Raw genomic sequence first — 115,343 nt, forward strand, 5'->3', positions numbered from 1 at the left:
GGCGCGGAGCTCGAGGACGGCTATGTCTACGCCCGCGGCGCGGGCGACGACAAGGGGCCGACCATGGCGATGTTCTATGCCTGCCGGGCGGTCATGGCCTGTTGCCCCGGACTGGGCGTCCGGATCCGCAATGTCTTTGGCTGTAACGAGGAGAGCGGCTTCGGCTGCGTGCACCGGTACATGGAGACCGAGGAGGCCCCGACCCTTGGTGTGGCCCCCGACGCCGGGTGGCCCTGCATCTATGCCGAAAAGGGCATCGCCAACTTCGTGGTCTCCTACCGGCCCGGGCCCGGGAAAGTGACCCTTCTCAGTCTGGACGGCGGCTCGCGACCCAACATCGTCGTCGACAAGGCCACCATGCGCGTCAGGGTCAATGCCGATTGGCGTCCGACGGTGGAGTCCCGTCTGGCGGAATGGTTTGACAAGAACCTGACCACGAGTTGGGACGGCGACGTCCTGACCGTGGAAGCCTGGGGCAAGGCGTCCCATGGCGCAAACCCCCAGGGGGGCGACAACGCGGCGACCCGCGCCCTCCGCCTCCTGCGGTGGACCGCCCCGACGGAACAGGAGCAGACCTTCGACGGCCTCGTCGACCTCCCCGATCTCAGCGGCGCCGGTCTGGGTATCGCCGGGGCCGACGAAATCACCCACCTCACCCTGAACCTCGGGATCGTCAGGACGGTCGGCGAAGAGGTCCACTTCACCCTGAACGTCCGGTATCCGGTCACCTGGACGGGCGACCAATTGAAGGCACGGGCCGAGAAGCGGCTGGCCAGGTTGGGCGACTCGTGGCGGCTGGTCGAGTTCACCGACAGCCCGTCACTCTACTTCCCGCTTGACCACCCTCTCGTCAAGACGGTCTGCGAGGTGCACCGGGCCGAGACCGGCGAGACGATCGAACCGGGCACGATGGGTGGGGGCACATACGCCCGCGCCGTCCCCAACTGCGTCGCCATCGGGACAGGCTGGGATGGCGACGGCCCGGCCCACGAGCCCGACGAACGGATGAAGGTCGAGCACCTCTACAAGATGAGCCGCATCTACGCCCACCTCATGCTCCGCTTGGCCCAGGTGGCCAAGGGCCCGTAGGGGTCTAGTCCGAAGCCACCGCCAGGTCAAAGTCGTAGAGCCCGGCCAACCCAAAGGCGTCGAGTTCGGCCAACCGGTCGAACCGGCCGAGGACTTCGTGCCGGGTGTCGGCGTCGGCAAAGGCCAGGGCGCCCAGTTTGTCGGCCTTGGTCGCGAGGATCGCCTTGAGGTCGGCCGTCGTGTTCCGGGCGTGGCCCGCCGGGTACATGACCAGGCCGCTGTCCCACACCCTACCGTCCGCCAGTCCGGCGACCAGCGAAGTCGGGATGCCGTCCGGATACTTGGCGTCATATTCCGGCCCGCCATGTTCGAACTGGATCTTGGCCATTGTCTCCCGTGTCGCGGGGTCGAACAGCGCCTGGTCACCGTAGTCCTCGGGCATGAGCATCAACTCCTGCCAGACGGCGTCGTGCGAGCCAGCGGCCGCACCGGCCGCCCACGAGGCGAACGCCTCGGCTCCCATGGCGTGACGCTTCTCCGTGGCACGGCGGAGGAAACGGGCGACGATGAAAACCATGGAGTGGTCTGCGCTTTGCCGGGTGCGAGGGTCGCGTTTGGCCGGGTCGCCGATGATGCCGAACGCCGGCTCGTAGGCCTTGATCGTCAACCGGTCGACGGCACCATCGGCCAAGGCGTCGGGGAGTTCGGACACCAGGTTGACGACGGCCTGGAGGGCCCCCGCGCTCTGATGTTCGTAGAGTCCGAGTTTGAAGTGCATCCCCATCACGGCGAAGTCGTCTCCCGAGTGGCTCAAGACCAGGTCAAACGGCGAGGCGCCGTCGGTCTTGACGAACTGCCGGAACAAGCTCTCGGGGTTGCGGAATATGTCACCGGGGCCGACAAAGCCCGCCATCGCCCGCTTCATGCTCAGCACGGCGACCTCGGTCGACAGGGCCGCACTCGCTCCCTTGCTGTCGCTGAGCTGCTTCCCAGCCCGGATCGCCCTCCAGGGCACATAGTGGGCCACGACCATACCGACCGCGCTCTCGATCTGCTCCGGGGTCGCCCCCATCAGAGCCCCGTACACGGCCGCCGAAGCGACCGCACCGTGGACGACATGGTCGATCTTGTAAGTCTTGAGCGAGAACACCTCGGCGAGGCGGCCTCGGATCTCGTCGATCAACACCATCGCCTTGAGGGCCGTCGCGCCGTCCAAGCCGCGCTGCTGGCACGCGGCGACGGCCACGGGATAAAAGTCGTTGTGTCCGAACTCTCCGGCGGTATAGCCGAGTTCGGGGCGGTAACCAAAGTTGGTGCCGTTGCTGTCCCACTCGCGCACCGCCGAGCAATTGGCCACCACCGCCTTTTCCGCCATGACTCCCTGGCTGCTGCCAAAGACGAAGGCGGCGTGGTCGGGGTCTTCGGCCCGGTAGGACAGGGCCTCCTCGCGCAAGACGGTCGGGGCGTTCGTCCCCAGGGCCAGTGCACTCAGGCCGCACAGGACGGCGTCGGTGTGGAACATGCGGGTGCGCTCGATGACGGCCTGGCTAGGCCCAGGGCCGAGAGTGCCGGCGAGGAAGTCAATGGCAAACCGCCCGATTCCCAGGGCTTGGTTCGTGTCGCGGGCCAAGGTGACGGCGTTGTGCATGGGTAGCGGCGATCGTACCGCCAGGTGGGCCTCTGGGCACGGTCCAGCGAACTTGGCCAAGGCTCTGCCGTCCCTTGGGACATGGCCCCGATTCTCGCCGTCGTCCTGTCCGCCTATGACCCCATGGCGGTTCCCGCCGGGTTCAAGGCGAAAACGGTTGACCTTGTCGTGCACGACACCCGTCGCGACCGTGACATCCCGGTCTACGTCTATCTGCCCGCCACCGCCGGCAAGGCGCCCGTCGTCCTCTGCAGCCACGGCCTCGGCGGGACGCGGTTCATGGCGTCCTACCTGGGTCGGCACTGGTCGGCCCGCGGCTACGTCGTCGTCTTCACCCAGCATCCCGGGAGCGACGACTCGGTGTGGCGAGGGCTCCCTCCACGCGAGGTCATGCCCGCGATGAAGAAGGCCGCGTCGGGCGAGAACTTCACGCTACGCGTGGCGGACATCCCCGCCGTGCTCGACCAACTGACGGCATGGGACAAACAGCCCGGACATCCCCTGGAAGGTCGGCTCGACATGGCCCGTGTCGGCATGTCGGGGCACTCCTTCGGCGCCGTCACCACCCAGGCAGTATCGGGGCAGTCCTTTGGGGCGGCCGGTCAAAGGTACACCGACCCGCGTATCTTGGCGGCTTGCGCGTTCAGCCCGAGCTCACCCCGGTCGGGCGCGGTCGGGCCGGCCTTTGGCAGCGTCAAGGTCCCCTGGATGCTCATGACCGGGACGGAGGACGTCTCGCCCATCGGCGACCAGACCGTCGAGACCCGCGAAAAGGTCTATCCTGCCCTACCGGCGACCATCGACCGGTACGAGGTCGTCCTCGACGGGGCGAGACACTCCGCGTTCACCGACCGGGCTCTGCCCGGAGAAGGTTCACGAAACCCAGCCCACCACCGGGCCATCCTGGCCCTCTCCACCGCTTTCTGGGACGCCTACCTCAAGGGCGACAAGGCGGCCAAAGCCTGGCTGACCGGCCCCGGAGCCAAGTCAATTCTCGGTAAGGCCGACCGATGGCAGTCCGCCACCGCCAAGGGCTAAGGGTCGACTTCGGGGTAGCGGTTGTCAAGGCCGCAGGCGACTCCGCCAAAGAACGTCTTGGACAGCCAGCCTCGGTTTCGCGCCACCAAACCATAGACGAGCCGGGCCACCCAGACGAGGGGCGGGGACATGAACGGGACGACCCAGCGCGACCCAGTCTCCCGGAGCGCGAAGAACACTCCGTCGGCACCACGGAGCCGCCGGCCGTCGGCGGTGACGACATAGATGGCGGTCTTGCAACCCTCGTACAGTTGGTCGTCCATCGGCGGGCGCGGGCAGTTCTGGTAGGTCACGATCTGGAGCTTACGGCCCGGATCTCGGCGTCTGATCGCCGCCGCCGTCGCCGAGCACAGGCCGCATTCTCCGTCCCATATCATCCAGTGCCGCGTGCTCATAGCGATATCGTCCGGATCTTGAGGAACGTGACCAACTGGGCCAGTTCTTCCTCACGTCGGGCCAAGATCCGCTTCGCCTCACCCAGTTCTACGGCAGCCAAGGTCACCTGGTCGCCGGGCCTCATCTGCGCCATCCGGTCAAGATCCGCCCGCACCACCGTCCCGATCTTGTCATAACCGCCGATCGTCGGCCCGTCGGGCCCGTGGACAAGCAACTCGCCCCCAGGCGTCGCCTGCACCGCCCCCCACACCGAAGGTTCGCTTTGGGAGAGCCCAGCCCGGGTGAGTCCGGCCCCCTCCAGCCTGACGCCGACCCGGTCGGACCGGGGCGACACGGTGAGGGGTCGTTCGGGAGACCAGTCAAAGTCGTCGTCTATCGGGATGTAACGGAGGGGCCCGGGGGTCAGGGAGCCGGCCGGGTCACTCAGCGTCGCCTGACCCAGGCGGCCCGCGTCACCCCTCGACCCATAGACACCGTCTGCTTCGACCGGCGTCCCCGAGACGCTCCCCAGCACGCCCTCGACGTCCCATCCGCCGGGGGCCGCCAGGTAGCACCGCGCCCCTGACCGGCCCGGAGCGACCGAGAACATGGCCCGCCGGGCCAAGACGGCCCGGCCCGGAAGGCCAGCGGGCTCGCCGCCAAGCCGCGAGTCAAACGGGGCCCCTGCCATGGCGACGACGCCTCCTTCGAGGCACTCCAAGACGAGGGGGCCTGCGACCTCCATCACCGGCAAATCGAAGTCTTGGCCAAGGAGGGCGTTGGCCACCGCCATGCTTCCACGGTCAAAGGCCCCGCCAGGCGGGACGCCGTGGGCGCGGTGACCAGGTCTCCCCGCGTCCTGAAAGGTGGCGGCCCCCAGGATCCGGACGACCCGTACCTTCATGTCCCCACCTCGAATCCCGCCTGCGTCAAGGCTTGCCTCACCGCCCGGGCGGCCTCGACGCAACCCGGCGTGTCGCCGTGCACACAAATTGAATCGACCCGGCCCACCAGACCGACGGCCTGGCGTCCCATCTCAACCGGGTCGCTATGGACCGCACCGGGCTCTGTCCGCGGCACCAGGGTTCCGTCATTGCGGTAGAGCCGGTCAGCAAACCCTTCACGCACAAGGGCGACACCGGCCCGGGCCGCGATCTCCTCGTGCCCAGTGCCTGCCATGCCCATCAGGGGCAGGCCGGTGCGGCGGAGGAGGTCGGTCAGGACGTCGGCAAGCGCCGGGTCGCCGAGGACGTCGTGATAGAAAGCGCCGTGCGGCTTGATGTAGGCGGCCTCGGGGGCCCACGGAAACACTTGGTCGTCCAGAGCATGAGTCCAGTCCTCCAACGCCGTCGCAAGGCTGGCAAACGACCGACGCCCCATGCCCTCCCGGTCGGGGTAGCCCGGGTGCAAGCCCACCCTTACCCGCTGGGCCTGACACAGGTCGATCGTCTTTCGGGTCAGCCCAGGAGACCCGGCGTGGGCACCGCAGCACACGTTGGCGCTGGTCGCGACCTGCAACAGGTCATGGTCCCACGAGAACCCTTCGGCGATGTCGACGTTGATGTCGGCGTGCCTCACAGCCGCTCCCCCTGGAGGTACCCGAACTCATCCTCGTCTATGGCGACGAAGATGACCTCGTCACCCGCCTGGATCGGGAAATATCCGTCGGCCATGTCGACCAACGTCAGCGGGGTCCGGCCGACCAGGTGCCAACCGCCGGGCCGCGGAAGCGTGTAGACGCCGGTCTGGTCGCCGACGACGGCCACTGTCCCGGGCTCCACCCGTGGCCGTGGGCTGTCGCGGCGGGCCATTCCGGCCAGTCGGGCGTCCAGGGGCCCCAAGTAGGGAAACCCAGGGCAGAATCCCACCGCGAAACACTCGTAGGGCCGCCCCGTGTGCAGGGCGACAAACTCACCGGTCTCGAGGCCCAGGGCCTCGCAAAGCGAGGGCAAGTCTTCACCCATGCGGTAGCAGACCGGCACAGTGTGACGCACACCGGCCGGCGCTTCGGACGGGGTCGACTTCTGGAACCGGGTGAGAAACTTCGCCGGGTCGAACCCGTCGGGGTCGACATAGACGCCCAGGGCGTCGTGAGCGGGGACGACTTCCAGGACGCCCGGCACGCGCCAAGACCTCACGAGGCGTGCCCAAGTCGCCGCGGTCGCACCGGTCAGACCGCGGACCAGGAAAGCCGCCTCACCCAACGGCTGCAAGGTCATGCCAACGATCATAATCGGTCCATGTCGTCCTCCCGCGTCACCGTCCCGTTTGTCCTTGGCGAGGGTGCTTCGCTCCCCGCCTATGCCACCGACGGTTCGGCGGGAATGGACCTGCGGAGTTCGGTCGCCGTCGAACTCGCGCCGATGGAGCGCAAACTCGTGCCCACCGGACTGCGCCTCGCCATTCCGCCCGGCCACGAAGGTCAAGTCCGGCCCCGCAGCGGCCTTGCCCTGCGCCTCGGCCTGAGCATGGTGAACACGCCGGGCACCATCGACAGCGACTATCGGGGCGAAGTGGCCGTGATCCTCATCAACCTGGGGCAAGAACCGGTCAAACTAGAGGCGGGAGAACGAATCGCCCAATTGGTCGTCTGCCCCGTCGCCCGGGTGGAGCCGACGGTGGTGGACTCCCTGGACGAGACCGGTCGCGGTGGAGGTGGATTTGGCAGCACAGGAACACGATGACCGCCAGCCCTGCCCCAAGTGCCTCGCTTTGGTGGCCGCCGGAGCGACCTACTGCCCCGAGTGCGGCGCTTCGCTCCAGGAAGGCACGGAGGGGAGTGACGAGGCCGTCTACCGGGAGTTGACCCAGGCCAACCTGGCCCGGACGCGCAACAAGCCCGACGAAGGCATCGAGATCTGTCTCGGCGTCCTCCGGCGCTACCCCAACAACGCCTCGGCCCACGTCCTGCTCGGTGACATCTACTCCGACACGGGAGACTTGGTCAAGGCGGCCGAGTGGTACGAGATGGCGATCGACCTCGCCCCGGACTCCATGCCCGCCAAAGAAAAACTGGAGCGCGTGCGCGACCAGTTGGTCAGCAAAGAGGCCGCCGCCACCGCGCGCCAACTGGGAATCCCCCAGCACCAGTCCCACGTCGTCCTCTACATCGCCAGCGTCGCCACCCTCATCGTCCTCGTCGGCGTGGCGTCGTTCATGATCGGCAGCCAGTTCACCGCCGACAAAGACGAGCCCCCGCAGCGGGTCAACTCCCCCGTCGTGATCTCAGGTCAGCGGCCCGCAGTCCAAGCCGACAACATCATGTTGCCAGGAGAAAGGGCCATCCTCCGGGCCGTCAAAAAGAACTCGAAGATCGCCGACCGGATCGTCTCCGTCTCCGAGGACCCGCGTGAACCCAGCCTGACCGTCACGGTCAAAGGACAAAAGGACGTGCCGGTGGAGTTAGACGCGGCGGCGGCCGTCCGCGACGTGTTCGAGGCGGTCCCCTACCGCCGGGTCACCGTCCGCGTCGTCGTCGGTGACCAGATCGTGATGGTCGCCGACGTGACCCAAGACGCCTACGCGGCGGCCAAGCCCCTGATCACGGGAGACGACCTGGCCCCCTTTGCCGCCCAGGTGTTCCCAACCCCGTGGACACCGTCCGCGCCGGTCACGCCCAAATTAGGTCCGGCCGTAGGACAATAGTCTCCGAACGGTCGGGGCCGACGCTCAAGATCGCCGCCGGGGTGTCGGTGGCCTTTTCGACAAAGCGGACGTAGGCCTGGACGTTCGCGGGGAGGTCGTCCCAAGACCGGGCTCCCCGGATGTCCTCGTCCCACCCCGGCAACGTCTCGTAAACCGGTGTCGCCGCCTCCCAGTCTTCGGGGGTCGAGGGGACATGGCCGATCGTCACGCCGTCGCACGTGTAGGCGGTAGCGACCTTGATCGGGCCGACCCCGGCCATCACGTCGAGGCGGGTGAGGACCAGGCCGCTCATCGAATTGATGCGGCTGGAGTGGCCCAGGGCGACAAGGTCGAGCCAACCGCACCGGCGCGGCCGGCCGGTCACTGTGCCGAACTCATGGCCTTGGCGTCGGATCTGTTCGCCCACCTCGTCGTGAAGTTCGGTCGGGAACGGGCCGCTGCCGACCCGGGTCGAGTAGGCCTTGCAGACCCCAAGGACATTGTCGATGGACCGCGGGCCGACACCGGTGCCAAGGCACGCGCCGCCCGCCGTCGGGTGAGAGCTGGTCACATACGGGTAGGTGCCGTGGTCGAGGTCGAGGAACGTGCCTTGGGCCCCCTCGAAGAGCACCCTTTTGCCGTCTCGCACGGCCTGCTGGACCACGTGGTCGGTGTCGCGCACCATCGGCCGGATCTGGTCGGCGTAGCCGGCGTACTCCTCGTGCAGCGCCTCAAAGTCCATCGGCTCTCCGCCGAGGAGCATCATGAGGTTGTTCTTGAACTCGACGACCGTCGCCAGTTTCTCGCGGAACTTGTCGGGTTGGACGAAATCGCCCATGCGGACACCCATGCGCTGGACTTTGTCGGTGTAGCACGGCCCGATGCCGCGGCTCGTCGTGCCGATCTTGTTGTCGCCCCGCGCCTTCTCTTCCAGGGCGTCGAGGGCGCGGTGATAGGGGAAGACGACGTGGGCCGCCGGGCTGATCCACAACTCACCGAGCTCCGGCTGGAGTGCCTTGGTGCGCTGGAGCTCATCAAGCAGGCCCTTGGGGCAGACGGCCATGCCGCCGCCCAGCACGCTCAGCGTCCCGACATGGAGGATGCCCGCGGGCAAGAGCTGGAACTTGAACGTCTTGCCACCGGTGATGACGGTGTGCCCCGCGTTGTTGCCGCCGCTGTAGCGGACGACCACCTCGGCCTCGCTGCCGAGGACGTCGACGATCTTCCCTTTCGCTTCGTCGCCCCATTGCGAGCCGACGATGACCAATGTCGCCATGCTTGTGTCTCCTTGGTGGCCCCCGGCAAAAAGTTAAGCCGGCGGCTCCCTCGCGAGGATCCGCCGGCCTGTCGGGCCGTTAGCCTTATCTCGACGCGGCGATGATACACCAGGCCGTCCTGGCGGCCTCGCCGGGTCCCGTCGTCAGTCGAGCTTCCTGAACTCCACACCCGCCGCGCTGAGCCGTTGCAGGTGCTCGGCCAGGCGCACGGTGAAACCCTTGTAGTCCTTCTTGGCCGTGGGGGTCCACACCACTTCGGCGAGGGCGCACGCCCGCGGGAAGGCCATGTATTCCAGATGCTCGGGGGTGGCGATGTACTCGGCCCAAAGCTGTCCCTGCGCCCCCAGGACGTGTTTCGCCTGGGCCGGAGTGAACGTCGCGGGGACCGGGTCGAAGCTGTACACCTTCTCCAAGGGCAGGTATCCGCCGATACCGAAGGGTTCCTTTTCAACCGGCTTGGCCTGGTAGTAGTCCAGGTAAGTGAACTGGGTCGGAGCCATGACCACGTCGTGACCTTCCTTCGCGGCAGTGATCCCTCCTTCCATGCCGCGCCAACTCATCACCGTCGCACCCGGGGCCAGACCGCCCTCCAGGATCTCGTCCCAACCCAGGAGCCGACGCCCCTTGCCCGTCAGGTAATGGTCCATCTGGGTGATGAACCAACTCTGCATGCCGTGTTCGTCCTTGGTGCCGCGCTGCTTGATCAACTCCTGCACCCGTGGACTGGCCTTCCATTGGTCCTTCGGGCATTCGTCGCCGCCGACGTGGATGAACTTGCTCGGAAAGACCTGCATGACCTCGTCCAGGACGTTTTGGAGGAACTTGACGGTCGACTCCTCGACGTTGAAGACATTGGGGTTGACCCCCCATGTCTCCATGACTTCAAGCCGCTCCTTCAGGTTGCCCAACTCGGGATAGGCGGCGATGGCCGCCTGGGCGTGGCCCGGCATCTCGATCTCGGGGACGATGTTGATGTGGCGGGCCGCCGCGTACTTGACGAGGTCCTTCAGTTCCTTCTGGGTGTAGAAGCCGCCGTGGCGTTTGCCGTCGTACTTGCCCGAATTCCTGCCGATCACGGTCTGCTTGCGCCAGGCACCGATTTCGGTCAGCTTGGGGTAGCGCTTGATCTCAATCCGCCAGCCCTGGTCATCAACTAAGTGCAGGTGCAGGCTGTTCATCTTATGCATAGCCAGCAGATCGACAAACTTGTACAGTTCTTCCTTGGGCATGAAGTGACGGGCCACGTCGAGCATGAGGCCGCGCCACCGGAAGCGGGGGACGTCGACGATGTCGACCGACGGCATCTCCCACTTGACCCCGCTGGCCTTGGCCTTACCGAAAGCGGCGGGAGGCAGCAACTGACGCAATGTCTGGCCACCGTAGAAGAGCCCGGCGGCAGTCTGGGCGGTGACTTGCACGCCGTCAGGCCGGACTTTCAGGCGATACCCTTCGTCGCCGAGTTCCTTGTCGTCTTTCAGCGAGAACGTCACCGACTTGCTTGCCCGGTTGGCGGTGACCCGCAAGGTCAGTCCCGTCGGGGCTCGCAGCGACTCCGCGATGAGGCGGGCCACCGGGGCGGCGTCGCCCGAAGCGTGGAACGCCGTCTTGGCATCGAGGGTGAAGTGGCCGTCGGCAGGGGTCAGGCTCGTCGGCAATGGGACGATGGCGAACATCCTTGGATCGTACCCAGCCCAACGGAGAGCCCGGACCGGGTACGTTCGCTGTCATGAAGCGCATTCTCGGCTTCGCCCTCGGGGCCACGCTCCTGCTGGCAGGATGCACCCCGCCACCCAGTGAGACCAAGAGCAACCCGTCGTCCGACGCGACGACCGTGGCCGCCAAGGACGTCACGATCGGGTTCATTGTCAAGTCCATGTCCGACACCTGGTTCCCGGTGGAGATCGCCTTTGCCAAGAAGGAGGCCGACAAGCTGGGTTGCAAACTGCTCAGTCAGGAAGCCAAGACGGGCGAGTCGGTGCTCGCGACAATCGACTCGATGGCCGCGCAAGGCGCCAAGGGCATCATCATCTGCTCCCCCGAGACCCAACTCGGCCCCGCCATCGAGGCCAAGTGCAAAGAGAAGGGTCTCAAGCTCATGTCCGTCGACGACCAACTGGTCAACGAGGGCAAGCCGATGACGGACATCCCCCACCTCGGCATCAGCGCCGAGAAGATCGGCAACCTGGTCGGCACCACGATCGCCGACGAGGCCAAGAAGCGGGGATGGAACATGGCCGAGGTCGGTGCCATCGCTGTCCTGAAGGAAGACCTCGAGACGGCGCGCCAACGCGTGAACGGTGCCAAGGCCGAACTGCTGAAGGCGGGCCTGCCTGAAGCTAACTTCTTTGTCGCCCCCTGGCTCGGCGCCGTCGACATCGGCTCGGCCAACGACGCGGCAAACATCGTGCTCACCCAGCACGGCCAGATCAAGAAGTGGGTCTGCCTGAGCAGCAACGACGACGGGATGATGGGAGCCGTCCGCGCCATCGAAAGCCATAAGATCCCCGCCGCCGACATTATCGGCGTCGGTATCAACGGCGGGCCGCCGATCAAGGAAGAGTTTGACAGCGGCAAGGCGAGCGGCGTCTTCGGGTCGATCCTGCTCAGCCCGAGCCAGCACGGCGGCAAGACGGTCGAACTGATGTTTGACTGGCTGACCAAGGGCACCGTGCCGCCACCGGTCACATTGACCTCAGGCACCGCGATCACCCGCGACAACTATAAGGAAGCGATGGCCAAGGAATCCTCGTGAGCGGGGCCCGTCTTGTCGTGCAGGGCGTCGGGAAGTCGTTTCCCGGCGTCCAGGCCCTGTCTGACGTGTCGTTCTCGGTCGCGGGGGGCTCTGTCCATGCCCTTTGTGGCGAAAACGGCGCGGGGAAAAGCACCTTGCTTAAGGTGCTGGCGGGCGTCCACCGGCCCGACACCGGGTCCCTCGCCCTGGACGGCAAGACAATCCAACCGCGTTCACCTTTGGAGGCCCTTGCCTGCGGGGTGGCCGTCATCTATCAGGAACTCCACCTTGTCCCGGAGGTCAGCGTCGCCGAAAACGTGATGCTGGGTCACCTGCCGAGCCGGTTCGGAGTGGTCGACCGCGCCACCCTCCGCCAGACCGCCATGCGGGCGCTGGAACAGGTCGGTCTCCCCGTCGACCCCTCGACCAAGCTCAAAGACCTGTCCCTGGCCCAGCGGCAGATGGTCGAGATCGCCAAGGCCCTGAGCCGAGACGCCCAGGTCATCGCGTTCGACGAACCGACCTCGTCCCTCACCTCCCGCGAGGTTGACAGTCTGTTCGCCCTCATCCGCCGCCTGCAGGCCGCGGGCAAGGCCATTCTCTACGTCAGCCACCGGATGGACGAGGTCACCACACTTTGCGACGCCTGCACCGTCCTCCGCGACGGACAGCATGTCACCACGTGGCACGACATGGCGGGCGTGACCGCCGACACCATCGTCAACGCCATGGTCGGACGTTCGATCCAAGACGTCTATGGTTACACCCCGCGCGAAGTCGGTGGACCCGTGCTCCAGGTGGACAATGTCACGGGGAAGGGTCTGCGGCACCCGGCTTCCCTGGAGGTCAAGGCGGGCGAGATCGTCGGTGTCTTCGGGCTTGTCGGCGCCGGGCGGACCGAGCTGCTCAAAGCGGTCTACACCGGCGACGGCGGGACGGTGACGGTCGGCGCGACACCCCTCGTCCGCCGAGAGCCCCGAAGTTCCGTCCAAGCCGGTCTGGTCTTTTGCCCCGAGGACCGGAAAAAGGAGGGGATCATCCCCCAGATGTCAGTCGAGGAGAACGCCAACCTGAGCGTCCGGCGACGGTTCGACCGGTTCGGGGTGATTGACGGCGCGCGCGAGCGCAAGAACGCCGAAGAGTACGTCGCGAAGCTGCGGGTGAAGACCGCCTCTCTCCAGACCCTGATCAAGAACCTGAGCGGCGGCAACCAGCAAAAGGTCGTCCTCGCCCGTTGGCTTGCCGAAGACGTCAAGGTCATCTTGCTGGACGAACCCACCCGCGGGATCGATGTCGGCGCGAAAAGCGAGATTTATGCGATCATCCGAGGTCTGGCCGAGCAGGGTGTCGGTGTCCTCATGGTGAGTAGCGAGTTGCCAGAAGTCATCGGGGTGTGCGACCGGGTCCTCGTCATGTGCGACGGACGGATCACGGGCGAGGTCGCCCGGGCCGAGGCGACGGAAGCGGCCCTGCTCCAGTTGGCCCTTCCAAAGACGGAGATGAGCGCGTGAACAAACTCAAAGGTTCGTCAGGCATGCTCCTCGTGCTGGTGGCGATGGTCATTGTCGCAAGCGTCATGGTCAAAGGCTTCGCGACCGGCGAGAACGCGGTCAGCCTTGGCTTGGCGGTCTCGACGGTCGGCCTCGTCTCGGCGACGATGCTGTACTGCTTGGCGGGCGGCGACTTTGACCTGTCGGTAGGTTCAAACCTGGCCTTGGGCGGCGTTCTTGCCGCGATCGTCACCACCGCGACCAAGAGCGTCTTTCTGGGAATCGCGGCCGCCCTCGCCGCCGGCGCGTTGGTCGGTCTGCTCAACGGTCTGGTGATCGCCAAGCTGGGCATCAACGCCCTCATCACCACCTTGGCCACGATGCAGATCGTCCGGGGGGTGACCAACATCGTCAGCGGAGGGTCGCCCAAGACGTGCTCGGTCGTCGGGTTCGACGGCCTAGGCAAGTCGGCCGTCCTCGGAATCCCGTCGCCCATCGCCTTGACCATCCTCTGCTTCCTGGTCTTCGGCTTCCTGCTCAACCGCACCGTCTTTGGGCGCGACACCCTGGCGATCGGAGGCAACCCGGAGGCGGCCCGTCTTGCCGGCATCAAGGTCGAGGCCACCAAGGTCTGGGTCTTCGTTTTGTCGGGCATGGTCGCCGCGTTCGCCGGGTGCGTCCAAGCCAGCCGCCTGCTCGCGGCCAGCAACAACGCCGGTGAGAAGTTGGAGCTCCAGGCCATCAGCGCCTGCGTCCTCGGGGGAGTCTCCCTGGCGGGCGGAGTGGGTACGATGTCGGGCGTCGTCGTCGGCGTGCTCATCATGGGGGTGGTTCAAAACGCCATGAGCCTGATGAACATCGACACGTTCTATCAGATGGTGGTGACCGGCGCGATCTTGCTCGCGGCTGTGGTGTTTGACAAGGTGAAAACCGCGCAAAACGAGAAGCGGAGCTCTCGAGGAACAGCATGAAACGTATTTGGACAGGCCTCCTTGCCCTCGTCGTCGTCGCCGGTTGTAGCGGCCCCGCCCCGTCCGGTGGGGGCTCGGGAGCGGCCAAGACCGACACGCTCAACGTGATGGTCTTTGAAGGAGGGTTTGGCAAAGACTTTTATGAGAGGGCCGCGGCCGACTATGACAAAGAGCATCCACCGCTGAAGACGACGGTCACGGGCGACCCCCACATCGACGAGCAGCTCAAGCCCCTGTTTGTCAAAGGGACCCCACCCGACCTCACCTTCCCGGGCTGGCGGTTTGACAGTTGGGCGGCGGTCACCGAGGGTCAGGTGATGCCGCTCGACGACGCCCTGGCCACCAAGGCGTACAAGAGCGAGACGACCTGGAAGGACACCTTTGAACCGGCCCTGCTCAAGCTTGGGCAAAGTGACGGCAAGACATACATGCTGCCGTACTTCTACAGCGTCCTCGGCTGGTGGTACGACCCGGACCTCTTCAAGGAAAACGGCTGGACTCCGCCGAAGACTTACGAAGAACTCCTTGCCTTGTGCGCCAAGATCAAGGCCAAAGGTATCGCGCCATTGACCTACCAGGGCCAATACCCGGACTACGTCATAGCCGGCATGTTGCAACCGTGGGTCATCAGCGCGGGCGGCATCGACCAGTTCGTCCGGATGCAGAACCTTGAGCCCGGGGCGTGGACCGACCCGAGCGTGGTGAAGGCGGCCAGCATGCTGAAGGAGCTCAAGGACATGGGCTACTTCGAGAACGGCGCCGGTGCCCTCAGCCACACCCAGGCGCAGACCGACTTCCTGACCCGCAAAGCGGCGATGATCCCGTGCGGAACGTGGCTCTACGCCGAAATGCTCAAGTCCATGCCAGAGGGCCGCAAGATCGAGTTCATGCGCCCGCCCGTGCTCGCCGCCGGCAAGGGCGACCCCACCGCGATCATGATCAAGATCGAGCCGTGGTTCGTCCCGGCGAAGGCCAAGAACCCGCAAGGCGCGATCGACCTGTTCAAGTACATGACCTCGCTCGACGAGGCCAAGAAGTTCGTGACCGAAAAGGGCACGCTCATGGCGATCAAGGGGAGCGACGCAGTCGAGCTTCCGCCCTACTTGAAAACCGCGGCGGCGGAGTTCAAGGCCAGCAAGACGGTCTGGGCGTCGCAATGGAAGGACTGGTACTCCGCCTTTTACAAGGACGTGGAGACCTTGGTCACCCAGCTCCTGAACGGCGACGTGACGCCAGAGCAGTTCGCTGAGAAGGCCGAAGCTGCCGCCGAGAAGTGCCGCAAGGACCCGGACGTCACCAAGCACAAGGTGTCGTGAACCGGCGCGGATCCCAGCGGGCGCTGTTTGTGGCGTCGTACCTGGCACCGGCGACGGCCCTGTACGGGCTGTTCGTCCTCGTGCCGTTCTTTCAGACCTTCCAGCTGTCGTTTTTCAGCTTCAGAGGGGTCAGTAGCGAACGGCGTTGGGTCGGATTCCAGTACTACCAAGTCCTCGCCACCGACGAAGTCGTGCCGAAGGTCTTGGCCCATCTAGGGTTCCTCCTCCTCGGCGGGGGAGTCTGCGCCTTGGTCATGGCCATGGTGACGGCCCATGCCCTGCAGGAGAACTCCCGCCTCGCACGGTTTGTGCGCGGGGTGTTCCTGTTCCCCCAGGTGGTCAGCGTCGTGGCCGTCGCGGTGATGTGGCAGTTCCTCTACGCCCCCAACGCCGGGCTCGTCAACGGCGCCCTGCGCGCGGCCGGCCTCGGTGCCCTCGCCAAGAGTTGGCTGGGCGACACGTCATGGGCCTTGCCGGCTGTCGGCGTGGCGTGGGTGTGGTTCGCGGTCGGGTTCTACGTGATGCTGTTCGCGGCCGGCATCAAGGGCATACCTGCCGAAGTGGGTGAGGCCGCCTCACTCGAAGGCTGCTTCGGGTGGAAGCGGTTTGTCTCCATCACGTGGCCGATGCTGTGGAGTGTCCGCAAAGTGGCGGTCGTCTACATCGCCGTCAACGTGTTCAACATCTTTGCTCTGGTCAACGTCATGACCAACGGCGGGCCGGCCCGGTCGACGGAGACGTTCCTGACCTACATTTACGAGCAAGGGTTCTCCGCGTCGAAGTTTGGCTATGCCGCCGCGTTGGCCATCGTCAACCTTGGGGTGATCTTGGTCGTCACCCTGGCCCTGGGATTCCTGTTCCGTAAGAACCCCGAAGGAGGCCGCGCGTGAGAAAGCTTGCCTCCAACGTCTGGTTGACCCTCTTCGGGCTCTCTGTCGTCGTCCCCCTCCTGTGGGTCGCGATGAGTTCGCTCAAGAAAGGCGCTGACATCCTGGCTTCGCCCTGGAGCCTGCCCACCGAACCGCAGTGGTCGAACTACATGGCCGCGTGGCACCAGGCCGAGTTCAGCCGGTTCTTTTTGAACTCGTTCATCGCAAGCACGGCGACGTTGCTGATCCTCCTGCCTGTCGGCTCGATGGCCGCCTATGTCCTGGCCCGATACCCGTTCCGGGGCTCAAAGATCGTCCGGGGGGTCTTCCTCTTTGGCATGATGTTCCCCAACTTCCTGGCCATCGTCCCCTTGTATCTGCTCATGTCCCAACTCGGCCTGACCGACTCCATGGTCGGCCTCGTCCTCGTCTACGTGGCCTACTCGCTCAGCTTCACGATCTTTGTCATGGGCGGGTTCTTCGAAGCCCTGCCGGGCGAACTGGCCGAAGCCGCCATGATGGACGGCTGCGGCCATAACGCGACGTTTTGGAAGGTCATGCTGCCCCTCGCCCGGCCCGGCCTGGTCGTCACCGGCATATTCAACGGCATCGGCCTGTGGAACGAGTACAACCTCGCGAAAGTCCTCGTCCAGAAGGACGACGTCATGACCCTTCCACTCGGGCTCGCCCGCCTCACCGCGACGCAGTTCTACCAGTCCGACTGGGGAGCCCTCTTTGCGGGGCTTGTCATCGTGATGGTGCCTGTCCTGGTGATCTATTGGTTCTTCAAGGAGAAGGTCCAAGACGCCATGCTCGCCGGGGCGATCAAGTAGCTAGGCGGACGCACCGGCCCGGCGCTTGATCTCGTCGACTTCGGCCAAGCACACCCGCAGGGACTCGCGCGAAGACGCCGGGGTGACCGTCTCGACCGGCAGTCCCTTGGAAACACGGTCGACGAAGTAAGCCAACTCCGCGTAGTACCCGCCGAGGTCCGAGATGTTGCCACCGCCAGCGGCGCTCATCTTGGGAAACTCGGGGACGACGGGGTCTTTGCCCGTCTCGTAGACCGTCAGGGGGCCGCCGTCCATGATCAGGACAGCCCGCTCAAAGACGGCCCGGAAGGCCATCTTGAACGGAGACCCGGCAGGCAGGTTCCAGCCGCCCTCCAAGTGGGCCACGGTGGACCCAAACCGCATGGTGGTGAAGGCGTGGCACGCCCCCGTGCCGTCGACGGTGCCGTAGCTGATCGTCTCGTCCGGCGTGCCCAAGAGATACAGGGCAAAGTCAGTGTCGTGGATGTGCATGTCCAGGACACCGCCCCCGGACTTGGCTTCGTCGGCCAACCAGTTGTCGCTCGCATAGCTGGGGAAGGCACCATAGCGGGTCAGGTTGACGCTCAGCAACTTTCCATATCGACCGTCTTCCTTGGCCTGCTTAAGAAAGGCGTATTCGGGCCAAAAACGGATGCAGTGGGCGATCATCAACTGCTTGCCGCTCGCCAAGGCCGCCGCCGCCATCTCGTCGGCCTCGGCCAAGGTGCGGGCCATGGGTTTTTCGCAGACGACGTGCTTGCCCGCCTGCAGGGCCTCGATCGCCGCCGCCGCGTGGCGGTGGGTGGGCAGGCAGACGTCGACGATGTCGAGGTCGTGGTCTGCGATCATCCCTTCGAGCGTGGGGTGGAGCTTCAGTCCGAAGTCTCCGGCAAAGGCGACGCCCCGCTCCGGCTTGTGGTCGACACAGGCGACGAGCTCGGCGTCGTCCAAGAGCCGATAGACGTTGGCGTGCATACGCCCCATGAACCCACAACCGACGATTCCGACCTTAAGCGGCATGCCGCCGAGTCTACCGAGGCACGTCGAATTGGAACGTCCACTGGGCGCATTTCTCGTCCCAGAGCGCCACACGCACTCCCTCCCGGGCGATGTCGGGGCGAAGCTTGGCCACGGCCGGGGGCATCAGCCGGCCCGAGACCACCGTCTTGCCGTCCCCACCCCTGAACGCGCCGAACCGCGTGACGACCCCGGGTAGGGTCACTTTGGGCTGACCCCCGCGTTCAATGGTGATCTCCGCCTTCCCGTCGTCGGCGCAGACGACCGTCAGGGTCGCGTCCACCGGCTTGGCCCCGTCGTCAAAGCGGGCCGTACCCTTGAGGACGGTCGTCCCGACGAAGTCTTTCACTGTCGACGGGATGATCCAAGGGAGGCCGTCAAACACCGGGCTGCCTTCCCGGGCGTCCTGATACCGGAGGACATATTCGTCGCGCTTCACGCGCTCGGGCACAAGGACGGCCTGGGCCCGCCAGGCGTTGACCAGGACACGCGAACTCATGTCCAAATCGACCGGGTCGAGCATGGACTCGAATTGAGGAAGGAGTCCTTGTAGAGCCACCGGGTCAGGCTTGTCGCCTTTCTTGACACCAAAGGCGAGCGCCATCTTCGACAACCAGACCAGGCGTTTTGCGACGGGATCGGTCACTCGTGGCGCGTTCTTCTCGAAATCCTCAAGGTCCTTGTCGGTGCCTCTCGTGATCCGGTTGAAGTGGGCAAGCGCCCACATCTGATGCCGCATCCGCTGGCTGGAAGGGGCTTTGATCTTGTTGAACCACTCGATCCCGTCGGCCCAGTCTCCGGACATCCCACGGGCTATCGCGTAGCGCAGGACGACCGAGTCCTCGTCCACTCCCCATCCGCCCGCCTTGAGCCCGGCCAGGGCCAAATCTAGGCGGCCGACCGCACAAAGCTTGAGAAACCAAGCCAGTCTCAAGGTCTCTTGACCGGCCGGGTCGGCGACGAGTTGGCCAAGGCTCCGTTCGGCCAAGAGACTCAATTGTCCGGTCGTGTCGCGAAAGGCCGAGAACGCGTAGGCGTGCCCCGCGCCGATCAGACTGGACCGCAGTTCCGCGAGGTGGTCGAGAAACGGGAGGAACGCGGCTGCGACGACTAGTCTGGCCGCCGACTTGTCCAAGCGCTTCGTCGCCACCGCGTCGGTGGCCGCGTCATAGACCGCGCCGTAGAGTGAACTGGTCACGTAGAAATCGTCCGTCCAAAGCTTCTCTAAGGCCGGGGGCCGGACAAGCGGAAGTTCGAACTTCTCCGTCAAGTTCGCGAGCATCGACGCCATGTGGGCGTAGACCGATGTCGGGTTCGCCGTGACGACCTTGGCGATGTCCTCCTTGAGAAGGTAAGCGTCACCCCGGAGCAAGGCGACTGCCTTCAGGTAGTTCGGGCCAAAATCCGAGTACTTCAGGGCCAGCCGGGCGACGGTCTTGCGTCGCTCAAGGGGCGCTTCGCGGAAGCCGAAGGTGAGGTTGAGAATCCACCGGTCCGGCGTGTCGATCAAGATGCCGCGTGTGGCGACCGCAAGCATGCCGTCGTAGTCTCGAAGGTTCTTCAGCAGCTCGAACTCGAGGTCGAGGAGGAAACGCTCGGGCGGTTCCTTGCCTTCGACGGCTCGGGCTTCCTTCAAAAGGGCAGACGCGGTCTTGTCGTCCTTCTCGAATTGGGCCAAGCGGGCGGCAAAGTACAGTCCGGCCCGAGAGCGGGCGCCAAAGTGCTTGACTAACTCAGAAGCGACCTCCCTTACTGCGGCTGGGGCGGCCACGTCGATGTTCGCCCATCGTTGCCAATACAGGTCGGCGGCGGCAAAGTCCCGATCGGCCTCCCAGATGCGCTTACTCGCCTGCCGCCGCACCTCGGGAGTGACAGACGGATCGTTCCACCAGATCAGAGCACTGTCCCGGACATAACTGTCTGGGCTTGACCGGACTAGCTCGGCACAAAGGCTTTGCGCCTCTCGCTCACGCCCAAGAAACCGGTACGCCCCCAGCAGGCAACCACGGTCGGCCGGCGTCAGCACACCCAAGCCTTCCAGAGAGCGGGCGACGTCGACGGCCTTGTCGAAGTGCCTCCCGTCATAGTACGCCCACATCAGGGCGCGAAGCATCTTCGTGTACGGCTCCTTTCCCCGGTCTTGAGCGGTCTTGATGACGCCGCGCAAAAGCTCTTCGCCCTCGCCGACTGGGGGAGGCACCAGGGCCAGCATGACGTCCTGGTTGGGATCGGCCCACATGTCGGGCACCTGTTTGGCGTCTCCGAACTGTCTCTCGGTCGTGGACGAAACTTGTTCGACAACCTTGGCGGCGACCGCCGACGCCCAGAGCGCACCGAACTTCTTGTCTCGGACGCTTTCGTCCTTGAGCACCCGGGCGATCGCGGCGGTGAAGTAGCCATGGCCGGTGCGAGGGTTTTCGTAGGAACGCTGGCCGGGCGCACAGCCCAGGAGGACGGCGATGTTGGCGCGGCGCCCCAATTCGCGCAGTTCGCGCCCAAAGGGGTTTTTGTCGCCTTCCCGGCAGGCGTCGGCGACGATCAGGACGTTGTGCATCCCGGCGTCGACGAACCGCTTGACCACCTCCTTGACCGAGACGCCGACCTGGGCGACGTTCTTGGGGTCGGCGTCGGTCGGGCACAAGAAGTCACCCTCGGGGGTGCCGATACCGTGGCCGGAAAAATAGAAGACAAAGAGATGGCCGGGGTCGAACCGCCGGTCGTGGACCATCTTGTCCAAGGCGTCCACGATCCCCTGGCGGGTGAGCTTGGCCGAACCGGCGTCGGTCATCGTCCGGACGGTCTTCGGCTCGAACCCTAGGTCGTTCTCCAGGCTGGCCGCGAACATTTGGGCGTCGGACGCGGCGTACTTGAGGGGGGCCAACGCGGTGTATTTGGTCGCGCCCAGCACAAGCGCCCAACTCCGGGCGGGAGCGAAGGCGCCGGGCTCCTGCCCCCTGCCGACGACGGCAAGGAGCAGGAGCAAGGGGGCGGCGAACCGGCGCATCAGCCTGCGACCGGGGTCACGGTGATTCCGACGATCTTGTCATCCTTGACGCAGACCCCGAAGTTCAGTTCGGGGAAATAGAGCCAGGTCTCCAGCTGGTTGCCCCGCACAAGCGAGACCTCCTCACCGGAATCGGACGGCACGATCGCGTCCAGTTGCTTCAGCGAGTCGCCGACACTGATGACCAGCTTTCGGTCGTCGCTGAGGTCGGCGGGCTTGAGGACCAGGACGCCGTCCTTGGCATAGGTGGTCAGGCGCAGGGCCTGGCCTTCGCTGGCCATGATGGCAAAGTCCCCGTCCAACCAGCGCATTTCCTTGAGGTCCTTGAAGTTCGGGTCGAACAGTTGCTCGACCGGTGACGAGCCCAAGGCCTTGGTGAAGTTCTCGACGGGGTCGAAAAGGGAGAACTGCTTGCTCCCGCTCCACAGAGCGACGGCGCGGCAGAGGGCCCCCGGAGCCGACTCCAACTTGGTGGCCACCAATTTGTTGGCTTCGCAGAAAGCCATGTAGTTCTTGCTGACCTTGGCGTACTTGGGGTTGTCGCTGGAATTCACCCGCAACCACTTGGCCATGACGGTGGCGGCGATCGCGGCGTCGGTCTTGTCAGCGATGCTGGGGACCTGCTCACCCAAGTTCAATCCGATATAGGTGTTGACAAGGATCTTGTTGTCCTTGAACGTCGCGCGCTCGGCTTTGACCATGGTGTTGATGGCATCGTTCAAGCTACCGGAACGCTGCTGGCCGACGGCGATGTTGTTGGCGATCCGCAACTTGTCGGGCCCGGCCATGGTCTTGCCCATCAAGTCGCTGAGGATCTTGACGCCCTGTTGCAGGGCTTCCGGCTTGGCGTCGGGGTCAAGGACAAGCAGGACGCCCTTGATCTCTTGCACCCTCGGATCGTTGGGAAGCTTAGCTTCGGCCGCGGCGACTCGCTGGGTGGCGGCAAGGTAGTTGCGCCGGTCCAGCTCGGTGATCGTCGCGCCCCGGCCCGCCACGGAGGCGGACGTGAGCATCGGCCCGAAGTCAGGACGGAACCACGTCGCCTTGATCGTGTCGCTCAGGTTGTCGTAGTAACCCATTGTCGAAGCAAGGGCGGCGTTGGAGTAGGCCTCCAGGAGCTTCGGTTCCTTGGCGATCGCCCGGTCGAACATCCTGGTGGCGATCGCGAAGCTCCGTGCCTCCATGAAGGCAAGTCCGGCGTCGAAGTCCATCAGGGCCCGCGACACGGCCGGGTTGTCCTCGATGGCCGCCATCCGGGCGCGGGAGCTGGGGTGGTCGCCCTGAAGGTTCTCCAGCCAGCCACCCTTGTCGCGCAGTTTGTCGTCCAATGCCTTCAGCATGTCGACCATGTCTTGCTTGGAGTATCCGGCCCGCTGGAGCAACCAGGCACCGGTGGCGTCGGCCTCCAGCTCTTGGTTGCGGGTGTAGAAAACGTTCAGGTCGTCCGGATGGGCGAAAGTCGAGTTGTGCCCTTTGCTCAGGTGCGAGATCTCGTGGGCCACGACCGCACGGATCAGCCGTTCGTCGCTGACGACGTCAAGGAGACCGGCGAAGACCACCATCTTGGTCTGGGGCTTGTCGCCTTCTTTCGCCGGTTTCTCCAGCGCAGCGTAGGCGTTGGGCTCCTTGTTTTCCTTGTCGTAGACGCACTTGATCGGATAGGCGTAGTTCGGGTTCTTGACCGAATAAGCCTCAAGCTCTCGGACCATCTTTTCCAGCTTTTCCTGGCTGAACTCGGCGGCAGACGCAAAAGCGGCCAACAGGGCCATCAACGGAAGTGTCGTGTTGCGGATGAATTTCGATTTCATAGGAATGACTACCTTGTCAGCCAACCATGACGGGTGTCAGCAAAATAGATTTCGTCGCTGACCAGGACCCTAGGCCATGTACTAGGGACTATGGTCGGCGTTTCAACCTACGAAGTACAGACGCAGACCCACCTGGCATGGATTCCTGCGGGGGCAAGCCGTCGTGGACTATGCTCAGACCATGCTCCGTCCCCTCGGTGTCGGCGTCGCCGTCCTCCTCTTGTCGTCCCTCGGCTTGGCCGGCGAGACAGTCCTGACCGAGGCCGTCTCGACGCGGGTCCGAGGCGGGGCCCGGTCTCTTGTCCGGGTGGACCCGGTCGAGGCGCAGTTTGTCGCCGGGACAGGCGCGGCCCAAGGCGATTTCCAAGGATGGACTCCGGTCTCGGCAGGTAAGGACGGCTGGTTCACCGGCCCAGAGGCCCGAGGAGGCTATCTGGCGTTCACCGTCAAGTCAAGCCGAGACCGTGCGGTCTTCATCGAGGCTCCTGGCTCAGGAACTGTCTATGTCGACGGCCGACCGCGGGCTGGCGACCCCTACGGGTACGGCTACATGTCCCTCCCTGCCCTGCTCAAGGCCGGTGAATCCCACATCGTGGTGCAGGCGGGGCGGGGCCGACTCCAAGTGAAGATTGTCGACGTGGCGAAGCCCGTCTCGCTCGACATGCGCGACGCGACGTTGCCCGACGTCCTTCCAGGGGAGAAAGCAAAACAGCCCGCGTCGATCGTCGTGCGCAACGCGACGGGTAAGCCGGCCAAAGTCGTTTTGGACGGGGGCGCCGGTCGCCAGGCACCGACGGCCGTCCCGGCGTGGTCGTTCCGCAAGGTCGCGGTGGACCTGCCCGCCGCCAAGGACGGCAAGGTCACGGTTAAGCTCCTCGTCGACGGCAAGTCCGTCGACGAGGCCGCCGTCAGCCTTGCGGTGCGGAAGCCGGGCGAAGCGTACAAGGTGACCTTTGTCAGCGACATCGACGGGAGCGTGCAGTACTACGGCGTCCGACCTCCGCTCAAGGAGGGCCCGGGTCAAGCGCTGTTCCTCAGCCTGCATGGCGCAAGCGTCGAGGCCTTGGGCCAGGCACAGGCCTACGGCCCCCATTCGTGGGGGTATGTCATCTGCCCGACCAACCGTCGGCCCTACGGCTTCGACTGGGAAGACGTCGGCCGCCTGGACGCCCTCGAGGTCTTGCGACACGCCAAGGCCCGGTTCAAGACCGACCCACGCATGACGTACCTGACCGGACACTCGATGGGCGGCCACGGCACCTGGCAAGTCGGGGGGCACTATCCCGGGCTCTTCGCCGCCATCGCGCCGAGCGCAGGTTGGATCAGCTTCAACACCTACGCGGGAGGATATCGCTATGACATGGCCGACCCCGTGCAGGCGATGCTCGCCCGGGCCGGAAACACGAGCGACACGACCCTCCTGAAGCGCAACTATTGGCAAGAAGGGGTGTATGTCCTGCACGGCGACGCCGACGACAACGTCCCCGTGACCGAAGCCCGTGCCATGGCCAAGCTCCTGGAAGGACATCCTGACTTCACCTTGCACGAAGTCCCGGGAGTGAGCCACTGGTACGACACCACTCCCGACGCCGGTGCCGACTGCGTCGACTGGCCCGGGATCTTCGACATGTTCGCCCACCACCGGTTGCCCGCCACCGGCGACCTACGCGACATCGACTTCACCACGGTCTCGACCGGCGTCTCGGCGACGTGCCACTGGGTGACCGTGCTCCAACAGGAGCACGCCCTCATGCCCAGCCACGTCGTGCTCCACGTCGACCTGGCGGCCAAGCGGATCACCGGCAGTGTCGACAACGTCGCCCGCTTTGCCGTCGACACCTCGGTGTGGGGCGGTGGCGAGTGGACGTTGGAGCTCAAGGGCCAAAAGCCCGTGAAGTTCGGCCCGTCTGACCATTTGGTCACCAAGCCCTTACCGCCGCGCACATTTCCTGCCGGAGCGCCGCAGGCCGACGAGCACTGGGCCGCGGTGCCGGCTTCGTCGGCCCAAGGAGAAAAGTCGCCCGCCCGAAGCGGTGGGTTCAAGTCGGTGTTCAACCACAAGGTGGTTTTTGTCTACGGCACCCACGGTACGGCGTCTGACAATGAGTGGGCCCTCGCGACGGCGACCTTTGACGCCGAACAGTTCGCCTACCGTGGCAACGGTTCCGTCCTCGTCGTTTCCGACGACGAGTTCACCAAGTCGCCCCTTCATGGACGCAACGTCTTGCTCTTCGGACGGCCGGGAGCCAACACCGCCTGGTCGAGTTTGGTGGACGCCAAGTCCTTGTCCGTCGCAGCGGGGCGGGTGACCGTCGGCACCCAAGAAGTCTCTGGCGACGACTTGGCCGTCGTCGGCGTCCTGCCCCGACTTGGTGAGTCGGAGACCGTGGTCGGCTTTGTGTGCGGGTCAGGCATGGCGGGGCAACGCCTATGCGACCGGATGCCTTTCTTCACCAGCGGTGCGGCGTTCCCCGACCTTGTGGTCGTCAAAGCTTCCATGCTTAAGGACGGCCCGGCGGGTGTCCTGGGGGGTGGGTTCTTCAGCAACCGGTGGGACGTCGACGGAGGTGACTGGGTTTGGCGATGACGACAGAGGGGCCCCATCGCAGGTTCAACCCGCTCACCGGCGAGTGGGTCTTGGTTTCGCCACACCGCACGCTCCGCCCCTGGCAGGGACAGGTCGAGGAGGCCGCTCCTCGGCCCCCGGCGTATGAGCCGACCTGCTACCTGTGCCCAGGCAACGGTCGGGCAGGAGGACACGTCAACCCCGCCTATGAATCGACGTTCGTCTTCACCAACGACTTTGCCGCCCTACTCCCCGACCAGCCGGGCGGTGGCCAAGACGACGGCCTGTTCCAAAGCCAGACCGTGTCTGGTGAATGCCGCGTCCTGTGCTATTCGCCACGCCATGACCTGACGATGGCCGAGATGGATTCTCGTCAAATCCACCAAGTGGTCGACCTTTGGTGCGACCAGGTCGCCGACCTAGGGACGAAGTACCGTTGGGTACAAGTGTTTGAGAACAAGGGCGCGGCCATGGGCGCGTCGAGCCCCCATCCCCACGGACAGGTTTGGGCGTGTGATTGGACCCCCCAAGTGTTGGCGCAAGAGGGCGCCCGGCAGTCCGCCTACCAGGCCGAGCACGGCACCACGCTCCTTCTCGATGTGGCCAAGGCCGAATCCGGCGGCCCGCGAGTGGTGTGCGAGAACGACGATTGGCTGTTCTTGGTCCCGTTTTGGGCGGTCTGGCCCTTCGAGGGACTTATGCTTCCTAAGGCTCCTTTGCCTCGGCTGAACGAAGCGACCACCACGCAGCGCGCCGCCCTGGCCGACATGCTTCGTGAGGCCCTTGTACGTTACGACAACCTGTTCGAGACTTCCTTCCCCTACTCGATGGGCTGGCATTTCGCACCGTTTGGTGAAGAGGCGGGTCACTGGCAGACCCACCTGCACGTCTACCCCCCGCTCCTCCGTTCGGCAAGTGTACGGAAGTTTTTGGTGGGATTCGAGCTTCTGTCAGAACCGCAGCGGGATCTGACCGCCGAGCAGGCCGCCGGACGGCTGCGGGACGTGCCCGACGTCCACTACACCAAGCGATGAAGCGCCCGTGGGAAGCGGAGATCGTGGTCACTCCAGCGATCGTGAGGAGAGTGGTCCAGAGTCAGCTCCCCGACTTGGCGGGCCAAGGGATCGAGTTCATCGGGAGCGGTTGGGACAACGACGCCTATCGGCTTGGCGACATCGTCATCAGGTTCCCGCGGCGGCACGTCGCCGTCGACATGGTGCGCTTTGAGGCGGCCGTCCTCGACCGTTTGCCGCGAGACCTCCTCCTTCAGGTTCCCCGCCTCCACCTTGTCGGCAAGCCTAGCGATGCATACCCCTATCCTTTCCTGGCTTACCAAATGGTGAAGGGGACGCCCGTCTGCGACACTCCTGGTGTGCATTGGGACCCTGCCGACGCTAGCGCACTTGGCCAGTTCCTGCGGATGGTCCATCAAGTCCCGGTCTCGGTCGGAAAGGCTTTCAGAGGTGACACGCTGCGCAAAGCCGACGTCGCCTTTCGACTCGGCAAGTGCCAGGAGGTGCTTGCCGAACTACCTGAGGACGCCCTTGGCGTACCCAAACCGGACATTCTGAGGGCTGCGGTCGCCCTCTCACAGACGACGGCGGCTCAAGTGTCGGCCCTTGTCCACGGCGACCTCTATTCCCGTCACGTGCTGGTGGACGGGAGCCGCCTCTCTGGTGTCATCGACTGGGGGGACTCCCACGTCGGCGACCCGGCCCTCGACCTCTCGATCGCCTACACATTGCTCCCGTCGGAGTGCGAAGGGCCGTTCTTCGACGCATACGGGGGCGTTGACCAGGGCACGCGGGAGCGGGCGATGTTCCGCGCCGTCTTCTATTGCGTCGTGCTGGCTGATTTCGGTGTCGGCAACGACGACCCGCCGATTCTTGAGACTGCCCGGTTCACCGCCCGCAGGATTTTGGAGACAATCGAGTCCTCTCCGGGTAAACCCGGCCCATGACCATCGCCCTGCTCCTGGCCACCCAAGCGTCTGCCGGCAGTCTCGACCATTTGGTCGACCGTGCCCGGCTCAAATCTACCGTGGAACGTCTTGCCAGTTGGCACGACCGCAACACGAACAATCCAACCCTGACGGAAGCGGCCAAATGGCTGGAAAGTGAGTTCAAGAAGGTCCCCGGAGTCCAGGTCGAACTGATGAGGTATCCGGTCAAGAAGGGCCGCCGTGTCCGTGAGGACAAGGAAGTCGTCGAGGTCGTCGCGGTGTTGCCTGGCTCGGACGACCGCCGCATCCTGGTCGGCGGACACTTTGACACGATCAACATGGTGCCGCGCGACTTGGAATCGTCACTCCGCTCACGAGCACCAGGGGCGAACGACGACGGCAGCGGCACAGCGCTGACCCTTGAACTGGCCCGGGTCATGGCGACAAGAAAGTGGAAGCACACCCTGGTCTTCGTCGCCTTCAGCGGCGAGGAGCAGGGGCTGCTCGGTTCGACCGCTTTGGCCAAACGGGCGAAGAGCGAGGGTTGGAAGCTCGACGCGGTCTTCAACAACGACATGGTCGGCAACAGCAGCAACAATCAGGGGAGGCACGAGACCAAGCTCGTCCGTGTCTTCAGCGAACTGTCTGACCAACACCAAAGTCGCGAGTTGGCCCGGTTCGTGGCCTACGCCGGCGGTTCGAAAGACTTTGGAGCCATGCTCGTCTTCCGGCACGACCGGTTCGGCCGCGGGGGCGACCACACGCCGTTCAACAACGAGGGTTTCACCGCCGTGCGCGTCACCGACGTCGTGGAGGAGTTCAGCCGCCAGCACACGCCTGACGACCTTCCAGAGAATGTCGATTTCGACTACCTCAGCAACGTCACCAAGCTCAACTTGAGGTCGATGAGCCTTCTGGCCGACGCGGGTGAGCAACCGACCGCAGTGCGTGTCGACCGCCGTCAAGGCCACAGCACTCACATCACCTGGCGGTCGACTCCGGGGACGAGCTACACGGTGTACTGGCGCGCGACGACATCACCGGTATGGCAGGCGCACAAGGACGTCGGCGCCGCTTCGGAGTTCACCATCGCCACGGTCAACAAGGACGACAACATCTTTGGGGTCGGGGCGACGGGCGGCATTCCGGTCGAGGCCCGGTGACCATCAGGCGGCGTCCTCGGCTCCGAACACCCAAGTCTCATAGCGGGAGTGTTCGACCGGAGGACTGAAGTAGTAGCCTTGGCAATAGTCGATGCCTAAGGCATGCAACTGGACAAACTGGCTCTCGCTTTCGATCCCTTCGGCGACGGTTTCCAGCCCCAAGACCTTGGTGAGCGTGATAAGCGCGCGCATGATCGCACCAGCCTCGAGGGAATCACCCATCCCCGCGACAAACGCCTTGTCAATCTTGACGATGTCGATGGGAAGGGTTCCCAGGACGCCCATCGACGAGTAGCCGGTGCCAAAGTCGTCGACGGCGATCTTGACCCCTCGCTCGCGCAGGGAGTCCAGCTTGGCTCGGTTGGCCTCTAGGTCCATGACCAAGGTCGTCTCGGTGATCTCCAGGGTCAAGGCGTCGGCAGGCAGGCCCGTCTCTTCGATGATCTCCAGGACGCGGGGGACGAACCCGGGCGACTTCAACTGTTGGCCGGAAACGTTGACCGCCACTCTCAGTCCGGGCGCTGAGGTCCAACGCAGGCGTTGGGTGGCCTCGCAAGCGGTCCGCATGACCCAGAACCCGACCTTGTCGATCAGGCCGATCTCCTCAAGCAGGCCGATGAACTTGTCGGGCCCGATGATGCCGCGACGGTCATGTTTCCACCTCACGAGGGCCTCGGCCGCGACGCGGGCGCAAGTCTCCGCCTCGACGACCGGCTGGTAGTAGACCTGGAAGTCGCGGTTCTCCCAGGCCTGGCGGAGATCGGACTCCAACTGGAGCCGGGCCACCGTTTCCTCTGACATCCAAGACTCGTAGACTTTCCAACAGGACTTGCCCTCCGACTTGGCGTAGTACATCGCCATGTCGGCCTGTTGGAGCAGGGCCTCGACGCTGGTCTTGCCCCGGGTCGGCGCGACACCGACGCTAAAGCTCGTGGAGAGCACTCGGCCGTCGAGTTCCACGGGCAACTTGATCGCGTCCACAATCTCACCAGCGACGGCAGTGGCCCGCGCGATGTCGGCCTCGTAGAGGAACACAGCGAACTCGTCACCACCCAGCCGGGCGACCACCCCGTCAGTGACGATTTGACCCAGCCTTTCGGCGATCGTCCGCAACAAGTGGTCGCCGGAGTCGTGCCCCATCGCGTCGTTGACAAACTTGAAGTTGTCGAGGTCGAGGTACAGGAGGGCCGCCGACATGGTTGTCTGGGGTCTCGTGACGGCAGCGTCGACGATCTCGACGAATCGCCGCCGGTTGACCAGGTTGGTCAAGGGGTCTCGTGTCGCCAAGTCGTCGAGTTGGCGGTTCATGTCCATCAACATCGCCGCCTGGGTCCGGATCGCTTCTTCGCGCTTCACTTGCTCGGTCGTGTCCACGGCAGACACGAGGACACCGCCCACCGCCCCGTTGTCGAGGTGCCAGGGACGACACTCCCAGCGCAAGTGTCGGTCGCGGATCTCCGGCGTGGGCGACCAAACTTCATCGTCGACCGATGTGACGCGCCCGGCCAAGCATTCCCGGAACGCCGACCGCCAGCCCGCGGGGGTCGCGTAGCCGTCACCAAAGAGGGTCTGCTTCTGGTTGCTCTGATGGTCGAGCCCAAAGAGTGCGCCCCACTGCTCCGAGACCGCAATATAGGTGAAGTCAGAGTCGACCATCGCGATGGCCGCCGGAGCGTGGGCGACAAACTCCCGGAGCCGAGTCCGTTCACTGGCCAGCCGGTTCTGCGCCTCCTCAAACTCTGTCACGTCGGCAAACGAGCTGACGACACCTTGGACCTTGCCGTCCCCGTCGTAAACGGGCTCGGTGCTGATCCTGATCCAGCCTCGGCTCCCATCACGGCGTTGGACTCCGGCCAGGAAGTTGCTGACTGCCTGGCCGGTGTGCAGGGTGTGGGCCGAAGGATAGTCGTCTGGCTCCAGTACTGTGCCGTCACTATGGGTCAGGACCGCCGGAGACTGGCCGAAACTGAAGCCAAGCAGTTCGTCCCAACCAAGGCCAAGGATTTGGAGGGCCGCCTGGTTGGCGTGGGCGATCGTTCCGTCGGCCATCCGGAGCACCACCCCCTCGGCCATGCTGTTGAACGTGGCGCGCAGGCGCTGTTCGCTGCCCTCCAGTTGCTGCTGGAGCATGCGCTCCCGAGTCACGTCGCTCATCAGCAGCATGAATCCGGTGTGGCGGCCCGACGGGTCGAATGACGGCTCCATTTCGATCTTGGCGTCAAACCGGCTTCCGTCTTTCCGGTCCAACCTCAGTTCGATGTCGGTCCGCGTCAGGTTGGCCATCGCCATGGCCAGTGACTCCGCCCTGATGGGGTCGGTGTCGTCGCCAAACAGAAGGTCAGAGACTCGAGTCCCGGGGACTTCGTCGGCACGGTGGCCGGTCATCCGGACAAACCCCTCGTTCACCCACTCGATGCACCTGTCCAACCCCGTGACCACCACGGCGCTTGCCGTCCGTCGGGCGATCTCGGCCAGCCTGACCGTCTGCCTGTACTCCGCCTCCGCCTTCGCTTGGAGAAGACGGTGCTTGTATCTGAGGACAAAGGTCGCGATGACAAGGACAAGGGAAAGGACCGCCGCAGGCACGAGCCCTTCGAGAGCCCGGCTGCGGCGCAAGGCCTGCTCCCGCATGAAGTCCCTGGCGTCGATGTCGACGCCCAAGACACCGGCCATCGTGCCGTCCTTACGCAGGCAGGGTGCGAAACCTGAAATGAAGGTTCCCCACGCGTCCGTGCAAGGTTTCTCGCTCGCCGTCGGATGCGGCTTGGCCCCACTGGTCAGCGCCTCCGTCAGGGACGCGTCGGTGTTGTCATAGACCTCGCCGACCCGCGACTGGTCTTCGACCCCGTCGTGGTCGTAGTCACCAGGCTTGGTCGCGTCGAGGACAAATTTGACCTTGCTGTCCTCAAGGCGGACGGTATAGAGGAACCTGAGGCCAGGAGTGGCGTCGAAAGCACGCCGGAGTGGGGCGACCGCCTCATTGAACTCGGGCGTGTTGGTCTGACGGTCGTCGTGGAACTTGTCGAGGACCTCGGCGTCGATCGAAGACGACAGGGCCGAGGCTAGGCGTCTCAGTTCCGACCGCTTGCTTTGGAGGGCCGACAGGTCGGACTCGAACCAAACGCCATAGATTGCCAAGGCGACAATGAGAAAAACGGCGGCGCCGACCAGCAGGGCCTCGCACAGGGACGCGACGACCCAAAAGGCCCTGGTCTTCCCCACCTGGTTATCGTGAAGTTTTCCCTGCAAAGCCATGACGCGACGCCGGTCGGAGACCCCTCCAGATTGTCGGTTGTGCAGACAACCCTTCCTCACGCCTAGGGGTCAAAAATGGCGTGTAGAGTGCCGGGACGACGAAGTCGTGCCGCGGGCTCCGGGTAAGACAGTCGCATGCCCTTCCTGACCCCGGCCCTTGTCTTGGCCACGCTGGCCGCCGGCCCGTCCCTTCCCCTCGATATCCGAGGGATACCGGCCCCACGCCAAACCCCGCCTTTCGAAGCCGATATCCGCCGGTTTGAAGCGGCGGACAAGAAGTCTATGCCCCAGCCAGGCGGCGTCGTGTTCATCGGTAGTTCGAGCATCGTCGGCTGGAGGACGCTGAAGAAAGACTTCCCAGGGGTCAACTGCATCAACCGCGGTTTCGGCGGGTCGTCGATCAGCGACTCAGTCCGCTATGCCCGGCGGGTGGTCACGAAGTACAAGCCAAGGATGGTCGTCTTCTTCGCAGGGACAAACGACCTTGCCGCGGGCAAGTCGGTCAAGACGGTCGTCGGGGACTTCAAGAAGTTTGCCGGCATCATCCGCCACGACCTGCCTGACGCCCAACTGGTCTACATCTCGATCACGCCGGCACCGTCGCGCCAAGACTTGTGGCCGGCCATGAGGCAAGTCAACGCGGAGGTCTCCGCCCTCTGCCATGAGGGCAAGAACATGCGGTTTGTCGATTTCTTCGACCAGTTCATCGGCCCCAACGGCGAACCCAAGCCAGAACTGTTCGTCAAGGACCGGCTCCATATGAACCCTAAGGGCTACGCGATTTGGGCGGCGGGCCTCCGGGACATCGTCACCCGCGGCTGAGCCGCGCGGAGGGCACGAGTAGACTGGCCTCGCCATGGTCGCCTCCCTTTGTCTTCTCGCCGCCCTCCAAACCCAACCCGTCCGCACCTTGGTGGTCAAACCGATCCACCAGGACAGCTTCAACAAGGGTGGCAAGGCCAAGAAGCGCGTCCAAGGCGGCAACCCGCGGATGGTCGGCACCACCCTCCTCTTTGACGGGTCTCAGGACGGGGACCGGCAGGTCGACCCCCAGATCGCGGTCGGTGGCGGCTACGTCCTCCACGGCACCAACGGCGGGCTGGTCATCTACACCAAGAAGGGCGAGTACGTCGACGGTGTGCCCCAAGGCGAGTTCAACGACGGAATCGACCCCAAGTTGTTCTACGACGTCCACAACAAGGTCTTTGGGTTTGACCTGTGGTACTACTACGACCGCGAGAAGACCAAACCGGTCAATATCTCGGTCTCAGAGACGAGCGACCCCCGCGGGGCTTGGAACACCTATCCGGTCCCTTCACCCGACGAGGTCGACGGCGGCGCGGTCGGCTACAGCAAGAAGTGGATCGGCTACTCCTGGCCTGGCGGAAAGGAGCGCACGTTGGTCCTGCGCACCGCGGAGGCCAAGGCGGGTAGGCCCGCCACCGTCTACTTCTTCTCCGGTTCGCTGGGCAGCCCGGTGATGACCCAAGACCCCGACGACGACCTCCTCTTCGTGCACTTGACCGGCGAAGAGATCGTGCTCACGACCGTAGGTGACGGACCAGGCGGCACCCCCGTGGTGAAGCGCGTCGTCCGACGCCCCCACGGCATCACCCACATGGGTTGGCCGCCTGCATCTCCGATGAAAGGCACCGACAAGAAGACCGCGAGCGGCGACCGTAACCCCAAGAACCTCGTCGTGCAAGGCAAGCACCTGTGGTTCTCGCAGACGGTGGACGTCGACGGACGGGCGGCGGTGCAGTGGCATGAGTTCACCTTGGACGGGGTGCCCGTCCAGAGTGGTCTGATCGCGTCGGCGACCAACAGCTTCATCCAAACCACCGTCGCGGTCAACAAGCGAAACGACCTCTTGGTCGGGTTCCAGGAGACTGGGCCGGACATGTATGTGTCGGGGCGATATGCCCTGCGGCGCGCGGGGGACAGGGCCGGGACGACGAGGCCTGCCGTGAGGCTCGTCGAGGGCCTTGCCCCGACCCTTGGCGGACCCTGGGGCGACTACAGCGGCTCCTGCGTCGACGGCGACGACATGACGAGGCTTTGGACGGTCCAAAGCTTTGCCAATGCGCAGGGTCGGGGCGGGACGGTCATCGCCTGCGTCACCCCCTAGGTCGGAATCGGACAGAACCGATCCGTTACAGGACAATCACGACTGCTTCAAGGCTCACTGTTCTGGATTCGCCGGGAGGTCGCTATAATCCCATTCTGAGCATGTGGACGTCACTTGCCCTCGCCATGACCATCGTCTCTGCCACTGTCGTCGACCAGCCGCCCACGGCCGGGGCCAACCGCTATTACCACCCCAACCGGGCGCCTCTGCACCAGACCCCGCTTGTGCAACTTCCCATCACCAGCTTCAAGCCAGGCGGCTGGCTGAGAAGACAACTGGAGTTGCAACGTGACGGACTGACCGGGCACCTCGGAGAGATATCGGTCTGGCTGACCAAGAAGAACAACGCGTGGATGAGCCCGACCGGTCAAGGGGACTACGGCTGGGAAGAGGTGCCGTATTGGCTTAAGGGCTATGCGCGGGTCGGCTATGTCTTGGACGACCCGGACATGCTCAGGGAGACCAAGGTCTGGGTCGACGGCACTCTGGGCAGCGCCAGACCAGACGGCGACTTCGGGCCGGTCCGCTACCACAAGCCTGGCAAACGCGATTTGTGGGCGCAGATGCTGATGGTGCAGGTGTTGCAGGGCTGGTACGACAAAGTGGGCGACCCACGCGTCCTTCCTTTCCTCACCGCCTACTTTCGCTGGCAGCTCACCGTGCCCGACGAGGACTTCCTGGAAGACTTTTGGGAGAACAGCCGTGGCGGTGACAACTTGGCGAGCGTCTACTGGCTCTACAACCGCACCGGCGACGCCTTTCTTCTCGACCTCGCCACCAAGATCGACCGCAACACAGCCGACTGGAGGATGAAGGACGGCCTGCCCAACTGGCACAACGTCAATGTCGCCCAGTGCTTCCGCGCTCCGGCCGAATACTGGCAGCAAAGCGGCGACAAGGAAGACTTGAGGGCAAGCTACCGGGGATTTGATTGGATCCGGATGAAGTTCGGCCAGGTTCCGGGCGGCATGTTCGGAGCCGACGAAAACGCCCGCGAAGGCTACGACGACCCCCGCCAAGCGACCGAGACCTGCGGCTTTGTCGAGCAGATCGGGTCGAACAACGTCATGGCGGCCCTCACCGCCAACCCCAAATGGCCGGCCAACACCGAAAACGTGGCGTTCAACTCGCTTCCGGCCTCGTTCATGCCCGACTATCGGTCGCTGCGATACCTCACCGCGCCGAACATGGCCGTCAGCGACGCCGCCAACCATGCGCCGGGTATCCAGAACGGCGGGCCGTACCTGCTGATGAACCCGTTTAGCAGCCGGTGCTGCCAGCACAACCACACCAGCGCGTGGGTCAACTTCTTGGAAGGCACTTGGATGGCGACCCAAGACAACGGCCTGGCCGCCCTCGTCTACACGGAGGGCGAAGTCACCGCACTCGTAGGGACGGGGGACAAGGTCACCGTCGCCACCAAGACGCACTATCCCTTCGAAGAAGATGTGCGGATGACAGTGAGGACCGCCAAGGCGACGGACTTCCCCTTGTACCTGTTGGTGCCCGCCTGGGCGGACGGGGCGACAGTCTCGTGGCCGGACGGGAAGGTCGACGCGACTCCAGGAAAGTACCTCCGCATCGACCGCACTTGGCGGAACGGCGACACCGTCTCTCTCCACCTTCCCATGCGCCCGCAAGTCCGGGTCTGGGAGAAGATGAAGGACGCGGTGAGTGTCGACTACGGCCCACTGACGCTGAGTCTCAAGATCGGCGAAGAGTTGAAGGCCGTCGACCCCACCACAACGACCCAGGCCGACTCCGGTTGGCAAAAGGGAGTGGACAAGTCACGATGGCCCGCCTACGAGATCCATCCGAAATCGGCATGGAACTACGGCCTGGACGCCGGGGCCGCGATCACGTGCCGTCGACGGCCTTGGCCGAAAGACAACATGCCGTTCACCCTTGAGGGGACTCCTCTGGAGTTCTCCGCGACGGGTGCCCTGATCCCCAAGTGGACCCTGGACCAGACCGGCTTGGTCGCCGTCCTGCCGACAGGAGACCTTGGGGCCCAGGCCAAGCAACCGGTCACCCTGGTCCCGATGGGGGCGGCCCGTCTCCGCATCAGTTCCTTTCCCCGGTTGGACTGACCGGGGACAGGCTAGCCCAAGATGAGCCGGGCGACCACAGGGAAATGGTCGCTCGGCATCCGGCCTCCGACGCGGCTCCGGTCGATATTGGCCCATTCACACCGCCACTCCTTCGTGTGCAAGACGTGGTCGATCATGTCCCCGTCGGTCTTGGTGTCGTCGAAGCCGTGGAACGTCACGCTGGCTCCCTTGGCAGGCAGAGCTTCGGCCATGAGTCCGCTTTGGGTCAGGGCAAGGACGGGCGGTTCTTGGGCGGCACAATTGAAGTCACCCATCACCACGGCAGGAAGCCCACGGTCTTGGACGACGCCACGCATCATTTCTCCCCCCAGAAGCCGGGCGCGGGGTGACTCGTGGTCAAGATGCGCGTTGGCGACCAAGACGAGCCCGCCGGAGGCGAGGAAGAACTCGCCCCAGGTGAAGACGCGGGTGATCCGTGCCTCGAACGCCAGCGAACCCGGCACCTTGGGCGTCGGGCTGATCCACCGGGTGCCGCCCTCCCGCAGACCGAGGAGGTTCCGACGGTAGAAGACCGACGAGTGCTCACCTTTGCGCAGTCCGTCGTCGCGGCCCGCCCCCAGAACATCATGCTGGGGCATCCAGGCCCTCAGGTCGTCAATCTGGTCGGCGAGGGCCTCTTGGACGCCGAGGACGTCGGGGTCATGGTGGCGGATGATGGCGAGGAGGGCGTCGCGACGGTTTGGCCAGGCGTTCGCCCCGTCGGGTGCGGTGGAGTACCGCAGGTTGAATGTCATCGTGGTCAGGCCGACCGACATGTCGCTAGCCTACTCTTTCGCCAGGACGGCTGGCTGACAGCGTCACCTCATCAGGAAGTCTCCGATGGTCAAGGGCATCGGGACGGACGACGAGGCCTCGGAGATGTTCGGACGGTAGGGATAGATCCGCCGCGCCATGAAAGCGATGTGCCCGTCACGGTTCTGGGCGACGCCACGAACGGTGACAAACGGGTGGCAGACCACCTTGTGCCCGTCTCGCTGGTAGACGTCGTCAAAGCAGGTCACATTGAGGAGGCCGGTCTCGTCCTCGAGGTCAAAGAAGAGGACGCGCCGGCCACTCTCGGTCGGAGGGAACCTCAACCGGATCGGGTTGCCGACGACAAACACCGGCTCGGTGGTGGTCAAGCACGAGGCCTCGGCGGCGGTGAGCCCACCACGGGCGGTGACCCGGTCGCGCTCGAACGCCATCAGATGGCGGGCGACGTCGAGCCCCATCAACCGACGCTCCGCGACGGCCCTCTCGACTACGTTGAAGTCGTCGATTTCCAGAGGGAGCGGAGGGTCTTCGAATTGGAGCGGGAGGCAATCCTCGGTGACCGGCGACCGCGCCAGGCCCAAAGCGTGGTCGACCATCCACAGAAGGGCGCGGCGATGGGGGGTCAGGCTGTCGAACGCACCGGCATGCACCAGGTTGCGGAGTTCGTCCTTCTCGGGCCGTACCCGGACGACAAAGTCAAAGAAAGAGTGGTACGGACGGCCTCGCAGTGACCGGTCGACCGTCGCCACCGATAGGCCCGCGATCTGTCTGAGCGGGACACGCACGCCGCCGGCCGGGACCATGATCTTGGGGTCCTCGGTCGCTTTGACGTCCTCGACAGAGAAGCCCGCCTCACTCTTGTTGACGTCGGGTTGAAGGACCTGCACCCCCCGGACACGGGCTTCGTTACAAAGGGTGGCCGGGCCGTAGTAACCAGCGGGTTGGGCGTCGAGAAGGGCGGCGAAGTACTGGGACGGGTAGTTCTGCTGGCAATAGATCGAGCGAACCGACACCTCGGCGAACGCGAGGGCATGCCCCTCGGCGAAGCCATATCCCTTGAAACCCGAAACGAGGGCGTGGACCTCTTGAGCGACTTGGCGGCTGTACCCACGGGCGACGATCCGGGCGACGACATCCTCGCACACCTGTCCGTCCCGGTGTCGGTCGTGGTGCTTCTGCACCGCTTCGCGGATCTCCTCGGCCTCGTCCCCGGTGTATCCGCCGAACTTCTCCAACAATTGGTCGATTTGTTCTTGGAAGACGACAATCCCCAAGGTCGGGCCAAGGATCACCTCAAGGTCAGGATGGACAAAGACAAACGGCTTACCCTGGCGGCGGGCGATGAACTCGTTGAGTTTCACGGCGCCACCGACCCCAGGCCTGATCCCCGCCTGGACGATACCGGCGTCCTTGAGGTTCCTCGTGCCGATGCGGATATGGGCTTGCCGCATCGCTGGCGATGCGGACTGGGGGACACCGACCAACTGTCCCGACCGCATCGCCCGGTACACACCGTCGTCGTCGAGGGGAAGGTCGCAGACGTCGAGTCCGTCGACCCGGCGCATCGTGCCACCCAGGACGTCGTTGCCACGCAGGCACAGTAAGTCGAACTTGTCGAAGGAGTGCTTCGCGCTCCGCTTGTCCCACTGCATGATCTTCACACCGTCCGCACCGGACAACTGGACGGGCACTGTGTCCGCGACGGGGCTCTTGGAGACGACGACGCCTGACGAGTGGGCACGCATGTTGCGCGGCAAGTCGGCAAGACGCTCGGCAAACTCGAAGACCCAGTGGTATCTCTCCCGCGGGATGTCGCTGTCGCGCAGTTCAGGGCGACTGTCCAAGGCCATGACAAGGCGCTCCGGCGAGACGCCGCCGTGGAGACGCTTCGAGAGATAGGAAAGGTGACTCTCGGGGATCCCCATCACCTTGCCGACCTCGCGCACGATGCCGCGGGTGCGGTACGTGCCGACCGCGGCGACCGTCGCGACATGGTCGTCTCCGTAACGCCGCACGAGGTGCTGGCGGACGTCCTCCCGGCGCGACGCCTCGAAATCGATGTCGATGTCCGGGCGTTTACCCCCGTCAGGGGGGAGGAACCGGTCGAAGTGCAGGTTGAACTCGAACGCGTCGATGCGCGAGATGCCCAGGCAATACGCGACCATGGAGTCGACCACAGAACCACGGCCGCTGAAAAGGATCCCCTCTCCTCTCGCCCACTCGCACATCTCCCATGCGATGAGGAAGTGCCGCGACCATCCGAGTTTGACCATCCGGTCAAGTTCGCGGCGGACTCTGGCCTTCTGTTGCCTTGAGAGCGCTCCATACCGGCACCAAGCACCGTGCTCGACCACCTGGCGTAGGGCGGTGTCTTCGTCGGCACAGAACTGGGGAAGTTCGACCCGGCCGGGCAAGACGTCGCTGTCGCACCGGTCGGCGATGCGGCGGGACTCATCGATGAGACAAGGCTCGTCAGCGTAGACGGAAACGGCCTCCGAGCTGTGGCGCATGTGCCGCTCCCGGTTCAGTGAGCGCCTCGGTAGCCCACGGACCTGAGGCTGGGTCGGGTCACGCGCCGGTTTGCGTCCCTCGACCTCCTCGACCTTGCAAAGGGTGTCCACACACACCAGGATGTCGTGGGCGGGATAGTGCGCCCGCTCGGCGGTCAACACCGGGCCGCCGGCCACACAGGTGACGCCAGTCTTGTCGGCCAATTGGTGGAGAAGCCGTCCGACATGAGGTTGCCATGGCAGTGACGTCCTTTCGACCTGCACCACGACGCTTTCTCTGCCGTAGAGGCTGACCAAACGGTCAATGCACTTCTTGGCGGAGCCATACTCCTTTCGTGCGACAAGGAGGTCGACGGGGCCGTTGCTTCCTCCCGTCAAACACAAGACGCCGTCTGTGTGACGGGCGAGGCGGTCCCAACTGGCCAAGGGGTATGTCCTCGGCTCACCCAGGCAACATTCGGTGACGAGCCGCGACAAGGAACGGTAACCGTCCGGGCATGTGGCGACCAAGACAAGGTCGCCGCCCTCGGCCAGTTCCACAGTCACACCGACCATCGGTCGCACCCCAGCTTCCTGCGCTGCCCGACAGAACTCGCGTGCTCCCGACAGCGAGAACCGGTCGGCAAGGAGCACCGCGCCATACCCCTTCTCGGCCGCCAACGCGGGGATCTGGGCGGCGATCATCGTCCCCCCTCGGGAATAGGCGCTGAGGGCATGGAGAAGGACCGCGTCACCCCTCGCGCTCGGGATGCTCGTGCCCGTCTCTACGACCGGCGTGACTGTCTCGCGGCGGACTCCCCGCTGGTCGATAAACCGGTGGACCTCAATGTCGGGCCCGCCCTTCCACCACTCGCCCGCCTCACGCCATCGGGAGAGGGTCTCAGTTCCAGCCGGTCGCATGACGCCATGCCCTCAAGACTTGCTCTCGACGTGGGGTTTCCACCTGGCTGGCCAGGACGACCGCACCGCTACCAAGCGACGAGCGCACCGCCGCCAGCGCGACGTCTTGGCCAGTCTGGACGGAAGCGGCAATGAGACTTTGTTGGGTGCTTTTGATCGGTTCCAGCCTGTCGAGCCGGGCGGTGAGGCGCACGATGTCCGGGCACTGGCGTTGTAGCTCCCCGACCAAATAGTCAAGTGACGCCGCGATGCGGTCCAGGTTGTGGACGGGGCGGTTGTATGTCCGGCTCAGTGTCCGCAGTCCCCCTCCCTCCTGCTCGGCGGTGATGACGACAAGCCCGGCCTGTCGTCCGGCGGAACGCTGGGCAAGCCCCCGCGACAACTCGGCAGCGGCTTCATGGAGCACCAAGGTGTCGTTCACCGGGGTGTCAAAGTGGACAGACTGTGCGACCGACTGAGGGGGGTATGACGCCACAACCTGGTCGCACGCCATGCCCCTGGCGGCGCGGACGATCTTATGGGCGTCATCACCAAACTGTGTGGTGAGCCATGCAGGGTCGACCGAACGGAGCGACCCGATGGTCTGGAAACCCAGTTCACGAAGACGCCCCCTATGCTCGACGGTCGCCACGAGCAGGTTGTCCACCGGTTGGTCAGACAACGCGGCGATGGCGTCACTGTCATAGCCATAGGGGTCACCCTGGCGCGAGGCCAGGCGAGCTAGCCAGACCGACGGCCCGGTCCCGTATCGGAGCGACCCACACCCCGCCGCAGAGAGATCGGTGACGATCTTCGCGGCGATGTCGGCCGGGTCGGGGTGCGCCCCCAGACCGACGACCGCACGGTGGGAGTCGACCGGCTGGATGACGTCGCTGTAAGGGACGATGCGGTCGAGCCATCGCGCCTGCCTGAGGGGGTCATGGACAAGCTCCTTCACCTGGCAGCCGGGGACTAGGGGGAGGACGTGCTGTAGCCGTGTCCCCACCACGACGCCCCGCGCCTTCGCGGCAAAGTTCAGGTCCACGACCACCCCACCGTCGACGACGACTTGGGGAGACGCGACCTGGTCGGCGTAGTACTGCTCCCACTCCAGCCAAAGGACAAACGGTCGTCGTCCCCTCCGTTCACCGGACCGCAGGTCCGCCAAACTCTTGCCGCTGAGCACCGACCGCGCCCCGGTGTGGGGCAGCGGCCCCGAAAGTCGTTTGACAAACCAACGCCCCCCACCACCGGACAGACGGAACCGTCCGCACAGCCGGACACCGAGGAGGTCGATCTCGAGCGTCCCCCGCTCAAGGCGGCCATATACCTCGCGCTGCCCCCCCGCGTCGGAGCGGTAGAGCCCGTGGTCCCACACGACCGACGCCCCTTTAGGTGACATTCCCTCAGCAAACAAGTCTGCTACTCTGGCGTCCTGGGCCCGTGCCGCCTCGACCGTCGCGTCCCACCTCGTTCGGGAGTGCGTGGTCGCGAGTACGAAGACCCGCCCCATGAGCGCCAGCCCCAGTTCGTAGTGGAGCCCACCCTGCTCGGTCAGCTTGACGACATAGGGCCAAGCCGCACAGTCGTCTGGCGCGTCGAGGCCGGGTTCAAATCCCGGCGAAAAGGGTTGCCCATCGGGCGATAGCATATAAAACTAGTATACATCAGTATACTACAATCACCACTCAAACCAAGGCACGGCGCTGGCCCGACACAAAGCCGCTCAGGGCAAGGACGACGGCGGCGACAACGACCAGCACCACCGACAGACCCTCGGCCTGACGCAGGTCTGTCTCGAAACCCAGGAAGATCGCCAGGGGCATGGTCCTCGTCGACCCCATCATGCTCCCCGCGAACAGGATCGTCGCGCCAAACTCGCCGAGTGCCCGTGCCCAAGCGAGCATCGCCCCCGAAAGCAATTGCGGGCCGCATAGAGGGAGGGTGACCCACCACGCCACCTGCACCGGGGAACAACCGTCGATCACGGCGTTTTCCTCCAGCGAGACGTCCCTGGTCGCAAACGCGGACTCAGCCTGCAGCACATAGAATGACGAAGCGACAAACACCTGTGCCATGACGACGGCGGCGGGCTGAAACGCGACGACGACACCGTGCGAACTTAGCCACTCCCCCAGGGCACCCGCCCGACCAAAGGTGAGCAGGAGCGCGATCCCTGCCGCGGCGGGAGGCAAGACTACCGGCAGAGCGACCAACGAACGGGCCGCCGAGGAAAGCCGTCCCGTGCCTCTCGAAAGCGCCATGGCGAGCGGTGTGCCGAAGACGAGCACCACCACCATGCACGCGGCCGACGTCCGTAGGCTCACCCCCATGGCGGCCTGGGTCGCCTCCGTCGCCAACTGTCGGCCAAGGCCCGGCAGGTCGGCCCGCGCCGCCAAGACGAGCACCGGCAAAAGGAGAAACGCCAGGAGCGGCGAGCCTGCCAGCCAAGACAGCCAGAGGGGTGTTCGCTTCACGGTGCCCCACATCATCGTCTGGACTGGACACGGCTCGCGAGCGGGGCGCCGAAGCCATGGTCCCGAAGGATAGACTGCGACATCCCGCTGAGAAGGAACCGGACAAACTCTCTCGCCACCGCGAGGCGTCCGCTCGTCCTGACCGCCGAGACAGGATACTCGGCGACCGGGCTCATCGTGTCGGGGACCGCGACAGTCCGCACCTTGGAGCCGCCCTTGCGGGCGTCGGTGGCGTAGACGACCCCCGCGTCAGCCTCGCCCAGCTGGACTTTCGCCAAGACCGACCGGACGTCCTGCTCCTGCGACACCACATGGCCGAGCACGTCATTCAGCCAACCCGCCCCGAAGACCTTGCTGGCCGAGTCCAGCATCGTCCGGGTGTACTTCCCCGCCGGCACCGCGTCGGCGGCGACGACCAGGTGCTTGGCCCGGACAAGGCTCCTGAGGTCGGTGACGGTGGTCGAACGTGGCGGCGTCACGACGACCAACCGGTTTGTCGCGAACATGGTGGGCGGGTCGACCATGTCGGACAACTTCGCCATGTTGCGCGAGTCTGCGCTGGCAAAGACGTCCGCGGGCGCACCGTTCCGGATCTGGGCCGCCAGCTGTTGGCTTCCCGCAAACGAGCAGACGACCTTCACTCCCGGGTTTGACCGCTCAAACTGCTCGCCAATCGCTTCAAAGGACTCGTGCAAGGACGCTGCGGCGAAGACGGTCAGCGTGGTGGGAGCGTGGGCTTCAGGCTCTGCCCTCGACAGGGACGCCGCAAACAGGACGACGCTCAACAGCACCGGTCCAACATACCCGGGCCAGTTTTCCCCCAAGGCCCGACGCACCGCCACGGCCGGACAGCCTGGCGGTATTCAGACCATGTAACATTTGATCAACGGTCGTTGACTTTTTGTCGCACCAAGCGACTCTTCGCCCCCTTTTGCGGCGCAATTTGTAAGCGATCTTTGTCTTTGAGCCGTCTATTGGCGCGGAACCTGGCCCGAATGGCACATAATATCAACGATCGTTGCCATTATGAATGCAAAGGACATCGGGGATATGATTCGACAGCGCCGTAAACTGCTGAAGATCACTCAGAGCGACGTCGCTCGCCTCGCGTCTTGCTCCAAGCCTTCGGTGATCGCTGCTGAAAGCGGAAAACCGACGCTTCGCCTCGAGATCCTGCTTTCGATCCTCCACGTGTTGGGCTTGTCAATTCACTTGAATGATGTAGGGGCCGGGCGCAAATAATGGCCGATGCAGACGTCTATCAGGGAAGTCAGTTAGTTGGCCATCTGGAGAGGCTGTCAACCGGTGTCCGGCTGTCGTTTGTCGAGGGAGTGTCGCTTCGACAGGGTTGGCTGGCCACTACATTGCCACATGAAACGGCGGACTTCATCGACCTGCCCTCCTTCTTTATGAACCTTCTTCCCGAAGGCGCGCGGCTCCAACTACTGCTTGAAAGCTCGAGATCGCGTGACGACTCGCTCGAACTACTGATGCGGGTCGGTTGGGACACGATTGGAGATGTAGCCGTCGTACCGGAAGGCAGATCTCCAGAAGATCAAGTAGCGCGAGTCAAAGCTACCGACCTCGGCAACGTCAGCTTCTGGCAGCTCTTCCACACGGGAGTTACTGAGTATCCGGACAGTGCAGTTCCCGGAGTACAAGAAAAGATATCTGCATCTACTGTCGCATTTGGTGTGAGGGCAGCAGGCATTCCGTCAGCAATCTTGAAGCTGAATCCGCCTAAGTATCCTCGACTTGTTCATAACGAGGAGTTCTTCCTGCGCATGGCAAAAGCATGTCGCCTTGAGGTCAATCGAGCCGAGGTTGTTCACGACCGTGACGGAGAGCCTGGGTTGCTGGTCACCCGGTTCGACCGAGCGAAACGCGGGGGCGAGAAGTTGCACCAAGAGGACGGATGTCAGCTACTGAACAGCCCGCCCGCGCACAAATATCATCCACCCTTGCGAGCTATTGCCGATCGGGTGGCTGACGTTTGCACCTCAGGAGTCGTTGAAGTTGAGCGATTGCTGCGTCTCACCGCCTTCAGCTATCTCATCGGCAACTGTGATCTGCATGCGAAGAACATCAGCGTGCTGTGGGATGACGTCGTGCGCCTGAGTCCGGGATATGACCTGCTGAGCACACTTCCCTACGCGTTCTTGGATCGTCACATGGCTTTGAAGCTCCAAGGTAAGGATGATAATTTACGCAAGGGAGATTTTGTTGACTTCGGCAAAATCTACGGTCTATCAGACAAGGCAATTCTGCAAATGCTCGACACCCTCTGCGATCACGCTGAACCTTGGATCAGTCGAGTACCCGAAATCGGTTTTGACCTCGAAACGACGGAAGCCTTACAACGGGAGATCGCCAAACGCATCTCGCAATTGCGGAAGTAAGGCAGTCCGGATCCCCATGTCCGTGGCTGGTCACTCGGACTGGGAGTGAGCCTGATTCTGCACGGGAACGGTGGTGGAGATAAGGGGATTCGAACCCCTGGCCTCTTCCATGCCATGGAAGCGCTCTACCAACTGAGCTATATCCCCACGCGGCGCCGACCCGAGGCGAGTCGGGAGCCCATTTAACCATGTCGGCCGGCGCCGGGGCAAGCACGATGGGACCCGGGGGCGAATATAGGCCCGTCGCACCACGGTTCAGTCTTCGGGCATGAGGCGCGCATAGTCCACGTCGCTGTTGCTCCAGCCACCGTCGATCTGCAGCACCTGACCGGTCATGTAGGGCACTCGGCCTTCGACGAGCGACACGACGGCCGCGGCCACCTCGGCGGCCTCGGCGACGCGGCGGATCGGCAGGCGGCGCTCCACCATCTTCAGGCGTTCACCGACCAAAGAGTTGCGGCTCATTTCGGTGAACGTGAAGCCGGGGGCTACCGCGTTGACATAGATGCCGTACTGCCCCAGTTCGACGGCGCAGTTCCGCGTGAAGGCCTCGATGGCGGCCTTGCTCGCCGCATAAGCCGAGCGGTTGTAACCGCCGATCTTGGCATGGCCCGAGGAGATATTGACGATGTGGCCGCCCACGCCCGCGTCCACCCAGTGTCTGGCCATGATCCGGCTTCCCGAGAACACGCCGCCCAAGTTGGTGTCCACGACCTGGTGGAACGTCTCGGGGTCGGTGTCCAGCACGCTACTGCGATGGATGACCCCGGCGTTGTTGACGATGGCGGCGGGCATGCCGAGGTCGCGGACGACTTCGCCGACCACCCTTTCCATGGCCGCGTAGTCACCGACGTCGACCGCCCAGGCCGGGCCCTCCGCTTCGCGTAAGCCCTCGGCATCAATGTCGAGCCGGGCGACGTCCCATGGCCCCTGGGCGAACGCCTCGGCGATGGCCCGGCCGATCCCCTTCGCCGCCCCCGTCACGACTACCACGCGGTGCACCCGCCCATTATGGGGGGCCGGACCGGCGTCGTGCGACCGTGTGGCCGACCCGGCCGTTCGGCCGCATAATCTCATCATGAGGACCGTGCCCGTCCCCGCGGTGGCCCGTACCGTCGCACAGGCCCTGCATGGCACGGCGTTCGAGGGCAGAGTCCACATGGTGGGGGGTGCCGTGCGCGACCTGCTGCTTGGCATGCCTGCCCCAAAGGACGTGGACCTGGTCGTCGAAGGCGACGCGACGGCTTTGGCCCAGACCTTGTGGGAACGAGGGGTGGCCGAGCACCCGCCCACCCTGTACGCAAACTTCGGCACCGCCCAAGTCAAGGTGGAAGGGGTCGTCGTCGAAGCGGTGACCGCCCGAAAGGAGTCATACCGGGGTGACTCGCGCAAACCCACGGTCGAACCCGCGTCGCTCCTGGAAGACGCCCAGCGGCGCGATTTCACCGTCAACGCCTTGCTCTTAGACCCGGAAACGGGCGAGGTAACCGACCCTCTGGGCCAAGGCTTGGCCGACTTGGAGTCCCGGACCCTGCGCACTCCCCTCGGACCGGCCGAGACGTTCAGCCAAGACCCACTCCGCATGCTCCGGGCGGTCAGGTTCCGGTGGCAGGTCGGCCTGACACCAGCCCCTGGCCTGGTCGAGGCGGTGCGTGAGTCCGCGCCTCGACTGGCGATCATCAGCGTCGAGCGAATTGCCGCAGAGCTCGGCACGATGCTGGGCCGGACAACCGCGTCCGACGCGCTCCGTGACCTGATGGACTGGGGTCTGCTCGACCAGTTCTGGCCCGAGTTCGGGGCGACGCGAGGCGTCGACCAAGGCTCCTACCACCACCTCGACGTATGGGAGCACACGTTGTTGGTCGTCCGGTCGGCCCAGATCGACGACCTGGTCACGAACCTGGGTTGCCTGTTCCACGACGTCGGTAAACCGGCGACGCGGAGCGTCGAGCCGGGAGGCAAAGTGCGCTTCTTCGACCACGAGAACGTCGGGGCGGAGACGGCCCGGGAGATGCTGCAACGACTCCGGTTCCCCGGCGAGACGGTCACCCGCGTCTGCCGCCTCGTCAAGAACCACATGAGGCTGGGGTCCGCGGCCGTCTTCACCCCGTCGGCGGCCCGGCGGGTGGTCCGCGACCTTGGAGAAGACGTGGGGCGCCTCCTGGACTTGGTCGACGCCGACGTGCGTTCCCTCCGTCCAGGGGTGGACGTGCACTTGAACTTAGGGAAAGTGCGCCAGACCGTCGCCATGGTGCAGCAGGCGACACCGGCCGACCGCCTTGTCAGCCCCCTGGACGGCCGCGAGATCATGGCTGTCGCTGGGGTCGGGCCCGGCCCTGAAGTCGCCCACCTGAAGCGTCGCCTGACCGAAGAGGTGCTCGAGGGGCGCATCCAGACCGGAGACAAGGCGGCGGCCAGGGCGTTTTTGCGGTCGATCAAGTCAAACTGATCTGGCAACCATGGGACCCCGCGAACGCCAGTCCGGCCAAAGGTTCTTGTTCTGGGGATTTGTCGTCGCCGTCATCGTGCTGGGTGCGCTCATTGTCGCGCCGTTTGTGCCTGCGTTGACTCTGGCGACCGTCCTCGCCGTTCTGCTGGCCCCTTGGCGAGACCGACTCCTGGCCAGGGGCAAATCGGTCACCGCGTCGTCGCTCGTCCCCGTCCTGCTTGCCACCGCCTTGGTGTTCACGCCGCTTGTCACCGCGGTCGGGGTGGCCGGTGCCCAGGCATTCGGCTACGTCCAGTCGCTCAGCGACGACCCTGCCGAGAGCGAGACGACACCGGTCCTCGACCGGATCGCCGCCGATATGGACCACACTCTGGCCCCGGTGTTCAAGCAGGTCGGGGCATCGAACTTCTCCGTCCAGGCCTGGCTTGCCGAGAACCGACCGCAACTCATCCAGACCGTCCGCGGCCCGGTGGTCGACGGGTTAGGCCGGTTCCTCAACGGAATCTTGCAAGTCGTCGTCGCGGTGATGACCGCATTCTTCGGCCTGCGCGACGGCAAAAACCTGGTCGGGCCGGTTTGCGAGTGCGTCCCCCTGCCCCCTGAGCAGACCCGGGAGATCCTCAACCGGACAGCCCAGACGATCCGGTCGGTCTTCGTCGGCGTCGTCGCGGTCGCGTTCGTCCAAGGGGCGTTGGCCGGGGTCGCCTATCTGGTCGCCGGCGTGCACGGCTGGTTGCTGTGGACCTTGGCCACGTGCTTCTTTGCCATGGTCCCCCTCTTGGGCCCGCCGATCGTCTACGTGCCCGTCGCCGCTTTCCTTGCCGTGCAGGGACGGGTCGGCCCCGCCGTCGGCGTCTTGGCGTGGGGGTTCCTCGTCGTCTCCAACATCGACAACTTTCTGCGCCCACTGATTGTAGGGGCCCAAACCAAGCTCCATCCCATGGCGATCTTCTTCGCCCTTGTCGGCGGGGTGCTGTTCATGGGGCCCAGTGGTCTGATGGCCGGTCCGGTGGTGCTCACTCTCCTCATCGGGCTCTCCGAGATAGTCCGTGAGGTCAAGTCGAACCAAACCCAGCCGGTAGACTCGCCCGCATGAGCCACGGCCCTCTGGCCCACATCAGCACGATCGTCAACGCCCGCTCCAAGCGCGTCTCCAGCTACGACCGTAGCGGCGGAAACGGAGACAACATTCAGGTTCCCGTCGGGGAGACCGCCGTCTTGGCGGACATCAAGGGCGCCGGGACGATCAAGCACATATGGATCACGATCGCCAGCAAGGACGAACTCCATCGCCGTAACCTCGTGTTGCGCATGTATTGGGACGGGCAGAGCCACCCGTCGGTGGAAGCCCCGATCGGGGAGTTCTTCGGCCAGGGCTGGGGTCTCAAGTACAACTTCGTGTCGTTGCCTCTGGCCGCCGCCCCGGCAGGCGGCAACGCCCTTGTCAGCTACTTCCCGATGCCGTTTGGCGACGGGGCCCGGGTGACGGTCGAGAACCAGGGCACCGAACCGGTCGACGCCTTCTACTACTACATCGACTACGAGGAGCATGAAACGACACCGGCCGACCAAGGCCGGTTCCACGCGTGGTACCACCAAGAGATGACCAGCCCGGAAAGCACGGCTGGCGACGTCGAGAACGAGTGGGAGATCTTCGACACCTTTGCCAAGAACCCCTCGGACAAGCACAACTACCTCTTCATGGAGGCGTCCGGGGCGGGGCACTTTGTCGGTGTCAACTACTACATCAACTGTCCGACACCGGTCTGGTACGGCGAGGGGGACGACATGTTCCTGGTCGACGGCGAGCCGTGGCCCGGCAGTGCCCACGGCACCGGCACCGAGGACTACTTCAACCAGTCGTGGTGCCCTGACGAGGTGTACCTCCACCCCTATTTCGGCACGGCCCGCGCCCCTGGCCGGGGTAACGACGACCCCCGATGCGGCTGGCTTGGGCGGACCCACGTCTACCGGTTCCACCTGGAAGACCCTGTCCGGTTCAAGAAGTCCTTGCGGGCGAGTATCGAGCACGGTCACGCCAACTGTCTGACCCTGGACTTGGCAAGCGTGGCGTATTGGTACCAGACCTTGCCTTCCGCACCGTTCCCGCCCCTACCGTCCGCCGAGGAACGCAAGCCGCGTCCGACCGTCGGGGCGGTGGACATGCACCGGTGGCGCGACTCTTGGCGGCGTGAGAAGGGCTCGGGCGAGCGCTACGGGAACGAGAAGTAAGGAGGGCAGGCCGGAGGGCCCCGGGCCCTCCGGCAGGTTCAGTCCGCGTATCGTCGCCTCCCCGCCGTAGAATCAAACCAGACATGGCATTCGCCTCGATCCCCGAAGCCCTGGAGATGGTCCGGGCGGGCAAGATGGTCGTCGTGGTCGACGACCCCGACCGCGAGAATGAAGGCGACCTCATCATGGCGGGCGAATTCTGCACGCCGGAGGCGATGAACTTCATGATCAGCCACGGGCGCGGCGTGCCCTTCGTCAGCACCACCCCTGAGCGCCTGGAGGCCCTCGGTGTGCCGATGATGACGAAGCAGAACACGGCCCGCCTCGGGACGGCTATGGCCGAGACCGCCGACGCACGGTTTGGCACGACGACCGGGGTCAGCGCCGGTGACCGGGCCAAGACGGTGGCGGTTTTCACCGATCCCAAAGCGACCTCCGAAGACTTGATGCGTCCCGGACACATGCTGGTCCTGCGCGCGGAGCGGGGCGGAGTGCTCCGCCGGGCCGGTCACACCGAGGCCTCCGTCGACCTTTGCCGGCTCGCCGGGTTACAACAGGTCGCGGTCGGAGTCGAGATCATCGGCGACGACGGAGAGATGTTACGCCTGGGCGGCGGGTTGGAGGCATACGCGGAAGCACACGGCCTCGCCATCATCACGATCGCCGACCTCATCGCGTTCCGTCGTCGCACCGAACGGTTAGTCCACCGGGTCGCCGGCCCGATCCACTTCCCCACCGTACACGGACAGTTCCAACTCTACGCCTACGAGACCGAGGTCGAACCTCACCCGTTCCTGGCGATCGTCAAGGGCATCCCGACTCCCGACGAACCCACATTGGTGCGTGTCCACAGCAGTTGCCTGACCGGTGACATCCTTGGCTCGCTCCGTTGCGATTGCGGCGACCAGTTGGCGATGGCCCTGGACATGATCGAGGCCGAAGGGCGGGGGGTGGTCCTCTACATCGCCCAAGAGGGTCGGGGCATCGGCATCGTCAACAAGCTCAAGGCGTACGAACTCCAGGACAAGGGGCTCGACACCGTCGAAGCCAATGTGGCCCTGGGATTCAAGCCCGACCTCCGCGACTACGGCTTGGGCTCACAGGTTCTGCTTGACCTCGGCGTACGCCAAATGCGCCTGATCTCGAACAACCCGGCCAAGCGGGCCGGGCTCCAAGGCTTCGGCCTCGAGATCGTCGAGACAGTCCCCATCGTCGCCCCGCCGACTCCCCACCGCGAGCGGTATCTCCGCACCAAGCGTGAGAAAATGGGTCACGACCTGCCGTAAAGTGCCCCTTTTCAGGGTCTACGGAACGTTTTGCCGCAGACTTGACATAAACTGGGGCATGCAAGCATTTGCACGCGTCCTTGCCGCCGCCTTGACCCTGGTGGTGGCCGCTACATCCTTCGCGTCGGGCGGGGAACTCGCGCCGGGTTCGAAGGCACCGTCGATCAGCGTCAAGAAGTGGGTCAAGGGCAAAGAGGTCACCTCGTTTGAGCCCGGCAAGACCTACGTCGTCGAGTTCTGGGCCACATGGTGCGGCCCCTGCATCCAAAGCATCCCGCACCTGACCGAGATCGCCCACAAGCATAAGGACGTCACCTTCCTTGGTGTCAGCATCTGGGAGGACGACAGCAAAGTCCAGGAGTTCGTCGACAAGATGGGCGACAAGATGGACTACAACGTCGCTTACGGTGGCAACAAGGAGGGCATGGCGGAGACCTGGATGGCCGCCGCCGGCCAGAACGGCATCCCCACCGCCTTCGTCGTGAAGGACGGTGTCGTCCGCTGGATCGGTCACCCGATGTCGCTGGAGAAGCCCCTGGACGAGATCCTTGCCGGCACCTTTGACGACGCCAAATTCGCCGCTGAGTTCAACAAGGCGGCGGAAGAAAGCCGCAAGGAAATGGCTGCCCGCAGGGCGGTCGCCGAAGCCGACAAGCTCCATGCCGCCGGGAAGGTCGCCGAAGCGAAAGCCGCCCTCGACAAAGCCGAAAAGGAGAACGGGAGCAGCGACGAGATCGACTTCACCCGGACCAAGTGGCTGGCCACGGACGACCCGAAGGCCTTCAAGGAAGCCGTCGACAAGATGGTCGCCGACAAGGACGAGGAGAAGCGCACCCGCGTTTTCATCCTTGCCCTCAACCTGAGCGAAGACAAGAAGTGTGAGAAGGCTGCCCGCGAGGCGATGACCGCCGGACTCAAGGCCAACAAGGACGACTTCATCGCCCACTACTACGGCTCCATGTTCTACTTCCAGCTTAAGGACGGCAAGGCCGGCCTGCCCGTCGTAAACCGTGCTCTGGAACTGATCGAGAAGACCGAGTACAAGGACAACGAGCAGTTGGTCAAGACGCTTAAGACGTGGAAGGAGAAGTTCGCTTCCATGTCTTCGGGCAACTAGGCCGATCCAAGCAAAAATAGGGCCGGACTCAATCATAGTCCGGCCCTGGAAAGGAGGAGTGCGGCACTCGCAGCCGCTTCTCGCGTTCACCGTCACTGTCTTCCCTGCTGGGGAGGGAGAACCACTTGTTGGAGAGGGTTCTCCGTCATTGTCCGCCAGGTCCGAGCCCAGCGCCATCAAGAGAGATCAAGAGTCGTTCTGCCCGTAAATCTGCGGACGGCCCCCGGACTCCCAGATTCCTCGTGTACAATTCCCCAGACCCGCCGCGCCTCTTCCTTGGCCCGTCGTGTCAAGGAACGGGATCTGCGCATGACCAAGTATATTTTCGTGACCGGCGGCGTAGTCAGCTCGATCGGCAAGGGTATCACGAGCGCCAGCCTGGGAAGGCTCTTGCGCAACCGGGGCTATACCGTCGCCCCGGTCAAGCTCGACCCCTACATCAACGTCGACGCGGGCACGATGAACCCGTTCCAACATGGTGAGGTGTTCGTCACCGACGACGGCACCGAAACCGACCTTGACCTCGGCCATTACGAGCGGTTCCTCGACGTCAGTTGTTCCAGCGCCAGCAGCGTCACGACCGGAAAGGTCTACCGAAACGTCATCGAGTCGGAGCGCAAGGGCGAGTACCTCGGCGCCACTGTCCAGGTCATCCCCCATGTCACCAACGAGATCAAGCGCCAGATCATCGACGCCGGTCGGCAACTGGAGGCCGATATCGTGCTGGTCGAGATCGGCGGCACGGTCGGCGACATCGAAAGCCTCCCCTTCATGGAGGCGATCCGCCAGATGCGCAAGGACTTTGGCAAGGAAAACACCTTGTTCGTCCATGTCACCCTGGTCCCCACCGTCGGCCCGTGGGGTGAGGTGAAGACCAAGCCGACCCAGCACAGCGTCATCAATCTCCGTGAGATCGGTATCTCACCGGACATCCTTGTGTGCCGGTGCGAAGACTCGATGGGTGACGACACCAAGGAAAAGATCTCGATGTTCTGCGACGTGCCCAAGGAGGCCGTCATCGAGAGCTTGAACGCTCCGACGATTTACGAAGTCCCCCTCATCTACGATAAGTTGGGCGTCGGCGAGCTTGTCCTTCAGCGCCTTGGTCTGGACCTGAAGCCCGCCGACAACCGTGAGTGGGAGTCCATTGTCGACGTCCTGAAGAACCCCCGGCAAAGCACCCGGGTCGCCGTCGTCGGCAAGTACACCCAGAACGGCGACGCCTATAAGTCGATCGCCGAGGCCCTGGTCCATGCCGGCATCCCCAACAACACCAAGGTCGACATCCACTGGATCTCCAGCGACACCCTCGAAGGCGAGGTCGACCTGGAAGAGACGTTCGCCGACGTCGACGGGGTGATCATCGCACCCGGGTTCGGCGACCGGGGCATCGAGGGCAAGATCCGCGCCCTGCGATTCGTCCGCGAGCAGGGCATCCCGTTCCTGGGCATCTGCCTGGGCCTTCAGATGGCCGTCATCGAGTTCGCCCGTAACGTAGTCGGCCTCGAAGGGGCCAACAGCACGGAGTTCAAAGAGAGGCACCCGACCGAGTACCCCGTCGTCCACTATCTGCCCGACCAAACAGACGGCACCGACAAGGGTGGGACGATGCGGCTGGGCAGCTACCCCTGCAACATCGCCAACGGCACCCTCGCCCACGAACTGTACGGTGCCTCACCCATCACCGACCGCCACCGCCATCGCTACGAAGTCAACAATGACTTCCGCGAGCTCCTCATCAAACACGGGATGGTCGTCAGCGGCGTCTCACCCGACTACCGCCTTGTCGAAATGATCGAACTACCCTCCCATCCGTTCTTCATCGCCACTCAGGCCCACCCAGAGTTCAAGAGCCGTCCCAACCGACCTCACCCGCTCTTCAAGGGCCTCGTCGCCGCGGCACTCAAGCGCCGCGCGAGGATTCTGGTCTGACCATGGGCCGACGTGAAAGGGCCGAGAAACTGGCGCGGGACAGCGACCAGTTCGACGCCTTCCGCCGCCGACTCGTGGGCCGCGTCCCCGCCGTCAGCGGTGAGGAACGGGCCGAATGGTTGGACCGGCTGACTGAAGTCTCCACGCAAGTCCTTGACGGAGCCCAGATCAAAATCCTCAAACCTGGTGCGGCGACCCGCCTGTTTGTCGTCGAGACCGCGTACCCCGCGGACGGCGAAAACCGCCCCTGGCACCTGGCCGAGAAGCTAGACCAAGTCTTCCGGGAGAGTCTGCCCGTGACCGTCGACAAGGAAATGTCCCTGGTCTGGAAAGACGGCAAGGCCAATGTGTGGGAGTTCGCCCTCGACCTTGGTGACGCGTACGTCACGGGCGCCGCGATCATCCGCGAGATCAGCGACCGGCCGGGTCGGTTTGACGGGCCGCGGCGGCGGGTCGGTGACCACAACGCCCCTAGGCATGTCGAAGGGCCGGCTCCGGACATCGACACTGACCGTCCGATGCCCGAACACCGCCGGCACGATCGGACACCCCAAGGAGACCGTCCTCGGCGACCCTATGGCGACCGGCCCCAGCGGCCGTGGCAAGACCGGGGTGGCGACGACCGTCCCCACCGTCCGTACGACGACCGTCCCCAACGCCCATACCAAAGCCGCGACCACGGTGACCGACCTCAACGGCCCTGGCAAGACCGGGGTGGCGAAGACCGACCCCATCGGCCCTGGCAAGACATTGGTGGCGACGACCGCCAGAAGCGTCCGTACCAACGGCGCGATGACTTCGACCGTCCTCAGCGGCCGTGGCAGGACAGGAGTGGCGACGATCGCCCGAAGCGACCTTACCAACGGCACGATGATGGCGACCGGCCCCAGCGGCCCTGGCAAGACCGGGGTAGCGACGACCGACCGAAGCGGCCGTACCAACGGCGCGAAGACGGCGACCGGCCCCAGCGGCCCTGGCAAGACCGGGGTGGTGACGACCGACCGAAGCGTCCGTATCAACGGCGCGACGACGGCGACCGGCCCCAGCGGCCCTGGCAAGACCGGGGTGGTGACGACCGACCGAAGCGGCCGTACCAACGGCGCGAAGACGGTGACCGGCCCCAGCGGCCCTGGCAAGACCGGGGTGGTGACGACCGCCCGAAGCGGCCGTACCAACGGCGCGATGATGGCGACCGGCCTCAGCAGCCCTGGCAAGACCGGGGAAGCGACGACCGCCCGAAAAAGCCGCGATGGGACGACCGCGGCGGCGACAAGCCGAGGAGCAGGAGCTTCAACCCTTCCGGTAAGTCTCACGGTCCATCTCGCGGACCTCAAGGGTCAGCGAGGCCAAGCCGCCCGCCAAAGAACGGGAAAAGTGGCCCGCCAAAACCTCATAGAGGCGGTCGGCCATTTGGCGGCGGAGGTCCAAAGGGCGGCCCGAAAGGACGCAAACGGTCAGATGGACAAAGCCGGGACTAGCCCCGCGGCCCATGGCCCAAGTGTCCCGAACGTGGGCGTACGCTTTCACCGCCTTGGGCTCGACGGTCTCCATGGCCCCCAAGGCGTCGGCTAGCTCGCGGAGAACGCTCGTCAAGTCGGCGACCTCGGGGAGTCCTTCGGTGACCTCCAACTGTAGGTGAGGCATGGTGAGGACAGGCTACCCAGACACAAAGCGGCCCGGCCGTCTAGGAGACGGCCGGGCCGTGTTGGTCAATGACCTGGCTCAGACCGACTTCTTGAAGCGGCGGCCGATCAGCGCGGCGGCGCCCATGCCCAAGATGGCGATCGAAGCAGGCTCGGGCACCGACTCCAGGGTGCCGACGAAGCTGCTGAAGGAGGTCAGGGACGGCTCATCGACGGAAAAGGCGAAGGTGCCGTCGCCAGCCAGACCGGCGTAGGCCCCGGTGCCTCCGATATACGTCCAATTGCCCGCGCCGGAGGTCGTGGAGCCGCTCGTCGTGATCCACTGGAGCGTGATGCCAAGGTCGATCTCGTCACCCAAGCTGTTGGAGATCACGGCTTGACCCGAGGTGGGCGGAGCGATGTTCGTGACGAAGTAGTCAACGTCGGTCAATGTGGGCATCGGAACCGAAGTCCACATAAACGTCGCCGTCTCGGTGAACTCAGCCAGCTCGGCGTAAGCCACTGTTCCCTGCGACTGGACGGCGATGTTGAACGCGTTGGCATAGACGGCCATGGCCCCGAAGGCGGCGATGGTGAATAAGCGAGTGAGTTTCAATATCCTCTCCTGGCGGCCCAGCAACGTTGCGAGGCACGCTTTGTGTTCTACCACCGTACGATTTGCAGGCCCAGCCCGATGTTCCTAGGCCCTTTTCGCAGATTCTGAGACCTCAAAATGAAGACCGCGCCGCTCTAATGAGCGGCGCGGCTTTGATTGTCGAGTCAACCGTCTGGCGAGGTCAGACTGACTTCTTCGAGCGGCGGCGGAGCAGGGCCACCGCGCCAAGGGAGAGCACACCCATGGACACCGGCTCAGGGACGGCGTCAAGGTTCCCCGAGAAGCTGGAGTAGGAAGAGTTCGTCGTCGTGTTGATCGTGAAGGCGAACGTGCCGTCACCAGCAAGACCTGCGTAGGCTCCCGTGCCGCCGGTGTAGAGCCAACTTCCCGAACCCGAGACCGTGGAAGCCGTGTTCGTGACCGAATCAAGAACCATCGTGTAGGTGACCGAGTCACCCAGCGCGTTGGTAAACGTACCGGTGCCAGCTTGGGGCGGGACGGCGTTCGTGATCGAGTAGTCGACGTCAGTGAAGGCCGGCAGGGCGACCGAGGTCGTTTGAAGGAGGACGATCTCGTCAAAATCGACGGTCGCCCCGTTGGTGACCTTGCCAGCCGACACGATGTCGATGGTGAAGGCCTGCGCCGCCACCGCCGAAACGGCGAAGATGGCGAGGGCGGAAATCTTGGTGATGTTCTTCATAGCTCTCCAGGGTCAGACAAACCGCCACGGTGCGGTTCTGCCCTCAGTCTAGCCTAGGAATCTTGCGGGGGCAAGGACTTTCCCAGGGGGAAGGGCACAATCTACGAACTCTTGACATGTAATCGGCCTGGCCCGGTGGTCAATGCCACAGTGCCGTGGCCGGGACAGCCTCCCATTTGCCCTGCCCGACCTTCCACTCAAGCTTCAACTCTTGGCCACCGGTCCGGTTGAAATAGTGGACCTCGATGCGGTGGGTGCCCTTGGCGAGGGCGACCAGCCCCGTCTTGGCGACCACACCGTGCAGCCCGTCATTGTCAACGACGGTCTCGCCGTCAATGACCAATCGAGACCCGTCGTCCGAGGTGAGCCGGAACATGAACGCGCCGGAGACGGGGGCGACCAGCTTGCCAAAGAAGCGGACCGCCACGTTCTCCCGTTTGCCGATACTGGCCAGGTCGACGGCTTTGACCGTCGAGCCACTTGAGAAATGCAACTTCGAGAAGTCCGGCACCGCCGAGAAGTCCCCGTCGAAAACGTCGGCGAAGAGCCCATGTTCTTTCGGCGACTCCGCCAGGGCCGGCTTCTCGACGAGCTTCCGGAAACTCACCCGTGTGGTCGGCGTGATGCGGTCAGTCTGCTTGCCGACGCCATAACCCCAGACGCTGCCTGTCGCGGTCAAGGTGATTTCCTGCCCGGGCTTGACGCGGTACGGGGCCGAGGTGTGGCCGTCCTGCCCTTCGACAAACAGCAAATAGTGGTCGACGGCTGGGTCGGAGCCGGTCACCTTGACGGTCGTCTTGTCGACGAACCCAGGTTCAGCGACGACAAGTTTGGGTGCGTGGTGCACGGCCAAGCGACCTTCGACGGTCAGTTCGACGACCGGCAAGAGTGAGTCACCCGGCTTGGCGGGCAGCACCAAGGTCTTGTCGTTGGAATCTTCGACGGTCTTGACCTGCACCCGGCCGCCACCCAGGACGCGGGCGGAAGCGACCCGGTTGTCCATGCCGGAGAGGCGGAGCTTGCCGTCGGCAGGCCAGTCGAACACATGCAAGTACAGCTTGTCCCCGTTGCGGGTGACCCTTCCAAACGGCACCTTCCCAAACGGAGAGGCCTCGGTACCGTGGATGGCGTCACCGTTGACCTTCATCCACTTGGCAAGGTCATGCATCCGGTCGATCGAACCTTGCGGCCACGTGCCGTCGGGCTTGGGGCCGATGTTCAGGAGAAGGTTGCCACCTTTACTGGCGATGTCGGCGAGCATCTCGACGAGTTGCCTCGACGACTTGAAGTTCTTGTCCTCTCGGTTGTAGCCCCAGTGGTCGTTCATCGTGATGCACGACTCCCAATCGACACCGGGAATGCCTTCGGCGGGAACCTCCTGTTCGGGTGTCCCGTAGTCCCCGGCGAACTTGGCGTCGGACATGCCGCCCATTCCGCCGCGGCCGACGTCGACCCGGTTGTTGACGATGACGTTGGGCTGGAGCTTACGGCACAAGTCATAGAGGGCCTGGCCGTACGTGTGGTTCCAGGTGGGCTCCCATTCGCCGTCGAACCAGACGATGCCGAGGTCACCGTAGTTGGTGAGGATCTCGGTGACCTGGCCTCGCAGGTATTTCACGAACCGGCTGAAGTCCGCCCCCTGGGTCGGACGGTCGGTCTCCCACTCCCGCCGCGGCAGGTAGTCCGGGTGGTGCCAGTCCATGATCGAGTGGTACAGGCACATCTTCAGCCCGTGCCGCCGGCACGCGTCCGCGAGTTGCTTGACAATGTCCTTGTGGTAGGGCGTGCTCATCACGTCCCAGTCGGTCAATTTGCTGTCGAAGAGGCAGAACCCGTCGTGGTGTTTGCTGGTCAGCACGATGTACTTCATGCCCGCGGCCTTGGCCATCTCGCACCAAGCGTCCGGGTCGAACTTGACCGGGTTGAAATCGCCCAAGAGCTTCTCGTACTCCTTGAGGGGGATATGTGCAGTGGTACGGATCCACTCGGCATGGCCCTTGCTGCCCTTCCATTCACCCTCTAACGTCGAGTAGAGACCCCAGTGGATGAACAGCCCAAACCGGGCCTCCTTGAACCAAGCCATGCGCTTGGCCTTTTGGGCCGGAGTCTCGGCAGGCAGACTCGCCGGGACGGAAGGAGACACCAACAAAGCGGCGGCCAAGGCGAGAGTGGTCATCAGGGAGCCTCGTACACTTCGATTTTAGACAAACAGACCGGGCCCTTTGCCTGGTTGAAGGTCACACGCAAACCGTCGCCGCGCACACCCTTCAGATCAAGCAGCCGTCGGTGGCCGACTGTCGTCTGCACCTCCACCGCCTTCCACGTCCCGCCGTCGCGGACTTCGACCATGAACTGTTGGACACGCTGGCCCAGTTCAATGTGTTCACGGAGGTCGAGCACGCCGAGGTGGTGCGGGCGGCCCCAGGTCAGGGTGACGGTCGGCCTAGCGTCGCCGTCGGCGGGCACCCAATACTTGCCTGTCTTGGACATGGCGTTCCGGGCGGCGAACGGCCGGCCCCGCTCCGAACTCGCCGACACCTTGGCGGACTTGGCGAGCGGGTTGGCGAACGTCCGGTCTCTCAAAGCCTTGAAATCCATCAGTGCCTTTTGGTCCACGGCAGAAATCAGGCCGTCCGAATTGGCCGGGACATTGAGGAGCAGCGAACTGTTCTGACCTTCGCTGCGCATGTAGAGGTCCATCAGGGTCGCACCCGACTTGACTGTGTCGTCCTCACTGGCCCGCCAGAACCACCCGCGTCGGATGCTGACGTCGCACTCGGCCGGCACCCAATGGGTACCGTCCTCGTGGCCCTGGGTGAGTTGCTTCCACTTGGGGTCGCCGGGGACAAACTTGTCGCGGTCCAGGGTCGCCCAACAGGTCGGGTCGCTGTGCCCTGCCTCGTTGCCGACCCACCGGATGTCGGGCCCGGCGTCGCTGAAGACCACCGCCCCCGGCTGGAGCTTGCGGACGACTTCGATGAACCCCGGCCAGTCGTACACCTGCTTCTTTCCGTTCGGCCCCTCGCCGTTCGCACCGTCGAACCAGACTTCGAACGTCTTGCCGTAGTTGCCCAGCACCTCGCGGAGCATGTTCTTGAACGTCTCGTTGTAGGCCGACGTCCCGTAGGTGGGGTGGTTGCGGTCCCACGGCGACAGGTAGACGCCGAACCCCAGGCCAAACTCCCGGCATGCTTGGCTGAGCTCCTTCAAGACGTCGCCCTTGCCGCCCTTCCAATTCGACTCGCGCACGGTGTGGGTCGAATACTTGCTCGGCCACAGGCAGAAGCCGTCGTGATGTTTGGCGGTGATGATGACGCCGGTCATTCCCGCGTCCTTAAACACCTTGCACCACTGGCGGCAATCCAGGTGCTTGGGGTCGAAGACCTCGGTCTTCTCTTTGCCGCTTCCCCACTCTTGGCCGGTGAAGGTGTTTGGCCCGAAGTGGACGAAGGCGTAGTACTCCTTCTTGTGCCAGGCCAATTGCCGGGGGCTGGGCAGGGCCCCGACGGGGGCGGGTGGCGTGTCGGTAGGCAACATCGCCAAGGCGGCCAAGGGGAGAAGCATGCTCCGATTATGGAACAGGGCCCCGTACCGCCGCCTTCAGACATAGTCGCGCCCCTCGCCCCGCAGGACGAGGGGCGCCAAATCGGTCAGCCGACGGTGCCTTCCGCGAACCACAGGGCCAGTTCGCGCGCGGCGGCGTCCGGGTCGCTGGAACTGTGGGTCAGGTTGTCGTCGATCGTCAGGGCAAAGTCACCGCGGACGGTGCCCGGCGCGGCCTCCAGAGGGTTGGTCGCGCCCATCATGGCCCGGATGGCCTTCACCGCGTTTGTGCCCTTGACCGCCATCGCGACGACCGGTCCGCTGCACAAATAGTCCACCACCGCGCCGAAAAACGGCCGTTCGCGGTGCTCGGCATAGTGTTCCTCGACCGTCGACCGCTCGGCGTTGATGAGCTTGAGCCCGACGACTTTGAGGTCACGGGCCTCGATGCGACGGGTGATCTCACCGATCAGGTTCCGGTTCACGCCGCCCGGCTTGATGAGGACGAGGGTTGTCTCAGACATATTGCGGAGAACTGTACCGGAGCCGGTCGGACGCCCACGGCCCTCTGTCCTCCGGCACCTTTCGCCTCGCCTACTCGGTGTCTTCGCGTGGCGCGAATTCCTTTACCGAGAACCACCAGCTCGCCAAGGCGAGCAGACCCACGGCCGAGACAGCGAGGACAGCCCAGGCCACCGCCGGTTTGACGTCGACGGCGGTGACCGTCTGGACGGCCTGCGCGATGGGGTCCAAGTCGGGGGCCTCTTTGGGGTCGGGCAGGAGACGGCTCATGTGGGTGTGGAAGGAAAGCGCCGCCATGCCCGGCATGTTGGGGACGAACGTCTCCCAGCCGAAGGCGAACAACAGGCACCAGACCAGAGCGCGGTTCACGAGCAGGCTGAACATCACGAACAACGAGCAATAGGCGGCGGCCCCGACGAGGGCGATCGCCAGATCGGGGAGGAAGGTGCCGCCCAGGCCGCCACGGACGCCAAACGCCACGCACACCGAGACCATGACGGTCACCACGCCCGAAGCGGTTACCGCCGCCAACGACCGACCGACCAAAGTCACCGGCCGGGGCACCGCCCGGGTGAGCCAGTAGATGATCGTCTTCTGCTCCACCTCCTGGCTGACCACCATCGGCGCGAAAATCGCCGCGGCCAGGGCGACAAGCCGGAAAACCACGTTGCTTGTCGCGACGCCATAGGCGACGTCGGCGGGCATGCCCCCCGACATGCCGGTCCAGACCCGGCAGAGCAATCCGACGACGACGGAGACCAGGCCCCACACCACCAGCCTCCCGGGCCGAAGGAAATCCTTGAGCGTGCTGGTGTAAACGACGCCGAGCATGGACTTAGGCCTCCACCAGATACCGGAACACGGAGTCCAGGTTGTTGTCGGGGCTCTCAAAGCCGTAAAGGTCAATGCCTTCCTCCAGCACCATGGCGGGAAGGGCGTCGTAGAAGGCGTCGGGCAGCCGGGTCTGGATCTCCACCGAGCCACCGGTCTCGTCAATCTGCAGGCTCAAGACGGCTGGCAGGTCGGCAAGCCGCGACGCCAGTCGACGCGGGGCGTTGGTGTGCAAGGTGATGCGGTGGGGGTGCCGGTCGATCAGGTCGCGGATGACCTGCAGGTCGCCGCCGGCAAGCAACCGGCCCCGGTGCAGTACCAGGATCGACCGGGTCATCTGCTCCACCTCAAACAGGATGTGGCTGCTGACGAGCACCGACTTGCCCCGGGCGGCCAGCCGACGGAGGACTTCCATGAACTCGCGGCGCCCCACCGGATCCAGGCCATTGAGCGGCTCGTCCAAGAGGAGGATGTCGGGGTCATGGAGCATCGCCTGGGCCAGCTTGATCCTTTGGCGCATGCCCTTGCTGTAGCCCTTGAGCGAACGGTCGGCCCGGTCGGCCATGCCGACTTCGTGAAGACTCTCCTCAGTGCGCCGCTTCGCTTCGGCTGTCGCGATCCCCATGAGCCGGGCCATGCGGAAGACGAACTCCCGACCTGAAAGATGCTCAGGGAAGCTGTCGATGTCCGGACAATAGCCCAGCCGCCGGAACACTTCGACGTTGGCGAAGGGGTCCATGCCCAGCACCTTGACCTCGCCGGTGGTCGGTCGCAACTGCCCGGTCACAAGGCGCATCAACGTCGTCTTGCCCGCGCCGTTTTGCCCGAGCATCGCGGTGACGCCGGGCCCGACGGTCGTCGTCACGTCGTTGAGCCCGATGACCTGGCCATACCACCGCGAGGCGTTGAGCAGTTCGATCACCGGACCACCTCCACCGCCCGGACCCGGCTCCAAGCGATGCTCAGGGCGAGGGCGGCGACACCGACAAGCAGTGGCAACACCAACAACAACTGCGGGCGGGTGACGACATGCTCCATCCGGCGGTTGACGACCCAGAAGGGCGACCCGTCGGTGCCCCACACCACCTTGGCGAGCCCGTACGGGAGGCCGTCAAAGGACAAGTAGGAGATCTGGTCGGCCAGAGGCTTGACCGTCTCGGGCAGCCGGTCCCATTTTCCTAGGCCGGACAAGAGAAACACGAAGAACTTGATGATGAAGTAGAAGCCCGCATAGACCGCCCCGGCGACCCGGCCGTTGTTGGCCAATGAACTGAACCCGACGAGCAGGGACGCCTGGAACCCCGCCGCGAGCGGCAAGATCAAGAAGAGTTTGGGGATCATCCAGGGGTCGTCGGTGAGGAAACCGTGGTTCCGCCAGTTCAAGGCCCCGTAGAGGACAAACAGCAGGGTCGGTATCGCCATCGAGAGGAACAGGGGGACGGCGAGGCCGACGAACTTGCCGACCAAGTAGTCGGTCTTCGTCGTCGGCTTGCTCAGATAGACCAGAAGGGCGTTGGTGCGGTTGTCGTTGGCGATGCAACCAGCCCCCAGGACGAGTCCGAGGGCCATCCACATCATCTGGCCGGCCCCGAGGCCGTTGAGGAGCAGGTCGTGCCAGACGATCTGGCTAAAGAACTGCTTCACCATCTGGGGCGGCATAAAGTCGACGACCTGGTCCATGAAGTACATGAGGGCCGTCATGATCAGGTAGTACCAAGACGCGACGCCGGTGAGGATCCAAAACGGCTTGCTGCGGAGCGACCGGCGCACGGCGTCGCGGGCGATCACCACCCACCGCTTGTGCGGGCTCTCAAGCTCACCCTCGTAGTTGCGGTAGCTCAGGTCGGCGATGGGCGTGTGGTCAACCATCGATGGCCTCCAAGAAGGCGTCTTCGAGCGATTTTTGGGCGACCGCCATCCGCCGCACTTGCGAGTTGCTCGTCTGGGCGGCGCGGAAGACTTGGCGCGCCACCTCCGCCGGGGTCCCCGACCCCTGAAGGCGGTAGGTATTGCGGTCTTCGGCGACGAGGGCGAGACCCTCGGTGTGGGCGGCCATGACAAAACTGTGCGACGGGGCCCGTAGCTCCACGTCCATGGGCTGGCCCGGAATGCTCTTCAGGTCACGCATCGAGCCCTGGGCCCGGAGTCGACCGCCAAGCAAGACCACGACTTGGTCGCATGTCCGCTCGATGTCCTTGAGCAGGTGGCTACAGACCAAGACGCTCAGGCCCTTGCCGTGGCTGACCGAACGGACCAGGTCGAGCATATCGTCGCGCCCCCGCGGGTCTAACCCGTTGGTTGGTTCGTCGAGGAGCAACAGTTTGGGGCCGTGGACCAACGCCTGGGCGAACTTGATCCGTTGCTTCATGCCGGTCGAATAGGTTTCAACTTGTCGGTACCGGGCTTCGCCCAGGCCGCAGTACTCCAGGACCTCGTGGGCCCGCCGAAGGGACTGGCTCTGGGGGAGCCCGGCCAGTTCGCCGACATAGGCGACGAACTCGACCGCCGTCATACCGGGAATGTGGCAGTCCTGTTCGGGCATGTACCCGACCAATTGGCGGATTCGCGGGCCGTCCTTGACGATGTCTTGGCCGAAGACCGTCCCACCGCCGCCCGCCGGGTCGACCAAACCGAGCATTGTCTTCAGGAAGGTCGTCTTCCCTGCCCCGTTCGGCCCAAGCAAGCCCGTGGCCCCTTCCTGCAACCGGCACGTGAACTCCTGCAGGGCGGTGAAGCTGCCGTACCGCACGGTGAGGCCTCGGATGTCGGCAATGTCCACGGGTTGGGGGCTTCTACCGAGTCAAGGCCCGCTTGGCTTCGCGGCTGGGACTTTGGACGGTGGGAAAGCTAGGGCTCGCTGTCGCCCTGGACTGCTTCCGGGTGCCCTCGGAAGGTGTCAGGCCAGGCGTGGTCGTCCTTACCCTCCTCAAAGAGCCAAGTCTTGTTGAAGGCGATCTTCTCATCGGCAGTGTGCCGGACCTCATGAAGCCCCGCCAAGTACACCGTGTTCTTGCCAAACCGTTTGTTCATGGCGTCCACCGCATGCCCCAAGTTGGATCCGGCCACGGTGTCTTCAAACAGGGACGGCGTCACCTCGGGGCCGGGCCGTAGGCCGGTGAAGGTCACCCCGACCTGGAGCGGCTTCGAAAAGTCGCGACCTTCCCACAGTTCAAGCAACCTCTTCTGAACGGTGATCGCGTCCTGGGTCGGCGCCAGGCGGCTCTCCGCGTGCCAGGACTCGCGGCCTTGGACGTACATGCTCACCCGGGTCGCCCACAGTTTGTTCTGCCTCAGCCGGGCGCATGCCTTGTGGGTCAGGCGCAGGAGCACCGACCGGGCCCCGGCGTCGGTGCGGAGGTCGGGAGGAAGGACATGGGAGTGGCCCAGGCTCTTGTTGGAGTCGCTCACGTAGTCGAGGTCGAAACCCCGAAGCAAATACCACCAAGACTCCGAGGCAGGACCACCGAACGCACGGACGATCTCTTCCTTGGACGCGTCGACCAAGTCGTCGGACTTGAACATCCCCGCCGCCATCAGCCGGGCTTCCATGCGCTTGTTGATCCCGGGGAACTCGGTGAGCGGCATGCCGCGCAGCTTGTCGGGAAGGTCTTTCTCCTCCAGGACGACGAGGCCGTCTGGCTTCATCATGTCGGTCGCCAACTTGGCGAGAAAGGCGTTAGGGGCGACGCCCACGCTGGCCGTGACCCAAGGAGAGACCTGTTCACGCAAGACCTCTTTCATCCGCAAGGCCAGCTTTCGGGCATTGGCGGGCTCCCGCTCCTCGCCCAACAGTCGGAACCGCATCTCGTCGATACTGCAAACCCGGTCGATGGGCAGCACGTCGCCGAGGACCTGTAGCACCCGCTTGTGGTAGTGGACGTAGAGTGGCGGCGTCGCGTGGACAAAGGTGATCTCGGGGCACATCCGGCGGGCTTCGCCGGTCTTCGTCCCTGTCTTGACCCCAAACTTCTTCGCTTCGTAGCTGGCGGCGATGACGGTGCCGTTCTCGCCACGGGTCGGTGCGACCGCGATCGGTTTGCCGCGGTACTCGGGATGCTCGGCCTGCTCGACCGAAGCAAAGTAACTGTTCAGGTCGAGGAACAGCCATCGCAACGGCTTCTCACCGGTGAGCGACCCTAGAAAGCGCGTCTGGCCCATCCAACCCTATTATAGGTAGACGTTTGGTGATGTCGGCGGGCCGTTAGCAACCAGGCTGGCCCAGATTCCAGTATTGTTTGAGCCAATGGCCGACCAACCGGAACCGATGACAATCTCTGGCCCCCCACCCGTGCTGGAATCGGAACGGCGGAACGTCTGGACCTGGTTCCTCCTCGGCGGCATTTTTCTCGTGCTGATCGGAGGCTCTCTCTATGGCTACTTCAGCCCCCAGCACGAAAAGGTCGTGGCGGACAGCGGCAACGACATCCTCCAACTCAAGCTCATGGTCGCGATGCGGTCGGGACTGGACATGTTGGCGGAGAGCGCAGACCCGGCCTCGCGTGAGTCCATCAAGCGTTCGACAGAGGCGAACGTCGGCCAGATCCGCAAGAGCATCCGCGAGGCGGCGGCCAAGATAGCCGACGCCAAATCGATGTCGACCGAGGACGCCCGCGTGCTCTTGGCCCTGAACCAAGAGGCGGGGGACGAGCCCGACCCCCGGGCGATCGACACGTTGAAGTCAAGCAAGGACGTGACAGACCGAAACGTCGCCCAGATCTATCTGGCCAAGACCCTTGACCCCGCGACGGCCGAGTCCTTGTCGCCCAAGGGGGACACCTTTCTCGAAAAGCTGGAAAGGGCCCACGCCAAGGAAAAGGCCGGAACGCCGAATTCTCGTGGGGGCCTTCTCAACCTTGGCGCTCTGCTGGCCCTGGGATTAGGGATTTTCGTCGCCATGGGCGCCTTGGCCGTGGGTTGCCTGGTGCTCGTGTTCCATTTCGTCGCTGTCCGCGCCGGTGCCCGGCCCAAGGGACTGCCCGTAGCCCACATGAGCAAGGCCACAGGCGACCGGTTCGCATTGCGGATGTCGCTTTACTTGGGGGGGTTCATCGGAATCAGCGTCCTTGTCCGCGCCCTGCCGTCAGGGGTCGAGCCGGTGTTCAGCCAAGTCGGTGCCTTGGCGCTTGTCGCCGGGTTCGTCGTCCTGATGCTACGGACACCCTTGTTCGGGGCACGCGACCCGCTGTCCGTCGTCGCCGGAAAGAAGCCACGTCAGGGGATCCTCAGGCCCGCACTGGCTGGATGGGCCGCCAACGCCCCCGTCCTGTTTGTCATGGTCATGGTCGCCGGAGTCTTGATGAGGTTCCTGCCGACCCCGACCCACCCGGTCCAGCAGGAAATCGCCTCGACCAGCGACCCCCTTCGGCTGGCGATGATCTTTGTGACCGCCAGCCTGCTCGCCCCCTTTATCGAGGAGACCACCTTCCGCGGGCTTCTCTTTCCCTCCTTGACGTCGCTGACCGGCAAGCCTTGGGTGGGCATGGTGCTGAGCGGCCTGCTGTTCGCCGCCATCCACCCCCAAGGCCCCGCCCTGTGGCCCGCGCTTGCGGGCCTCGGCATCCTGATGGCCTACCTGACGTACTGGACGGGTTCCATCGTGCCGGGAATGGTGTTTCACGGCCTCCACAACGGCCTGACGCTAGCCTTCAGCGTGATCCTTGCCAACTTATGAGGCGGGCTTACCTCGACCACGCCGCCACCACCCCGCTCCTGCCCGAGGCCAGAGCGGAAATGGAACCCTGGCTCGACGGGCAGCCCACAAACGCCAGTTCCATCCATGGAAGCGGGCGGAGGGCCAAGGACGCCCTAGACATGTCGCGGGAGACGTTTTCGACGGCCCTCGGCTGCCTGTTTGGCGAGGTCATCTTCACTTCTTCCGGCACAGAAGCGTGCAATCTGGCCTTGGTCGGCGCCGCCCTCGCCCACACGGGCCCGCGTCGCCGTCTCCTCGTCGGCGCCGCCGAGCACCATGCCGTCCTTAACACAAGGAGCGTCCTGGCGCGACTCGGATTCAGGGTCGAGGCTGTGCGCGTCAATCACGTCGCCACCGTCGACCTCGAGGACCTTGAGGCAAAGCTCTCCGACGACGTGCTCCTTGTCAGCGTCATGCACGCGAACAACGAAGTCGGCTCGGTCAACGACGTCCGCGCGGTCTCTCGCCTGGCCCAACGGGTCGGAGCCCTGGTCCACACCGACGCGGTGCAGACCTTTCCTTTTTGCCCCGGTGTCGACGAATTGGGCGTCGACCTCCTCTCCTTGGCGGGCCACAAGTTTGGCGGCCCCACCGGGTTCGGGGCCCTCTACATCCGTGGCGGCACCCCGGTGGGGCCGGTCACCTGGGGTGGCGGCCAAGAGAGGGAGACGCGGGCCGGAACGGAGAACGTCGCCGCCTGCGTCGGCTCGGCCGCGGCATGTCGATGGTGTCGGGACAATGGGGCGGCGGTCCACCGGGCCAAATCGGACTCGCGCGACGCGTTCCTCGCTGCCCTTGAGGGCCTTGCCGTCGTGACCCCGGCAGGCCCGGGCCGGTTGCCCGGCCACGCCCATGTCAGGTTCCCCGGGGTCGACAATGAGTCTCTCCTCATCCGCCTTGACCGCATGGGGGTCGAGGCCAGCGCCGGCGCGGCGTGCAGCAGCGGGAGCATCGAGCCGAGCCATGTCCTCGTCGCGTCGGGATGGAGCGAAGGCGAGGCTCGCGAAGCGGTGAGGTTCACCTTCGGGCACGGTTCGACCAGGGAGGAAGCAGAGTGGGCGGCCGTAGTCGTGAGGCAGGCCGTCGACGCGGTCCGCACCGCGTGAGGAGCCCTTTGGCCCGGCCCGAGCGGGAGCCGCTCCAGCAGGTACAACCTGCCCAGCCATGTCGCTCCCGATCGAATCATTGACGCCTGCCCAGACCGTCGCCGAGCTGGACAAGTACATCGTCGGGCAACAAGAAGCGAAGCGCGCGGTCGCCGTCGCGCTGCGCAACCGCTGGCGACGCCAACAACTTCCCCGCCACGAACGGGACGACATCACCCCCAAGAACATCCTGATGATCGGCCCGACGGGCGTGGGCAAGACCGAGATCGCCCGACGCCTGGCCCACCTGGCCCGCGCCCCGTTCATCAAGGTCGAGGCGACCAAGTTCACCGAGGTCGGCTATGTCGGGCGGGACGTCGAGTCCATGGTCCGCGACCTAGCCGCCTTGGCCGTGCGCCTGGTGGAGAACGAACGGGTCGAGGCGGTGCGGGCCGACGCCCACGAGGCGGCCGTCGACCTGATCGTCGACATTCTCGACGGACCCGAGCACGTGAGCTTCGCGACACCGTTCTTCAGCAGCTTCTCGACCCCCGAACCAGAGACCCCCGAAGACACCGAGAAGGCCCGCGGACTCGAGGCCGAGCGCCAAGCCCGCCGAGCTGAATGGCGGCGCAAGATCGAGGCGCACGAGCTCAACGACACCATCGTGGACATCGAGACCGAGGAGGCGGGCGGCAGTCAGTTCCTCCAGGTCTTCACCCCCCAGGGTATGGAGGAGATGGGCGTCGACATGAACCAGCTCATGGGCCGGGGGGGCACCCACTACGTCACCCGCCGGGTCACCGTCCCCGAGGCCCTTGACCTCCTCACCGAACAAGAGGCCAACAAGCGGCTAGACAAGACCAGCGTGGTCAAGGAGGCCGTCCACCGCACCGAACAGACCGGCATCATCTTCCTCGACGAGATCGACAAGATCGCGATGAAGTCCGGCGGCTCCGGCCCTGACGTGAGCCGTGAAGGCGTCCAGCGAGACTTGTTGCCGATCATCGAGGGCTCGACGGTCCCCAGCAAGTACGGCCCGATCCGCACCGACCACATCCTCTTCATTGCGGCGGGCGCGTTCAACATCTCCAAACCGAGCGACTTGATCCCTGAACTTCAAGGGCGCCTCCCGATCCGCGTGGAGTTGGAGAGCTTGGGTGAGGACGACTTCCGCCGTATCCTCAGCGAGCCGCAGAACGCCCTGACCCGCCAGTACGAGAAGCTCCTCAGCGTCGAAGGAGTGAAGCTCGTCTTCACCGACGCCGCCCTGGACGAGGTCGCCCACTTGGCCACCGAAGCGAACAAGAAGGCGGGCAACACGGGGGCAAGGCGGCTGCAGACCCTTCTTGAACGGCTGTTGGAGGACTTGATGTACAAAGCCGCCGAGTTGCGCGGGCAGACTGTCACCCTCGACGTGGCCGACGTCCGGGAAAAACTCGGGCCCATCGTACGGGACGCGGCAAAGAACCAAGCCCTGATCTGAACCTCCGAGGGAGGTTTTGGGGTACTAACTGCTAGTCGCCCATGATGGGGCGAGGTGGAACTCCTTGGCTCGATCAGGATTTGAAGGCGCGTATGACGCTGCGGGGCTCACCGTGGTCCAGACCGCGTCGCGCATGGTCGAGCTTGTCCGAGACCTCGGCGACTGTGCCGACTCGCGGCAGATACTCATCAGCGCGGGGAGACACTTCCGCCAACTCTTCGGCGACTACAACGCCGTCCTCCTCGCCGTCGAGAACGATCTGGAAGGGGAATGGACGCTCCTGACCTTGGAGAGCCCATACGTCCTCTCGTGGGGAGGCATCGCCAACCACCAACTGCCCGAGGACACCGACACCGACGAAATAGTCCGCCGCCTGGGCAAGGTGGTGGGCCACCGGATGACGTCCGACACCTCCCTGCGCACGTCACTGATCGAGCTCAACGAGCCCTTTTGGGTGTGCGACAACGTCTTGGCCGTCCGCCTGGCCTCTCTCTCCGGTGCCCCCAGCCGCAGCTTCATGGGCACGCCGTGGCGGCGTCCCGACGGCCGGAAAAGTTGGCTGGTCCTTGGATACGCGGAACCCCGGGTGATCGGGGACGACGCGGTGAAACTCTTCACCACCGCCGTCCAAGTGACAAGCCGCCTCAGCATGTACCCCGCCCTGGTCAATTACATCGCCCGCCAGCAACGGATCAACGACGTCGTCCGGCGCAACCTGGTGCACGACCTCAAAACGCCGATCGCGGTGATCAAAGGCTCTTCGGAGACCCTAGAGATGGACGACGTCTGGGAAGACGTCGCGACCCGCAAGGAGCTGCTCGAAAACATCATCGAGTCGTGCACCCGGCTGCTGGAAGACATCAAGGACATCCTGGAACCGGTGGGCAACGCGTGGACACCCCAGGTGACGATGTTCGACCTCGGGCAACTGCTCCACAAGGTCGTCATGGCCGAGCGCATGACCGAGCGGGCCAAGTCCCACCATATCGAGCTGGTCGGGGCTGACAAGCCCCTGCACGTCCAGGCCGACCAACGCAAGATCCGCCGCGTCATCGAAAACCTCCTGTCCAACGCGGTCAAGTACTCGCCAGGCCAGGGCAAGACCGTCAAGGTGCACTTGACGACCATTGACAACGAAGTCCAAGTCGCCTTCGTCGACGAGGGGATCGGGATGAGCGAGGTCCAGTTGGAGCGGGTCCTCAACGGCGCAGGCCGCGTCGTGGACGAGAAGCTCGGGATCGAGGGCTCGGGCTTTGGGCTGGATTCGGCGCGGACAGTCCTTGAGGCGCACGGTGGGCGTCTTGAGGCCCACTCGTCTCCAGGCCGGGGGTCGACGTTTGTCGCCGTTCTGCCTCGGTGGCCGGAGGAGTGACGATTTGGGGACGGGCCAAGCGTCTTTAGCCTCGTAGCCTCCCATGAAACGCCGGACTAAGATCGTCTGCACCCTCGGACCTGCGGTCGGGGAGCGAAGCAAAATCCACGCCCTTGTGCAGGCGGGCATGAACGTCGCCCGCCTCAATTGCAGCCATGGCGACTGGGCGAGCCGCGCCGAGATGGTGGGCTGGATCAAGGAAGCCGAGTCGGTGTGCGGCAAGGTGGGGGTGCTGGCCGACCTCCAGGGCCCCAAGTTCCGCATCGGCACTCTGCCGTCGGGTGGCGTCGAACTGAAGACGGGGCAGGCGATCACGGTCGGCCAGGGCGACGTGACCGTGCCGGTCCCCTTGGGCGAGATTTGGAGCGCGATGTCCACCGGGGCCCGGATCCTCCTCGGTGACGGCGAGGTCGAGATCAAACTGGGCGCGAAGAAGGACGACGTCTTCGACGCTAGGGTGGTGACCGGCGGCCTGATCAAGAGTCGGCAAGGCGTGACCCTGGTCGGCAAGTCGTTCGACGTGCCCTGCCTGACGTCCCAAGACCTGCGCGACATCCATGAGGCGGTCAAGCTCGGCGTGGACTTCATCGCCCTCAGCTACGTCCGTCGGGCAAGCGACATGAGGGAGCTCCGCCGCATCGTCGACCAACTCGACCCCACCGTCCATCTGGTGGCCAAGATCGAGACCCGCGAAGCTCTCAAAGACCTCGTCGAGATCGTCAAGCTGAGCGACGCGGTCATGGTCGCCCGAGGCGACCTTGGCTTGCAGATGGACATCGAGGACGTGCCCGCCGCGCAACGGCGGATCATCAACGTCTGCAACCGCGCGGGCAAGCCGGTGATCACCGCCACGCAAATGCTGGAGAGCATGGTCGTCAACGCCCGGCCCACGCGGGCGGAGGCCACCGACGTGGCCAACGCCATCCTGGACGGCACCGACGCGGTGATGTTGAGCGGTGAGACCGCCGCCGGCAACTACCCGATCGAGGCCGTGAAGGTCATGGCGCGGATCGCCGAACGTACGGACGGGGCTGTCCGTCCCTCCGCCGAATTGGCCGACGCAAGAACAGTTGACAAGGGGACCCACACGGAGGCGGTCGCCCAGGCCGCCGTCTCGATCACGGAGAGCCTCAGGGCAAAGGCCATCGTGACGACCACGACAAGCGGGACGACCCCCAAGGTCGTCAGCAAGTTCCGGCCCCAAGCACCGATCTATTGCACCTGCTGGCACGAGCGCGTCCAACGTCACCTCGCCTTGGTCTGGGGGGTCGAAGCGATCCTAAGCGACCCGCCGGTCAACACCGACGACAGCATCGCGAAGGCGGTGGACGCCTTTCTCCGCCACAAACGCCTCAAGGTCGGGGACCTTGTCGTGGTCACCGCCGGAGTGCCCGCGGGTAGGCCCGGCAACACCAACATGATCCTCGTCCAGCACGTTTGATGTAGACTCCTCGCGTCCCCATGGACGGGGCGGTGAACCATGAAGCGATGGACCGTGTACCTCAGCGCCGTGATCGTCGGTGGCGCAGTCGGCTTGCTCTGCTCGGCGAAACCGTGGCAGGAGGCCGCTCGTCAACGAAGCAAGAGCCAAGGGGCAAAGGCAGAAATGCGTCAGCTGGAAGCCCAGCGGGCCGACTTGATCGGCAAGACCGCCCGGTTTGAGTCGGCGAACGGCATGGAGGCCGAGGCCCGCGCCCACGGCTACCGACGGCCCGACGAGCGGCCGATCGACATCACGCCATGACCACCCTGCTCGCCGCCGTCCTGCTCGCCCAGTCCGCCTCACCCCGCCCGCAACTGGCCAAGGGCCAGGAGGTCGCCTACAAAGTCACGATGACTTACCGCGACGTCCAAGAACCTGACGTCGTGACGAAGCAGGAGTGGAGACTGGGCTACAAAGGTGACGAGCGGGGGCTGGTCGGCACGCGCCGCCTGCTCAAGATGAATGTCGACGGCAACGAGATCAAGCTCGACAAGGTCGAGGACGAGACGTGGACAGAGGTCCGCAACATGCGCTGGCAGGTGATGGCGCGGACGGTCAAGAACGACGAAGACCGCGAAAAGAGGCGGTGGATCCGGGTGTTCGACTTCTCTTTTCCGGCATCGGCCCTGCGTCGGGGCTTGAGTTGGACATCCACCGACGAGCAAGACGACTTGCCGCGACTCACCACCACCTACACCGTCGAGAACGTGGGCGACCAGGGCCTCCAGATCAAGTTCGCCAGTGCGGAGTCGGGCCAGGGCGCGCGCCAATGGAGCGGCACGATGCTTTGTGACCGGCGCACCGGATGGCCCAAGGAAGTCCACGGCACCATCGAACGGTACGTCTTCCCCGACGACGAAGAGCGGCGCACCCACCGGGTCGAGTACACCGCTCACCAAGTCGTCAAATGACGGCCAGAGTCACTGGCGGGCCGCAGCCACCATGGCCCGGAACGTCTCGACGTTCTCCTTACCTTCCTTACCGCCTCCACCCTTGAACGCGGCCAAGAAGGCGTCGCCGCCAGACCAGACGGTCGTCATGACCCCCTTGGCATGCCGCGCGATGGCGGGGTTGGCAGCCTGGAGCGCCCTGACCAGGGCGACCTGACCCCGGGCGACGTCCGGCTTGCGCCACGGGCAGGCAAGGACGTCGAAGCCTTTATAGGCGAAGTAGGCGGGGGTCGGCTCCGCTTTCTCGTAGTGCCAGTCACAGATCGTGATGTCCTTCGGCACCATGTCGATGGCACCCTCGGTGCCGTTCGTCGCCGCCTCCCACTCGCCAAGGCCGTTCGTGCGGCCGTCCAACAGCCGGTCACCCCACATGTACATCCGACGGCCTTTCGACTTCAGGTGGTCGTGGAGGGTAGTCACCTCTTGGGCGAACAATTGGGCCGTCGACTTGCCGGCGCAACGCTTGCAGTCCTTGTCGCCAAGGATGAAGACCTCGTCCATGCCGCAGTGGTAGGCCTTGGCCTCGAAGGCGTCGGCGATCTCGTCGATCAGGTCGAAGACGACCTTGTGGACTTCAGGGTGGTTCGGGCAATAGCTCCGGCAATAGATGCCCTTGTTGCCGGGAAACTTGCCGGGCGTCTCGTCGAACTCGGGGTGCTTGGTCAGCAGCCGGTCGTTCGAGCCTGCCCACGACTGGTGTCCCAGCAAGTTGGTCTCGGGGACGATTTCGATCCCCGCGGCCTTGCAAGCCGCGACGACCTTCTTGGCGTCGGCCACAGACAGGCCGTCGGGGTCGGCCATCTCGGGCCGAGATTTGAACTGGAAACTGTAGCCGACTTCGATCACCAACAGGTTGACCCCCATCGGCTTGAGGTCGTTGGTGATGAAGTCACAGAACTTACCGATGTTCCCCTTCGACGGGGCGCCTAGGTGAAGTCCGACGACAGGAATCGGCGCAAGCATGACAGCGGCGGCAATGGCGGCGACCATATCCCCACTCTACATGGTCCGGCTAAGCTAGCGGAACGGATGTTCGCCCAAGTCCACGCCGCCACTCTGATGGGCATCGACGCGTTACCGGTGGTCGTAGAAGTGGACACCCACCCGGGGGAGAACAACTTCACCCTGGTCGGCCTCCCCGACAAGGCCGTTCAGGAGGCGGAAGAGCGTGTCCGGGCCGCGATGCGGAACAGTGAGTTGGACTTTCCCCGCGGACGGGTCGTCGTCAACCTCGCCCCCGCCGACATCAAGAAGGAGGGCCCGTCGCTTGACCTGCCCCTTGCCGTCGCCCTCTTGGCGATCGACCGGCAGGTCGACCCGGGCTTCCTGCCCGACACGGTGTTTCTGGGCGAACTGGGACTGGACGGCCGACTGCGGACCATCGACGGCGCCGTCAACGTGGCGTTGCTCTGCCGCGACAAGGGGATCAAGAGGCTGGTGGTGCCCCGGGTCAACGCGGCCGAGGCGGCCGTCGTTCCCGGCCTTGAGGTCTATGGGGTCGAGACGCTTCTCGATGTCGTCTACCTCACGAACGGAGACTTGTCGGCGCGTCCGGTGGAACTCACCCGGTCGGCTCCGGCCCGGGTCGATTATCCCGTCGACTACAGCGACGTCAAGGGTCAAAGGCAAGCGGTCCGGGCGATGGAGATCGCGGCCGCAGGGGGCCATAACGTGCTGATGGTCGGGCCGCCGGGGAGCGGCAAGACGCTTCTGGCCCGACGACTCCCGACCATCCTGCCTCCGCTCGGTCTGGACGAGAGCATCGACGTCACCCGCGTCTATTCGGCGGCAGGCGAGCGGACAGGCCAGGAGGGATTGGTCTGGGAACGACCGTTCCGCACACCGCACCACACCGCGAGCTACGCCGCCGTGGTCGGCGGTGGCAAGTCGCCCAAGCCCGGTGAGATCTCGCTTGCCCACCTGGGAGTGCTCTTTATGGACGAGCTCCCCGAATTTGGCAGGGACGTTCTGGAGGCCCTGCGTCAACCCCTGGAGGACGGGGTCGTGACCGTCGCCCGGGTGCAGAGCACCCTCACTTTCCCGGCCCGGTGCGTCGTCGTCGGGGCGATGAACCCGTGCCCGTGCGGATTCAAGGGCTACCCCGAAGCCAACTGCGTAGGGGCCAACGCCTGCCAGCGGTACTCGGCCCGGGTCAGCGGCCCGCTCATGGACCGGATCGACCTTCACGTGAACGTCCCGCGCCTCAAGCCCGAAGAACTGGCCGCGACACCCCAGGGGGAACCTAGTGCGGCGATCCGGGAGCGCGTCATCAAGGCCCGCGCCGCCCAGACCGCCCGCCTCGGCGAGGGACGGACGAACGCGGCCATGACCCCTCGAGAGATGCGCGAGAGCCTGGCGGTCGACGACGACTGCACCGCGTTCATGAAGAACGTCGCCGCCCGGCTGAACATCTCGGCCCGAGTTTACGACCGGATCTTCAAGGTCGGCCGCACCATCGCCGATTTGGCCGGGTCACCGACGCTGGGACGCCAACACCTCGCCGAGGCCGTCCAATACCGTTCCTCTGGCGATTAGTCCCATGAGCATATACCCCATGGGGTATATAGATGTAGTGGACAACGAGAACCGGAAAGCGATCGACCGCAGACTCTCGCGGGTCGAGGGTCAGGTCAGGGGTCTGCGCCGCATGGTCGATGAGAACCAATACTGCGCGGACATCTTGACCCAGTTGGCCGCCACGAGGTCGGCCCTTGAGCAAATCGGGGCCGAAATCGCCGCTTCCCATGTCCAAACCTGCATCGTCGGCCACGGCTGTGAAACCGAGCACGACCGCGCCAAGTCGATGAGCCAAGACGAGCTCCTCGACGAACTGCGTGTCACCCTTTCCCGGCTTGTCCGTTGACATACCCATGGGGGTACTCAACAAATCATGACCACACATCTGAAAATCGACGGAATGAGTTGCGGCCACTGCGTGAACTCGGCGACCAAAGCGCTGAAGGCCGTGCCCGGGGTCGAGTCTGCCGAAGTCGACCTGGCCGCCGGGACAGCGACGGTCGTCGGCACCGCCGGCATCGAGGCTCTCGTCGCCGCAGTGGAAGAGGAGGGCTTTCAGGCGTACGCCAAGGTCGAGGCCCCCGATGACCACTGACGCCCCCGAGACGACGGTCACTGACCTTGACATCGAAGGCATGACCTGCGCGTCGTGCGTCCGCCGGGTGGAAAAGGCCCTCGGGAAGGTGCCTGGTGTCACGGAGGTGAACGTGAACTACGCGACCGAGCGGGCCACCGTCAGCCATGAGGGTGAGGTCCACACCCGTGAACTGGTCCAGGCCGTCAGCGAGGCCGGGTATTCAGCCAAGCCTCACGATGAGACGCCCGGCCACCACCACGACGAGCATGCCGACCACTTGGCCGTCGAGTCCGACGACCGGTTGGCCGCCGCACGGCGCAACCTTTGGGGGGCGGTCGCCCTCACCGTGCCGGTCGTCGCCCTGTCGATGTTTTGGCATGACCGACCCGAGTGGGTGAACGGCGTCCTTCTCGGACTCTCCACGCCGGTCGTCTTTTGGCACGGGCGCCAGTTCTTCGCTTCGGCGTGGAACGGTATCAAGCACCTGACCGCGACGATGGACTCGCTGATCGCGCTGGGCGCGGGGGCGTCGTGGCTCTACAGTCTGTACGCCCTGGTGGCGTTCAGAGGGTCCAGCCACCACCAGAACCAACACCTCTACTTCGAGACCGCGGCCACGATCGTCACCCTGATCCTCGTCGGCAAGTACCTCGAGGCCCGGTCGAAGAGCCGCATGTCGGGGGCGATCCAAAAGCTCCTGGCCCTCGCCCCGAAGACCGCCACGGTGGTCCAACCCGGCGGCGGGGAACAAGAAATCCCACTCGACCAACTTACCAAGGACATGCTCGTCAGGGTCCGACCCGGCGAGCGGGTCGCCGTGGACGGCGTCGTCACGGATGGGGAGAGCTACCTGGACGAGTCCATGCTCACCGGCGAACCCCTGCCCGTCCGCAAGGCGACGGGAGACCACGTGACCGGTGGGACGATGAACACTAACGGTGCGTTCACCTTCCGGGCGACCCAGGTCGGCAAGGAGACGACCTTAGCCCAGATCGTCCGCATGGTGGAACACGCCCAGGGGTCGAAGGCACCGGTCCAGTCGCTGGCCGACCGTGTGTCTGCCGTCTTCGTGCCGGCGGTGATCGTCATCGCGCTGCTCACCTTTGGGTGGTGGCTGTCCCAGGGCGCGGCGGTCCAGGACGCCCTCCTGCCTGCCGTGGCGGTCCTCGTCATCGCCTGCCCCTGCGCCCTCGGACTGGCAACGCCGACCGCCATCATGGTCGGCACAGGCCGCGGTGCGGAACTGGGGGTGCTCGTCAAGGACGGCGAGGCGCTGGAGCGGGCCGCGTCCGTGCGGACAGTCCTCTTGGACAAGACCGGCACGGTGACAGTCGGCCGGCCCGAATTGACCGACGTGGTCCCGCTCGGGGACTACTCGGAGGACCAGGTGTTGGGCTTCGCCGCCGTGGCCGAGTCCAGGTCAGAACACCCCGTCGCCCGAGCCATCGTCGCGGCGGCTCCGACCGCCGGCCAGCCGGACGGCTTCGAGGCGTCCAGTGGCCGAGGGGTGGTCGCCCAGTCGGCGGGCCACCGCATCGTCGTCGGGAGCGCGGCCCTGCTTGCCGACGAAGGCGTCCACTTGACCACTGCTGCCGACAACGCCTTGAGCGAGCTCGAAGAGGCGGGAAAGACGGCCGTCTTCGTGGCCGTTGACGGCGGCCTGGCCGGCGTCTTGGCGGTGGCCGACACCGTCGGCGCACACAGCGCCGAGGCGGTGCGGGACCTTGCGGCCCTCGGCCTGACCACGGTCATGGTGACCGGCGACAACCGCCGTGCCGCCGAGGCCGTGGCCAAGACGGTGGGCGTCCAGGCGGTCGAGGCCGGCGTCCTGCCGGGCGGCAAGGCCGACGTCGTCCGGCGCCACCAAGGGTCGGGCGGAGTCGCGATGGTCGGAGACGGGATCAACGACGCCCCTGCCCTCGCCCAGGCCGACGTCGGAATCGCGATGGGCACGGGCACCGACGTGGCGATGGAGACGGCGGGCGTGACCCTGCTGCGCCACGACCTGCGCGGTGTGGCCCAGGCGGTCCGCCTGGCCCGGGCGACATTCCGGACGATCCGGTGGAACCTGGTGTGGGCGTTCGGCTACAACGTCGTCATGGTGCCGCTCGCCGCAGCGGGGAAACTCAACCCCATGCTGGCGGCCGGGGCCATGGCGTTTTCCAGCGTGTCCGTCATCCTCAACTCGCTCCGCCTGCGGCGCGCGGTGTAAGGAGCGGCCCCTTGGCCCTGCTGTCTGGCTGACCCTGGCCGGCCAGCGGGGCCGACCCAGACAGTCGGCTTGGTGCCCAGAGTGGGACTCGAACCCACACGGCCTTACGGCCAACGGATTTTAAGTCCGCTGCGTCTACCATTCCGCCATCCGGGCCCGGGCGGCAGTATACAGGCGGGGCTCTGCCCGCCGCCCGGCGGGGTCGTCGGGAGGGCGTCCTCCCGGCGGGTCCTTGCCGCTTTGGGGCTGAACCTGCCATCATATGCGTCCGACTCAATCAAGAAGGGCGAGGCAGGCTCATGGCAAAGAAGAAAGGCGAAAAGCGCGAGATCATCCGGCTCGTCTGCACGGAAGACAACAAGCACTACGTTGTCACGACGAAGAACAAGCAGAACACCCAGGGCAAGCTGGAGCTCAACAAGTACAACCCAGACCTGCGCAGAGTCACCCTGCACCGGGAGAAGAAGTAATGCCAAACCCGAAACGTAAGTTCAGCCATCAGCGCACCAGTCTGCGGCGCACCCACTGGGACACCACCCTTCCCGTCCTGAGCGAGACGAAGAACGTGGCCGGAGAACCCTTGCACCGCCGGCACTGCGCCAGCCCAGACGGCTACTACAAGGGCCGCCGGTTGCCTGGCTTCAAAGACAAGTCGGCCTAAGGCCCGCTGACATTTCCGGCCGCCGCCAAGTCGATCCCACGACTTGGCGGCGGTTCATTTTTTGGATTGGTCACCGGCTGGGCTGATACAGCTTGTAGGTGTAGTCCAACTCCAACTTTTCACCCGGCTTGACGTCGACCTCCCACGTGACCTTGGACGGGGTGTTGACGTCGTAGAGGCGGCGGACGAACTTGGTGGTCTTGCCCTCGTGGCCCGCACCCACCGCCTCGCCGGCCAGTTCCTTCTCGACCTTCATCTTGATCGGGTCCTTCTTGCGGCTCGTCACCACGATCTTGCCGTGGATGGTCACGAGGTCCCACACCGGATTGTTGAACCGGTCTTTGATCTCGCCCTTGGTGCGGGACACCTCCTCTTCAGCCTGGTCTGCCGAGACGTCCAGGGCCTTGGTGATCTTGACAAACTGATCCCCGCCCGCCGGCGTGTAGGTCAGCATGTCCTGGCCAAGTAACTCCCCGTCCTTGACCGTGACGACCGTGCCGGTGGTCAACGGCTGCTTAGACGTGTTGGTCACCTTCAACTCATGCCAAGTCTCAAGGGGCGTCTGGTTGCGCGGCGTGTTGTTGTCCAGCGGTAGCTGGGGCACGTTCAGGGTGTAGATGTGGGAGTAGTGCGATTTGAACTGGAGCAGGACGTAGTAACCCCGGTCGCCCCTCTTCAAGTCGACCTTGTCCTGTCGGTAGAAGAAGAGGTCTTCCGACGAAAATCCCTCTAGGTCGCTGATCGGCAGCGGCACGATGTTCGCCTCGGCGGCCCGGTAGCCCAATTGAGTGCCGAACCCGTTCGGCATGCCCCGGTTCTGGAGCATGTCTTGCGTCGAACGACCCAGAATCTGGCCCAGGTACGCGTCGGCAGAGACCGTCGCCGAGAACGGGTCTGGCACATTGAGGAACGGGATGTTGGGGAACCCGGTCACCAGTCGGATGTCGGCGTCCTTGATCGGCTCCAAGTCGTTGACGACGGTGGCTTTGGCGGTAAGGACGGCGTCCTGCGGGTCGCTGATGTCCAACTGGTAAGCAGGGGCCCAGGTCAAGCCGCGTTGCAGCACGGTGTAGAACACCTTGCCGTTGGGTGTTCCGCTGATGCGGAGGGCCGGCGACGTCACGGACTGGTCGGCCGTCCATTTCAGATCCCCCTCCTTGGCCCTGATGGCGATGATCAGTCCTTTGTTGAAGCTGATGACGCCATCATCGGTGCGAAAGACGACGACCTGGCCCGAAGCGGACAGAATTGTCCCGGTCAGCACTTCCCCACCAAGCGACTTGTTCGTCAATGTCACCGCCACGGTCTTCCCCTTGTTGGCCTGGATGATCTCGTCAAGGGTGCCTAAGTCATGCGACTTCTCTTCGGTGGTCGTCGTGGCGACAATCTCCTTGAGGGTGACACCTCGGGGGGTGGTCACCCAGAAGGTGCCCAGGGCGACGTTTGAGGGTTGGGTGAGCACGAGGGTCCCGTTCGACGGGATGGTGGCCTCGCGCACGACGACGGCGTACCCGTTCTTGAAGAGCGAGGCTCCGATCACTTTGGCTTGGCGGGTCGGGTCACCGGCGGTGGCGACAAGCATACAGGCGGTGGTCAGCAATGTCATGGCATTTCCCACCGATTGGACGACCCAATCTTCCGGTCATTTCAGTCTATGGCGCGGAGCATCTCCCGGGCGTGGGTCCTTGCCGACTCCCCGACCTCCTCACCCGCGATCATGCGCGCGACCTCGTCGACACGTTCCTCGGCGTCCAATTGGTCGACCGAAGTGTGGACACGGCCCTTTGCCTCGGACTTGCGGATGAGGAAGTGGACGTCGGCGGCGGCGGCGATTTGGGGCAGGTGGCTGATCGCCATGACTTGGTTGTGGGCGGCCAGGGCCGCCATTTTTCGTGCCGCCGTCGCCGCCGCCCTGCCACTGAGGCCCGTGTCGATCTCGTCGAATATCAAGGTCGGCACTCCGGCGCGACCAGCTGACGCCACCTTGACGGCCAGCATGAGCCGGCTGAGTTCGCCTCCACTGGCGACCTTGCCCAGCGGGCGTGGCGGCTCCCCGGCGTTGGCGGTGAACAGGAACTCGACGAAATCTTGGCCTTCGGGGCCGGTCGCCTGCCTGTGGAGACGGACGACGAACTCGGCGCTCGGCATGGCCAGTTCGCGCAGTTCAGCCGTCACAACCTCCGAAAACTTCGCCGCGTGCGCCTCGCGCACCGAGGTCAGGCGGTCCGCCGTCGCTTGGAGCGTGGAGTGGGCCGCATCCACTTCGACCGCCAGTTCGTCCTCGGACATGTCTTCTCCTTCGAGGGTCGCCAACTCGGCGCTCGCCGCGGCGAGATGCTCCAAGATCGCCGCCTCGTCTTCGCCGTACTTGCGTTTGAGTCGGGACAGCAGGTCTAGTCGGGCCGCCACCTCCTCAAGGGCCGCCGGGTCGTCGTCCAGAGTCGCCGCGTAGGCGCGCACCCCGCGGACGGCGTCGACCAGGACCGCCTCACCTTCGGCCAGGTGGTCGACTGACACGCCGAGGCTCGGGTCAAGGTCGGCCAACTGACGGAGGGCACGAAGGCTGGTCTGGACGGCTGAGACCGCCGACCCCTCGTCGTCCGCCAAGGCGGCCAGGGCGTCTCGGACACCGGTCGTCAGACGGGCGACGTGCTTCAGTCTCAGGAGGCGTCCCTCCAACTCCTCGGTCTCGCCGACGACCGGAGAGACGGATTGGATCTCGTCGATCTGGAACTTCAGCAGGTCGACGCGTTGCTCGCGGGCGCGCTGCCCGTTCCGCAAGGAAGCGAGACGGCGGGCCAGAGACTCGTGGCGGCGGAACTGTTCCTCGACCGCGACAACCAAGGCGAGGGCTTCGTCGCCGATCCAAGCGTCCAAGAACCCGCCTTGCCGTTCCTGGTGCATCAAGGCCTGGTGGTCGTGCTGGCCGTGCAAGTCGACGAGCAATGCACCGATCTCGCGCAGGGTGCCGACGGCGGCGGGGCGGCCGTTCAGACGCACGGTGGAACGGCCGTCGTGGCTGACTTCGCGCTGGACCACCAGTTGCCCGTCGTCGAAGGCGACGCCGTGTTCGGCGCACTTGGCCATGGCCAAGGGGTTGCCGCGCAGGTCCACAAGGAGGGTCACCACCGCCCGCGCCGCGCCATGGCGGACAAGGTCGGCGTCGGCGCGTGCACCTAGGGCAAGGCCGATGGCGTCGACCAACAACGACTTCCCCGCCCCCGTCTCACCGGTCAAGACGGTGAACGCGGCGCCGGGACGGAACGAGGCGCGCTCGATCACCGCGACGTTCTCGACGGTCAACTCCTGGACCATTGCCAAGGATTCTGACGGGGAACGGCCGGACGTGGGTGCGATAATCAGCACATGACCTCGGCAGGGCCAGGCGGGCAGGCCGTTCGGCGGGCGGTGGTCGTCTCACTGTCCACCACGGTCGTGGTCGTCGTGGCCAAGCTCGCCGCAGCCGCCGCGTCCCACAGCATCAGCGTCCTTTCCGAGGCCTTGCAATCCCTCGTGGACGTCGCCATGTCGGTGCTGACGCTGTGGACGGTGCGCCTCTCCAGCATTCCCGCCGACGACGACCACCCCTACGGCCACGGCCGGGCCGAAGTCATCTCCAGCGCGGTGCAGATGCTGGTCGTGATCGGGACGGCGGCGGTGATCGCCTGGCAGGCCACCCTTCGCCTGGCGACTCCTCGGGAGATCGACCCCGACTGGGGCCTTGCCGCGATGGCCTTCGCGATCGTCGCCAACACGGTTGTCAGCCGGCACCTGGTCAAAACCGCCCGGCAGTACGGCTCGGCAGCCCTTGAAGGTGAAGCCCAGCACCTGAACGGCGACACGTGGGCGTCGGTCGGTGTTCTGGCGGGCCTCATCGCGGTCAAGGGGACGGGCTGGCCGGTCCTCGACCCGCTCGTGGCCATCTTCTTCACCGGACTCGGTGCGTTCTTCGCGGTCCGTCAGCTCGTCCGCCTGACCCACCAGCTCATGGACGGTTCGCTTCCCGCTGAGGAAGTCGCCCGGGTGGAGGAGGCCCTGCGCCGACACGGGCATGTCCGCGGATTCCATAACCTCCGCACCCGCCAGACCGGTCAGGTCCGGATTGTGACCCTGCACGTCTTGCTGGACGACGACCTGACGTTTGTGGAGGCCCACGACCTGGCCGAAGACGTCGAAGCCTCGCTTCGTGACGTCCTTGGCGGTGCCCTTGTCACCGTCCACTATGAGCCCTACTTGGCCGAACTTGAGCACCAGGCTCGGGAACACCAGCCGTCCGAAGGCATGTAGAATCGGCCCATGAACACCGCCACCCCCAGTGCCGCCGCCCACGGCGTCCGATGGGACCTCTCCGCGCTCTTCGCCAGCCCCACGGACCCCAAGATCTCCGCGGCCTGGGACACGGCCCATTCCCGGGCGGACGCCTTTGTCGCCCAATACAAGGGCAAGGTCGACGCGCTGGCCGCCCCGGCGCTCGCCCAAGCCATCCGCGAGATCGAGTCACTGCAGAACGAGGCGGCCAAACCCATCATTTACGCCCACCTCCTCTTTGCCGCGGACACCAGCGACCCGGCCCTCGGGGCGTTCCTGCAAGACCAGACCGAGCGGTCGAGCGGGCTTCGGGTCAAGTTGATGTTTTTCGACATCGAGGTCCAAAAGATCGACGCGTCTCGGGCGGAGACCCTGTTCGCCGAGCCCGACCTGGCTGAATACCGCCACTACCTGGACGTCGTCCGCGCGTACACGCCGCACATGCTCAGCGAGTCGGAGGAAGTGCTTTTGGAAGAGTGTGCGAACGTCGGGTCGCGGGCCTGGGTGCGGCTCCACGACGAACTGACCGCAAACTACGAATACACCTACACCGACCCAGGCACGGGCGAGACGTCGGTGATGACCGAGCAAGAGGTCTTGGAGAACCTCCGGCACACCGACCGCGCAGTACGGACCGCCGCCGCGGACGCCTTTTCGACTGGCCTGGGCTCGATGCAACGGGTTATCACCTACGTCTACAACACCCTGCTTGCCGACAAAAAGCTTGAGGACCGGCTGCGCCGGTTTGACGCCGCCGAAGACAGCCGGCACCTTTCCAACGAACTGGACAAGCCGACCGTCGACGTGGTGATGCGGCTCTGCCGAGAGCGTTCCGACCTTGTCGAGCGCTACTACAAGGTCAAGCGCGAGGTGCTCGGCCTGCCCAGCCTGACCCACGTCGACCGGTACGCGCCCCTGAACGACACGAAGCAACAGGTTCCGTGGGAGAAGGCCCGCGAGATGGTCGTCGACGCGTTCGGTTCGTTCCACCCCGAGATGGCGGCCCGGGCCGACGAGTTCTTTGCCAAGAACTGGATCGAGGCCGAACCTCGGGCTGGCAAGACCGGTGGGGCATTCTGCAGCTACCTCACTCCCGACCTTCACCCGGTCGTCCTCATGTCCTACTTGGGCAGCCTTGAGAACGTCGAGACCTTGGCCCACGAACTTGGCCACGGCGTCCACGCGTCGTTGAGCCGGGCGCAGTCGCCCTTCAACTACCACGGCACCCTGCCGTTGGCCGAGCTTGCCTCGATCTTTGGGGAGATGATCGTCTTTGAGAAACTGACGGCCCAGGCGGACGCCCGGGACAAACTCGCCCTCTACGCCGGCAAGATCGAGGGCATCTTTGCCACCGTCCACCGCCAAGCGGCGATGTTCCGCTTCGAGCAGCGCAGCCACCAAGCCCGCCGTGAACTGGGCGAGCTGACCGCGGAGCAGTTTGGCGATATTTGGCAGGAGGAGCTCCAGTCGATGTTTGGCTCGGGCCTCACCCTGGGCGAGCAACACCGCACTTGGTGGATGTACGTGGGCCACTTCTTCCACACGCCGTTCTATGTGTACGCCTATTCATTTGGCGAACTGCTGACCCTGTCGGTGTACGAGTTGGCCAAGCAGGGCGGCCCAGACTTTGCCGCCAAGTACCTCGACGTGCTCCGCCTGGGCGGATCGAAGACTCCGCAAGAACTGATGGGCGTCCTCGGCGTCGACCTCCGCTCCGAGGCGTTCTGGCAGGCGGGCTTTGCCGCCATCGACCGACTGGTCACGACGTTCGAGGGCCTGTGGTCAGACCTGAAAGGAGCCTGATCACAAGTCGAGCCGTCCGTCGGTCTCGGCCCTGAGCTTCATGCCCAAATGGGTGGCGGCGGCGGGGGTCGCCGTCCTCCCACGCGGGGTGCGGGCGAGAAGGCCGCGTTGCAAGAGGTACGGCTCGACAACGTCCTCCAATGTCCCCGAGTCCTCGCCAAGTGTCGCGGCGATGGTCTCCAGCCCGACCGGGCCGCCGCCGTGGGTGCCGACGATCGCGTAGAGGTACGCCCGGTCGAGGCGGTCAAGGCCCTTGTCATCAATCTCGAGGGCGCCAAGCGCCTTGACGACCACCGGGAGACCGATCACCTCGACCCCGTCGACAGTCGCGAAGTCGCGGACCCGACGCAGCAAGCGGTTGGCGATACGCGGGGTTCCCCGCGACCGCCGGGCGATCTCACGCGCGCCGTCGTCGTCGATCACATACCCCAGCAGATGCGACGAGCGCGTGACGATTTGGAAAAGGGCGGTCTCGTCGTAGAAGTCGAAGTGAAAGACGATCCCGAACCGGTCGCGCAGCGGGCCGGTCAACAAGCCTTGCCGGGTCGTCGCGCCGACGACCGTGACTGGAGGGACCTCCAGCCGGATGCTCCGGGCCGCCGGCCCCTTGCCGATCAGGATGTCCACCCGGCGGTCCTCCATTGCCGGATAGAGGACTTCCTCGACGGGTCGGGGGAGGCGGTGGATCTCGTCGATGAAGAGCACCGCCCCTGGTTCCAGGTTGGTCAGGATGCCGACCAAATCGCCAGGGACTTGCAAAGTCGGGCCGCTGGTGACGTGGGCCGTCGTCCGCATCTCATTGGCGACGATATGGGCCAGCGTCGTCTTGCCCAGGCCGGGCGGGCCATAGAGGAGCAGATGGTCGAGACTCTCGCCACGCTTCTGGGCGGCGTCCAAGAAGACGGACAGGTTTGACTTGAGCGACTCTTGACCAATGAACTCGTGAAGGAGGCGAGGCCGGAGCGAGACCTCGGGCCCCGCGTCGGCGGGCTGCAGATTCGGGTCCAGTTCGCCGTGGCCGTTCATCGCGCCAACACCTTCAGGGCGGTGCGGATACGCTCTTCAAGGGGCTGAGCCGTGTCACCGTCGGCGGCGGCCGACTCCGCCTTCGCCCGGGGGTATCCAAGGGCGACGAGGGCCGACACGACCTCGTCTTCGGGTTCCGACGCCGCATGGCGAGACGTGACCACCGCCGTTCCCCGGGACCTGAGCCCAGAGCCGATCTCCAGCACCTTGTCCTTGAGGGTCACCGCGATCCGCTCCGCCAACCGAGGCCCGACCCCAGGGGCCTTGACCATGGCCTTCACGTCCTGGATGGCGACCGCATCACGCACACCGCCTGCCCCGAGGGTGCCGATCAGGGCCAGACTTGTCTTGGACCCGCATCCTTGGACGTCCCGCAACATGTCGAACAGGGCCCGTTCTTCTGGGCTAGAGAACCCGAACAGGGAGAGGTCGTCCTCCCTGACGATCTGGCGCACCCAGAGGTCGATGGACATGCCTGTGACGCCGAACTCGACCAAGGTGGTCTCGGGAACCTGGACTTCGTAACCCACGCCGCCGACATCGACGACCAAACGTCCTCCGCCGACCTCCCAGACCGTCCCCCGAAGCCGCGCGATCACGGCTGCATGTTAGCCTATGTCTACTGGTACCCGCTAGGGGGCCACGGTCAAAGCGTGTGCGAAAGGAACCACTGGGGCAGGTCCGACTCACGGTACGCCTTGTCCCAGGAGTTGTGGTCGACCCCGGGATACATCGTCAGCCTGACGTCGCCACCGGCCTTCTTGACCGCCTCGACCGCCTCAATGGAGTTTTCAGGTTTGACGACCGGATCGGCGTCCCCATGGAAGACCCACAGAGGGATGTGGCGGAAGTCCTCGCCGACTTTGTCGAGCAAGGACCGGCCGCACACCGCCGCCGCGGCGGCGAAGCGCCAACCCAAGTGGGCGGCAAGGTCAAAGGTGCCGTGGCCGCCCTGGCTCAATCCGGTGATGTACCGGCGGTGCGGGTCGACGGGGAACTCGCCCTCGACGTCTCTGAGGATGCCGTCCAAAAGCTCTTTGCGGTCCGCCCAGAGGGCCTTGACGTCGTCCTTCTGCGGGCAGACGACAAGGAACGGCCACCGTGTCCGGTCGCGGCGGACGGCGTCGGGCAGCCCGATCGCGGTCTGGAGCAAACCGTCGGTCCCGCATTCGCCGGCCCCGTGCAGGAAGAGGATCGTCGGGCACGGCCCCTTGACGCCCTTCGGGACGTGCACCTGGTAGTTCGAGCCTTTGTGCTCGCGGTCGAGAAAGCCGGTTTCCACCCTTCCAGTCTAGCCGAGGCCGACGCCCTTGGCGGCCCACAGGAACCCACGCCTCAAGGTCTCTCGCGCCCCGCCGCTGGCGACGTCGCTGGGGCGGTGCCCAAGGGCCGAATAGAACACCCTGCCCTTGCCAAACGTCCTCACCCAGATCTGGGGTAAGTGAGACGGGTTGCCACTATGGGGGCCTGGCACTTTCGCGTTGGGAAACTCGGTTGTGGCCAAGACCAGGTTGCCCGGATCGGTGTGCAGGTAGTACTGCTCGCTCTTGACCGGGATGTCGTCGATGCCCGTCGTGATCGGGTGGTCGATGTCACGCCGGATGTTGACCGTGTATTCGACTCCGTCGTCGCCGGGGTGGGCGACCCACTGCCCGCCGGTGAGGAACTGCCACTCCGTGTCGTTGCGGAAGGCGTCGCACATGCCGCCGTGGCATCCCGCCATGCCGACGCCGTGCTCGGCCACCGCGGTGATGACCGGGCCGCGTTGCTCGGGCGTGATCGTGCCCATCGTCCAAGTGGGGACGATCAGGCTATATGCGGTCAGGTCGAGGTCGGCAAAAGCGTCCAAGGTGTCGGACACCGTCACGGCGAACCCTTCGGCCTCAAGGATCTCGCGGAAGAGACCCGCCATCGCTTCAGGCTGGTGTCCGTCCCAGCCCCCCCAAACCACCAATGCCGACCGATCTGCCATCGTGGTCAGGATACCGGCGGGGAGACGACGACGTGGGAGGTCAGGGAATACGGGCCCACGGGACCGACGCCCGGCATCATGAGTTCGACAAAGTGGGCGGTCCGGCAGCCGGGGTGACGAGGTGGCCGGCGGTCGTCACTGACAAGCCACCGGGCGTTCTCGAACCTGCCGTCCGCCGCATGGGCCGCCCAAACGCGGCGACCAAAGGGGGTCGGACTGTCGACGTGCCAGGCGTCACCGTCCCACCTTGGCAGTGGCGCGGGCCAGGGTGTGCCCGACGCAGCGGACGAGCATAAGGCGGCGAAGGCCCCCGCCGCGAATCCCGGCAGGGCCCCGACATGACGGACGTTCGGGCACACGGCGAACGAAGCCGTCGCGGGAAGGTCACCGACATAGACCGACGATGCGTCGGTGCACCAAAAGGGGTCGTTGGCCCCGTTGACCAACAGGAGGGGCACGGCGATGTCCCCGGCGTAAGTCACGGGGTCGAGCCAGCCCGCCAGACCGGCGGCCGGCCCGTCGGCGGCCATTTCTTGAAGCCCGAGGGCGGTGTAGTCCTCCAACATCGGCGAGTAGCCGTCCCAGTCCGCGACTTGCTTGCGCATCTGGTCGGCGGCACGCAGGTTGTCGAAAACCCGGGGTGCGGCGCCGACGACGCGCGGGTCACCGGTGGCGGCGGCCAGCCACGTCGTCCAGCCCCGCTTGCTCGCCCCGGTCAGGACAAACCGTGTCCATTGCCCGTCACTGAGTTCTGTCGCGGCGTCCATGGCGGCGAGCACCGCCACGACCATCGGCACGAGGACAGCCCACGCGCGGTCACCGGTCGAGACGGCCTGCAGAAACGAATAGGCGAGGAGGGCGTCCTCCTGAAGGTCGTACGTCGGTTGGTTGGGGACGTTGAACAGCGTGACGACGGGCAACCGGGCGGCGCTCCCCAGTCCTTGCGACACCATGTCGTCGGCCATGCCGGAGTCGTCACCCGTGATTTCGATCAGACAGGTGTCTTCGGCGACCGGGTCGGGATGCCTCCATACCGCCAAATCGTGCCGCCACGTCCCGTTTTTCCATCCTTGACTTATCAGGGCGTCCGGTCGTTTTTTTCCTTCGACAAGGTTCCACGGGCCCGCCCTGACCTCTCGCCAGCCCGCCTCCTCGCCGAACATGTCGCCAGGATACCGGGCGGTTTTCTTGACTTCCCGAACTAAATCTGGGACAATAGGGGTTGTACGTGCCAATCCGCTTGGCACAACGGGTGGACCACATGAAGGTTTTTAAGACGCACGCCTGGCTGTTCTGCGCCGGAGCGATGTTGCTCGGTTCTGTCGCCAGGGCCAGCTTGATCGACGCTTCGATCCTCATCGAGAAGGCAGCCAATAACAAATCGATCACGGTCAAGTATGAGGGTGCGGCGGCCGCCAGTGTGGAGATGCGCGTCAACGGCGTCAGCATCCTTGCCAAGAACCTGGACGACGCGGCGACCGCGGGCGAGACCGAGTTTGCCGTGGACACCGCCTACCTGAAGGACGGGGACAATCTCGTTGAGATCTTCCTCTTCGACAAGGAAGGCAAGAAGCTGGGCTCGGAGAAGACCCAGATCAAAGTCGACCGCACCGGGATGGGCCCGGCCTACATCGCCAAGCCGCTCAACAGCAGCACGGTGATGGGCAACGTCGACATCCAGCTGGGGTTCAAGAGCAGCCTGAGCAATGTCTACGTCAGTTTCTTCATCAACGACGAGTTCAAGGCGCTCAAGAACTACCCGCCATACAACTACTTGTGGGACACCACCCGCGTCCCCAACGGTTGGCATGAGGTCCAGGCCCTCGTCGTCGACGAGACCAACGCGACCTTCCGGACTGAGAAGTTCCGCCTGTTCGTCAACAACCCAGGCGGCATGACCAAGCGGTTCGGCGCCTCGGCCGTCGCTCCGGCCAAGCCCAGCGAAGCCCCGAAGACGACTCCCGCGGTCGCGCCGACGGCGCCAAAGACGACCCCGACGGTCGCCCCCAACAGCGTCAAGCCGTCGGTGACGGAACCGGCCGGCTTCAAGCCCGCCGAAGGCGCCAGCAAGGCCTCGGCGACCGCCCCGGCCAACACGGTCAAGCCCGAGATCAATGCGACCCCGACCGGCCCGGCCGTGACGAAGCCCGAAAAGCCCGCCACGATCGAGATCGACGGCTCTAAGCCCGCCACGACCAAGCCCGAAGTGACGAAGCCGGTGTCCACCAAGCCGGTTGAGACCACGAAGCCGACCGAGGCGACCCAGCCGGCCGTCAAGCCGACCAAACCAGCGAAAGACTTGGTCGCCGTCAACTTCGGTGTCCGTGTCCCGAACATGGGCGCTTACGCGGTCTACTTTGAGGGCAAGAAGGTCAAGTTCGACGTCCAGCCGCAGGCAAAGGACGGTGTGCCCCTTACGCCGTTCCGTCACTTGATGGAGCACCAGGGCGCTGTCGTCGATTGGCACAAGAAAGACCAGACCGTCACGAGCACGATGCCGGGCCAGACGATCTGGTTCCAAATCGGCAACGACACCGCCAAGGTGAACGGACAAGACTTCCGCTTGGAGATGGCCCCGTTCATCACCCACGGGCGCAGCATCGTCCCCCTGAGCTTCATTTCTGAAGCCCTTAACGTGGACGTGGACTATGACCCGGCCACCGGCCACGTGCTAATCCGCAAGCGCACACTGATCGCCAAGAAGAACTGAGCGTCAGCCCACGACAATCCGGCGGCCCCACCAATTCATTTGGTGGGGCCGTTTCACTTGCTCGTCGCGTCTCGTCAAAGTTGGCAAATGCCAATGGTAATTGGCATGCGATTACTGATAGTTCAACGAGCCTTAAGATTGGGGCAGAAGCCGCCGAAGAATTCCATTGGGCTCATACTCCCGACGAGCCCGAAGGTGATGGAAATGTCTAACCCCGCCGACCGACGCAGTTTCGCAAGGTTCGAGATCCTTGACTACGCGATGGTGTCTCTCCTGTCGGAGACCACCGCCATCAGGTCGGTCGTCGTGGACGTCAGCCTGGGCGGATGCCAAATCCGCTCGCGTGAGCAGTTTGAGCCAGACAAGACCTACACCCTCAAGATCGGCCGCGGCGACCACGATCCTGTCGAGATCCAGGCAGTGGCTCGCTACAGCAAACTGATGGAAGACTGCGACCTGTACGCGACGGGCTTCCAATTCCAATCAGGGACGGCCGCGGAGCGGATCGCATGGGCCGAATATGTCCACGCGGTCTTCAAAGACCAAGGCGAGATGCTCCTGGGCTAAGCCAGGTCAGTGTGAGCAGCCGCAACCGCTGCCACAACCGCCGCCGCCTTCCTCGGTCTTGAACGAGGAACCACAGCCGCAGGTGCTGACGGCGTTCGGGTTCGAAATCTTGAACCCTCCCCCCATCATGTCGTCGACGTAATCGACCTCGGAACCATCCATGTACTGGAGGCTCAGGCCGTCGACGAATATCTTCACGCCGTCCTGCTCAAAGACGACGTCCCCCGCTTCGGCCTCGGCGTCATCGAGGGCCATGCCGTAGCTGAGGCCCGAACACCCGCCGCCCGCGACCCAGACACGGAGCGCACTGCCCGCTTTGTCCTGGCTTGTCATCAAATCCTTCAACTCGGTAGTGGCGCGCTCGGTGAGGTTGATCGGCATGGTTGTCTGCACTCCGTCGGGAGACGTGTTTGAAATTGTGCCATAGCCTTGCCGCAATCCCAAGGGCACGGCGCGACATGGGGACCCACCATGGACGAAATCGAGACCTTCGGCCATAATCAGGGTTCCTGGCGACCACCGCCGGGGATCCAACCACCACAGCCATGCCATACGTCGTCACCGAGCCTTGCATTGGAGTCAAGGACAAGTCCTGCATGACCGTCTGCCCTGTCGACTGCATCTATGAGATCGACGACATGGTGGTCATCCATCCCGACCAATGCATCGACTGCGGCCTTTGCGAACCTGAATGTCCGGTCTCCGCGATTTTTGTCGACACCGACGTGCCGACCAACTGGAAGGACTACATCGAGAAGAACCGCACCGAGGCCAAGAAGGCCTGCGGCGAAGGCTAAACACCGGCGCCCGTCACCTCAGGTTGGTGATGAACCTGTCCCACTTCGGCTTGTCGACGCGGCCGAACTCTTGGAACATGAAGCCCGCTCGGTATGTCCCTGGACGGTCAGGGTCTTCCTGACAGTGACGGCATACCGCGGTGGCGCCGATCGCCCCCAGTGACGTCGCGATCGTCATCGACACGGTCACCCCGGGCTCGACCGGCTCGTCACACGAGACACCAATACCGGTGAAGCTGGCATCGAGGGCCTTGGCGGTGCACACCCGCCCGTCATGGTGAAACTGCACGGCGACCGCCTTCAGCTTATAGCGCACCGTCTCGCTGGACTCGACCATCCTGGCCGCCGACAAGACCACAAAATCTAGCCGAAGGTCTCGCTCTGCCTGGGCTGTCTCGTCCGGCAGCCGGTCGTCGCCCAGGATCGCCTCCAGCTTGGCAAGAAAGACGACCGAGACCATGTGGCCGTAACCTTCCACGCGGTACTCGTCGCCTGCTGTCGGGACAGCCGAACCTGTCAGCCCCAAGAGGACGCGGTTACCCGACATCTGCTCGATCCAGCCGTTGAAGATCTTCGAGTCTTTCAACCGCTGAAACCGTGCCCGGGTACCGACAAACTCTGCCAGCTTCATCGCGTGCCTCCAAGGTGTATATTGTCGGCAGGTCAGCAGGCGACAATAAACTAGCGGCCGACACTTTTTTGTCTGATGCACGAACGCCAGCCCACAAAGGACTCCCGCCTGGCCCAAGCACAAGACCAGTTCGTCCTGGAATGGGGGCGCATGAGTTCCAGTTGGGGCATCAACCGGACAATGGCCCAGATCCATGCCCTGCTCCTGGCGACCGGGGACGGCCACAGCGTCGACGACCTGATCGAGAGGCTGCACATCAGCCGGGGCAATGCCAGCATGACCCTGCGTGACCTCATCGACTGGGGGGTCGTCCAGCGTTACCGCAACCCAGGGGACCGCAAGGACATCTACCGGAGCACCGACGACGTCTTCCACATGTTCGGGCGCGTCGTCCGCGAACGGAAAAGGCGTGAGATCGACCCCACGATCGCGGCGATCCGCGAGTGCCTCGCCATGGTGCCCGAGGGCGACACCTCGACCGAGGCACAAGTGTTCCGCGACAGACTGACCACCCTCCTGGAAGTTTTTGGGATTATTGACACGGTCTACCAGCAGGTTTTTGAGTCAGACGAGACATTCCGGAGTATGGTGGAAGCATTCGGGTCTGGCAAAGGGTCGGGAGACGCCGGCACGTCCCGTGGACAAAGTTGAAGCGATGGCACGGACCAAGCAGGTAGTCCTCGAACAGCCCCCGATGGTGGGCACCGCCCCCGTCCTCCCGATCAGGGGGGACACGGTGCATTTCCCCGGTGCCATCCAGACACTTTTGATCGGCCGGGACATGTCGGTGAAGGCGCTCCAACAGGCGATCAGAAAAGACCGCGAGACACTTGTCGTCGGTCAGCGCGACCAATCGCAGGAGGAGCCCACCTCCGAAGACCTTTACGGTGTGGGCACCCTCTCGGAAGTGCTCCACGTGCTTCCCTTGCCCGACGGCACCATGCGGGTGGTCTTGCGCGGCATGGGCCGGGCGGTGGTCCACAAGTTCACGTTCCGCAACGGCTCGTTCTCGGCGAAGTACGAGATTCTGCCCGAGGTGGAGGCGCGGGGCGAACAGGTCGAAGCGCTGATGCGCGAGTGTGTCGGCACCTTCCAGACCGCCGCCAATCTGGGTCTGCAGGTTCCGCCCGAGGTCATGGAGACCCTGGCCTCAATCGACGACCCCGGCCACCTGGCCGACATGGTCGCCCACCACCTGCCTAGCACGGCGAACGTGAAGCAGTCGCTCCTCGAAGACGTCAACGTCGAGAGCAGGCTAGAGCGGCTCGTCAAACTGCTGGCCAAGGAGATGCAGGTCTTGGAACTCCAGGCCTCTTTGCGGTCCAAGGTCGAGCGTGAGCTCGGTCAGACGCAGCGCGAGTACTACCTGCGCGAACAGCTCAAGGCGATCCAGACCGAATTGGGGAGCGTCGAAGGCACCCTCAGTGACGAGGGCGAGGAGTACCGGGTCAAGCTCGAACAGTGCGGCATGGGCGTCGAGTGCGCCGACCGCGCACTTCAAGAGGTCAAGCGACTGGAACGCGCTCCGAGCAGTTCACCCGAGGCGTTGGTCATCCGCAACTATCTGGACTGGCTCGTCAGCCTGCCCTGGGACAAGACGACGACTGACCGTATCGATGTGAAAAAGGCGGCCCGCATCCTTGACCGCGACCACTATGGGCTCGGCAAGGTCAAAGACCGCATCCTCGATTTTCTCGCCGTCCGCCAGTTGTCCCACTCCTTGCGGGGGCCGATCCTATGTTTTGTCGGCCCACCTGGGGTGGGCAAGACGAGCATCGGTCGAAGCATCGCCGAGAGCATGGGGCGGGAGTTTCACCGCATCTCACTAGGCGGCGTCCGGGACGAGGCCGAGATCCGTGGCCACCGTCGGACGTACATCGGATCGATGCCGGGGCGGTTGATCCAAGGCCTCAAGCAGACGGGGACCCGCAACCCGGTCTTTATGCTCGACGAGATCGACAAGATGACGAGCGACCTGCGCGGCGACCCCACCAGCGCGCTCTTGGAGGCCCTCGACCCCGAGCAGAACGCCCAGTTCAGCGACCACTACATCGAGATGCCGTTTGATCTGAGCGCGGTCATGTTCATCACGACGGCGAACTTGCTTGAGAACATCCCGCACCCCTTGCGCGACCGCATGGAGGTCATCCGCTTCCCTTCGTACACCGAAGAGGAAAAGCTCTACATCGCGGCCAACTACCTGTTGCCCAAGAAGACGAAGGAGCACGGACTGACCAAGGACCAGGTCAAAGTGGCCAGACCGGTCTTGCAAACCGTCGTGCGCGACTACACCCGCGAGGCGGGCGTGAGGTCGCTTGAGCGGGAAGTCGCGACGGTGTGCCGCAAAGCGGCACGCCAAATCGCCGAAGGCTTGACCGACGCCGTTGTCGTCACTAAGGAGACCCTCGCCGAGTCACTCGGCAAGCCGAGGTTCCGCCACGGTGTCCGTGGCGAGCGAAACGAAACCGGGGCGGTCACGGGCCTCGTCTACAGCGAGTACGGCGGCGACATCCTCACCATCGAGGTCTCGCTCACCGAACCCTACGGTGACAAGCCCGAGGTCCAACTCACCGGCTCCCTCGGGGACGTGATGAAAGAGAGCGCCATGGCGGCCACGACGTATGTGCGGGCCAATCAGGCGCGGTTCAACGCCAAGCGGCCCTTCCACATGGACCTGCACGTCCACGTGCCGGAGGGTGCGGTGCCCAAGGACGGTCCGTCCGCCGGCGTGACGATCCTCACCGCGCTCGTCTCCGCCTACAGCGGCCGCCCGGTGCGCCGCGACGTGGCGATGACCGGCGAGATCACCCTTCGCGGCAAGGTGCTTCCCGTCGGTGGTGTCCGGGAAAAGGTCCTGGCCGCCCACCGGGCTGGCATCCGGCACGTGATCCTTCCCGAGGAGAACCGCGTCGACCTCGACGACCTGCCCGAGGCCGCCCGGAAGGACCTCACGTTCCACTTCGCCGCCACGGCCGACGATGTCCTGAAGATCGCCCTGGTCTAGGCCGCCACCGGGCTGGTAGATTCGTCGGGATGCGTGTCTACTTCGCCCTTGCCTTCGGTCTCGTCGCTGGCCTTTCATTGGCCTCATGGCAAAACGGAACCGGTCAGTCGGCCCCGCTGCCCGCCAAACTGACCGCCCCCAAGTTGAGCGGCAAGGCTGTCGCGGCTGTCGACGAAGCCTTTGGCAACAAAGGCGAGGTGACGTCCAAGAACTATCTCTCACCTGCCGCGGGCGTCAAGTCGGCTGCGGTCTACTGGGAGAAGGGCAAGGCCTGGTCAGTGGTTTACCAACTTGAGCCGAAAAAGGAGTTGGGCAGCGACTGGTGGAAGGACGCGATGAAGACGGTCGGCCTCGACCCGGCCCAAGGCAAACTCGACACCACCGTGAGCGACGATTCGGTCAAGAGGATCGAAAGCTACCCTGACCTTGCGGGGGCCATCACCATCAGCCAGCAGCCCGACGAGGAGACCGGCAAGATGGTGGTCACGGTCGACTGGGAAGTCGACACCGACGAGGGCTAAAGCTCAGTCTTTTGCCGTCCCGGTTCCGATCTCCAGCATCCTGCCCAAGGCGACACGCGCCCACCGTGCTGTCTCGTCAGGCACCTTGACCTGGTTGACCACCCGTCCCGCCACCAGTTCGTCGAGGGCGAAGAGCAAGAACGACGGGTGGATCCGGTACATCGTGGAGCAAGGGCAGATTTGGCTGTCCAGGCAGAAGACGGTCTTGTCCGGGTTCTCCTTGGCGAGCCGCCGGACAAGGTTGATCTCGGTGCCGATCGCCCAGGTGCTTCCCGCCGGGGCCGCCGTCACCGCCTTCAGGATCGCCTCCGTGGAGCCGTTGCGGTCGCTGGCCTGGACGACTTCCAACTCACATTCGGGGTGGACCATGACCGTCACGCCGGGATGGTCGCGGCGGGCGTCTTGGATCTGCTCCACCGTGAACCGCTTGTGGACGCTGCAATGGCCCTTCCACAGGATGATCTTGCTGTCGCGCAGTTTCTCGGGGGTGTTGCCGCCCAGCGGCTTGAAGGGGTCCCATAGAGCCATTTCGGTCTCGGGGTCGACGCCCATCGCGACACCGGTGTTACGGCCGAGGTGCTGGTCGGGGAAAAACAAGACTTTGCCTGCCTGGGAGAACGCCCACTCCAGCGCCGCGCGGGCGTTGCTGCTCGTGCAGACCGTGCCGCCATGCTCGCCGACAAACGCCTTGAGGTTGGCCGCCGAGTTGATGTAGGTGATGGGCAGCACGGTGTCCGCGCCCCCCACCTCGATGTCACCCAAGACCTCGCCAAGTTGCTTCCAGGCCGAACGCACCTGGAAGTGGTTCGCCATGTCGGCCATGCTGCAACCCGCCGCCAGGTTGGGCAAGATGACGACTTGACTCTCGGGCGTCAAGATGTCGGCGCTTTCCGCCATGAAATGGACGCCACAAAAGACGATGTGCTCCGCTTCAGGGTGGGTGCCGGCGTCCTTGGCCAGTTTATAGCTGTCGCCCCGGTAGTCGGCGTGGGCGATGATCTCGTCGCGCTGGTAGTGGTGGCCAAGAATGACAAGCTTGGCGCCGAGTTTGGCCCGGGCCGCATCGATGCGTCGGGCGACGGTGGCTTCGTCAAGGCCCGTGTACTCCTGGGGGAGAGGAGCTTGGTACATGTTCGGTTTGTCCCGGCGACCGAGCGAGAAGCGATGGCGGACGCCTGAAGCCGACGACAGTCCCGGTTCTACGGGACGGGGATGTTGTCGCCTGCCCTACCTTGAGTATACGGCCCCGTTCGGCCCGGCGTCGCCGCTGGTCAGGCCAGACGGCCCAAGTCTCGACCAGACAAGACGGCGTCGGCGATCGCGCCCGCGTCCAGTCCGCACGCCTGGCGCAGCACGGCCTGCGAGCCGTGTTCGACAAAGCTGTCGGGCAACGAGAGGAGGGTGTGGCGGACGGCCATCCGGTTCTCGACGATGTGGTCGCGCACCTGCTGGCCGAAGCCGCCCGACCGGACGTTCTCTTCGACGGTCACGATGTGGTTGCAGCGGTCAGTGAGTCCATCCAGCAACGCGGTGTCCCACGGTTTGACCCACCTGGCGTTGACGACCAAGGCATGGACGCCCTGGTCTTGCAGCAGGCACGCGGCCTGCCAGGCCGGGGACACCATCGAACCGACCGCGAACAAGACGGCGTCGAGCCGGGCCGCCTTGTCCCACGGCACCCCGGGCACACCGAGGACCTCGGCCCGTCCACGGGACACCGGAGTCCGCGACTCAGGCAACTTGTCGTCTCCCGCCCCCCGTGGGTACCGCATCGCCACCGGGCCCTTGTCCCACGAGGCCATGAACCGGACCATCTCGGCCAGTTCGGTGCCGTCGCGGGGCGCGCAGACATCGACACCGGGGACGAGGCCCAAGTACGAAAGGTCGAAGGCGCCGTGGTGGGTCGGCCCGTCGTCGCCGACGAGCCCGGCCCGGTCGAGCACAAACCGCACCGGCAGGTGCTGGATCGCCACGTCGTGGAGGACCTGGTCAAACCCCCGTTGGAGGAACGTGGAGTACACCGCGCAGAACGGTCTCTGGCCCCCGGCGGCAAGGCCGGCCGCAAAGGTCACCGCATGTTGCTCGGCGATGCCGACGTCGTGGTACCGGTCGGGGAACTCCCGGGCAAACCGGTTGAGGCCCGTGCCGTCGGGCATCGCCGCGGTGATCGCGACGACCTTCGGGTCGGCGGCGGCCACCTCGCAGAGCGCGTCTCCGAAGACCTGGGTCAGCGGCACCCCGCCCGCCTTGGCGGGTAACTCGTGCTTCTCAAGCTCGAACGGCGAGACGCCGTGCCACTTGCGGCTGTCGTCCTCCGCCACCTCGTACCCCTTGCCTTTCACCGTGAGGGCATGGACGAAGAGCGGGCCCTTCACGTCACGAAGGTTGCGGAAGACTTCCAGCAACGTCGGGAGGTCGTGGCCGTCCACCGGCCCGATGTATTCGAACCCCATCTCCTCGAAGATCGTGCCGGTGTCTTCGGGAGCAAAGTAGTGGGTGACGCCGTGGCGCAAGCCCGCCGCAATGCGCGGGGCAGGCCCCGGTATCCGCTTGATGATGCGCTTGGCCATCTGGGCCATGTCCTGCACCAGCGGGCGGGACCGGAGTTTGGCAAAGTAGGAGGTCAGCGCGCCGACGTTCGGGGCGATCGACATCCGGTTGTCGTTCAGCACGACCGTGAGGTCGGTCTGGATGTCGCCCGCATGGTTCAGGGCCTCCCACGACATGCCGCTGCATATCGAAGCGTCGCCTGCCACCGCCACGACCCGTTCGTTGGTCTTGGCGACGTCACGGGCCACCGCCAACCCCAACGCCGCCGAGACCGCCGTGCCGGCGTGGCCGGCGCCAAAGACGTCCAATTCGTGCTCGTCGCGCTTCAGGAAGCCGCTGATCCCCTTGTACTGGCGCAGCGTGTCAAACCGAGGCAGGCGGCCGGTGAGGAGCTTGTGGGGGTACGCCTGGTGGCCGGTGTCCCAGACGACCTTGTCGGGCGGCATCTCCAGGCTCGCATAAAGGGCTACTGTCAGTTCCACCGTCCCGAGGTTGCTGCTCAGGTGGCCTCCGGTCTGGGAGACGTTGTCGAGGATAGCCTGCCGCACCTCCCCGGCCAGCTCCAGCAGTTCGGTCGTCGAAAACCCTCGCAGGTCCAGGGGGTTCACGATCTGGGCAAGGTGACGGTAGGTGTTTTCCACAGCAGTCCCTTCCTTACACTACAGGACGATCCGGCATGCCGCTCCTTGTCGGGGACGTCAGTCCCAACGGGCGGCAAGGATTTCCGCCACCGCTTCCAAGAACGCTTCTTCAGGCCTACCGAACCGGCCTACGGTGTGCCCGTCAATGTCGATTTGCCCCAGCGTCTTGTCGCCGTCTTTGATCAGGACCACGATCTCCGACCGGGTCGACAACGAGCATGCCAGGTAGTTCGACAGGTCTCGGACGTCCTCGACGACCTGGTTCTTGTCCTCCGCCACCGCGGTCCCGCACACGCCCCGCCCCACTGGGATGACGGTGTGGTCCGTCGCCGCCCCGACATAGGCGTCCAGGTGGAGGTAGTCACCATGGAGGCCGTAGACCCCGCACCAGTCGAAGCCAGGCAGTCCGTCGAGCAACCGCATCGCTTCCTCGCGCAGGGCCCGGCCACGGAGTGCCGACTGGCGCAAGGCCCGAAGAACCAATTCGTATGCAGGGTCAAGCCCGGTCGTCGCCATGCTCCTTCCACGCGCTTAGGGCCGCGTCGGTTCCCGTCACCGCCTCAGAAACCAGTTCATAGCAGGGGACGCCGTCCCAGTGGCCTCGGTCTAGGCCGCCTGGCGCGACACGGAACGCCGCCCCGGAGGCTCCGAGGACGTCACCAGGGTTGACGGGGCCATGGTCGATGACGCGCTGTGCCGCACTGTAGAGCAGGCTCTTGGCCGCTTGCACGCGCGCTTCGGACACACCGTTCAACTCAAACTCCGGAAGGGCGAGCTTTTGCATGCCCAGGGTGTAGACCGCGTGTCCATCTGGGGTCGCCCGGGTGTCGACCGCGACGATCGCGTCCGCCGGGAGAGCGTCTTCGACGACCTGGACTTGGTCCGGCTCCAGGTACCGCTGCGACAACGGGTCGCCGACCATGCCTTCGGTCAGTTCAGCGGCCCTTCGGACAACGTCGAGCAAAAGCTTGACCGCGGGCAGGACGGCCGGGTCATGGGCTTCAAACGTGAATTGGAGCAGCGTCCACGTGGCCTGGAGGCGTGCCTGCGCCTCGGGGTCCAAGCTGCCGGCCATGGTCCGGGCCGCCGCCTCGGCGTCAAAGCCAGCTTCTTCTTTGCTTACGACGATCAGCCTCAGGACAGTCTTCCGGTCGAGGGAGGCGATCCCATAGACGCCGCGCTGAAGCGGCTCGGCCAGGGACGCCTTGCCCTTGTTCGAGTCCATCGGGACTCCGAAGGCGGCGACGGCCCCGTCGGAGCCCTTGGGCTCGACCAATTGGGCCAAGCTCGGCAACGGCATCTTGGCGGCAAGGACCGACAGGTAGTACCCCTTGCTCAGACCGTAGCCTGGCGTCCTCGGCCTAGAGAAGTTCAGCAGGTCTTTGAGACGTGGCCTCACTGACCTTCACCACCTCGGGCGGAGTCGGCTCGTCCACGCCAGCGGACGACGTCGATCTTCCAAACCGGGCCGTCAATCGCTTCCACCACGCCGTCACTTCTTCTCCGCTGTAGTGGCAAACATACCCGGAGCAGATGATGAAGGCGAAGAGAGGGATGTTCATCGAGTACTCGATCCCCGCGTGGAGGAGCAGGCCGCCGAGAAGCACCCATTTCCGCATGGGCTTGGCGAAGACCAACGTCGCCAGGGCAAGCTCGATGGCCAGGGTGAGGTACGTGTTGACTTGCACCCAGGGGGCGGTGTCGAGGAACGGGGGGATGGGGAAGCGATCGAACTCGTGGAGGTGCCACGGGTAGTGGACGGCGGTGCCGTCCCGCCACATGTCTCCGTACATCTTGTGCCAAACGGTGGTGAAGTAGACGACCGCCAGTTGGAACTGCACCAGCCGCTGTGGCCACAAGGAAACCAACTCGGGGACGGCCGGCGCCGTGCCCTTCCTGAGTTTGATCAGCCGGTCCAAGGACAACGCCGCTCCACTCGGAGCAATGGCGACAAAGAACATCCACTGCCGCATCAGCGTGTCGCCCGAGTGCAGGATGTCGGGAGACCGGTGGTGGAACGACACGGTGAGGATGAAGAGGGCGATGCTGGATACCCGCGTGAACAGGCCGAGGGCGGTGAGGAGCGCGGCGACGCACATCAGCACGTAGAGCACGACGGTGACCCGCGAGTCCGTGACGCCTTGGAGCAAGTTGATCCGCCACACGTCGCCAGACCACCGCTCCGCCCAAGCGACGGGGAAGTAGCCCTTTTCGGTGAACCACGACTCGAAGTCCAGGCTGACCATCAAGGCGTTGACCAAAGCGAGGGTGCCGACGAGGATACGGAAGACCCCCATGGTGACCGGCGACCCGTACCCAAAGACCGCTTCGTTCGCCGAGGCGAGCCACTTGCGCATCACTTGGCGTCCTCCAAGACCTTGGCTTGGTCGATCTCCTGGTCCCAGAACATGTAGGCGTTGTAGTTCGTGGGTTGAGGCTGGCCGAGGGGGGCGACGTCCATCCAGTGCCTCCACAGGCGGACGCGGACAGGGATCCGACCGGTGTGCCGGTAGTTCACGAGGGCGAGCCGCTGGGCGGTGTGGGGCCACTTCCAGCTTTCCGAGTCATTGGTCAGCCGTTCACGATACTTACGGTAGCGTTCCTTGAAGTACTTCAGCCAGACCGGCATGTCGTACATCCTCGGATAGGGCTGGAACGCCACCGTCCCGTCCTCGTACTCCACCTCGGCGTCCATGTAGACGTCGGTCGACGCTGGGTTGGGGGCGAACATGTCCCACCACTGCCACAGGCCGGTGGACTGGAAGTACAAGGGCAGGGGGTCGGATTTGCCAAACCACTCACCCTTGAACACGCCGTCGTTGACGACCATGAGCGTGTCCTTGGGGTTTGACAACTTTTCGACCAAGGAACTCCGCTGGAACTGCTCCTTGGCCAACTGGCTGGGATGGGGTGTCGACCAGAGGAGCACCATGACGGCGTGGAAGATCACCCAGTACTTGACGGCCGGGTGGACAGTGCGCTTACCAGAGGAAGCGTCCATGGTCTTTCGACCAGTATGTGCCACGGCATTGGGCACATTCCTGTGTAGATTCGAACCAGTCCGTTTGGCCCGTCTATCTTCTCTCGCAGGGCATGCTAAACGCACAGTGGCCCACGAGACGTGTGACTTCCTGGTGGTCGGTAGTGGACTGGCCGGTCTGACCTTTGCTCTGCACGCCAGCCGACTCGGCCGCGTCATCGTCCTCACCAAGGGCCAGGTCGTGGACAGCAACACCAACTGGGCCCAAGGCGGCATCGCGGCGGCGGTTGGCGAGAGCGACAACTGGTCGTTGCACGAGGAAGACACCCTCGTCGCCGGTGCGGGTCTGTGCGACCGTGAGGCGGTGCGGTTTCTGGTCCAACGCGCCCCCGCGGCGATCGAATGGCTGCGTGGCCTGGGCGCCCGGTTCGACCTTGACGGCTCCAACGCGCTTGACCTAGGGCGCGAGGGCGGCCACAGCCGCCACCGGATCGTCCACCACGCCGACAAGACCGGTTGGGAGGTCGAACGGGCTGTCAGCGAAGCGGTGCGGCGCGACCCCGCCGTCCAAGTCGTCGAGAACGCCTTTGTGACCCAGTTGCATGTCCAAGACGGACGGTGCGTCGGGGCCAGCGCGGTCCTCGCCGACTTGGGCTTGCGGACGTTCTCGGCCCGGGCCGTCATGCTTGCAACGGGAGGGTGCGGACGCCTCTACTCCCATACGACCAATCCCAGGGTGGCGACCGGCGACGGTGTGGCCCTTGCCCATGCCGCCGGGGCGGAGATCAAGAACATGGAGTTCATGCAGTTCCATCCCACCACGCTGTACCACCCTCAGTTGCGCGGGTTCTTGATCACCGAAGCCGTCCGAGGAGCGGGTGGCATCCTGCGCAACCACCTTGGGCAGCGCTTCATGTACGACTATGACGACCGGTTGGAACTGGCCCCCCGCGACGTCGTCGCCCGGTCGATCGTCCGCGAGATGAACCGACTCGACACTTGGTGCGTGTACCTGGACACCACCCACCTCGACCCCTCGTCACTCAAGTGCCACTTCCCCACGATTTGGGACAAGCTCCGCGAAATCGGGATACGGATGGAACGCGACTGGATCCCGATCGTGCCAGCCCAACACTACTCGTGCGGAGGCGTCGTCACCGACCTCCACGGGCGGACGAACGTGCCGGGACTCTATGCTTCGGGCGAGGTCACCTGCACGGGCGTCCACGGGGCGAACCGCTTGGCCAGCAACAGCTTGCTGGAGGCGATGGTCTTTTCCGCTTCGGCCGCCGAGGTCGTGGACGCCGAGCCGGGCCCCGTCGAAGTCGGCGGCGAGGCCGTCATGCCCCACTGCGTCCAAGAATCCGAGGCCGTGAGGATCCGCCACGCCATGCAGCACGCGATGAGCCAGGACGTGGGGATCTTCCGCACTGACGCGGGCCTCGCGGCCATCCACAAACGGATCGGCAAGTGGCTCCGGGAGTACGACCGGCTGCCGTCGGCGCCCTACTCGACTTACAGTTGCGAGGCGCGGAACCTCCTCGTTGTCGCGTCACTCGTCGTGGAGGCAGCTCAGAGCAGAAAGGAGAACGTCGGCCTCCACTTCAACCAAGATCATTTGTCGTAGGTGAACGGCTTGGCCGCCGGCGGGAGCGGCTCGGCATATTTGGGGAACCGCATCATCACGGAGCATGGCCCCTTCCCCTTCGGCATGAAGCGCAACGCCATGGTGCCGACCGCCGGCTGGGGGACGACACTGGCCAGGTTCTCGCGTGGTTCGACCTCGAAGGGCCAGGCACTGGCCAGCAGCAAGTCACCCTGTCCCGCCGTCTCGGGCTCCCACCACAGGACATACCCGTCCTTCTCCGCCGACACATGCACCTGGGTCGGCGAAAGCACGCGGACACTGGCGAAGAGGGCGGCAAGGCTAGGGTCGGTGACCAAGGGTGCGGGTCCCTCGGAGAACAGCCCCTTGCGGAGCCGGGCCAGCGGTTCCTCACCGCCGGTGTCAAGGGCAGGAAAGCCGCGCTTGGCGCGGTACTCGGCCAAGACGTCCTGAGACGCCAAGCCGGCGTTCAGCATCGCCGCCGATAGCCGGCGGTCGATCTCCGGGCACAGTTCCGCGGCGACACAGGCCAGGGCGGCGGCGCGCCGCGACTGCTTCACGTCGTCCGCCGACAGAGTCCACGTCCACCAGTCACGCCGCTTGAGCACGTCGGCAAGCCAGGGGTTGCGCTGGGAGTCGTGGCCCTCACCCCACGCCGTCGCTTGGACGGCCAGGCTGTGTGCGGCGAGAAGGTCGATCCCCCGCCCGTCGGCGCCGAGCGTCTGCGGCGAGTCGGTGAGGGGCTCCCGGGAGGCGAGGAGGCCGTGGGCGTACTCGTCGCTCACTTGGCGGACCATCTCCACCGCACTGGCGGGCCGGTCACCGGTCAGGGTCGCCAATGCAAGGCTGGCGACACCGTCTAGGTCGAGACCAGACACCGTGGCGGGCAAGTCGAACGGCGTCGAGCCGACCACCAGCGGACGTCCCAAGGGCACGCGCCGGCATGGGAACGTGATCGACATCTTGGCCTCGGGGCAATAAGCGACCGGACCCTCGAAAAGGTCGGCCGTCGTCTCGACCACTCCGGTCAGCGACCGGAGGGGATAGCCGCCCTGGCGTGCGAAGAGGACGCCGACCGGCACTAGGGCGTTGGGGTGGTCGAAAGTCCAGACCGCCACGATGTGGTCGCCTTCTTGCTTGATGTCCAGGTCAAGCAGCTCGGGTGTCGGGCCTGTCCACAGTTTCTCGTGCTTGACGACCTCACGGGTGACCACCCCGAGGTCGTGGGCCGTGCTGGCGACCTTCCTTTGCCCGGTGGGCAGACAGAACCGCACCCACCCTTTGTACGGCTTGGACGTGGCAAGCTTCCAGTCCCCCGACTTGCCGCTCACCATCAGGGAGACGGGCCGCTCGAAGACGATCAAGATCGGGGGTTGCTTGTCTTCAAACGAGAGGAGGGCCCATCGCCCCTCGGGGGTCGGCAGACCCGCGTCCACGGTGCCGTCCGCCCACGAGAGCAAAGGGGACAAGTTCGTCGTGAACCCGAGGGTGAACCCTGCACCGAAGAACCCCTCGAACCCTGGCGAGGACAGGTTCACCCGAAGGACTGAGGGCAGGTTGGCGGTCTCCGGCCCCCGAAAGACGACCTTACGGTCGTTGACCGCGCTCGGTTTGAACCCGGTGAGTGGTGCAGCAAAGCGGCACAGGTCACCGCCCACGTCACGGGCACGAAACCCATTGGGCTCCAGCGTAAAGCCGGGGGGGTTGGGGAGAGACCGGAATCCAAACCGGCCGTAAGCCTGGGCCGTCGCCAGACCGCTCAGTGCCGCACAGACAAGGCTAGTAAGGGCTCGAGCCCAGAATCTCGATCCCCAACCGCTTGGTCTGCTGCGAATAACTGAGTCCAACTTCACGCAGGCCGAGTTTGTACCCGAGAATGATGGTCTGGTTCAGAAAGCCTTCGCCCTCGTACTTGTCCCACAGGTAGCTGTAGTGCAGGTGCCAGAGGTTCGAGAACGAGTAGCTCATGCGTGAGCTAAGCGACAGCCGGTCAAGGTCGAGCGTCTTTGTGGCCGAGGCAGAAAACCGGAAGTGGCCCTTGGTGAAGTAGGATTCGGCCGAGAGGCGGTGCCGACCGAGCAACGGGGCGGTGAACCCGTCCTCGACAAAATCGTAGACGACGTTCAGGGCCATGCCTTGGCCGATCGTCGTGTCGTAGTTGAGGGTCGCATAGTGGCTGAGGCCGACGTTGACGTTGGTGCCGGTCAGTTGGGCGATGCGGTAGGAAGCGTTCAGACCCGACCGCTTGTCGATCCGCCAGTAGGGCGAGACAAAGCGCGCCTGCAGGCCGACCGCCTCTTGGACGGTGGAACCACCGTCGTTGGACAGCCGCTGCTCGTTGGCGGTCATGCCAAAGAAGACCTTGGCCCCGGTCTTGCCGATCTTGACGGGGTCCTTCTCGACCGTCAGGTTCGCTTGGTCGTTCACAAAGCTCGGGCCGCTGAGGTTCGTGCCATGGGAGACGTTGAGGTTCGCGGTGTAGGAGCCGAACGGCTTGTTGACCGAAGCGTTGGCGAAGATGCTTTGGTGGGCGGGGACGTCGATCTGGGCGCTGATGCTGGTCCGGTCGGGGGTCATCCAGAACTGCCGGATGCCCGCCCCCCAGTCATCACGGCCGATGCCGCCGACGGTGAACGCGCCTTCCATCTCGTCGCCCCGGTTCCAGTGGCGCTCATAGTCGATGAACATGCCGCTTCCCGCCCCGACGCCCGTGCCGTAGCGGTTGCCCCAGCGGAACCGGGCCAGGCTGGTCTCTCCGGGCTTGAGCGAGAGGTAGTACGGGTAGTTCACCGCCAGTTGGTTGCTGCTGACGTTCACAAACTGCTCGGTGATGATCGGCGACGAAGTGTAGACGTTCATCTCGAACAAGGGCAGCTTCATCACCGACTGCCCGCCGACCTTCACATTGGCGCGGTGGAACTGGATCGTCTTGTGGGGGTACGCCGTGGCCCGCTTGGCCTCGACCATTGAGAGACTGCCAAGGATGTCCTTGAACTTCAATTGGTTGCGGTCCATCGTCTCCGTGCGCTTGTGCAGGCCGGACTGGTCGAGGTCGACCGCCCAGAGACGGCTCCTCCGGTCCTCGGTCACGACGTTGACGATGCCGTTCCCTTGCGTCCGGACGACGGGGAAGTCCGCCATGGCAAAGCCCCAGCCTTTGCGCTGGTTGAGCTTCATGTAGAGTTCGTCGAACTCCGTCGTCGTCTTGCCGATGGTCACCCGGGCCTTTCGGGCGCGGACTTCATAAGTGGGGACGTTGACCTGGAGGTCGTCGGCCTTGATTTCGACCTCGCGGTAGCGCAAGTGGGCCCCCTTGCCTCGACCGCTCGCTTCCATCGTCTTCTCCTGGACGCTATAGAGGAGCGAGTCCTCCCCGAAGATTTCGATGTACTCCTTGGCGGTGTCGAGGGCGGCCTTGTCGGCAAAGAACTGGATCTCGTATTGCCCAAAGGCGCTGAACCGCTGGCAGGTCGCCCTGACCACGCTGATGCCGGGGATGCTTCCCGCCTGGAGCACGGCCCGCGCGAAGCCGTTCTGGGTCTTGATCACATTCTCGCGGAACTCGCCGAGCTTGGTCTCAAAGATGACGGCGGTCCCGTCGGGGACCAGGTTGCCGTTGCTGTCGCGGACTTCCGCCGAGATCGTGAGGGTGGACCGCCCGTCGGCCACGGTGGCCGAAGGGAACGCGTTGAGGGTGACGGTGCCGTTTTGCGCCCAGGCGCATGCCGACGCCAACAGCGCCACCATCAGCCACAGGAACTTCACACCGGTCCTCATTCGAGCCTCAATACAGAGACGATGCCCGGGGTTCCGATTGATCGGAACACCCGGACATCATTTTAGCGTCTCGCCCGCTTAGCGGATCACGTTCACGGGGACGATCTTGCGGACGCGCTCCCCGGTCGGGGTCTCCGCCAAGATCTCGACCTTGTAGGTGCCCGGGGCGACAGAGCGGTTGGCGCTGTCTTTGAGCATCCACGTGACCGAGTTTTGGCCGGTGCCGTCGGCGCGGCCTCGGGACACCGTATAGACTTCCTTGCCGTTGGCGGCGAGGATGCGGACGGAGACGAGGGCGTCGGCCGAGAGCGAGTAGCTGATGGTGACCGGACCGCTGACGTCACGGCCGCTGCGGGTGATGTTGACATCACCGATCACGGGCCGCACCGAGCCGCCGGGCTCCATCGAGATGGTCAGTTGGCGGGTGCCGGGCTGGGCCATCTTGAAGGTGTAGCCGGAGGTCGACCGGAGGTCGAACTTCTGCCCGCTCACCGCGTCGGTCAGGCGGAACCTGACGTTCCGCGGCAAGGACGCCACGTTCGGCCAGGTGACGGTGACGTCGCCAGCTTCCTTGGCATGGACTTCGACCTGCCAGACCTTCTTGGCGACGCGGTCGGTGAACGACTGGGCGAGACGGCTGGTCGACTTGGCGTTCGGGTCCACGATGGCCATTTCCAGCTTGCTGTTCGGAGCCATCGGCGGCTTCGGAATCTCGAGGCCGTCCGCCTTCTTCTTGTCGGTGGTGACACCAATGTAGTTGGAGGCGTCGAAGCCGCGCATCGAGCGGGCCGAGAGTTGGAGCCGCCACTGCCGGTCGGTGTTCCTCCACGCCGTGCTCCCGTTGTTCGAGCGGGCCGTCGTGATCAGCTGCTCTTGGTAGACCGGCGGGAACTGGAGCCGGACGGCACTGTAGGTGTTGACGAACACCCAGTAACCGACGTGCGGTTGCATCTCGGCGTCCGTGCCCCCGATGAACTGGTAGCTACCGCCGTCAGGCAGGGCCGTGTCGGGCTGCCAGTAGGAGAGCGACGAGTTCACGAAGCCGTTCTGCACGAGCTGGGCCCAGGTGAGGGCGCTCTCGGGCGTGTCTTCCGCGACGCCGACGATCTGGCCGAGCCGGATCGGATAGTTATAGGGGTTGCCGATCAGGTTCCAGCCCTTGCTGAGGCTGATCAGGAGGCCACCCGTGTCGCTGTCCGGTTGGAACTGGGCGTTGTTCAGCGTGATCTGACCCAGGTTCGTGCCCATCGGCAGGAGCCAGAAGCCAAAGCCGCGCCGGGACGTCGTCGTCGGCACGTAGCCGCGGACTTCAGGGTCCCAACTGTAGGCGATGTAGTCGCGTCCGGTGAGCAGACCCAAGGTCGCGTCGAGCGACGAGTCACCGAGCCGGTACGGGATCGTGACGAGGTTCGCCCCGGGCGTGAACGTGTAGGTCGGGCTCGCCGCGACTTTGATCGTCTTCGTGATCGTCCGGGTCGGGCCAGGGGTCGTCGACGCGGTCAGCTTGACGGGCAGGTCGCCGTAGGTGACGCCGTCGGTGCGGACCCGCCAAGTCAGGTTGCCGAGTTCGTTCGGGTCGATCCGCGTCAGCGACTTGACCAAGACCCAATTGCCGGTGGCCGGATTTGTCGTCACACTGGCAAACTGCGGGTCGCTCGGGTCAAAGGACATGCCCTTGGGCAGTTCCAGGGTGAGCGTGACGTTTGTCAACGTGATTGACTTGTCGATGTCAGCGTATTGGTTGTCCACCCAGGCCCCGATCGTGAACGGGTTTGGCGCATGGGTGTCGCCGGTCTGGTCGCTCTGCCAGTTGATCGTCGCCGGCGCGTCGATCACCATGGAGTACGGGTCAAGGTAGAAGCCCTGGCTCCAGTTCGACCGGATGTAGTGGACGATGTCCCGGTACGTGCCCGGACCGACCGACTTGACGGGGAACCGTTGGAGGATCGCCGGGTCTCCGACGGCAATGTCGTTCTCCAGGAGCAGTCCGGTGGAGTCACCAAAAAGGTTCGTCCGCATCGTCTTGTTGTTGTCGTCGCCCACCGTCAGGATGTTGCCCCGGTTGGCGAAGATGAACATGTCCGTCGAGTCAGCGTCGGTGATCCCGTCGCCCGGCACGTTGTCGATGCGCATGCCGACGTTGTCCTCTTGCCCGAAGAGCGTCTTGATGTTCGCCGGATAGTTCGGGTTGGTGAGGAAGTACTTCTTTTCGGTGCGGAGCGGCTTGCCGATCGGCAACATGTTGAAGCCGGTGTAGCCGTCAATGAGCTTTCCGCCGAACGGGGAGTTGGCAATGATGTTGCCCGTGGCGTCCGGGCGCGTCGCTCCGTGCATGGCGGGCGACATGCCCCACATGAGGCCGATGTCGGCCGCGGAAGTCGACTGGTTGTGGCAACGCCAGCGCATCCGGATCGCGTCCGCGATCAGGCGGTACTCGACCTCGACTTCGACCGCGACGCCGTTGACGGTGCCGTCCCAGATGACGACGCCGTAACGTTTGCTGGCGCCCTGGTAGCTGGTGCGGTACCCAGAGCGGCCGACCGGGGCGATCGCTTCGGTGCCCCCGACGCTGACGACGACGCTACCATAGGTGAAGTCACCGACCGGCTCGCCGATGTAGCCCATGGTGTAGGCGAAGTTGTTGTCGTCGAAATCGGTCTGGACGCTCCCGTCGGTGCCGGCGCCAAAGGCCCAACTACCGCCGGTCTGCATGGTGACGGCAGGGTTGTAGCACGGGCCCGCCGTACCGCCGTAGGTGGCGGTGCCGGTGATACCGACCGTGACGCCAGCCAGACGGCTGATGAGGCCGTCGATGACGTACGGGGTGCTGAACGGCGCCGTGTTCGCCGGGTCGATGCATTCACCGTCCCACTGCGCGTTGGCGATGGTGGAAACCGCGCCCAGCACGGCGGCACCTGCAAAATTCTTCCAATTCTTCATTGCCTGTTGTCGCTCTTTGAAAAGGGCCTCTCTCACCGTTAGGGACGGGGAGAGAGGCCGGTTTAGTTCACTTGTGAGTCGCCTCTTGCCCGGATCAGCGCCTGAAGCTCCGCGTGTTGCTGAAGATGTAGCGGTTACCGCTTGCGTCGGGCACCGGGCCCGGGTCGTCAGCAATGTTGCGGGCGCCGACACGCCAGTAGAGCACGGTCGATGTCGGATAGAGGCTGGTCGGGTCGACGACGGAGGACAGGGACTGACCACCCGGAGTCGAGGTGTCGGTGATGCCCGGAAGCGTCGTCGTGCTACCGCCCGGGAAGAGCGGCGAGGTCGAGATCTGGACGACGTACTCGATGGCAAGGCTGCCGACCGAACCGCGGACGGAAGTCCACTGGAACGCCGTCGGCCTCAAGACCGTGGCGCCGTCGACCGGGGCCTGGATCGTCGAGCGGTTGAACGGCGTGGCGACGCCGCGGGCCTGGACCCGGCTACTGACGAAGTAGCAGTATTGGCTGCCGCTACCCGAGGTCGTGCCGGTCGTCGAGCCGCTGGTCGAACCACTGGTCGTGCCCGAGGTCGAACCGCTGGTCGTGCCGCCGGTGGTGCCACCCGTGGTACCGCCGCCGACCGTCCCGCCACCGGTCGTGCCGCCGCCGGTCGTGCCGCTCGTCGTGCCCGAGGTCGTCCCGGAAGTGGTGCCGCTCGTCGTGCCCGACGTGCTGCCACCGCCACCCGTGCCCGTGCCACCTGCGCTAGAGCCGGGCAGGTCGCGGATGTCGACGCGATAGACGACTTCGACCGCGTACTGGAACGGAATACCCGGGGCGATCTGCGTCGTCGGCTGGGTCACCGCCCCGTTCAGGGACGGCGTCTGGCAGGAACTGCTGCCACCACTGTTGTCGAGGCTGATGAAGCCGAACTGACGGCCCGTGCCGAGGGCGTCGTCGATACCCGACGAGGCGCTGCCGTCGACGACGATCGCCGGGGCGGTCGTTTCACCGGCCCGCCAGACTTGCCAGCGGACAGGGCCTGCGTTGTTGCCGCGGAGGAAGGCGTCGCGGACCCAACTCACCCGGACGCCCGGCTGGTCGTTGGCCTGCATGATCGCCTCGGCCTTCACGTCGCCGATCACGTCGCTGCCACCGCCACGGCCTTGGCCGAGCAAGAACCCGAGCAGGACGACGAGGATCAGGGCGCTGACGAGGGACTGGTTGTTTCCTGACGACTTGTTCCGCTCGTTCTTAGGGCCGCCGCTGGCGCTAAAGACGTCGGTCGGCGTCGGCGGGGTGAAGATCGACTCGACCTTGTCACCGGGCTGGATGCCCTTGGTGTAGCGGGTGATCTCGATGAAGCCGGAGTCGGGGTCAAGGTCGCGGATGACGCCTTCGGCGACTTGCTCGCTGCGGCGGCGGACGATGACCGGCTGGCCGTTGGTGAAGCCCGAGCGCTGACCCTTGTTGATCAGGGCGCGGGTACCCAACGTGTTGAGGATCGTGGCGCGCGGCAGGGTCCGGGCGGCCATCTCGCGGAAGCTCTTGAACGCGGCGTCGCCCAGGGCCTCGGTCAGGAGGCTGGCGGCCGAGACGTCGCCACCGCGCTCGCCGGACATGCCGCTGAGGGAAGTGCCGTTGACGATGCTGCCGGTGGACACGTCGCGGACAAGGGTGCGGACGATGACCTGCCCTTGGCGACCGCCGCCCACCGTGACGATCCGGTAGTTATAGACCGTGCCGGTGACAATGAACTTCGCGCCGATGGTCTGGCCAAGTCGGATGATGTCGGAGTTCTTGTCGAGCGGAGCCTTCAGGCCAAGGTCGGCCATCGCGCGGGTCACCGACTCGGTGGCGATCGCGTCGATCTTGGCGCTGCCGATCATCGGCGTCTTGCCCAACTCGGTGCGGAAGGCGTCCCGTGCGGCGGCGCCCAAGTCCACGTCGGAGCTGGCATGTTTGACGTCAAAATCGACGACGGCGTACGCGTCGGCTTGGTCCGACGTCTGGGCGCGGGCGACACTCGCGCCGCCGAACACCATGGCCATTGCCGCGAATGCGGCCAGCGGGACTGCCAGCCCGCCCTTCAGTCGGTGAGAGATCTTCAAGTTCACTGTGACGCGTCCTCCTCGTTCCAGATCGTGTCTATTTGCATAGTCCGTTCCGCGGCCTGCCCGTCCTTGTTTACGGCCCCAGTGCACGCCAGTGCCCATGATAGCCGAAACAATCCTTCGAGCGCAACGCGGTGCGGCAGCATGGCTTGCTGCCGCCTCCGACCTGGACGAAGTCCAAGCGCGGAGTATAGCACGGCGGCCATTGGTCAAGCTCAAAGCGTTCCACGGAATACGGCGGCGATCTTTCCCGCTGCGATATGGACGTCCGCTAAAGTTCCGTCCGTTCGGACAATTCGGTCGGCGAATGGCAATTTCGCCCGAGTCGGCAGTTGGGTGCGCAGCAGCTGGCGGGCCTTCTCCGCGTCGCCGACCCGGTCCGTCAGGCGACGTCGCTGCTCCTCTTCGCCACAAGTCACGACCACGACGTAGTCGTACGCGGTCTGGAGGCAAGACTCGATGAGAAGAGGGACTTCCGCGACGTCGTGGGGCGTCTCCCTCATGCGGCCCCAGACCAAGGGGTGCATCAGGGCGTTCAACTGGCGTCGTGCCACGGGGTCGGTCAAGACGCCCCGTAAACCCTCGTCCAGGTGGTCGGGGGCGATCCCGAAGAGGTCGGCGACCTTCGCCACTGTCGCGGGTTCGGCGCGCACCTCACGGGCCACTTCGTCGGCTGAGATGCACCGGAGTCCGGCCTGGGCAAGCGCCGCGACAAGGGTCGACTTCCCTTCGGCGATTCCTCCCGTGACGGCAATTTTCATCGTCAATGTCCGTTTAGAACGCAGAAGGGGGCGGGCCCTGCTTGCCCGTCCCCCTCACGCCCACGCCTTCCGGCGCGTCACTCCGCCGATTCTTCGCCCGTGCCCTCCGCGGCCTTGTCGGCACCCGCCTCGTCGGCGTCGGACCGCAAGAAGCCCTTGAGGAGGCCGAGGCGCTCGCCGATGGTGGCGCCACCGGTCGGCGTCCGCTGTTGCGGGGCCGCCTCGTAGTCACCGCTCGGGCGGGGCCGGGGCTTCCGCGAGCCAAGACCACCGGGGCCGCGGCCAGGGCCGCCGGGGCGTTCGCCGTATCCGGCGTTCATGCCGCCGCGACCGTAGTCGACACCCGGGGTCACGCCAGGGCGCAGGCTGAGCACCATCCGCCGCTCGTCGGGGCGCAGGTCGATGATGACCGGCTCGATGTCCTGCCCAAGCTCCAGCTCCTCCTGCGGCTTCTTCAACCGCTTGGTGCTGACTTCGCTGAGGGGAAGGAACGCTTCGGCACCCTCGGGCAGGCGGACAAACACGCCGCTCTGCACCATCCGGCCGACCTTGCACTGGATTTTCTGGCCCAGCT

98 protein-coding genes and 2 tRNA genes (2 of these 100 only partly in view) are annotated in these 115,343 nt (G+C 64.8%); 47 read left to right on the plus strand and 53 right to left on the minus strand.

What is annotated here, in order from left to right; genetic code table 11:
• Nucleotides 1-1,089, plus strand: the 3' portion of a protein-coding gene (locus KF857_02535) for a Sapep family Mn(2+)-dependent dipeptidase (GenBank protein MBX3110861.1). The gene continues 312 nt to the left of window position 1, outside the view; the window shows 1,089 of its 1,401 coding nt (coding positions 313-1,401); its start codon lies beyond the left edge, outside the window; it ends in the stop codon at nt 1,087-1,089.
• Between the two features lie 4 nt (nt 1,090-1,093).
• On the opposite strand, the gene KF857_02540 is transcribed toward KF857_02535, so the two are convergent.
• Nucleotides 1,094-2,677 carry an MmgE/PrpD family protein gene (locus KF857_02540; GenBank protein MBX3110862.1) on the minus strand — a complete coding sequence of 528 codons (1,584 nt, stop codon included), beginning with the start codon at nt 2,675-2,677 and terminating at the stop codon, nt 1,094-1,096.
• Nucleotides 2,678-2,758: 81 nt separating this feature from the next.
• On the opposite strand from KF857_02540, the gene KF857_02545 reads away from it, so the two are divergent.
• Complete coding sequence (locus KF857_02545; GenBank protein MBX3110863.1) at nt 2,759-3,715, plus strand: hypothetical protein; 957 nt, start codon at nt 2,759-2,761, stop codon at nt 3,713-3,715.
• On the opposite strand, the gene KF857_02550 is transcribed toward KF857_02545, so the two are convergent.
• From KF857_02550 to KF857_02565, 4 genes are read right to left on the minus strand one after another with little or no spacing between them, the layout of a single operon-like run.
• On the minus strand, nt 3,712-4,110 hold the full coding sequence (locus tag KF857_02550) for a DUF393 domain-containing protein (GenBank protein ID MBX3110864.1): 399 nt from the start codon (nt 4,108-4,110) through the stop codon (nt 3,712-3,714). The genes KF857_02545 and KF857_02550 overlap by 4 nt on opposite strands.
• Complete coding sequence (locus KF857_02555) at nt 4,107-4,994, minus strand: hypothetical protein (GenBank protein MBX3110865.1); 888 nt, start codon at nt 4,992-4,994, stop codon at nt 4,107-4,109. Before KF857_02555 ends, KF857_02550 begins: the two co-directional genes overlap by 4 nt.
• Nucleotides 4,991-5,668, minus strand: a complete 678-nt coding sequence (locus KF857_02560) for a LamB/YcsF family protein (protein MBX3110866.1) — start codon at nt 5,666-5,668, stop codon at nt 4,991-4,993. The genes KF857_02555 and KF857_02560 overlap by 4 nt, the downstream gene beginning before the upstream one ends.
• Nucleotides 5,665-6,309, minus strand: coding sequence for an allophanate hydrolase subunit 1 (locus KF857_02565; protein ID MBX3110867.1), 645 nt, complete (start codon nt 6,307-6,309; stop codon nt 5,665-5,667). The genes KF857_02560 and KF857_02565 overlap by 4 nt, the downstream gene beginning before the upstream one ends.
• Before the next feature lie 21 nt (nt 6,310-6,330).
• On the opposite strand from KF857_02565, the gene dut reads away from it, so the two are divergent.
• Nucleotides 6,331-6,774 (plus strand): dUTP diphosphatase, encoded by a 444-nt coding sequence (gene dut / locus KF857_02570; GenBank protein MBX3110868.1) that lies wholly within the window; start codon nt 6,331-6,333, stop codon nt 6,772-6,774.
• A complete protein-coding gene (locus KF857_02575; protein ID MBX3110869.1) occupies nt 6,752-7,735 on the plus strand; it encodes a tetratricopeptide repeat protein in 984 nt (327 codons plus the stop codon). Before dut ends, KF857_02575 begins: the two co-directional genes overlap by 23 nt.
• Here the strand turns inward: KF857_02575 and KF857_02580 are convergent.
• Both KF857_02580 and KF857_02585 read right to left on the minus strand, forming a co-directional pair.
• Entirely contained in the window at nt 7,701-8,990 is a 1,290-nt protein-coding gene (locus KF857_02580; protein MBX3110870.1) for an adenylosuccinate synthase, read from the minus strand. The two genes, KF857_02575 and KF857_02580, sit on opposite strands and share 35 nt — an antisense overlap.
• Nucleotides 8,991-9,134: 144 nt before the next feature.
• Nucleotides 9,135-10,664, minus strand: coding sequence for a beta-N-acetylhexosaminidase (locus KF857_02585; protein ID MBX3110871.1), 1,530 nt, complete (start codon nt 10,662-10,664; stop codon nt 9,135-9,137).
• A 53-nt stretch (nt 10,665-10,717) separates the two neighbouring features.
• Here KF857_02585 and KF857_02590 point away from each other — a divergent pair, with 53 nt between their 5' ends.
• From KF857_02590 to KF857_02615, 6 genes are read left to right on the plus strand one after another with little or no spacing between them, the layout of a single operon-like run.
• Nucleotides 10,718-11,743, plus strand: coding sequence for a substrate-binding domain-containing protein (locus tag KF857_02590; GenBank protein MBX3110872.1), 1,026 nt, complete (start codon nt 10,718-10,720; stop codon nt 11,741-11,743).
• Nucleotides 11,734-13,233 (plus strand): L-arabinose ABC transporter ATP-binding protein AraG, encoded by a 1,500-nt coding sequence (gene araG, locus KF857_02595; GenBank protein MBX3110873.1) that lies wholly within the window; start codon nt 11,734-11,736, stop codon nt 13,231-13,233. The genes KF857_02590 and araG overlap by 10 nt, the downstream gene beginning before the upstream one ends.
• Complete coding sequence (gene araH, locus KF857_02600) at nt 13,230-14,183, plus strand: L-arabinose ABC transporter permease AraH (protein ID MBX3110874.1); 954 nt, start codon at nt 13,230-13,232, stop codon at nt 14,181-14,183. The genes araG and araH overlap by 4 nt, the downstream gene beginning before the upstream one ends.
• Nucleotides 14,180-15,499 (plus strand): extracellular solute-binding protein, encoded by a 1,320-nt coding sequence (locus tag KF857_02605; GenBank protein ID MBX3110875.1) that lies wholly within the window; start codon nt 14,180-14,182, stop codon nt 15,497-15,499. Before araH ends, KF857_02605 begins: the two co-directional genes overlap by 4 nt.
• Nucleotides 15,496-16,389, plus strand: a complete 894-nt coding sequence (locus KF857_02610) for a sugar ABC transporter permease (GenBank protein ID MBX3110876.1) — start codon at nt 15,496-15,498, stop codon at nt 16,387-16,389. Before KF857_02605 ends, KF857_02610 begins: the two co-directional genes overlap by 4 nt.
• Nucleotides 16,386-17,201: a carbohydrate ABC transporter permease gene (locus KF857_02615; protein MBX3110877.1), complete on the plus strand. Its 816-nt coding sequence runs from the start codon at nt 16,386-16,388 to the stop codon at nt 17,199-17,201. Before KF857_02610 ends, KF857_02615 begins: the two co-directional genes overlap by 4 nt.
• Here the strand turns inward: KF857_02615 and KF857_02620 are convergent, their stop codons facing one another.
• From KF857_02620 to KF857_02630, 3 genes are read right to left on the minus strand one after another with little or no spacing between them, the layout of a single operon-like run.
• Entirely contained in the window at nt 17,202-18,200 is a 999-nt protein-coding gene (locus KF857_02620; protein MBX3110878.1) for a Gfo/Idh/MocA family oxidoreductase, read from the minus strand.
• A 10-nt stretch (nt 18,201-18,210) separates the two neighbouring features.
• Nucleotides 18,211-21,201, minus strand: coding sequence for a caspase family protein (locus tag KF857_02625; GenBank protein MBX3110879.1), 2,991 nt, complete (start codon nt 21,199-21,201; stop codon nt 18,211-18,213).
• On the minus strand, nt 21,201-23,009 hold the full coding sequence (locus KF857_02630) for a M48 family metalloprotease (protein ID MBX3110880.1): 1,809 nt from the start codon (nt 23,007-23,009) through the stop codon (nt 21,201-21,203). Before KF857_02630 ends, KF857_02625 begins: the two co-directional genes overlap by 1 nt.
• Before the next feature lie 181 nt (nt 23,010-23,190).
• On the opposite strand from KF857_02630, the gene KF857_02635 reads away from it, so the two are divergent.
• The 4 genes from KF857_02635 to KF857_02650 are packed head-to-tail and all read left to right on the plus strand — an operon-like array spanning nt 23,191 to nt 28,680.
• Nucleotides 23,191-25,596, plus strand: a complete 2,406-nt coding sequence (locus KF857_02635) for a prolyl oligopeptidase family serine peptidase (GenBank protein MBX3110881.1) — start codon at nt 23,191-23,193, stop codon at nt 25,594-25,596.
• Nucleotides 25,593-26,609, plus strand: coding sequence for a UDP-glucose--hexose-1-phosphate uridylyltransferase (locus tag KF857_02640; protein ID MBX3110882.1), 1,017 nt, complete (start codon nt 25,593-25,595; stop codon nt 26,607-26,609). The genes KF857_02635 and KF857_02640 overlap by 4 nt, the downstream gene beginning before the upstream one ends.
• Nucleotides 26,606-27,535 (plus strand): phosphotransferase, encoded by a 930-nt coding sequence (locus tag KF857_02645; GenBank protein ID MBX3110883.1) that lies wholly within the window; start codon nt 26,606-26,608, stop codon nt 27,533-27,535. The genes KF857_02640 and KF857_02645 overlap by 4 nt, the downstream gene beginning before the upstream one ends.
• The gene (locus KF857_02650) at nt 27,532-28,680 is read left to right on the plus strand and encodes a M20/M25/M40 family metallo-hydrolase (GenBank protein MBX3110884.1); all 1,149 of its coding nucleotides are present in this window, start codon (nt 27,532-27,534) and stop codon (nt 28,678-28,680) included. The genes KF857_02645 and KF857_02650 overlap by 4 nt, the downstream gene beginning before the upstream one ends.
• Before the next feature lie 3 nt (nt 28,681-28,683).
• Here KF857_02650 and KF857_02655 read toward each other — a convergent pair whose 3' ends face one another.
• Nucleotides 28,684-31,902 carry an EAL domain-containing protein gene (locus KF857_02655; protein MBX3110885.1) on the minus strand — a complete coding sequence of 1,073 codons (3,219 nt, stop codon included), beginning with the start codon at nt 31,900-31,902 and terminating at the stop codon, nt 28,684-28,686.
• A 168-nt stretch (nt 31,903-32,070) separates the two neighbouring features.
• Between KF857_02655 and KF857_02660 the strand changes: the two genes are divergently transcribed.
• The 3 genes from KF857_02660 to KF857_02670 all read left to right on the plus strand — a co-directional run bounded on the left by KF857_02660 (nt 32,071) and on the right by KF857_02670 (nt 36,153).
• Entirely contained in the window at nt 32,071-32,757 is a 687-nt protein-coding gene (locus KF857_02660) for a hypothetical protein (protein MBX3110886.1), read from the plus strand.
• Nucleotides 32,758-32,791: 34 nt separating this feature from the next.
• Nucleotides 32,792-34,063, plus strand: a complete 1,272-nt coding sequence (locus KF857_02665) for a hypothetical protein (protein ID MBX3110887.1) — start codon at nt 32,792-32,794, stop codon at nt 34,061-34,063.
• A gap of 101 nt (nt 34,064-34,164) precedes the next feature.
• Nucleotides 34,165-36,153 (plus strand): glycoside hydrolase family 127 protein, encoded by a 1,989-nt coding sequence (locus KF857_02670; protein ID MBX3110888.1) that lies wholly within the window; start codon nt 34,165-34,167, stop codon nt 36,151-36,153.
• Between the two features lie 11 nt (nt 36,154-36,164).
• Here the strand turns inward: KF857_02670 and KF857_02675 are convergent, their stop codons facing one another.
• Genes KF857_02675 through modA form a run of 5 tightly spaced genes read right to left on the minus strand, consistent with a single transcriptional unit; the run spans nt 36,165 to nt 43,578 of the window.
• Nucleotides 36,165-36,929, minus strand: coding sequence for an endonuclease/exonuclease/phosphatase family protein (locus KF857_02675; protein ID MBX3110889.1), 765 nt, complete (start codon nt 36,927-36,929; stop codon nt 36,165-36,167).
• 42 nt (nt 36,930-36,971) lie between these two features.
• Nucleotides 36,972-40,337 carry a DNA polymerase III subunit alpha gene (locus KF857_02680; GenBank protein MBX3110890.1) on the minus strand — a complete coding sequence of 1,122 codons (3,366 nt, stop codon included), beginning with the start codon at nt 40,335-40,337 and terminating at the stop codon, nt 36,972-36,974.
• The gene (locus tag KF857_02685; protein MBX3110891.1) at nt 40,318-41,967 is read right to left on the minus strand and encodes a hypothetical protein; all 1,650 of its coding nucleotides are present in this window, start codon (nt 41,965-41,967) and stop codon (nt 40,318-40,320) included. Before KF857_02685 ends, KF857_02680 begins: the two co-directional genes overlap by 20 nt.
• Nucleotides 41,968-42,004: 37 nt before the next feature.
• Nucleotides 42,005-42,793, minus strand: a complete 789-nt coding sequence (locus KF857_02690; GenBank protein MBX3110892.1) for an ABC transporter permease — start codon at nt 42,791-42,793, stop codon at nt 42,005-42,007.
• Nucleotides 42,794-42,804: 11 nt separating this feature from the next.
• Nucleotides 42,805-43,578 (minus strand): molybdate ABC transporter substrate-binding protein, encoded by a 774-nt coding sequence (modA, locus tag KF857_02695; GenBank protein MBX3110893.1) that lies wholly within the window; start codon nt 43,576-43,578, stop codon nt 42,805-42,807.
• Nucleotides 43,579-43,819: 241 nt separating this feature from the next.
• Here modA and KF857_02700 point away from each other — a divergent pair, with 241 nt between their 5' ends.
• Nucleotides 43,820-44,035 carry a helix-turn-helix transcriptional regulator gene (locus KF857_02700; protein ID MBX3110894.1) on the plus strand — a complete coding sequence of 72 codons (216 nt, stop codon included), beginning with the start codon at nt 43,820-43,822 and terminating at the stop codon, nt 44,033-44,035.
• The gene (locus tag KF857_02705; GenBank protein MBX3110895.1) at nt 44,035-45,192 is read left to right on the plus strand and encodes a HipA domain-containing protein; all 1,158 of its coding nucleotides are present in this window, start codon (nt 44,035-44,037) and stop codon (nt 45,190-45,192) included. The genes KF857_02700 and KF857_02705 overlap by 1 nt, the downstream gene beginning before the upstream one ends.
• Before the next feature lie 71 nt (nt 45,193-45,263).
• Here the strand turns inward: KF857_02705 and KF857_02710 are convergent.
• Both KF857_02710 and KF857_02715 read right to left on the minus strand, forming a co-directional pair.
• Nucleotides 45,264-45,339 (minus strand) — tRNA-Ala (locus tag KF857_02710).
• 108 nt (nt 45,340-45,447) lie between these two features.
• Nucleotides 45,448-46,194 carry an SDR family oxidoreductase gene (locus KF857_02715; protein ID MBX3110896.1) on the minus strand — a complete coding sequence of 249 codons (747 nt, stop codon included), beginning with the start codon at nt 46,192-46,194 and terminating at the stop codon, nt 45,448-45,450.
• A 76-nt stretch (nt 46,195-46,270) separates the two neighbouring features.
• On the opposite strand from KF857_02715, the gene KF857_02720 reads away from it, so the two are divergent.
• The 6 genes from KF857_02720 (at nt 46,271) to KF857_02745 (ending at nt 54,208) form a co-directional block, all read left to right on the plus strand.
• A complete protein-coding gene (locus tag KF857_02720; protein ID MBX3110897.1) occupies nt 46,271-47,641 on the plus strand; it encodes an HDIG domain-containing protein in 1,371 nt (456 codons plus the stop codon).
• A 10-nt stretch (nt 47,642-47,651) separates the two neighbouring features.
• Entirely contained in the window at nt 47,652-48,737 is a 1,086-nt protein-coding gene (locus KF857_02725; GenBank protein MBX3110898.1) for an AI-2E family transporter, read from the plus strand.
• Nucleotides 48,734-49,873 (plus strand): DUF2961 domain-containing protein, encoded by a 1,140-nt coding sequence (locus KF857_02730; GenBank protein MBX3110899.1) that lies wholly within the window; start codon nt 48,734-48,736, stop codon nt 49,871-49,873. Before KF857_02725 ends, KF857_02730 begins: the two co-directional genes overlap by 4 nt.
• Before the next feature lie 83 nt (nt 49,874-49,956).
• Nucleotides 49,957-51,159, plus strand: coding sequence for a GTP cyclohydrolase II (gene ribA / locus KF857_02735; GenBank protein ID MBX3110900.1), 1,203 nt, complete (start codon nt 49,957-49,959; stop codon nt 51,157-51,159).
• A gap of 58 nt (nt 51,160-51,217) precedes the next feature.
• Entirely contained in the window at nt 51,218-52,276 is a 1,059-nt protein-coding gene (locus KF857_02740; protein MBX3110901.1) for a redoxin family protein, read from the plus strand.
• A gap of 309 nt (nt 52,277-52,585) precedes the next feature.
• Nucleotides 52,586-54,208 (plus strand): CTP synthase, encoded by a 1,623-nt coding sequence (locus KF857_02745; GenBank protein MBX3110902.1) that lies wholly within the window; start codon nt 52,586-52,588, stop codon nt 54,206-54,208.
• A gap of 266 nt (nt 54,209-54,474) precedes the next feature.
• Here the strand turns inward: KF857_02745 and KF857_02750 are convergent, their stop codons facing one another.
• From KF857_02750 to KF857_02805, 12 genes are all read right to left on the minus strand, one after another.
• On the minus strand, nt 54,475-55,383 hold the full coding sequence (locus KF857_02750; GenBank protein ID MBX3110903.1) for a hypothetical protein: 909 nt from the start codon (nt 55,381-55,383) through the stop codon (nt 54,475-54,477).
• Between the two features lie 115 nt (nt 55,384-55,498).
• On the minus strand, nt 55,499-55,852 hold the full coding sequence (locus tag KF857_02755; protein MBX3110904.1) for a hypothetical protein: 354 nt from the start codon (nt 55,850-55,852) through the stop codon (nt 55,499-55,501).
• Nucleotides 55,853-55,930: 78 nt separating this feature from the next.
• Nucleotides 55,931-56,446: a PEP-CTERM sorting domain-containing protein gene (locus KF857_02760; GenBank protein MBX3110905.1), complete on the minus strand. Its 516-nt coding sequence runs from the start codon at nt 56,444-56,446 to the stop codon at nt 55,931-55,933.
• Between the two features lie 181 nt (nt 56,447-56,627).
• Nucleotides 56,628-57,146 (minus strand): PEP-CTERM sorting domain-containing protein, encoded by a 519-nt coding sequence (locus tag KF857_02765; GenBank protein ID MBX3110906.1) that lies wholly within the window; start codon nt 57,144-57,146, stop codon nt 56,628-56,630.
• Between the two features lie 139 nt (nt 57,147-57,285).
• A complete protein-coding gene (locus KF857_02770; protein ID MBX3110907.1) occupies nt 57,286-59,322 on the minus strand; it encodes an alpha-L-fucosidase in 2,037 nt (678 codons plus the stop codon).
• Nucleotides 59,322-60,710: an alpha-L-fucosidase gene (locus KF857_02775; GenBank protein ID MBX3110908.1), complete on the minus strand. Its 1,389-nt coding sequence runs from the start codon at nt 60,708-60,710 to the stop codon at nt 59,322-59,324. Before KF857_02775 ends, KF857_02770 begins: the two co-directional genes overlap by 1 nt.
• A gap of 86 nt (nt 60,711-60,796) precedes the next feature.
• Complete coding sequence (gene ndk / locus KF857_02780; GenBank protein MBX3110909.1) at nt 60,797-61,213, minus strand: nucleoside-diphosphate kinase; 417 nt, start codon at nt 61,211-61,213, stop codon at nt 60,797-60,799.
• Between the two features lie 70 nt (nt 61,214-61,283).
• On the minus strand, nt 61,284-62,042 hold the full coding sequence (locus KF857_02785; GenBank protein ID MBX3110910.1) for a hypothetical protein: 759 nt from the start codon (nt 62,040-62,042) through the stop codon (nt 61,284-61,286).
• A gap of 4 nt (nt 62,043-62,046) precedes the next feature.
• Nucleotides 62,047-62,964, minus strand: a complete 918-nt coding sequence (locus tag KF857_02790; GenBank protein MBX3110911.1) for an ABC transporter ATP-binding protein — start codon at nt 62,962-62,964, stop codon at nt 62,047-62,049.
• Nucleotides 62,961-63,911: an ABC transporter permease subunit gene (locus KF857_02795; GenBank protein ID MBX3110912.1), complete on the minus strand. Its 951-nt coding sequence runs from the start codon at nt 63,909-63,911 to the stop codon at nt 62,961-62,963. The genes KF857_02790 and KF857_02795 overlap by 4 nt, the downstream gene beginning before the upstream one ends.
• Nucleotides 63,904-64,821 carry an ABC transporter ATP-binding protein gene (locus KF857_02800; protein MBX3110913.1) on the minus strand — a complete coding sequence of 306 codons (918 nt, stop codon included), beginning with the start codon at nt 64,819-64,821 and terminating at the stop codon, nt 63,904-63,906. Before KF857_02800 ends, KF857_02795 begins: the two co-directional genes overlap by 8 nt.
• Nucleotides 64,822-64,889: 68 nt before the next feature.
• Nucleotides 64,890-66,200, minus strand: coding sequence for a hypothetical protein (locus KF857_02805; GenBank protein ID MBX3110914.1), 1,311 nt, complete (start codon nt 66,198-66,200; stop codon nt 64,890-64,892).
• Between the two features lie 130 nt (nt 66,201-66,330).
• Between KF857_02805 and KF857_02810 the strand changes: the two genes are divergently transcribed.
• The 7 genes from KF857_02810 (at nt 66,331) to KF857_02840 (ending at nt 74,071) form a co-directional block, all read left to right on the plus strand.
• On the plus strand, nt 66,331-67,713 hold the full coding sequence (locus tag KF857_02810; protein MBX3110915.1) for a CPBP family intramembrane metalloprotease: 1,383 nt from the start codon (nt 66,331-66,333) through the stop codon (nt 67,711-67,713).
• Nucleotides 67,710-68,840, plus strand: a complete 1,131-nt coding sequence (locus tag KF857_02815) for a cysteine desulfurase (protein ID MBX3110916.1) — start codon at nt 67,710-67,712, stop codon at nt 68,838-68,840. Before KF857_02810 ends, KF857_02815 begins: the two co-directional genes overlap by 4 nt.
• A gap of 58 nt (nt 68,841-68,898) precedes the next feature.
• The gene (gene hslU, locus KF857_02820) at nt 68,899-70,305 is read left to right on the plus strand and encodes an ATP-dependent protease ATPase subunit HslU (GenBank protein MBX3110917.1); all 1,407 of its coding nucleotides are present in this window, start codon (nt 68,899-68,901) and stop codon (nt 70,303-70,305) included.
• 64 nt (nt 70,306-70,369) lie between these two features.
• A complete protein-coding gene (locus KF857_02825) occupies nt 70,370-71,677 on the plus strand; it encodes a HAMP domain-containing histidine kinase (protein MBX3110918.1) in 1,308 nt (435 codons plus the stop codon).
• Between the two features lie 43 nt (nt 71,678-71,720).
• Nucleotides 71,721-73,118 carry a pyruvate kinase gene (gene pyk, locus KF857_02830; protein MBX3110919.1) on the plus strand — a complete coding sequence of 466 codons (1,398 nt, stop codon included), beginning with the start codon at nt 71,721-71,723 and terminating at the stop codon, nt 73,116-73,118.
• Nucleotides 73,119-73,157: 39 nt separating this feature from the next.
• On the plus strand, nt 73,158-73,421 hold the full coding sequence (locus KF857_02835; protein MBX3110920.1) for a hypothetical protein: 264 nt from the start codon (nt 73,158-73,160) through the stop codon (nt 73,419-73,421).
• Nucleotides 73,418-74,071, plus strand: coding sequence for a hypothetical protein (locus tag KF857_02840; GenBank protein MBX3110921.1), 654 nt, complete (start codon nt 73,418-73,420; stop codon nt 74,069-74,071). The genes KF857_02835 and KF857_02840 overlap by 4 nt, the downstream gene beginning before the upstream one ends.
• Nucleotides 74,072-74,080: 9 nt before the next feature.
• Here KF857_02840 and KF857_02845 read toward each other — a convergent pair whose 3' ends face one another.
• Nucleotides 74,081-75,100, minus strand: a complete 1,020-nt coding sequence (locus KF857_02845; GenBank protein ID MBX3110922.1) for a family 20 glycosylhydrolase — start codon at nt 75,098-75,100, stop codon at nt 74,081-74,083.
• Between the two features lie 39 nt (nt 75,101-75,139).
• Between KF857_02845 and KF857_02850 the strand changes: the two genes are divergently transcribed.
• The 4 genes from KF857_02850 to cadA are packed head-to-tail and all read left to right on the plus strand — an operon-like array spanning nt 75,140 to nt 79,416.
• The gene (locus KF857_02850; GenBank protein ID MBX3110923.1) at nt 75,140-76,645 is read left to right on the plus strand and encodes a YifB family Mg chelatase-like AAA ATPase; all 1,506 of its coding nucleotides are present in this window, start codon (nt 75,140-75,142) and stop codon (nt 76,643-76,645) included.
• A gap of 37 nt (nt 76,646-76,682) precedes the next feature.
• On the plus strand, nt 76,683-76,973 hold the full coding sequence (locus KF857_02855; GenBank protein MBX3110924.1) for a metal-sensitive transcriptional regulator: 291 nt from the start codon (nt 76,683-76,685) through the stop codon (nt 76,971-76,973).
• 27 nt (nt 76,974-77,000) lie between these two features.
• On the plus strand, nt 77,001-77,222 hold the full coding sequence (locus KF857_02860) for a heavy-metal-associated domain-containing protein (GenBank protein ID MBX3110925.1): 222 nt from the start codon (nt 77,001-77,003) through the stop codon (nt 77,220-77,222).
• A complete protein-coding gene (gene cadA / locus KF857_02865; protein MBX3110926.1) occupies nt 77,212-79,416 on the plus strand; it encodes a cadmium-translocating P-type ATPase in 2,205 nt (734 codons plus the stop codon). The genes KF857_02860 and cadA overlap by 11 nt, the downstream gene beginning before the upstream one ends.
• A 70-nt stretch (nt 79,417-79,486) precedes the next feature.
• On the opposite strand, the gene KF857_02870 is transcribed toward cadA, so the two are convergent.
• Nucleotides 79,487-79,572, minus strand: a tRNA-Leu gene (locus KF857_02870).
• A 143-nt stretch (nt 79,573-79,715) separates the two neighbouring features.
• Between KF857_02870 and rpmG the strand changes: the two genes are divergently transcribed.
• Together rpmG and rpmF are read left to right on the plus strand one after the other, a co-directional pair.
• Nucleotides 79,716-79,886, plus strand: a complete 171-nt coding sequence (gene rpmG / locus KF857_02875) for a 50S ribosomal protein L33 (protein MBX3110927.1) — start codon at nt 79,716-79,718, stop codon at nt 79,884-79,886.
• Nucleotides 79,886-80,077: a 50S ribosomal protein L32 gene (gene rpmF, locus KF857_02880; GenBank protein MBX3110928.1), complete on the plus strand. Its 192-nt coding sequence runs from the start codon at nt 79,886-79,888 to the stop codon at nt 80,075-80,077. Before rpmG ends, rpmF begins: the two co-directional genes overlap by 1 nt.
• Before the next feature lie 70 nt (nt 80,078-80,147).
• Here the strand turns inward: rpmF and KF857_02885 are convergent, their stop codons facing one another.
• Nucleotides 80,148-81,683 (minus strand): hypothetical protein, encoded by a 1,536-nt coding sequence (locus KF857_02885; GenBank protein ID MBX3110929.1) that lies wholly within the window; start codon nt 81,681-81,683, stop codon nt 80,148-80,150.
• Between the two features lie 41 nt (nt 81,684-81,724).
• Nucleotides 81,725-83,392, minus strand: a complete 1,668-nt coding sequence (recN, locus tag KF857_02890; GenBank protein ID MBX3110930.1) for a DNA repair protein RecN — start codon at nt 83,390-83,392, stop codon at nt 81,725-81,727.
• A gap of 51 nt (nt 83,393-83,443) precedes the next feature.
• Between recN and KF857_02895 the strand changes: the two genes are divergently transcribed.
• Both KF857_02895 and KF857_02900 read left to right on the plus strand, forming a co-directional pair.
• Entirely contained in the window at nt 83,444-84,364 is a 921-nt protein-coding gene (locus tag KF857_02895) for a cation transporter (GenBank protein ID MBX3110931.1), read from the plus strand.
• Between the two features lie 9 nt (nt 84,365-84,373).
• Nucleotides 84,374-86,188, plus strand: a complete 1,815-nt coding sequence (locus KF857_02900) for a M3 family oligoendopeptidase (GenBank protein ID MBX3110932.1) — start codon at nt 84,374-84,376, stop codon at nt 86,186-86,188.
• On the opposite strand, the gene ruvB is transcribed toward KF857_02900, so the two are convergent.
• From ruvB to KF857_02925, 5 genes are read right to left on the minus strand one after another with little or no spacing between them, the layout of a single operon-like run.
• The gene (gene ruvB, locus KF857_02905) at nt 86,189-87,214 is read right to left on the minus strand and encodes a Holliday junction branch migration DNA helicase RuvB (protein MBX3110933.1); all 1,026 of its coding nucleotides are present in this window, start codon (nt 87,212-87,214) and stop codon (nt 86,189-86,191) included.
• Complete coding sequence (ruvA, locus tag KF857_02910; protein ID MBX3110934.1) at nt 87,211-87,813, minus strand: Holliday junction branch migration protein RuvA; 603 nt, start codon at nt 87,811-87,813, stop codon at nt 87,211-87,213. The genes ruvB and ruvA overlap by 4 nt, the downstream gene beginning before the upstream one ends.
• Before the next feature lie 47 nt (nt 87,814-87,860).
• Nucleotides 87,861-88,496 carry a prolyl oligopeptidase family serine peptidase gene (locus KF857_02915; GenBank protein MBX3110935.1) on the minus strand — a complete coding sequence of 212 codons (636 nt, stop codon included), beginning with the start codon at nt 88,494-88,496 and terminating at the stop codon, nt 87,861-87,863.
• Nucleotides 88,497-88,505: 9 nt separating this feature from the next.
• The gene (locus tag KF857_02920) at nt 88,506-89,186 is read right to left on the minus strand and encodes a ThuA domain-containing protein (GenBank protein MBX3110936.1); all 681 of its coding nucleotides are present in this window, start codon (nt 89,184-89,186) and stop codon (nt 88,506-88,508) included.
• A 5-nt stretch (nt 89,187-89,191) separates the two neighbouring features.
• Nucleotides 89,192-90,349: a hypothetical protein gene (locus tag KF857_02925; GenBank protein ID MBX3110937.1), complete on the minus strand. Its 1,158-nt coding sequence runs from the start codon at nt 90,347-90,349 to the stop codon at nt 89,192-89,194.
• 98 nt (nt 90,350-90,447) lie between these two features.
• Here KF857_02925 and KF857_02930 point away from each other — a divergent pair, with 98 nt between their 5' ends.
• Both KF857_02930 and KF857_02935 read left to right on the plus strand, forming a co-directional pair.
• Nucleotides 90,448-91,896 (plus strand): hypothetical protein, encoded by a 1,449-nt coding sequence (locus KF857_02930; protein ID MBX3110938.1) that lies wholly within the window; start codon nt 90,448-90,450, stop codon nt 91,894-91,896.
• A 204-nt stretch (nt 91,897-92,100) separates the two neighbouring features.
• Nucleotides 92,101-92,463: a PilZ domain-containing protein gene (locus KF857_02935; GenBank protein ID MBX3110939.1), complete on the plus strand. Its 363-nt coding sequence runs from the start codon at nt 92,101-92,103 to the stop codon at nt 92,461-92,463.
• A 6-nt stretch (nt 92,464-92,469) separates the two neighbouring features.
• Here KF857_02935 and erpA read toward each other — a convergent pair whose 3' ends face one another.
• Nucleotides 92,470-92,844, minus strand: coding sequence for an iron-sulfur cluster insertion protein ErpA (gene erpA / locus KF857_02940; protein ID MBX3110940.1), 375 nt, complete (start codon nt 92,842-92,844; stop codon nt 92,470-92,472).
• Between the two features lie 164 nt (nt 92,845-93,008).
• On the opposite strand from erpA, the gene KF857_02945 reads away from it, so the two are divergent.
• A complete protein-coding gene (locus tag KF857_02945) occupies nt 93,009-93,260 on the plus strand; it encodes a 4Fe-4S binding protein (GenBank protein ID MBX3110941.1) in 252 nt (83 codons plus the stop codon).
• 13 nt (nt 93,261-93,273) lie between these two features.
• On the opposite strand, the gene KF857_02950 is transcribed toward KF857_02945, so the two are convergent.
• Nucleotides 93,274-93,891, minus strand: coding sequence for a PilZ domain-containing protein (locus KF857_02950; protein ID MBX3110942.1), 618 nt, complete (start codon nt 93,889-93,891; stop codon nt 93,274-93,276).
• A 75-nt stretch (nt 93,892-93,966) separates the two neighbouring features.
• On the opposite strand from KF857_02950, the gene KF857_02955 reads away from it, so the two are divergent.
• Genes KF857_02955 through KF857_02965 form a run of 3 tightly spaced genes read left to right on the plus strand, consistent with a single transcriptional unit; the run spans nt 93,967 to nt 97,416 of the window.
• Nucleotides 93,967-94,542, plus strand: coding sequence for a MarR family transcriptional regulator (locus KF857_02955; protein MBX3110943.1), 576 nt, complete (start codon nt 93,967-93,969; stop codon nt 94,540-94,542).
• Between the two features lie 4 nt (nt 94,543-94,546).
• A complete protein-coding gene (gene lon / locus KF857_02960) occupies nt 94,547-96,895 on the plus strand; it encodes an endopeptidase La (GenBank protein MBX3110944.1) in 2,349 nt (782 codons plus the stop codon).
• A gap of 29 nt (nt 96,896-96,924) precedes the next feature.
• A complete protein-coding gene (locus KF857_02965; protein MBX3110945.1) occupies nt 96,925-97,416 on the plus strand; it encodes a hypothetical protein in 492 nt (163 codons plus the stop codon).
• Nucleotides 97,417-97,419: 3 nt separating this feature from the next.
• On the opposite strand, the gene nadA is transcribed toward KF857_02965, so the two are convergent.
• From nadA to KF857_02995, 6 genes are all read right to left on the minus strand, one after another.
• Complete coding sequence (gene nadA, locus KF857_02970) at nt 97,420-98,547, minus strand: quinolinate synthase NadA (GenBank protein ID MBX3110946.1); 1,128 nt, start codon at nt 98,545-98,547, stop codon at nt 97,420-97,422.
• 140 nt (nt 98,548-98,687) lie between these two features.
• On the minus strand, nt 98,688-100,607 hold the full coding sequence (dxs, locus tag KF857_02975) for a 1-deoxy-D-xylulose-5-phosphate synthase (protein ID MBX3110947.1): 1,920 nt from the start codon (nt 100,605-100,607) through the stop codon (nt 98,688-98,690).
• A gap of 57 nt (nt 100,608-100,664) precedes the next feature.
• The gene (locus tag KF857_02980; protein MBX3110948.1) at nt 100,665-101,123 is read right to left on the minus strand and encodes a GAF domain-containing protein; all 459 of its coding nucleotides are present in this window, start codon (nt 101,121-101,123) and stop codon (nt 100,665-100,667) included.
• Nucleotides 101,104-102,006 (minus strand): hypothetical protein, encoded by a 903-nt coding sequence (locus KF857_02985; protein MBX3110949.1) that lies wholly within the window; start codon nt 102,004-102,006, stop codon nt 101,104-101,106. Before KF857_02985 ends, KF857_02980 begins: the two co-directional genes overlap by 20 nt.
• The gene (locus KF857_02990; protein MBX3110950.1) at nt 101,969-102,964 is read right to left on the minus strand and encodes an HTTM domain-containing protein; all 996 of its coding nucleotides are present in this window, start codon (nt 102,962-102,964) and stop codon (nt 101,969-101,971) included. The genes KF857_02985 and KF857_02990 overlap by 38 nt, the downstream gene beginning before the upstream one ends.
• Nucleotides 102,964-103,608: a hypothetical protein gene (locus KF857_02995; protein ID MBX3110951.1), complete on the minus strand. Its 645-nt coding sequence runs from the start codon at nt 103,606-103,608 to the stop codon at nt 102,964-102,966. Before KF857_02995 ends, KF857_02990 begins: the two co-directional genes overlap by 1 nt.
• A 106-nt stretch (nt 103,609-103,714) precedes the next feature.
• Here KF857_02995 and nadB point away from each other — a divergent pair, with 106 nt between their 5' ends.
• Nucleotides 103,715-105,214 (plus strand): L-aspartate oxidase, encoded by a 1,500-nt coding sequence (nadB, locus tag KF857_03000; GenBank protein ID MBX3110952.1) that lies wholly within the window; start codon nt 103,715-103,717, stop codon nt 105,212-105,214.
• Here the strand turns inward: nadB and KF857_03005 are convergent.
• From KF857_03005 to KF857_03030, 6 genes are all read right to left on the minus strand, one after another.
• The gene (locus tag KF857_03005; protein ID MBX3110953.1) at nt 105,202-106,851 is read right to left on the minus strand and encodes a hypothetical protein; all 1,650 of its coding nucleotides are present in this window, start codon (nt 106,849-106,851) and stop codon (nt 105,202-105,204) included. The genes nadB and KF857_03005 overlap by 13 nt on opposite strands.
• 121 nt (nt 106,852-106,972) lie before the next feature.
• The gene (locus tag KF857_03010) at nt 106,973-108,970 is read right to left on the minus strand and encodes a hypothetical protein (GenBank protein MBX3110954.1); all 1,998 of its coding nucleotides are present in this window, start codon (nt 108,968-108,970) and stop codon (nt 106,973-106,975) included.
• Nucleotides 108,971-109,048: 78 nt separating this feature from the next.
• On the minus strand, nt 109,049-111,910 hold the full coding sequence (locus KF857_03015; GenBank protein ID MBX3110955.1) for a hypothetical protein: 2,862 nt from the start codon (nt 111,908-111,910) through the stop codon (nt 109,049-109,051).
• Nucleotides 111,911-112,004: 94 nt separating this feature from the next.
• Nucleotides 112,005-114,011: a hypothetical protein gene (locus KF857_03020; protein MBX3110956.1), complete on the minus strand. Its 2,007-nt coding sequence runs from the start codon at nt 114,009-114,011 to the stop codon at nt 112,005-112,007.
• Nucleotides 114,012-114,223: 212 nt separating this feature from the next.
• Nucleotides 114,224-114,769: a dephospho-CoA kinase gene (coaE, locus tag KF857_03025; protein ID MBX3110957.1), complete on the minus strand. Its 546-nt coding sequence runs from the start codon at nt 114,767-114,769 to the stop codon at nt 114,224-114,226.
• 77 nt (nt 114,770-114,846) lie between these two features.
• Nucleotides 114,847-115,343: the final stretch of a S1 RNA-binding domain-containing protein gene (locus tag KF857_03030; protein ID MBX3110958.1), read on the minus strand. 1,069 nt of this gene lie beyond the right edge of the window; only the last 497 of its 1,566 coding nucleotides appear in the window; the start codon falls outside the window, past its right edge — the gene reads right to left on this strand; it ends in the stop codon at nt 114,847-114,849.

It is taken from the genome of Fimbriimonadaceae bacterium (genome assembly GCA_019638795.1).
GTDB lineage: Bacteria > Armatimonadota > Fimbriimonadia > Fimbriimonadales > Fimbriimonadaceae > JAHBTB01.

Coding starts and splice junctions, on each gene's coding strand:
- recN (MBX3110930.1), bottom strand. CDS start 83,392: ATGGTCCAGGAGTTGACCGTCGAGAACGTCGCGGTGATCGAGCGCGCC.
- KF857_02775 (MBX3110908.1), bottom strand. CDS start 60,710: ATGCTTCTCCCCTTGGCCGCCTTGGCGATGTTGCCTACCGACACGCCA.
- KF857_02935 (MBX3110939.1), top strand. CDS start 92,101: ATGTCTAACCCCGCCGACCGACGCAGTTTCGCAAGGTTCGAGATCCTT.
- rpmG (MBX3110927.1), top strand. CDS start 79,716: ATGGCAAAGAAGAAAGGCGAAAAGCGCGAGATCATCCGGCTCGTCTGC.
- KF857_02540 (MBX3110862.1), bottom strand. CDS start 2,677: ATGCACAACGCCGTCACCTTGGCCCGCGACACGAACCAAGCCCTGGGA.
- KF857_02555 (MBX3110865.1), bottom strand. CDS start 4,994: ATGAAGGTACGGGTCGTCCGGATCCTGGGGGCCGCCACCTTTCAGGAC.
- KF857_02650 (MBX3110884.1), top strand. CDS start 27,532: ATGACCATCGCCCTGCTCCTGGCCACCCAAGCGTCTGCCGGCAGTCTC.
- KF857_02685 (MBX3110891.1), bottom strand. CDS start 41,967: ATGCTATCGCCCGATGGGCAACCCTTTTCGCCGGGATTTGAACCCGGC.
- KF857_02980 (MBX3110948.1), bottom strand. CDS start 101,123: ATGGCGACGACCGGGCTTGACCCTGCATACGAATTGGTTCTTCGGGCC.
- KF857_02730 (MBX3110899.1), top strand. CDS start 48,734: ATGAGCCACGGCCCTCTGGCCCACATCAGCACGATCGTCAACGCCCGC.
- KF857_02920 (MBX3110936.1), bottom strand. CDS start 89,186: ATGGCAGATCGGTCGGCATTGGTGGTTTGGGGGGGCTGGGACGGACAC.
- KF857_02815 (MBX3110916.1), top strand. CDS start 67,710: ATGAGGCGGGCTTACCTCGACCACGCCGCCACCACCCCGCTCCTGCCC.
- KF857_02745 (MBX3110902.1), top strand. CDS start 52,586: ATGACCAAGTATATTTTCGTGACCGGCGGCGTAGTCAGCTCGATCGGC.
- KF857_02630 (MBX3110880.1), bottom strand. CDS start 23,009: ATGAAATCGAAATTCATCCGCAACACGACACTTCCGTTGATGGCCCTG.
- coaE (MBX3110957.1), bottom strand. CDS start 114,769: ATGAAAATTGCCGTCACGGGAGGAATCGCCGAAGGGAAGTCGACCCTT.
- KF857_02995 (MBX3110951.1), bottom strand. CDS start 103,608: ATGGACGCTTCCTCTGGTAAGCGCACTGTCCACCCGGCCGTCAAGTAC.
- KF857_02785 (MBX3110910.1), bottom strand. CDS start 62,042: ATGCTCGGCGTCGTTTACACCAGCACGCTCAAGGATTTCCTTCGGCCC.
- pyk (MBX3110919.1), top strand. CDS start 71,721: ATGAAACGCCGGACTAAGATCGTCTGCACCCTCGGACCTGCGGTCGGG.
- KF857_02585 (MBX3110871.1), bottom strand. CDS start 10,664: ATGTTCGCCATCGTCCCATTGCCGACGAGCCTGACCCCTGCCGACGGC.
- KF857_02950 (MBX3110942.1), bottom strand. CDS start 93,891: ATGAAGCTGGCAGAGTTTGTCGGTACCCGGGCACGGTTTCAGCGGTTG.
- KF857_02640 (MBX3110882.1), top strand. CDS start 25,593: ATGACGACAGAGGGGCCCCATCGCAGGTTCAACCCGCTCACCGGCGAG.
- KF857_02755 (MBX3110904.1), bottom strand. CDS start 55,852: ATGCCTCACCTACAGTTGGAGGTCACCGAAGGACTCCCCGAGGTCGCC.
- KF857_02930 (MBX3110938.1), top strand. CDS start 90,448: ATGAAGGTTTTTAAGACGCACGCCTGGCTGTTCTGCGCCGGAGCGATG.
- KF857_02765 (MBX3110906.1), bottom strand. CDS start 57,146: ATGAAGAACATCACCAAGATTTCCGCCCTCGCCATCTTCGCCGTTTCG.
- nadA (MBX3110946.1), bottom strand. CDS start 98,547: ATGTACCAAGCTCCTCTCCCCCAGGAGTACACGGGCCTTGACGAAGCC.
- lon (MBX3110944.1), top strand. CDS start 94,547: ATGGCACGGACCAAGCAGGTAGTCCTCGAACAGCCCCCGATGGTGGGC.
- KF857_02590 (MBX3110872.1), top strand. CDS start 10,718: ATGAAGCGCATTCTCGGCTTCGCCCTCGGGGCCACGCTCCTGCTGGCA.
- KF857_02565 (MBX3110867.1), bottom strand. CDS start 6,309: ATGACCTTGCAGCCGTTGGGTGAGGCGGCTTTCCTGGTCCGCGGTCTG.
- hslU (MBX3110917.1), top strand. CDS start 68,899: ATGTCGCTCCCGATCGAATCATTGACGCCTGCCCAGACCGTCGCCGAG.
- KF857_02670 (MBX3110888.1), top strand. CDS start 34,165: ATGTGGACGTCACTTGCCCTCGCCATGACCATCGTCTCTGCCACTGTC.
- KF857_02680 (MBX3110890.1), bottom strand. CDS start 40,337: ATGCGACCGGCTGGAACTGAGACCCTCTCCCGATGGCGTGAGGCGGGC.
- KF857_02965 (MBX3110945.1), top strand. CDS start 96,925: ATGCGTGTCTACTTCGCCCTTGCCTTCGGTCTCGTCGCTGGCCTTTCA.
- KF857_02840 (MBX3110921.1), top strand. CDS start 73,418: ATGACCACCCTGCTCGCCGCCGTCCTGCTCGCCCAGTCCGCCTCACCC.
- KF857_02895 (MBX3110931.1), top strand. CDS start 83,444: ATGACCTCGGCAGGGCCAGGCGGGCAGGCCGTTCGGCGGGCGGTGGTC.
- KF857_02675 (MBX3110889.1), bottom strand. CDS start 36,929: ATGTCGGTCGGCCTGACCACGATGACATTCAACCTGCGGTACTCCACC.
- ruvB (MBX3110933.1), bottom strand. CDS start 87,214: ATGAACGGCCACGGCGAACTGGACCCGAATCTGCAGCCCGCCGACGCG.
- KF857_02860 (MBX3110925.1), top strand. CDS start 77,001: ATGACCACACATCTGAAAATCGACGGAATGAGTTGCGGCCACTGCGTG.
- KF857_02665 (MBX3110887.1), top strand. CDS start 32,792: ATGGTCGCCTCCCTTTGTCTTCTCGCCGCCCTCCAAACCCAACCCGTC.
- cadA (MBX3110926.1), top strand. CDS start 77,212: ATGACCACTGACGCCCCCGAGACGACGGTCACTGACCTTGACATCGAA.
- KF857_02850 (MBX3110923.1), top strand. CDS start 75,140: ATGTTCGCCCAAGTCCACGCCGCCACTCTGATGGGCATCGACGCGTTA.
- KF857_02725 (MBX3110898.1), top strand. CDS start 47,652: ATGGGACCCCGCGAACGCCAGTCCGGCCAAAGGTTCTTGTTCTGGGGA.
- KF857_03010 (MBX3110954.1), bottom strand. CDS start 108,970: ATGAGGACCGGTGTGAAGTTCCTGTGGCTGATGGTGGCGCTGTTGGCG.
- erpA (MBX3110940.1), bottom strand. CDS start 92,844: ATGCCGATCAACCTCACCGAGCGCGCCACTACCGAGTTGAAGGATTTG.
- KF857_02845 (MBX3110922.1), bottom strand. CDS start 75,100: ATGGTCGCCGCCATTGCCGCCGCTGTCATGCTTGCGCCGATTCCTGTC.
- ribA (MBX3110900.1), top strand. CDS start 49,957: ATGGCATTCGCCTCGATCCCCGAAGCCCTGGAGATGGTCCGGGCGGGC.
- KF857_02620 (MBX3110878.1), bottom strand. CDS start 18,200: ATGCCGCTTAAGGTCGGAATCGTCGGTTGTGGGTTCATGGGGCGTATG.
- KF857_02605 (MBX3110875.1), top strand. CDS start 14,180: ATGAAACGTATTTGGACAGGCCTCCTTGCCCTCGTCGTCGTCGCCGGT.
- KF857_02635 (MBX3110881.1), top strand. CDS start 23,191: ATGCTCCGTCCCCTCGGTGTCGGCGTCGCCGTCCTCCTCTTGTCGTCC.
- KF857_02885 (MBX3110929.1), bottom strand. CDS start 81,683: ATGACATTGCTGACCACCGCCTGTATGCTTGTCGCCACCGCCGGTGAC.
- KF857_02580 (MBX3110870.1), bottom strand. CDS start 8,990: ATGGCGACATTGGTCATCGTCGGCTCGCAATGGGGCGACGAAGCGAAA.
- KF857_02645 (MBX3110883.1), top strand. CDS start 26,606: ATGAAGCGCCCGTGGGAAGCGGAGATCGTGGTCACTCCAGCGATCGTG.
- KF857_02550 (MBX3110864.1), bottom strand. CDS start 4,110: ATGAGCACGCGGCACTGGATGATATGGGACGGAGAATGCGGCCTGTGC.
- KF857_02795 (MBX3110912.1), bottom strand. CDS start 63,911: ATGGTTGACCACACGCCCATCGCCGACCTGAGCTACCGCAACTACGAG.
- KF857_02805 (MBX3110914.1), bottom strand. CDS start 66,200: ATGGGCCAGACGCGCTTTCTAGGGTCGCTCACCGGTGAGAAGCCGTTG.
- KF857_02720 (MBX3110897.1), top strand. CDS start 46,271: ATGAGGACCGTGCCCGTCCCCGCGGTGGCCCGTACCGTCGCACAGGCC.
- KF857_02660 (MBX3110886.1), top strand. CDS start 32,071: ATGCCCTTCCTGACCCCGGCCCTTGTCTTGGCCACGCTGGCCGCCGGC.
- dut (MBX3110868.1), top strand. CDS start 6,331: ATGTCGTCCTCCCGCGTCACCGTCCCGTTTGTCCTTGGCGAGGGTGCT.
- KF857_02900 (MBX3110932.1), top strand. CDS start 84,374: ATGAACACCGCCACCCCCAGTGCCGCCGCCCACGGCGTCCGATGGGAC.
- rpmF (MBX3110928.1), top strand. CDS start 79,886: ATGCCAAACCCGAAACGTAAGTTCAGCCATCAGCGCACCAGTCTGCGG.
- KF857_02835 (MBX3110920.1), top strand. CDS start 73,158: ATGAAGCGATGGACCGTGTACCTCAGCGCCGTGATCGTCGGTGGCGCA.
- KF857_02740 (MBX3110901.1), top strand. CDS start 51,218: ATGCAAGCATTTGCACGCGTCCTTGCCGCCGCCTTGACCCTGGTGGTG.
- KF857_02955 (MBX3110943.1), top strand. CDS start 93,967: ATGCACGAACGCCAGCCCACAAAGGACTCCCGCCTGGCCCAAGCACAA.
- KF857_02625 (MBX3110879.1), bottom strand. CDS start 21,201: ATGCGCCGGTTCGCCGCCCCCTTGCTCCTGCTCCTTGCCGTCGTCGGC.
- KF857_02545 (MBX3110863.1), top strand. CDS start 2,759: ATGGCCCCGATTCTCGCCGTCGTCCTGTCCGCCTATGACCCCATGGCG.
- KF857_02925 (MBX3110937.1), bottom strand. CDS start 90,349: ATGTTCGGCGAGGAGGCGGGCTGGCGAGAGGTCAGGGCGGGCCCGTGG.
- KF857_02945 (MBX3110941.1), top strand. CDS start 93,009: ATGCCATACGTCGTCACCGAGCCTTGCATTGGAGTCAAGGACAAGTCC.
- KF857_02705 (MBX3110895.1), top strand. CDS start 44,035: ATGGCCGATGCAGACGTCTATCAGGGAAGTCAGTTAGTTGGCCATCTG.
- KF857_02700 (MBX3110894.1), top strand. CDS start 43,820: ATGAATGCAAAGGACATCGGGGATATGATTCGACAGCGCCGTAAACTG.
- KF857_02990 (MBX3110950.1), bottom strand. CDS start 102,964: ATGCGCAAGTGGCTCGCCTCGGCGAACGAAGCGGTCTTTGGGTACGGG.
- KF857_03015 (MBX3110955.1), bottom strand. CDS start 111,910: ATGAAGAATTGGAAGAATTTTGCAGGTGCCGCCGTGCTGGGCGCGGTT.
- ndk (MBX3110909.1), bottom strand. CDS start 61,213: ATGTCTGAGACAACCCTCGTCCTCATCAAGCCGGGCGGCGTGAACCGG.
- KF857_02770 (MBX3110907.1), bottom strand. CDS start 59,322: ATGACCACTCTCGCCTTGGCCGCCGCTTTGTTGGTGTCTCCTTCCGTC.